Origin of the sequence: Mycobacterium sp. Aquia_213 (assembly GCF_026625985.1) — a bacterium.
Lineage (GTDB): Bacteria > Actinomycetota > Actinomycetes > Mycobacteriales > Mycobacteriaceae > Mycobacterium.
In genome coordinates, this window is record NZ_CP113116.1 from 5,830,270 (window position 1) to 5,943,994 (window position 113,725).

The 113,725-nt window shown below is 66.2% G+C and carries 107 protein-coding genes, 1 tRNA gene and 2 pseudogenes (1 of these 110 cut by a window edge); 38 read left to right on the forward strand and 72 right to left on the reverse strand.

The window, feature by feature from the left end:
- The 6 genes in view from LMQ14_RS27290 to LMQ14_RS27315 are tightly spaced (at most 24 nt apart) and all read right to left on the reverse strand, a layout consistent with a single transcriptional unit that may run on beyond the window.
- Window positions 1–412, reverse strand: the 5' portion of a protein-coding gene (locus LMQ14_RS27290) for a PadR family transcriptional regulator (RefSeq protein WP_267732703.1). The gene continues 236 nt to the left of window position 1, outside the view; the window shows 412 of its 648 coding nt (coding positions 1–412); its start codon is at window positions 410–412; the stop codon falls past the left edge of the window.
- Window positions 413–418: 6 nt separating this feature from the next.
- Window positions 419–835 carry a Zn-ribbon domain-containing OB-fold protein gene (locus LMQ14_RS27295; RefSeq protein WP_267732704.1) on the reverse strand — a complete coding sequence of 139 codons (417 nt, stop codon included), beginning with the start codon at window positions 833–835 and terminating at the stop codon, window positions 419–421.
- Entirely contained in the window at window positions 832–1,992 is a 1,161-nt protein-coding gene (locus tag LMQ14_RS27300) for a thiolase family protein (protein ID WP_267732705.1), read from the reverse strand. The genes LMQ14_RS27295 and LMQ14_RS27300 overlap by 4 nt, the downstream gene beginning before the upstream one ends.
- A 24-nt stretch (window positions 1,993–2,016) precedes the next feature.
- Window positions 2,017–2,358 (reverse strand): hypothetical protein, encoded by a 342-nt coding sequence (locus LMQ14_RS27305; RefSeq protein WP_267732706.1) that lies wholly within the window; start codon window positions 2,356–2,358, stop codon window positions 2,017–2,019.
- A 1-nt stretch (window position 2,359) separates the two neighbouring features.
- Complete coding sequence (locus LMQ14_RS27310) at window positions 2,360–4,699, reverse strand: CaiB/BaiF CoA-transferase family protein (protein WP_267735706.1); 2,340 nt, start codon at window positions 4,697–4,699, stop codon at window positions 2,360–2,362.
- Window positions 4,700–4,701: 2 nt separating this feature from the next.
- Complete coding sequence (locus LMQ14_RS27315) at window positions 4,702–6,057, reverse strand: amidohydrolase family protein (RefSeq protein ID WP_267732707.1); 1,356 nt, start codon at window positions 6,055–6,057, stop codon at window positions 4,702–4,704.
- Between the two features lie 235 nt (window positions 6,058–6,292).
- On the opposite strand from LMQ14_RS27315, the gene LMQ14_RS27320 reads away from it, so the two are divergent.
- Both LMQ14_RS27320 and LMQ14_RS27325 read left to right on the forward strand, forming a co-directional pair.
- A complete protein-coding gene (locus tag LMQ14_RS27320; RefSeq protein ID WP_267732708.1) occupies window positions 6,293–7,285 on the forward strand; it encodes a LacI family DNA-binding transcriptional regulator in 993 nt (330 codons plus the stop codon).
- Between the two features lie 81 nt (window positions 7,286–7,366).
- Complete coding sequence (locus tag LMQ14_RS27325; RefSeq protein ID WP_267732709.1) at window positions 7,367–8,200, forward strand: amidohydrolase family protein; 834 nt, start codon at window positions 7,367–7,369, stop codon at window positions 8,198–8,200.
- A 5-nt stretch (window positions 8,201–8,205) separates the two neighbouring features.
- Here the strand turns inward: LMQ14_RS27325 and LMQ14_RS27330 are convergent, their stop codons facing one another.
- A complete protein-coding gene (locus LMQ14_RS27330) occupies window positions 8,206–8,799 on the reverse strand; it encodes a TetR family transcriptional regulator (protein ID WP_267732710.1) in 594 nt (197 codons plus the stop codon).
- Window positions 8,800–9,053: 254 nt separating this feature from the next.
- On the opposite strand from LMQ14_RS27330, the gene LMQ14_RS27335 reads away from it, so the two are divergent.
- From LMQ14_RS27335 to LMQ14_RS27345, 3 genes are all read left to right on the forward strand, one after another.
- Entirely contained in the window at window positions 9,054–10,397 is a 1,344-nt protein-coding gene (locus LMQ14_RS27335; protein WP_267732711.1) for an acetamidase/formamidase family protein, read from the forward strand.
- 76 nt (window positions 10,398–10,473) lie between these two features.
- The gene (locus LMQ14_RS27340) at window positions 10,474–11,556 is read left to right on the forward strand and encodes a DUF1214 domain-containing protein (RefSeq protein WP_267732712.1); all 1,083 of its coding nucleotides are present in this window, start codon (window positions 10,474–10,476) and stop codon (window positions 11,554–11,556) included.
- Window positions 11,553–12,725, forward strand: a complete 1,173-nt coding sequence (locus LMQ14_RS27345; protein WP_267732713.1) for a sulfotransferase family protein — start codon at window positions 11,553–11,555, stop codon at window positions 12,723–12,725. The genes LMQ14_RS27340 and LMQ14_RS27345 overlap by 4 nt, the downstream gene beginning before the upstream one ends.
- A gap of 84 nt (window positions 12,726–12,809) precedes the next feature.
- On the opposite strand, the gene LMQ14_RS27350 is transcribed toward LMQ14_RS27345, so the two are convergent.
- From LMQ14_RS27350 to LMQ14_RS27360, 3 genes are read right to left on the reverse strand one after another with little or no spacing between them, the layout of a single operon-like run.
- Entirely contained in the window at window positions 12,810–13,226 is a 417-nt protein-coding gene (locus LMQ14_RS27350; RefSeq protein ID WP_267732714.1) for a Zn-ribbon domain-containing OB-fold protein, read from the reverse strand.
- 6 nt (window positions 13,227–13,232) lie between these two features.
- Window positions 13,233–14,441 (reverse strand): thiolase family protein, encoded by a 1,209-nt coding sequence (locus tag LMQ14_RS27355; protein ID WP_267732715.1) that lies wholly within the window; start codon window positions 14,439–14,441, stop codon window positions 13,233–13,235.
- A gap of 9 nt (window positions 14,442–14,450) precedes the next feature.
- A complete protein-coding gene (locus LMQ14_RS27360; RefSeq protein WP_267732716.1) occupies window positions 14,451–16,676 on the reverse strand; it encodes an acyl-CoA dehydrogenase in 2,226 nt (741 codons plus the stop codon).
- A 183-nt stretch (window positions 16,677–16,859) separates the two neighbouring features.
- On the opposite strand from LMQ14_RS27360, the gene LMQ14_RS27365 reads away from it, so the two are divergent.
- Window positions 16,860–17,459, forward strand: coding sequence for a TetR/AcrR family transcriptional regulator (locus tag LMQ14_RS27365; RefSeq protein WP_267732717.1), 600 nt, complete (start codon window positions 16,860–16,862; stop codon window positions 17,457–17,459).
- A 400-nt stretch (window positions 17,460–17,859) separates the two neighbouring features.
- Window positions 17,860–18,240, forward strand: coding sequence for a hypothetical protein (locus LMQ14_RS27370; protein WP_267732718.1), 381 nt, complete (start codon window positions 17,860–17,862; stop codon window positions 18,238–18,240).
- Window positions 18,241–18,255: 15 nt separating this feature from the next.
- Here LMQ14_RS27370 and LMQ14_RS27375 read toward each other — a convergent pair whose 3' ends face one another.
- From LMQ14_RS27375 to LMQ14_RS27390, 4 genes are read right to left on the reverse strand one after another with little or no spacing between them, the layout of a single operon-like run.
- Window positions 18,256–19,431 (reverse strand): alpha-D-ribose 1-methylphosphonate 5-triphosphate diphosphatase, encoded by a 1,176-nt coding sequence (locus LMQ14_RS27375; protein WP_267732719.1) that lies wholly within the window; start codon window positions 19,429–19,431, stop codon window positions 18,256–18,258.
- Entirely contained in the window at window positions 19,425–20,507 is a 1,083-nt protein-coding gene (locus LMQ14_RS27380; RefSeq protein ID WP_267732720.1) for a zinc-binding dehydrogenase, read from the reverse strand. Before LMQ14_RS27380 ends, LMQ14_RS27375 begins: the two co-directional genes overlap by 7 nt.
- Window positions 20,504–21,931 carry an MFS transporter gene (locus tag LMQ14_RS27385; protein WP_267732721.1) on the reverse strand — a complete coding sequence of 476 codons (1,428 nt, stop codon included), beginning with the start codon at window positions 21,929–21,931 and terminating at the stop codon, window positions 20,504–20,506. Before LMQ14_RS27385 ends, LMQ14_RS27380 begins: the two co-directional genes overlap by 4 nt.
- Window positions 21,928–22,620 carry an HAD family hydrolase gene (locus tag LMQ14_RS27390; protein WP_267732722.1) on the reverse strand — a complete coding sequence of 231 codons (693 nt, stop codon included), beginning with the start codon at window positions 22,618–22,620 and terminating at the stop codon, window positions 21,928–21,930. The genes LMQ14_RS27385 and LMQ14_RS27390 overlap by 4 nt, the downstream gene beginning before the upstream one ends.
- A 200-nt stretch (window positions 22,621–22,820) precedes the next feature.
- Between LMQ14_RS27390 and LMQ14_RS27395 the strand changes: the two genes are divergently transcribed.
- The gene (locus tag LMQ14_RS27395; RefSeq protein ID WP_267732723.1) at window positions 22,821–23,549 is read left to right on the forward strand and encodes a GntR family transcriptional regulator; all 729 of its coding nucleotides are present in this window, start codon (window positions 22,821–22,823) and stop codon (window positions 23,547–23,549) included.
- Between the two features lie 49 nt (window positions 23,550–23,598).
- On the opposite strand, the pseudogene LMQ14_RS27400 reads toward LMQ14_RS27395, so the two are convergent.
- The 5 genes and pseudogenes from LMQ14_RS27400 to LMQ14_RS27420 all read right to left on the reverse strand — a co-directional run.
- A pseudogene (locus LMQ14_RS27400) lies at window positions 23,599–23,727 on the reverse strand (glutamine ABC transporter permease); the annotation flags it as partial.
- A 73-nt stretch (window positions 23,728–23,800) separates the two neighbouring features.
- Window positions 23,801–24,424 (reverse strand): isochorismatase family cysteine hydrolase, encoded by a 624-nt coding sequence (locus LMQ14_RS27405; RefSeq protein WP_267732724.1) that lies wholly within the window; start codon window positions 24,422–24,424, stop codon window positions 23,801–23,803.
- Window positions 24,425–24,536: 112 nt separating this feature from the next.
- The gene (locus LMQ14_RS27410) at window positions 24,537–25,373 is read right to left on the reverse strand and encodes a helix-turn-helix domain-containing protein (RefSeq protein ID WP_267732725.1); all 837 of its coding nucleotides are present in this window, start codon (window positions 25,371–25,373) and stop codon (window positions 24,537–24,539) included.
- 74 nt (window positions 25,374–25,447) lie between these two features.
- Window positions 25,448–26,047, reverse strand: a complete 600-nt coding sequence (locus LMQ14_RS27415; protein ID WP_267732726.1) for a cytochrome b — start codon at window positions 26,045–26,047, stop codon at window positions 25,448–25,450.
- Complete coding sequence (locus LMQ14_RS27420) at window positions 26,044–27,177, reverse strand: catalase family peroxidase (RefSeq protein WP_324291091.1); 1,134 nt, start codon at window positions 27,175–27,177, stop codon at window positions 26,044–26,046. The genes LMQ14_RS27415 and LMQ14_RS27420 overlap by 4 nt, the downstream gene beginning before the upstream one ends.
- Window positions 27,178–27,460: 283 nt before the next feature.
- Here LMQ14_RS27420 and LMQ14_RS27425 point away from each other — a divergent pair, with 283 nt between their 5' ends.
- From LMQ14_RS27425 to LMQ14_RS27435, 3 genes are all read left to right on the forward strand, one after another.
- Entirely contained in the window at window positions 27,461–29,221 is a 1,761-nt protein-coding gene (locus LMQ14_RS27425; RefSeq protein ID WP_267732727.1) for an N-acyl-D-amino-acid deacylase family protein, read from the forward strand.
- Window positions 29,222–29,232: 11 nt separating this feature from the next.
- Complete coding sequence (locus tag LMQ14_RS27430) at window positions 29,233–30,591, forward strand: aromatic ring-hydroxylating oxygenase subunit alpha (RefSeq protein WP_267732728.1); 1,359 nt, start codon at window positions 29,233–29,235, stop codon at window positions 30,589–30,591.
- A gap of 108 nt (window positions 30,592–30,699) precedes the next feature.
- On the forward strand, window positions 30,700–31,017 hold the full coding sequence (locus LMQ14_RS27435; RefSeq protein WP_267732729.1) for a hypothetical protein: 318 nt from the start codon (window positions 30,700–30,702) through the stop codon (window positions 31,015–31,017).
- A 10-nt stretch (window positions 31,018–31,027) separates the two neighbouring features.
- Here LMQ14_RS27435 and LMQ14_RS27440 read toward each other — a convergent pair whose 3' ends face one another.
- The 5 genes from LMQ14_RS27440 to LMQ14_RS27460 all read right to left on the reverse strand — a co-directional run bounded on the left by LMQ14_RS27440 (window position 31,028) and on the right by LMQ14_RS27460 (window position 37,325).
- Window positions 31,028–32,128 carry a hypothetical protein gene (locus LMQ14_RS27440; protein ID WP_267732730.1) on the reverse strand — a complete coding sequence of 367 codons (1,101 nt, stop codon included), beginning with the start codon at window positions 32,126–32,128 and terminating at the stop codon, window positions 31,028–31,030.
- Entirely contained in the window at window positions 32,118–32,981 is an 864-nt protein-coding gene (locus tag LMQ14_RS27445) for an ABC transporter permease (protein ID WP_267732731.1), read from the reverse strand. Before LMQ14_RS27445 ends, LMQ14_RS27440 begins: the two co-directional genes overlap by 11 nt.
- A complete protein-coding gene (locus tag LMQ14_RS27450; RefSeq protein ID WP_324291141.1) occupies window positions 32,981–33,706 on the reverse strand; it encodes an ABC transporter ATP-binding protein in 726 nt (241 codons plus the stop codon). The genes LMQ14_RS27445 and LMQ14_RS27450 overlap by 1 nt, the downstream gene beginning before the upstream one ends.
- Before the next feature lie 77 nt (window positions 33,707–33,783).
- Window positions 33,784–34,776 (reverse strand): ABC transporter substrate-binding protein, encoded by a 993-nt coding sequence (locus tag LMQ14_RS27455; protein WP_267732733.1) that lies wholly within the window; start codon window positions 34,774–34,776, stop codon window positions 33,784–33,786.
- 179 nt (window positions 34,777–34,955) lie between these two features.
- Window positions 34,956–37,325, reverse strand: coding sequence for a hypothetical protein (locus tag LMQ14_RS27460; protein ID WP_267732734.1), 2,370 nt, complete (start codon window positions 37,323–37,325; stop codon window positions 34,956–34,958).
- 77 nt (window positions 37,326–37,402) lie between these two features.
- Here LMQ14_RS27460 and LMQ14_RS27465 point away from each other — a divergent pair, with 77 nt between their 5' ends.
- On the forward strand, window positions 37,403–38,320 hold the full coding sequence (locus tag LMQ14_RS27465) for a LysR family transcriptional regulator (RefSeq protein ID WP_267732735.1): 918 nt from the start codon (window positions 37,403–37,405) through the stop codon (window positions 38,318–38,320).
- A gap of 32 nt (window positions 38,321–38,352) precedes the next feature.
- Here LMQ14_RS27465 and LMQ14_RS27470 read toward each other — a convergent pair whose 3' ends face one another.
- The 8 genes from LMQ14_RS27470 to LMQ14_RS27505 all read right to left on the reverse strand — a co-directional run bounded on the left by LMQ14_RS27470 (window position 38,353) and on the right by LMQ14_RS27505 (window position 47,008).
- A complete protein-coding gene (locus tag LMQ14_RS27470; protein WP_267732736.1) occupies window positions 38,353–38,802 on the reverse strand; it encodes a nitroreductase family deazaflavin-dependent oxidoreductase in 450 nt (149 codons plus the stop codon).
- A 53-nt stretch (window positions 38,803–38,855) separates the two neighbouring features.
- A complete protein-coding gene (locus LMQ14_RS27475; protein ID WP_324291142.1) occupies window positions 38,856–39,440 on the reverse strand; it encodes a class I SAM-dependent methyltransferase in 585 nt (194 codons plus the stop codon).
- A 69-nt stretch (window positions 39,441–39,509) separates the two neighbouring features.
- Window positions 39,510–41,036, reverse strand: a complete 1,527-nt coding sequence (locus tag LMQ14_RS27480; protein WP_267732738.1) for a SulP family inorganic anion transporter — start codon at window positions 41,034–41,036, stop codon at window positions 39,510–39,512.
- A 309-nt stretch (window positions 41,037–41,345) separates the two neighbouring features.
- Window positions 41,346–42,674, reverse strand: a complete 1,329-nt coding sequence (locus LMQ14_RS27485) for a sensor histidine kinase (RefSeq protein ID WP_267735708.1) — start codon at window positions 42,672–42,674, stop codon at window positions 41,346–41,348.
- A 117-nt stretch (window positions 42,675–42,791) separates the two neighbouring features.
- Window positions 42,792–43,739 (reverse strand): NAD(P)/FAD-dependent oxidoreductase, encoded by a 948-nt coding sequence (locus LMQ14_RS27490; RefSeq protein ID WP_267732739.1) that lies wholly within the window; start codon window positions 43,737–43,739, stop codon window positions 42,792–42,794.
- A gap of 31 nt (window positions 43,740–43,770) precedes the next feature.
- A complete protein-coding gene (gene selB, locus LMQ14_RS27495) occupies window positions 43,771–45,567 on the reverse strand; it encodes a selenocysteine-specific translation elongation factor (RefSeq protein ID WP_267735709.1) in 1,797 nt (598 codons plus the stop codon).
- The gene (gene selA / locus LMQ14_RS27500) at window positions 45,564–46,883 is read right to left on the reverse strand and encodes an L-seryl-tRNA(Sec) selenium transferase (RefSeq protein WP_267732740.1); all 1,320 of its coding nucleotides are present in this window, start codon (window positions 46,881–46,883) and stop codon (window positions 45,564–45,566) included. The genes selB and selA overlap by 4 nt, the downstream gene beginning before the upstream one ends.
- Before the next feature lie 29 nt (window positions 46,884–46,912).
- A tRNA-Sec gene (locus LMQ14_RS27505) sits at window positions 46,913–47,008 on the reverse strand.
- A 172-nt stretch (window positions 47,009–47,180) separates the two neighbouring features.
- Between LMQ14_RS27505 and selD the strand changes: the two genes are divergently transcribed.
- A complete protein-coding gene (selD, locus tag LMQ14_RS27510; protein WP_267732741.1) occupies window positions 47,181–48,164 on the forward strand; it encodes a selenide, water dikinase SelD in 984 nt (327 codons plus the stop codon).
- Here the strand turns inward: selD and nrfD are convergent.
- From nrfD to LMQ14_RS27530, 4 genes are read right to left on the reverse strand one after another with little or no spacing between them, the layout of a single operon-like run.
- A complete protein-coding gene (nrfD, locus tag LMQ14_RS27515; protein WP_267732742.1) occupies window positions 48,161–49,246 on the reverse strand; it encodes an NrfD/PsrC family molybdoenzyme membrane anchor subunit in 1,086 nt (361 codons plus the stop codon). The genes selD and nrfD overlap by 4 nt on opposite strands.
- Window positions 49,243–50,235 (reverse strand): 4Fe-4S dicluster domain-containing protein, encoded by a 993-nt coding sequence (locus LMQ14_RS27520; protein WP_267732743.1) that lies wholly within the window; start codon window positions 50,233–50,235, stop codon window positions 49,243–49,245. Before LMQ14_RS27520 ends, nrfD begins: the two co-directional genes overlap by 4 nt.
- Complete coding sequence (gene fdh / locus LMQ14_RS27525) at window positions 50,210–53,530, reverse strand: formate dehydrogenase (protein WP_420714580.1); 3,321 nt, start codon at window positions 53,528–53,530, stop codon at window positions 50,210–50,212. The genes LMQ14_RS27520 and fdh overlap by 26 nt, the downstream gene beginning before the upstream one ends.
- Before the next feature lie 56 nt (window positions 53,531–53,586).
- On the reverse strand, window positions 53,587–54,474 hold the full coding sequence (locus LMQ14_RS27530) for a fructose bisphosphate aldolase (protein ID WP_267732744.1): 888 nt from the start codon (window positions 54,472–54,474) through the stop codon (window positions 53,587–53,589).
- Window positions 54,475–54,629: 155 nt separating this feature from the next.
- On the opposite strand from LMQ14_RS27530, the gene LMQ14_RS27535 reads away from it, so the two are divergent.
- From LMQ14_RS27535 to LMQ14_RS27545, 3 genes are read left to right on the forward strand one after another with little or no spacing between them, the layout of a single operon-like run.
- The gene (locus LMQ14_RS27535) at window positions 54,630–55,241 is read left to right on the forward strand and encodes a TetR/AcrR family transcriptional regulator (RefSeq protein ID WP_267732745.1); all 612 of its coding nucleotides are present in this window, start codon (window positions 54,630–54,632) and stop codon (window positions 55,239–55,241) included.
- A gap of 27 nt (window positions 55,242–55,268) precedes the next feature.
- Window positions 55,269–56,480 carry an acyl-CoA dehydrogenase family protein gene (locus tag LMQ14_RS27540; protein WP_267732746.1) on the forward strand — a complete coding sequence of 404 codons (1,212 nt, stop codon included), beginning with the start codon at window positions 55,269–55,271 and terminating at the stop codon, window positions 56,478–56,480.
- Between the two features lie 10 nt (window positions 56,481–56,490).
- Complete coding sequence (locus LMQ14_RS27545; protein ID WP_267732747.1) at window positions 56,491–56,910, forward strand: hypothetical protein; 420 nt, start codon at window positions 56,491–56,493, stop codon at window positions 56,908–56,910.
- Between the two features lie 28 nt (window positions 56,911–56,938).
- On the opposite strand, the gene LMQ14_RS27550 is transcribed toward LMQ14_RS27545, so the two are convergent.
- Window positions 56,939–57,337, reverse strand: coding sequence for a VOC family protein (locus tag LMQ14_RS27550; protein ID WP_267732748.1), 399 nt, complete (start codon window positions 57,335–57,337; stop codon window positions 56,939–56,941).
- 130 nt (window positions 57,338–57,467) lie between these two features.
- Between LMQ14_RS27550 and LMQ14_RS27555 the strand changes: the two genes are divergently transcribed.
- Window positions 57,468–58,670 carry an MFS transporter gene (locus tag LMQ14_RS27555; RefSeq protein ID WP_267732749.1) on the forward strand — a complete coding sequence of 401 codons (1,203 nt, stop codon included), beginning with the start codon at window positions 57,468–57,470 and terminating at the stop codon, window positions 58,668–58,670.
- On the opposite strand, the gene LMQ14_RS27560 is transcribed toward LMQ14_RS27555, so the two are convergent.
- From LMQ14_RS27560 to LMQ14_RS27575, 4 genes are all read right to left on the reverse strand, one after another.
- Window positions 58,603–59,724 (reverse strand): LLM class flavin-dependent oxidoreductase, encoded by a 1,122-nt coding sequence (locus tag LMQ14_RS27560; protein ID WP_267732750.1) that lies wholly within the window; start codon window positions 59,722–59,724, stop codon window positions 58,603–58,605. The two genes, LMQ14_RS27555 and LMQ14_RS27560, sit on opposite strands and share 68 nt — an antisense overlap.
- A 13-nt stretch (window positions 59,725–59,737) precedes the next feature.
- Window positions 59,738–61,132: an NtaA/DmoA family FMN-dependent monooxygenase gene (locus LMQ14_RS27565; RefSeq protein ID WP_267732751.1), complete on the reverse strand. Its 1,395-nt coding sequence runs from the start codon at window positions 61,130–61,132 to the stop codon at window positions 59,738–59,740.
- A gap of 24 nt (window positions 61,133–61,156) precedes the next feature.
- Window positions 61,157–62,362 carry an LLM class flavin-dependent oxidoreductase gene (locus LMQ14_RS27570; RefSeq protein WP_267732752.1) on the reverse strand — a complete coding sequence of 402 codons (1,206 nt, stop codon included), beginning with the start codon at window positions 62,360–62,362 and terminating at the stop codon, window positions 61,157–61,159.
- 295 nt (window positions 62,363–62,657) lie between these two features.
- Entirely contained in the window at window positions 62,658–63,755 is a 1,098-nt protein-coding gene (locus tag LMQ14_RS27575) for an LLM class flavin-dependent oxidoreductase (protein WP_267732753.1), read from the reverse strand.
- 125 nt (window positions 63,756–63,880) lie between these two features.
- Here LMQ14_RS27575 and LMQ14_RS27580 point away from each other — a divergent pair, with 125 nt between their 5' ends.
- A complete protein-coding gene (locus tag LMQ14_RS27580; RefSeq protein ID WP_267732754.1) occupies window positions 63,881–65,098 on the forward strand; it encodes a GNAT family N-acetyltransferase in 1,218 nt (405 codons plus the stop codon).
- On the opposite strand, the gene LMQ14_RS27585 is transcribed toward LMQ14_RS27580, so the two are convergent.
- Window positions 65,095–65,952, reverse strand: a complete 858-nt coding sequence (locus LMQ14_RS27585) for an alpha/beta fold hydrolase (RefSeq protein WP_267732755.1) — start codon at window positions 65,950–65,952, stop codon at window positions 65,095–65,097. The genes LMQ14_RS27580 and LMQ14_RS27585 overlap by 4 nt on opposite strands.
- Before the next feature lie 60 nt (window positions 65,953–66,012).
- Here LMQ14_RS27585 and LMQ14_RS27590 point away from each other — a divergent pair, with 60 nt between their 5' ends.
- Window positions 66,013–66,981 (forward strand): 2-hydroxyacid dehydrogenase, encoded by a 969-nt coding sequence (locus LMQ14_RS27590; protein ID WP_267732756.1) that lies wholly within the window; start codon window positions 66,013–66,015, stop codon window positions 66,979–66,981.
- Between the two features lie 2 nt (window positions 66,982–66,983).
- Here LMQ14_RS27590 and LMQ14_RS27595 read toward each other — a convergent pair whose 3' ends face one another.
- Together LMQ14_RS27595 and LMQ14_RS27600 are read right to left on the reverse strand one after the other, a co-directional pair.
- Entirely contained in the window at window positions 66,984–67,802 is an 819-nt protein-coding gene (locus LMQ14_RS27595) for an adenylate/guanylate cyclase domain-containing protein (RefSeq protein WP_267732757.1), read from the reverse strand.
- Between the two features lie 78 nt (window positions 67,803–67,880).
- Window positions 67,881–68,786: an alpha/beta fold hydrolase gene (locus LMQ14_RS27600; RefSeq protein WP_267732758.1), complete on the reverse strand. Its 906-nt coding sequence runs from the start codon at window positions 68,784–68,786 to the stop codon at window positions 67,881–67,883.
- 186 nt (window positions 68,787–68,972) lie between these two features.
- On the opposite strand from LMQ14_RS27600, the gene LMQ14_RS27605 reads away from it, so the two are divergent.
- Window positions 68,973–69,572 carry a DUF998 domain-containing protein gene (locus LMQ14_RS27605; RefSeq protein WP_267732759.1) on the forward strand — a complete coding sequence of 200 codons (600 nt, stop codon included), beginning with the start codon at window positions 68,973–68,975 and terminating at the stop codon, window positions 69,570–69,572.
- Here the strand turns inward: LMQ14_RS27605 and LMQ14_RS27610 are convergent.
- The 3 genes from LMQ14_RS27610 to LMQ14_RS27620 all read right to left on the reverse strand — a co-directional run bounded on the left by LMQ14_RS27610 (window position 69,517) and on the right by LMQ14_RS27620 (window position 72,010).
- The gene (locus tag LMQ14_RS27610; protein WP_267735711.1) at window positions 69,517–70,218 is read right to left on the reverse strand and encodes an ABC transporter permease; all 702 of its coding nucleotides are present in this window, start codon (window positions 70,216–70,218) and stop codon (window positions 69,517–69,519) included. The genes LMQ14_RS27605 and LMQ14_RS27610 overlap by 56 nt on opposite strands.
- 71 nt (window positions 70,219–70,289) lie before the next feature.
- A complete protein-coding gene (locus LMQ14_RS27615) occupies window positions 70,290–71,255 on the reverse strand; it encodes an aliphatic sulfonate ABC transporter substrate-binding protein (protein ID WP_267735712.1) in 966 nt (321 codons plus the stop codon).
- Window positions 71,252–72,010, reverse strand: coding sequence for an ABC transporter ATP-binding protein (locus LMQ14_RS27620; RefSeq protein WP_267735713.1), 759 nt, complete (start codon window positions 72,008–72,010; stop codon window positions 71,252–71,254). Before LMQ14_RS27620 ends, LMQ14_RS27615 begins: the two co-directional genes overlap by 4 nt.
- Window positions 72,011–72,288: 278 nt before the next feature.
- On the opposite strand from LMQ14_RS27620, the gene LMQ14_RS27625 reads away from it, so the two are divergent.
- Window positions 72,289–73,572: an MFS transporter gene (locus tag LMQ14_RS27625; RefSeq protein ID WP_267732760.1), complete on the forward strand. Its 1,284-nt coding sequence runs from the start codon at window positions 72,289–72,291 to the stop codon at window positions 73,570–73,572.
- Here the strand turns inward: LMQ14_RS27625 and LMQ14_RS27630 are convergent.
- Window positions 73,561–74,502: an alpha/beta hydrolase gene (locus LMQ14_RS27630; RefSeq protein WP_267732761.1), complete on the reverse strand. Its 942-nt coding sequence runs from the start codon at window positions 74,500–74,502 to the stop codon at window positions 73,561–73,563. The two genes, LMQ14_RS27625 and LMQ14_RS27630, sit on opposite strands and share 12 nt — an antisense overlap.
- A gap of 177 nt (window positions 74,503–74,679) precedes the next feature.
- Between LMQ14_RS27630 and LMQ14_RS27635 the strand changes: the two genes are divergently transcribed.
- A complete protein-coding gene (locus tag LMQ14_RS27635; RefSeq protein ID WP_267732762.1) occupies window positions 74,680–75,750 on the forward strand; it encodes an LLM class flavin-dependent oxidoreductase in 1,071 nt (356 codons plus the stop codon).
- Here the strand turns inward: LMQ14_RS27635 and LMQ14_RS27640 are convergent, their stop codons facing one another.
- Complete coding sequence (locus LMQ14_RS27640; RefSeq protein WP_267732763.1) at window positions 75,751–76,470, reverse strand: NUDIX hydrolase; 720 nt, start codon at window positions 76,468–76,470, stop codon at window positions 75,751–75,753. It lies immediately after the preceding gene.
- A 184-nt stretch (window positions 76,471–76,654) separates the two neighbouring features.
- Here LMQ14_RS27640 and LMQ14_RS27645 point away from each other — a divergent pair, with 184 nt between their 5' ends.
- Window positions 76,655–78,052 carry an MFS transporter gene (locus LMQ14_RS27645; RefSeq protein WP_267732764.1) on the forward strand — a complete coding sequence of 466 codons (1,398 nt, stop codon included), beginning with the start codon at window positions 76,655–76,657 and terminating at the stop codon, window positions 78,050–78,052.
- 6 nt (window positions 78,053–78,058) lie between these two features.
- On the opposite strand, the gene LMQ14_RS27650 is transcribed toward LMQ14_RS27645, so the two are convergent.
- The gene (locus tag LMQ14_RS27650) at window positions 78,059–78,940 is read right to left on the reverse strand and encodes a TIGR03854 family LLM class F420-dependent oxidoreductase (RefSeq protein ID WP_267732765.1); all 882 of its coding nucleotides are present in this window, start codon (window positions 78,938–78,940) and stop codon (window positions 78,059–78,061) included.
- Between the two features lie 32 nt (window positions 78,941–78,972).
- On the opposite strand from LMQ14_RS27650, the gene LMQ14_RS27655 reads away from it, so the two are divergent.
- On the forward strand, window positions 78,973–79,488 hold the full coding sequence (locus tag LMQ14_RS27655; RefSeq protein ID WP_267732766.1) for a nuclear transport factor 2 family protein: 516 nt from the start codon (window positions 78,973–78,975) through the stop codon (window positions 79,486–79,488).
- Between the two features lie 8 nt (window positions 79,489–79,496).
- On the opposite strand, the gene LMQ14_RS27660 is transcribed toward LMQ14_RS27655, so the two are convergent.
- Together LMQ14_RS27660 and LMQ14_RS27665 are read right to left on the reverse strand one after the other, a co-directional pair.
- Complete coding sequence (locus LMQ14_RS27660; protein ID WP_267732767.1) at window positions 79,497–79,919, reverse strand: nuclear transport factor 2 family protein; 423 nt, start codon at window positions 79,917–79,919, stop codon at window positions 79,497–79,499.
- A 4-nt stretch (window positions 79,920–79,923) separates the two neighbouring features.
- Window positions 79,924–80,481 carry a TetR/AcrR family transcriptional regulator gene (locus tag LMQ14_RS27665; RefSeq protein WP_267732768.1) on the reverse strand — a complete coding sequence of 186 codons (558 nt, stop codon included), beginning with the start codon at window positions 80,479–80,481 and terminating at the stop codon, window positions 79,924–79,926.
- Window positions 80,482–80,568: 87 nt separating this feature from the next.
- Between LMQ14_RS27665 and LMQ14_RS27670 the strand changes: the two genes are divergently transcribed.
- Together LMQ14_RS27670 and LMQ14_RS27675 are read left to right on the forward strand one after the other, a co-directional pair.
- Window positions 80,569–80,973 carry a hypothetical protein gene (locus tag LMQ14_RS27670; RefSeq protein ID WP_267732769.1) on the forward strand — a complete coding sequence of 135 codons (405 nt, stop codon included), beginning with the start codon at window positions 80,569–80,571 and terminating at the stop codon, window positions 80,971–80,973.
- Window positions 80,973–82,460, forward strand: a complete 1,488-nt coding sequence (locus tag LMQ14_RS27675) for an FAD-dependent oxidoreductase (protein ID WP_267732770.1) — start codon at window positions 80,973–80,975, stop codon at window positions 82,458–82,460. Before LMQ14_RS27670 ends, LMQ14_RS27675 begins: the two co-directional genes overlap by 1 nt.
- Here the strand turns inward: LMQ14_RS27675 and LMQ14_RS27680 are convergent.
- Complete coding sequence (locus LMQ14_RS27680) at window positions 82,441–83,502, reverse strand: ketopantoate reductase family protein (RefSeq protein ID WP_267732771.1); 1,062 nt, start codon at window positions 83,500–83,502, stop codon at window positions 82,441–82,443. The two genes, LMQ14_RS27675 and LMQ14_RS27680, sit on opposite strands and share 20 nt — an antisense overlap.
- A gap of 196 nt (window positions 83,503–83,698) precedes the next feature.
- Here LMQ14_RS27680 and LMQ14_RS27685 point away from each other — a divergent pair, with 196 nt between their 5' ends.
- Both LMQ14_RS27685 and LMQ14_RS27690 read left to right on the forward strand, forming a co-directional pair.
- On the forward strand, window positions 83,699–84,271 hold the full coding sequence (locus LMQ14_RS27685; protein WP_420714581.1) for a TetR/AcrR family transcriptional regulator: 573 nt from the start codon (window positions 83,699–83,701) through the stop codon (window positions 84,269–84,271).
- Between the two features lie 112 nt (window positions 84,272–84,383).
- Window positions 84,384–85,715, forward strand: a complete 1,332-nt coding sequence (locus LMQ14_RS27690; protein WP_267732772.1) for a cytochrome P450 — start codon at window positions 84,384–84,386, stop codon at window positions 85,713–85,715.
- 4 nt (window positions 85,716–85,719) lie between these two features.
- Here the strand turns inward: LMQ14_RS27690 and LMQ14_RS27695 are convergent, their stop codons facing one another.
- The 3 genes from LMQ14_RS27695 to LMQ14_RS27705 all read right to left on the reverse strand — a co-directional run bounded on the left by LMQ14_RS27695 (window position 85,720) and on the right by LMQ14_RS27705 (window position 87,131).
- Entirely contained in the window at window positions 85,720–86,307 is a 588-nt protein-coding gene (locus tag LMQ14_RS27695; protein ID WP_267732773.1) for a hypothetical protein, read from the reverse strand.
- A gap of 165 nt (window positions 86,308–86,472) precedes the next feature.
- A complete protein-coding gene (locus LMQ14_RS27700) occupies window positions 86,473–86,646 on the reverse strand; it encodes a hypothetical protein (protein ID WP_267732774.1) in 174 nt (57 codons plus the stop codon).
- A gap of 74 nt (window positions 86,647–86,720) precedes the next feature.
- Window positions 86,721–87,131, reverse strand: a complete 411-nt coding sequence (locus LMQ14_RS27705) for a DUF6636 domain-containing protein (RefSeq protein WP_267732775.1) — start codon at window positions 87,129–87,131, stop codon at window positions 86,721–86,723.
- 192 nt (window positions 87,132–87,323) lie between these two features.
- Here LMQ14_RS27705 and LMQ14_RS27710 point away from each other — a divergent pair, with 192 nt between their 5' ends.
- Entirely contained in the window at window positions 87,324–88,151 is an 828-nt protein-coding gene (locus LMQ14_RS27710) for a mycofactocin-coupled SDR family oxidoreductase (protein ID WP_267732776.1), read from the forward strand.
- Between the two features lie 417 nt (window positions 88,152–88,568).
- Here LMQ14_RS27710 and LMQ14_RS27715 read toward each other — a convergent pair whose 3' ends face one another.
- From LMQ14_RS27715 to LMQ14_RS27790, 16 genes and pseudogenes are all read right to left on the reverse strand, one after another.
- Entirely contained in the window at window positions 88,569–88,772 is a 204-nt protein-coding gene (locus tag LMQ14_RS27715; protein WP_267732777.1) for a cold-shock protein, read from the reverse strand.
- A 194-nt stretch (window positions 88,773–88,966) separates the two neighbouring features.
- Window positions 88,967–89,287, reverse strand: a complete 321-nt coding sequence (locus LMQ14_RS27720) for a DUF1330 domain-containing protein (protein WP_267732778.1) — start codon at window positions 89,285–89,287, stop codon at window positions 88,967–88,969.
- 33 nt (window positions 89,288–89,320) lie between these two features.
- Window positions 89,321–90,175 (reverse strand): transglutaminase-like domain-containing protein, encoded by an 855-nt coding sequence (locus tag LMQ14_RS27725; protein ID WP_267732779.1) that lies wholly within the window; start codon window positions 90,173–90,175, stop codon window positions 89,321–89,323.
- A gap of 117 nt (window positions 90,176–90,292) precedes the next feature.
- A complete protein-coding gene (locus tag LMQ14_RS27730; protein ID WP_267732780.1) occupies window positions 90,293–91,291 on the reverse strand; it encodes a glycoside hydrolase family 6 protein in 999 nt (332 codons plus the stop codon).
- 71 nt (window positions 91,292–91,362) lie between these two features.
- On the reverse strand, window positions 91,363–92,442 hold the full coding sequence (cax, locus tag LMQ14_RS27735; protein WP_267732781.1) for a calcium/proton exchanger: 1,080 nt from the start codon (window positions 92,440–92,442) through the stop codon (window positions 91,363–91,365).
- Between the two features lie 211 nt (window positions 92,443–92,653).
- Window positions 92,654–93,517 carry an acyl-CoA thioesterase gene (locus LMQ14_RS27740; protein ID WP_267732782.1) on the reverse strand — a complete coding sequence of 288 codons (864 nt, stop codon included), beginning with the start codon at window positions 93,515–93,517 and terminating at the stop codon, window positions 92,654–92,656.
- A 53-nt stretch (window positions 93,518–93,570) separates the two neighbouring features.
- Window positions 93,571–93,978: pseudogene (locus tag LMQ14_RS27745) on the reverse strand (arsenate reductase ArsC); the annotation flags it as partial.
- Window positions 93,979–94,113: 135 nt separating this feature from the next.
- Entirely contained in the window at window positions 94,114–96,741 is a 2,628-nt protein-coding gene (gene dnaB / locus LMQ14_RS27750) for a replicative DNA helicase (protein ID WP_267732784.1), read from the reverse strand.
- A gap of 535 nt (window positions 96,742–97,276) precedes the next feature.
- Complete coding sequence (rplI, locus tag LMQ14_RS27755) at window positions 97,277–97,735, reverse strand: 50S ribosomal protein L9 (RefSeq protein ID WP_267732785.1); 459 nt, start codon at window positions 97,733–97,735, stop codon at window positions 97,277–97,279.
- A 30-nt stretch (window positions 97,736–97,765) separates the two neighbouring features.
- A complete protein-coding gene (gene rpsR / locus LMQ14_RS27760) occupies window positions 97,766–98,020 on the reverse strand; it encodes a 30S ribosomal protein S18 (RefSeq protein ID WP_066819628.1) in 255 nt (84 codons plus the stop codon).
- 55 nt (window positions 98,021–98,075) lie between these two features.
- A complete protein-coding gene (locus tag LMQ14_RS27765; protein ID WP_267732786.1) occupies window positions 98,076–98,597 on the reverse strand; it encodes a single-stranded DNA-binding protein in 522 nt (173 codons plus the stop codon).
- Between the two features lie 115 nt (window positions 98,598–98,712).
- Window positions 98,713–99,003, reverse strand: a complete 291-nt coding sequence (gene rpsF, locus LMQ14_RS27770; RefSeq protein ID WP_085222192.1) for a 30S ribosomal protein S6 — start codon at window positions 99,001–99,003, stop codon at window positions 98,713–98,715.
- A gap of 154 nt (window positions 99,004–99,157) precedes the next feature.
- Window positions 99,158–99,799 (reverse strand): DJ-1/PfpI family protein, encoded by a 642-nt coding sequence (locus tag LMQ14_RS27775; RefSeq protein WP_267732787.1) that lies wholly within the window; start codon window positions 99,797–99,799, stop codon window positions 99,158–99,160.
- A complete protein-coding gene (locus tag LMQ14_RS27780) occupies window positions 99,796–101,448 on the reverse strand; it encodes a glycosyltransferase family 87 protein (protein ID WP_267732788.1) in 1,653 nt (550 codons plus the stop codon). Before LMQ14_RS27780 ends, LMQ14_RS27775 begins: the two co-directional genes overlap by 4 nt.
- Window positions 101,445–104,000 carry a transglycosylase domain-containing protein gene (locus LMQ14_RS27785; protein ID WP_420714582.1) on the reverse strand — a complete coding sequence of 852 codons (2,556 nt, stop codon included), beginning with the start codon at window positions 103,998–104,000 and terminating at the stop codon, window positions 101,445–101,447. The genes LMQ14_RS27780 and LMQ14_RS27785 overlap by 4 nt, the downstream gene beginning before the upstream one ends.
- Window positions 103,993–104,418, reverse strand: coding sequence for a DUF5318 domain-containing protein (locus LMQ14_RS27790; protein ID WP_267732790.1), 426 nt, complete (start codon window positions 104,416–104,418; stop codon window positions 103,993–103,995). Before LMQ14_RS27790 ends, LMQ14_RS27785 begins: the two co-directional genes overlap by 8 nt.
- A 100-nt stretch (window positions 104,419–104,518) precedes the next feature.
- On the opposite strand from LMQ14_RS27790, the gene LMQ14_RS27795 reads away from it, so the two are divergent.
- The 9 genes from LMQ14_RS27795 to LMQ14_RS27835 all read left to right on the forward strand — a co-directional run bounded on the left by LMQ14_RS27795 (window position 104,519) and on the right by LMQ14_RS27835 (window position 113,702).
- On the forward strand, window positions 104,519–105,394 hold the full coding sequence (locus tag LMQ14_RS27795) for a DUF1707 SHOCT-like domain-containing protein (RefSeq protein WP_267732791.1): 876 nt from the start codon (window positions 104,519–104,521) through the stop codon (window positions 105,392–105,394).
- Window positions 105,395–105,614: 220 nt separating this feature from the next.
- A complete protein-coding gene (locus LMQ14_RS27800) occupies window positions 105,615–106,157 on the forward strand; it encodes a PadR family transcriptional regulator (RefSeq protein ID WP_267732792.1) in 543 nt (180 codons plus the stop codon).
- 64 nt (window positions 106,158–106,221) lie between these two features.
- Window positions 106,222–107,319, forward strand: coding sequence for an inositol-3-phosphate synthase (locus LMQ14_RS27805; RefSeq protein ID WP_267732793.1), 1,098 nt, complete (start codon window positions 106,222–106,224; stop codon window positions 107,317–107,319).
- Window positions 107,320–107,621: 302 nt separating this feature from the next.
- Window positions 107,622–108,749, forward strand: coding sequence for an LLM class flavin-dependent oxidoreductase (locus LMQ14_RS27810; RefSeq protein ID WP_267732794.1), 1,128 nt, complete (start codon window positions 107,622–107,624; stop codon window positions 108,747–108,749).
- A complete protein-coding gene (locus LMQ14_RS27815; protein ID WP_267732795.1) occupies window positions 108,746–109,915 on the forward strand; it encodes a sulfotransferase family protein in 1,170 nt (389 codons plus the stop codon). The genes LMQ14_RS27810 and LMQ14_RS27815 overlap by 4 nt, the downstream gene beginning before the upstream one ends.
- Window positions 109,916–109,919: 4 nt before the next feature.
- Window positions 109,920–110,720 carry a sugar phosphate isomerase/epimerase family protein gene (locus LMQ14_RS27820; protein WP_267732796.1) on the forward strand — a complete coding sequence of 267 codons (801 nt, stop codon included), beginning with the start codon at window positions 109,920–109,922 and terminating at the stop codon, window positions 110,718–110,720.
- Window positions 110,721–110,722: 2 nt separating this feature from the next.
- A complete protein-coding gene (locus LMQ14_RS27825; RefSeq protein WP_267732797.1) occupies window positions 110,723–111,940 on the forward strand; it encodes a DUF1214 domain-containing protein in 1,218 nt (405 codons plus the stop codon).
- A gap of 11 nt (window positions 111,941–111,951) precedes the next feature.
- A complete protein-coding gene (locus LMQ14_RS27830; RefSeq protein WP_267732798.1) occupies window positions 111,952–112,869 on the forward strand; it encodes an alpha/beta fold hydrolase in 918 nt (305 codons plus the stop codon).
- Between the two features lie 26 nt (window positions 112,870–112,895).
- Window positions 112,896–113,702: an LLM class F420-dependent oxidoreductase gene (locus LMQ14_RS27835; protein ID WP_267732799.1), complete on the forward strand. Its 807-nt coding sequence runs from the start codon at window positions 112,896–112,898 to the stop codon at window positions 113,700–113,702.
- The last annotated feature ends 23 nt before the right edge of the window (window positions 113,703–113,725 follow it).

Sequence of the window (113,725 nt, forward strand, 5' to 3'; positions counted from 1 at the left end):
CCCGGGTGGCGTCGAGATGCCGATCCAGCGTGTCGACGACACGTTCGGGATCCTCGCCCCGCGCGAGCCAGGTGCGCAAGATGACGGGGTGCTTGATGACGACTTGATCGTCGCCCGGAAAGTGTTGGACCCATCGGCGAAGGGCGTCGAGCCCGGCATCTGTGGTCTCGTACAACGTGATCGCGCGCTTGCCGGATTGCGCGGCGATTTCGCTGACCATCCCCCACTCCAGCAGCCGGGTCAGTTCGCGCCGCACGTGACTGACCGACGGCGACCAGTAGAAGTGGCCGACCGTCAGTTCGGCGCGCATCTTGATCTCGCCGGCCGTCAGTTGTTCGTCGTTGGCGGCCAGCACACCCAGCACCAGATAGGCCGTTACCGGTAGGCCGTTGGTGCTGCGCCGGGGACTCACGACCGGCTACCTCTCGCTGGTGAAGTAGGGCAACGTCACGTCCGGACCGACGACATGGAACTGCACCTGCACCCGCATACCGATCTTCAGCTCATCGGGGGTCACGCCGACGATGTTGGTGAGCATCTGGTGCCCCTCGTCGAGCGTGACGATCGCGGGCGCGTAGGGCGGTTCGAACTCCGGAGTAACGGGGCGGTAAACCACTGTCCAGCTATAGATTTCACCGACGCCGGCGCTCTTCGCCCACTGCAATTCGGCCGACAGGCATTGGCGGCAGTGCTCGGTCGGCGGGAAGTTGGCCAGGCCGCACGCATCGCAGCGCTGATAACGCAGCTCCCGCGATTGACACCCCTGCCAGAACGGCACGCTGAGCTGACTACTCGCGTGCGGCAGCGGACCGGTCTGCGGTTGCAAGGCGGTCACCGCGGCTCATCTCCGACGATCAGCACCGTCGTGAACAAGGCGCCCGCGCCCCCGTTGCTGCAGAAGGCAATATGCGCATCGGGCACCTGGAGCGCACCCGCCTCACCGCGCAATTGCTGGACCGCGCGAATGGCGCGTTGCATCATTTGCGGATTGGCACCGGCGTGGCTGAAGGACATGGTTCCCCCATCGGTGGTGATCGGATGACTGCCGCCAACCGCGATGTGGCCGTCGGCGACGAACGGTCCGCCTTCGCCCTCGCCGCAGAAGCCGAAAGCTTCTAGCTGACGGATGATTTCGAACGAGAACGGGTCGTAGAGTTCCAGCACGTCGACGTCGTCGGGCCGAATTCCGGCGTGGCGGAAGGCACCTTCGGCCGCGCGCCTTCCGACGACACCGTTCACGTGATCGCCGCGCCGACCAGCGAGGTCAAAGGCCGGTGGGTGCTGATACGACGGTCCGTGAAAGTCCGCGCCGCTGCCCAGCACGTAGATCGGCCGACCGGCCGCCTCGACCTTGTCGATGTTCGCCACGACCAGTGCGCAGCCGCCTTCGGAGGTGGTGGCGCAGTCGAGCAGGTGAAATGGGTCGGCGATCGGCCGGGACGCGGTGATGTCGTCCGGGGTGAACGGACCGCGTTGGTAGTAAACGGCTTCGGGGTTCTGCGATCCGTTGTTGCGGATGGTCGACGCCACGATCGACAGCTGTTCGCGGGTGGTGCCGTACACGTGCATGTGCCGCCGGGCGATCAGAGCGAACTCGGCGGTCGTGAACATTCCCCACGGCGCGACGAATTCGTTCTCGGGCCGGGTCCACGGCGCCGTGGCCTCGTGGTCGCGGTATTCGCCGGCCTGAGCGGCGACCAGAACCACGACGTCGGCCATGCCGTGCTCGATCGCGGTGACCGCCTCGGTGATCATGCCGACCCCGAAGGCCAGGCCCTGCCAGGCCGGGCCGATCCGCAGGTCGTAGATCAACGAGGTCGAGTGCGGGCTCGCGCTGATGCCGTCGACGTCGTCGAGGCTCAGCCCGGCATCGTCGAGTGCACCCAGGATCGCCTTGATCGCCAGCCCGCGCGACGTTTCGCCGTCCAGGCGCCGTCCCTGCCGGGTGTTGTGCACCCCGACGATCGCCGCGGTGCGTTTTGTCCCGCTCACCCTTGCTCCATCCGTTGCGGCCCTTCAGTTCTCATCCGCTACTACTCCGAGATAGGTTCCCAGGACGTCGTATTGCCGTCCGTCGCGCAGCACCGTGCCGATCGTCCTGGTGCGCGCATCGACGGCCGGTGTGCCGGCATCCGTGCCCCTTTCCAAGACGTCGATTCGCACGTCCACCGGCCGGGCGGTTTGCGGGTCGGTGATCTCGACGACCATTGCCACCGCACGCTCTTGCTCGTCCCACTCGACGCTGGTGATCCGGTGCCGCGCAGTCAGTTCCATCACGACGGAGTCCTGGCGCACCAGGAAACGCACCGGCGCGCAGAGCTCTCCGGCCCGCGGCGGCACGCACAGCGTGACGGCCATCTCACAAGCCCGCCGGCCGCACGCTCGTCGCGCCGGCCGCGCGCAATTCCGCAAGATCTTCTTCGTTGGCCCCCAATACGCCGGTCAGCACCTCGCTGGTGTGTTGCCCATACAACGGTGACCCGCGGCGAATCCACCGCCTAGGCGTCCCGACGAACGTGAAAGGCATTCCTACGCAACGGAACGAGCCGGCGACGGGGTGGTCGACGGTTTCCCAGAATCCGCGGGCGAGCAGTTGCGGGTCGCTCAGCAGCGCGGCCGCCTCGGTGACCCGCGCCGCGGGTACTCCCGCTGCGCGCAACGCGCCGACCGCCTCGGCCACCGGGCGCCGGGCGGTCCAATCCGAGATCAGCTTGTCGATCTCGTCGGCTCGCTCCCGCCACCCGGCCTCTTCGGTCCCGAGTTCGAGCTTGTCGATGAGCCCGGCCAGCGCTGCGCGGGCCGCATCAGTCGTCGCGGCGAGCGCGACCCATTCGTCGTCGCCCTCGCAGCGGTATACGCCCTGCGGGCTCGCCCCGGGTCCCCGATTTCCCTGCCGGCGCAATTCAATTCCGTTGCGTGAGTATTCGAGCAGCATTTCGGCGGCGATGTTGAGCGCGGACTCCACCATCGTGGACTCGACATGCATGCCCGTCCCGTCCCGGTCGCGGATCACCAACGCCGCGACGGCTGCGAAGGCTGCGTGCAATCCCGCTATCGGATCGCACACGCCGCGCGGAATCACCGGTGGCCCATCGGCATGCCCGGTCATCCACGCCATGCCCGTCGCCTGTTCCATCGTCTGCGCGAATCCGACGCGGTCGCGCCATGGGCCGTCGAGCCCGAACGCCGGCATCCGGACCATGACGGCACGCGGATTGGCCGCACGCACCGCATCCCATTGCAGGCCGAAGTTTTCCATCACCCTCGGGGAGAAGTTCTCGATGACCAGATCGCTCGCCGCGATCAGCTCGAGCGCCAGCGCCCGGCCGGCGTCGGTACTGAGCTCGACGCTGATGCCACGCTTGTTGTTGTTGCTGCACAGGAAGACTGGGCCCCACTCCCACCACTGGTCCCAGTCGGGTGGGCGCCCCGCCGAGAACCGCATGCCATCGGGGCGGCTAACACCCTCGAGCTTGATCACGTCGGCGCCCAGCGATCCGAGGAATTGGGTGGCCACCGGCCCGGCCCAAAACGCGGTGAAGTCGGTGATTCGGATGTCGGACAGCGGAAGTGCACCCACGTCGGCGAGTTTCGGCCGTGCGGGCCGCGGCGGCCAGTGCACCCCGCCGTTGTCGGCACCCAGCAGTGGAGGACGCCGGGGCGGCCGCGCCGTGATGGCGTCACTGCGATACGGCACCCTCGGTTGCAGCACCCCAAGCTCCGACTCGACGAACACGCCCCGTTCCACGAAGTGGTCGACTGCCGGCAGGGTGGCCGGAGCACCGATGGGCGCCACCGGAATACGGAACGCCACCGCGAGATCGACGATCTCCTGCGTGGTCCGGGTCTGGGTCCACTGGGTCACCATGTCGAGGAATTCGTCGCGGCGTTCGACTCGACCGACGAACGATGCCAATTCGGCGTCGTCTACCAGATCGGCACGCTCGATCATGACCAGAAAGTCCTGGAACTGCTGGGCGGTGATGGTGCAGAAGCCGACATTGCCGTCCGCCGTGGGGACGATCGACGGTAGTTCCAGACTGCCTTGGTGCAGCAGGGAATCCGCGCCCAGCACGCTGGCCGACATGGCGGACAACCCGCCCATCGCGATCGCCATCGCCTCATACGTCGAGACGTCGATGACTTCGCCGCGGCCACCGCGGGCGGCGTGCCGGGCCGCGGCGGCCGCGACCGGGGCGGCGAACGAAGCCGCCAACCACTCCCCCAGCCGCCCGCCCGCCTGTACCGGTTCGTCGCCCGGCCAGCCCCGGCCGGAGATCGAGCCGCACAACGCCTGCAGGATGAACTCGTTGGCGACCAGTTGGTCGTCGACATAGGGTCCCGTCGTGCCGAACGGCGTCACGGTGACAACCACCGCCGCGGTGCCGGTGTGCGCCGTGATGTCGCCGAGCGTCCAGCCGTCGGTCAGGTCGGTGAGCACGACGTCGGCACCGGCCAACAGCGCGGTGATCTCCGCGTTGTCACGGCGGACCACCGATTTCTTGCCCGACGCCAGATAGTCGAACAGCGCCCCGGGCGGGCCCCCGGCCGACCAACCGCGCATCGAATCACCCCGCGGAGACTCGACCTTCACCACCTCGGCGCCGGCGTCGGCGAACATCTTGGCGCAATATGACACCGCGATCCCGTTGGACAGCTCCAGCACACGCCAGTCGGTGAACGGTGCCTGAGCCGCCACGCTCAATTGCCCAGCGTGGTGGCACGGCCGGCGATGCTGGTGACCTCGGCCGTTACCGGCGCCTGCGCCGAGGCCTGTGCCTGCAGGGCGAACTGCGTCATCCGCGTCCACGCGTCACGGTCCCGCTGGCTGGCTTGGCGCCCGACATGGGTAACCACGTCCACATCCGTCGCCTGTGCGCGCAGCTGGCCGGCCCGGGCGTGCTCCTGCGGTATGTACCGGAACGGGTCGAAAGAGTATGCGGCCATTGCATTTTCGTGAGTGATCTTGTTGATGACCGCATCGTCGAGGTGGCCCATCGTCTCGATGATGTCCTCGGGCGCGAACGGCCAGTTGCTGTCGGAGTGGGGGAAGTCGGATTCCCAGCACAGCATGTCCTCGTTGAACCAATCCATGTTGTGCACACCGACTTTGTCGCTGATGAAGCAGGTGTAGAAGTGCCGCTTGAACACGTCGCTGGGCCCGTGGTAGCCGGGCGGGAAGGTCGCCAGCGTCCAGCCCGAGTGACGGTTGTAGACATGCTCGGCCCGCCACAGGAAGTACGGGATCCAGCCGACGTCACCCTCGGTGAGCGAGAATTTCAGTTGCGGGAAGTCGGACCAGAATTCGGCCCAGATCAGCTCGGTGAAGGTGAACATGCTCATCATCGACGACGCCGTCATCTGCACGCTGGGCGGGGCGTCCGTCGACACCTGCGGGGACCGGGACGCGGAGCCGACATGCGTGCACAGCACCGTTTTGTTCTCGCAGACGGCCTCGAACAGCGGATACCAGTATTTCGTGTGAATGCTGGGCATTTGCAACGCTTCTGGATTCTCCGAGAACGTCACCGCGTGACATCCCTTGTCCGCCAGGCGCTTGACCTCTTTGGCGGCCTCGGCGACGTCGTACAAGGGCAGGATTCCGCACGGGATGAACCTTCCCGGGTAGGCCGCGCACCATTCGTCGACGTGCCAATCGTTGTAGGCCTTGATCATCACCAGGTTGACGTCGCGGTCGGGGCCCTGGTTGAGGACCTGGCCGGAGAACCCGGTGAAATTCGGGAAGTTCAAACCGGCCAGCTGCCCACCGGCGTTCATGTCCCGGACGCGTTCGTCGACGTTGAAGCAGCCCGGCCGCATCTCGTCGTAGCGCGAGGCGTCGATGTTGTACATCTCGCGGGGCTTGCCGGCGACGGCGTTCAGGCCCATGTTCCGCCCGCGCACCTCGCCGTAATACCACTGCTGGACGCCATCGGGCTCCGTGACCACCCGCGGTGCGAGCTCTTTGTACTTAGCCGGAACATGGGCGTCGAACATGTCCGCTGGCTCGGCGATGTGATCATCCACGCTGATCAGGATCAGATCGTCTTTATTCATGCCGCACTCCTCGAATACAGCGACTAGTAGACAATGACTTCAGTCACAGAGTCAACTGCTTCTGGAAGATTAAAGTGCCATAACAGCCGTAATATACCGCTGAATGCGAGAGAAGCAACCGCCTCCTCATCGGGCTGGTAGGCAGTGACTAATAGTCCGTATTTTCAGGTCGTGCGCCGGGGTCTGGGATTGCCGGATCGTGGCTGTGGCCCTTCGCCGCATGCCACCATGAATCATGGCTGGGCCCGAGGTGAACGCGAATAAGGTGGTGCGGCCCACCAATGCTGACGTGGCTCGATTGGCCAGCGTATCGACCGCGACGGTTAGCTATGTCTTGAACAATGCCGCGGGCCGCAGAATCTCGGCGCAAACGCGCGAGGCGGTCCACCGGGCCGCGGAACTGTTGGGCTATCGGCCCAACCTGGCCGCGCGCAACCTCGCCCGGGGCAAGAGCGGTGTGGTTTTGTACGTGGTGCCGCATGTGGCGGTGGGCGAGATGCCGATGATCGCAGGCAGCCGGATGACCACTGAGCTCGCCCGCCTGGGCCTACTCCAGGTGCAGATCTTCGAGACCGACGACGATCAACACGTCGTCGATGCGATCGAGAACCTCGACCCGATTGCGGTCACCAGCCTTTTCCCGCTCAGCGCGGCCGCCTCGAACTCGCTGCGGGCCGCGGGCATACCGAACATCGAGATCGGGACGCTGCCCGCACTCGGAGATCCACACCTCTCCATTGGCGAGCTGCGGGTCGACCATCTCGTCTCGCGTGGTCACCGGCAGATGGCGTTCGCCTACACCGGAATTCAGCGATGGCGCACCCTAGGTGACTACTGGTTCGAGGGTGTCGTGCGCGCGGCAAAGTTACGCGGGCTGCCACGGCTGGCCGTCGCCGAGGTGACGGTGGACAACGCCGCGGAGGTGGTAACGGGGTGGGTGCGCGACGGCGTGACGGCCGTGTGTGCACAAAGCGACGAAATCGCCTGCCTCGTCTTGCACGGTATTCACGAGGCCGGGCTGCGTTGCCCGCGCGACCTCGCCGTCATGGGCGTCGACGCCAGCCCGATGGGTGTGGTGAGCAGCCCGCCGCTGACCACCGTGCAATTCGTTTCGCGCGCCGTCGCCGATATCGCGCTCGCCGCTCTGCTCGACCGGTTGGGATACCCCGCCCCGGCACCGGGTGGGTCGACCGAAATCGCCCATCTGATCGTGCGCGCGTCGACCTAGGACGACAGCACGTGTCAGCGTGGCCGCAACCGCGCGCTGGCATACTCCCGTCTGAGCGGACCGCCGGATAGGAGCAACTCGATGGACATCGTCGACGCCCAAGTGCACGCCAACATGCTCGGCACCGAGATCACGCTCGCGATCATGGATGCCCTGGGCATTGCGGCCGTGCTGTTCGACGAGTTCGACAGCTTTACCGCAGAGGGGCTGCTGCCCGGCTATCGCATGGCCAACGGCGCCTTTCGCTGCGTGGGGCCGAATGCCGAGGCGGCGGCGATAAGTCATCCCGACCGATTCGCCTTCTTGATGCGGGTCGATCCGACCGACCCGGGCATCGAATCCTGGGTCGAGACGCTGACCGCCGCGCCCGGGTTCAAGGCCATGCGCACCACGGTCTTCACCCCGGCCGAGGGTGCGGTGTTCGAGGAGGGCGGGCACGATCGGCTGTTCAAAACCGCACAGGCCCATGGCTTGCCGGTATTCGTCACCTGCCCCGGACGGGTACCGCACCTGGCGCACTACCTGCGGCGCTTTCCCGAGGTTCAGTTCGTCATCGATCATTGCGGGGCCGCGTTCGATGCGGCGCCCGGGCAAGCCAGCATCGACGACGCGTTGGCGATGGCGAGCCATGCCAATGTGGCGTACAAATGGGCGCACGCGGCATCGTTTCTGTCGACCGAGCCCTACCCATTTGGCGACCTCGAACCGAAGCTGCGCCGCGCGGTTGACGCCTTCGGACCGCAGCGCGTGATGTGGGCAAGCGACTACACGATGACCCGGCACCGCGCCACGTGGGCCGAGACACTGTTCAACATCCGCGACTCCACGTCGCTGTCCGAGGACGAAAAGGCCTGGGTTCTCGGTGGTACGGCCCGACAGATTCTGAAATGGCCGGCGCCGCAAGCTAGCTCGTAGTCTCGTCAGGCGATCGCGATCGCGGCCAGGCCATGACGCACCCGGTCGGGCAGTGATCCCCCGTCGCTGAGCCAGTCGTCTAGGGCAATGCGAACCGCCGCCATCGCCAGCGCACCGATCAGTCGGGGCCTGGGATCTTGCGGTGTCAGCTGGGACAACCGGGGCGCGACGAGTTCGGCGATCGCCGCTTCGTAGCGTACGTAGATGTGTAGGTTCCAAGCCTCCAGCGTCTCCGAAGATCTTGTCAGCGTGCCTAATTCACGCACCTGGTCCTCGATTTCGGAGAATCCGAGAGCGAGGTCTCCGAAAGCGGCGGCCACGGCATCGACGGCGCTCAGGTCAGCCGGCTGGGCAGCCAGTGCGCCGGTGATCCGGTTGAGCCAATGGACGTTCATTCCCTCGGCGACGGCATCTTCCTTGGAGTTGAAGTAGCGAAAGAAGGTCGCCCGGCCGACGCCGGCCGCGTCGGCGATACGGTCCACGGTCGCTCCCGCCAGTCCGACGTCGGCGACCAGTTTCGCCGCGGCCGCCGCGATGCGCTGCCGCGTCGCCGTGCGCTTTTGTTCCCCGAGGGACATCGACGCAGATGTCACAGACATCCACCCACCATATCCCGCGGCAGAGCTGACATCACAAACTGCGCCCGGTGCAATCCAAATTGTTGTTACCGAGAATTAATTCGTCCGGAACGTGGAGATATCATTGTCATCGCGCCGGGTAGGGCGAAAGTGGTTGTGCAACATCATCATCAAGATGAATGGCACTCATCACAAATTGCTATTGGACCCCCATTGTTCGTGGCTGCGAGGATCCCTTGGAAACGTCGACCAAATCGAAATCCCCGGAGACACCAATGGATCAGAGTTTAGTGCACAGTGCGCGCGAAACCCTCGTGGAAGGCGTTGGGCGGCGGGACTTCGTCAGGGCCGTCGCGGCAATCGGTGCCGGTGTCGGGGTCGCCGGCATCGCCGCCGGTTGCACCCGAACTGGTTCTGCCGCTTCAACTTTGGGAGCACCCAGAGTTCTTCAGCCGGGCGAGGGCAATATCGGGGGGAACCACTACCTGCAGTCCACCCCCGACCAGGTGCTCTGGGGCTATGTCCCGAACGTGCATGCCAAACCGGTGCTGCAAATGAAGTCGGGCGAAACAATCACCATCGACGCCGTCTCGCACGAGGGCATCCTCGAAGATCAAGGGCGCAATCCCGTCGCGTATTTCGGGTCGAAGGGCGTCTCCCAATCCGATGTCCTGACCGACGCCATCGCGATCGCGGGGGAATATCGCCGCACCCCACGCGATTTCGACAAGGACGGACCCCACGTTGTCACCGGGCCGGTCTTCGTCGAGGGTGCGCAGCCCGGAGACGTGCTCAAGATCGAGACGCTGGAGGCGGCGCCGCGCGTGCCCTACGGCGTCGTCTCCAGCCGGCACGGCAAGGGCGCATTAGCCAGGACCCCGGACGGGAAGGCACCCGCGGGAATCACCCTCGACGAGGTCATGCCGCCGGTCAGCCAGGACCACCGGCCCAACCCCGACCCGACGAAATACGGCGACGCCTTCACGTTCACCGCCATCGAGGACGGCCACGGCGTCATGCGCTTTCACGACAAGTCGGTGCGGTTCCCGCTCAACCCGTTCATGGGCATGATGGGGGTCGCCTTCTCCCAGGACTCCGACCTCACCGCGGCGAGCGCCAACTCGATCCCGCCCACCCTGGGCGGCGGCAACATCGACATCCGATTGCTGGGCGTGGGTTCCACCTTCTACCTGCCGGTGTTCGCCGAAGGAGCGCTGTTCTACGCCGGCGACCCACACCACGCGATGGGCAGCGGTGAGGTCGCGCTGACGGCGATGGAAGGCTCGCTGCGCGGAACGTTTCGGCTCACGGTCTGCAAACCGAAAACGGGTGATGCACCGTCGGTGGCCTATCACTACCCCTTTGCCGAGACCGCCGATCTCTGGGTACCGATCGGGCTCTCCGATCCCGATGCCAGCGTCAACGGACAGATCAACGACCTCAACGTGGCGATGCGCCGGGCGGTCGTCAATGCCCTCGATTTTCTCGAATTCGACAGGGGCATGGATCGCGCGACGGCATACGCCTACCTGTCCGCCGCCGCCGACTTCTCGGTCTCGCAGGTGGTCGACCGCACGGTCGGCGTGCACGCCCAGATTTCCAAATCGCACTTCAAGTGAGCCGCCTATTCGTGTGAACCCCTGTTCAGGGCGGCACTCGCCGTCCTAACATGAGACTATGTCTCACGCTACGGCAATGACGCCGACCGACAGCGCCCCGCAGTCTCGTGCCGCATGGCAGTTCTTCCAGCAGATGATCACCGACGTCACCAAGATCGTGACCGAGGACGCCGAATCCGAGCGCGAGCTCCTCGAGGGACTGCGGGTGATCGCCCGGGTCTCGTCGCTGTGCTCGCAAATGGCCGTCGAGGCCGACACCGCGCGCCCGGCCTTCTTCGATATGTGCTCGGACACCCGGATGATCGGCGGACCCAATCCCGACGGCAACTACTTCCTGGCGATGATCCGCGGCGACCGGCGCTATCGGATCACCGGCACCCGCGGCACGACCGCCTACCTCGGCTTCCAGATCCTGGCCGGCACCGGCCTGACGCCGCGGCGCATGTCCAACTACGTCGGCGACACGAACCTGGACCTGACCTCCGGGGAGTTCGCGCTGGTGCTTTCGGCCGACGAGCCGGCCGATCTGGGCGGCGCGCAGTGGATACAGATCCCCGCAGACGCGTCGTCAGTCGTCGTCCGGGAGTACATCGCTGATCGCGACTCCGAAGAGCCGGCCACCATGCACATCGAGGCGCTCGACCCCGATCCGGTGACCGCACTGTCCGATGACGAGCTGGCCGAACAGTTCACCGCGATGGCGTGGTCGTTGATGAAGCTCACCACGCTGCACCGCACCATCAAGCCCGAGCTGCTGCAGCAGCCCAACACGCTGCTGACCGCCGAGGCCGCCGATCTGGGCGCAGCCGACACCACCCCGGACAACCTGTACATGATGGGCACCTACCGGCTCGACCCCGGCCAGGCGCTGGTGCTCGACATCGAGCCGCCCGACACCCGGTACTGGAATGTCACGCTGGAAAGCGTCTGGCACGAGTGCTACGAGCCACGCCGCCGGCACAGTTCGGTGACCAATCGCGGCGTGCGGCCCGATGCCGACGGACGGGTGCGCATCGCGATCTCCGCGCAGGACTTCGGATTTGGGCATTGGCTCGACACCGGTGGCAGACATCGCGGCTTTGTGGTGGTGCGCTGGCTGGACAACCCCACCGCGCCGGACGTGAAGGTTTCCGTGCGCGAGGGCGCGGAGCAGTCATGACGTTGCAGGAGCGTTTCAGCCCGGACAACCTCATCGCCGCCGCCTGCGAGCAGGTCGGCAGCGACGACTTCGGCGACGACGGCTGGCAACCCGGGCTGGAACGTGTCGCCGACGGCCTGGTCAACGACGCGCGGCTATCGGCGATCGGTGTGGAGGTCGCCCACCTCGATCTGATGCGGGCCCTGAAGAACCGGCTCGGCGTAATCGCTTGGCGCAAGGAACATCCCGAGATCGCGGACAAGCCGATCACCGCACCGATCTTCATCGTGGGACAACCGCGCACCGGGACCACGATCTTGCACGACCTGCTCGCCCAGGACCCCGAGCTGCGTGCGCCGTTGACCTGGGAGGTCGACGAGCCCTGTCCCGTGCCGCAACCCGCGACCTATCACAGCGATCCGCGAATCGCGCAGGCGCAGGCCAGCATCGACATGTCCGAGCAGATCGTTCCCGGCTTCCTGGCCTTTCACCCGATGGGCGCGCTACTTGCGCAGGAGTGTGTTCGCATCACGGGCAGCGAGTTCACCAGCATGATCTACACGGTGCAGTACCGGCTGCCGAGTTACTACCGCTGGCTGCTCTACGAGGCGGAGCACGCCGGCGCCTACCGCTATCACCGACTCTTCTTGCAGCACTTGCAGTCTGGCGTTCCCGGCCAGTGGCTGCTGAAGTCGCCGGCACACCTGTGGCAGCTGGACAAGTTGGTCGCCGAATACCCCGATGCGCTGATCGTGCAGACGCACCGCGATCCGCTCAATGTCATCTCGTCGATCGCCGCGCTGACTCACCACCTGCGGCGGATGGGCAGCGACGAGTCAGACATCGCGGAGTGTGCGGCGCAGTCGTACGAGGAGATCACCGTCGGCCTCGACCGCGGGATGGCCCTGCGCGACAAGGGTGTTGTCCCCGACGGCCGGGTGATCGACGTCCAGTTTGCGGATTTCGTGAAGGACCCCTGGACGACGATCAAAGACATCTATGCCTCGCTCGGCCGCGAGCTGAAACCCGAGGCCGAGCAGAAGATGCGCGACTTCCTGGCCGCCAATCCCGGCGACGGCGGACGCGGGCGCTACACCTGGTCGGACACCGGCCTGGACGCCGGCGAGGTCCGTGAGCGGGTGCGTGCCTACCAGGAGCGCTACGACGTGCCGACCGAGGAGCTGCGGTAACCCAGCCACAATCGCCAATGTGAAACTAACTTCACGCTCACGCTCCAACGTGAAACTAGCTTCACGCTCGGCGAAAGGAACGCACTACTCCGGGGCCGGCTCGTAGCGCAGCATGGTGACGTCGTGTTCGGGATAGTCGAAGTACACCGGGCGCACCCGCATGCCGACGCTGAGATCCGCCTCACCGACATTGACCATCTCGGTGGAAAACCTTGGGCCCTCGTCCCATTCGACGATGGCGAGCAGCTGCGGAACGGCGTCGGCGAAGTGCGGGCTGACGGGCCGGTGCGCCACGGTGAAGGAATACAACGTCCCCATCCCGGAAATCTCGCGCCATTCCAGGTCATTGGCCAGCGTGCGCGGCGCGCGTACCCGCGGATAGAACACGTACGCGTCCGACGACGGCGAATACTGAATGACGATGCGGTGCTGAGCCAGCGCGTCCCAAAACGGTGCGGTGGTAGGCGTTTTGACGGGCATCGGACGATCGAGAGTGGCCATGGGTCCTCAGTCTCCCTGCAGGATGAGTGTCGTCTGCTCGGAAAGGATTCCGCCATTGCCGGACACGAAGGCACGGTTGCAGTCGGCGATCTGCGCCGCGCCCGAGCGGCCCATGATCTGGCGGGTGGCGTCGCAGACATGGTGCATGCCGCCGGCCAATCCCGCCTGGCCGAAACCGAGCTGACCGCCGGCGGTGTTGAGCGGAAAGTCGCCCCGGAAGGTCAGGTCGTGGTTGGCGACGAACTCCATCCCCGTGCCCTTCTCGCAGAAGCCCGCGTCCTCCAGCGACAGCAGAACAGTGATCGTGTAGCAGTCGTAGATCGACACCATGTCCATCTGCGCACGGGTCAGATCCGTCATGGCGAACGCGGTGTCGGCGGCCTCCGCGATCGGCGTGTGCAACAGGTCCGCGGCATAGGTCGGGGTCTTGAACGGCACGTGCTCGCCAAATCCCTTGATCCACACCGGCCGATTGCGCGAGCGCCGGGCGACGTCGGCACTGGCAACCACGACGGCCGCACCTCCCACGCAGGGCATCACGATCTCCAGCATGTGCAGCGGGTCGGCGATCACCGGGCTGGCCAGCACGTCCTCGACGGTGAGCGGCTTGTCCTTCCAGATCGCACCGTCGGTATGGTTGGCGTTCACGCGCGTGTCGACGACGAGCTTGGCCATCGCGCGCTCGTCGTATCCGTAGATCGCCGCATACCGCTGGGCCACTTGCCCGTACGGCCCGTTCTGGCCGAGGTTACCGTAGGGGATCTCGAATTCAGCTTGCGGAGAACCGTATTGGTTGCTGGACGAACCGAAATACAATGCGTCACCGTAGGCCTTGGGCTTCTTGCTGGACATCGGCGTGATGTAGCGAGCGGGCAACGCGCACAGCACGGCGTCGCAGATGCCGAGTTCGACAGCCGCGGCCGCCCGCCACACCATGGCCGCGGCGCTGGCTCCCCCGAGATCCACATGCTCGGCGAATCTCGCGCCCACACCAAGGTATTCGGCAATCGTGGATGGCACGAAGATCTCCGACTCGGACAGGTGTGAGGCCACGATGCCGTTAACGACTTCGAAGGGCAGCCCCGCATCGTCCAGCGCGGCGGCGCCGAGTTCCGCCCATTGCTCGAGAGCGAACGGCGCGGGCGAGGCCTTGGTCATGCGTTCCGGGGCCAGTTCGACATACCCGACTATCGCGGCTTCTCCACGTAATCCCATGCTGTGTCCTTATTTTCGGGGCAGACCGAGAATCATCTGCGCGATGATGTTCAGCTGAATCTCCCTCGTTCCGCCGCCGATCAGCTCGGCCGGCAGATGCAGATAGGGCTGTACCACCGCGGGTTCGGAGTCGGTGACCATGACCGTCTGTCCGGTCAGGCGCAACGTCGCCTCGAACGTGCGCCGCAGCAACACATTCATCGCCACCTTGGCGATGCTCGACGCCGGACCGGATGGCTGACCATCGAGCAGCCGGATGGTCTCCCGCACGCCGAGCGCTCGGATTGCGTTGGTGTAGGCGTCGAGTTCACCCAGTGCCCGCTCGGCGTCGTCGCGTTCGGGGCCGGGTTCGGCCGCCAGCTGACGCAGCGCAACAGCCCGGTCGAACTTGACGTATCCGCTGATCGCGGAACGCTCTTCGGCCATCGTTGCGATCGCGAGGTTCCAGCCGTCGGTAGCACCGCCGAGCAGCATGTCGTCGGGGACGAACACATCGTTGAGGAAGACCTCGTTGAAATGTGCCTCCCCCGTCGCCGTCTTGATCGGCTGGACCTCTACCCCGGGCGATCGCATATCGAGGATGAAATAGCCGATGCCGCGGTGCTTGCTCGCTTCGGGGTCGGTGCGCGCCAGCAGCGCGCCCAGGTCGGCATACTGCGCCAACGACGTCCAGATCTTGTGGCCATTGATCCGCCAGCCGCCGTCGACCTTGGTCGCCCGGGTCGCCAGCGACGCGAGGTCGGAGCCCGCTCCCGGCTCACTGAACAGCTGGCACCAGTGAATGTCGCCGCGTTGTGTCGCCGGAATCAGGCTTTCCTGCAACTCTTTTGGTGCGGCAGCCAGGACCGAGGGCAGGATCCACTCGGCGATGTTCAGCGACGGCCGGACCAGCCCGGGCCGCTTGGCGAACTCTTCGTCGATGATGAGCTGTTTGAGCGGACCCGCATCGACGCCCCACGGCGCCGGCCAGTGTGGCGCCATCAAACCGGCGTCCGCGATCAGCGTGCGCTGCGGCCCCATAGCCTGGTCCTCGTAGTCGCCGTGCGGTGCGGGTTTGTCGTTGCGCAACTGCTGGGCGGCATCGAGTGTTTCGGCGACCCAGGACCGGAAGTCCGATTCGGCGTCACCCAGATTGACCGACATGTCGCGCTGCTGGGCGCAGCCCAGCTGTCCCAGCAGCCGGGCCCACCGACTGGCCGGGCCGATCGATCCCGCCAGGCTGATGGCCCGCCGCCAATACAGGTGCACATCGTGTTCCCAGGTGAAACCGATGGCGCCGAGCATCGTCAGCGCATCGAGCACCAGGTCCGGCACCGGCGAAACGGCGATCGTCGCCGCCCCGGCCGCCGCAAGCCGGTGCTGGTCGGTCGACTCATCCGCGGCGCGCACCGCGTCCCAGGCCGCCGCGGTGGCCAACTCGCTGTTGACCAACAGCATCGCGGCACTGTGCTGCAGAGCCTGGAAGGTCCCGATCACCTTGCCGAACTGCTCGCGGGTGCGCAGGTGCGCGGTGACGGCATCGACGCACCACTGGGTGATGCCGGCCGTCGTGCTCGCCACCAGACCCACGACCAGACATGCTGCGCGATCGTCGTCGATCCCGGTCAGAACGTCGGACTCGGCGAATCGGTACCCGTCCAGCCGCAGCACCCCCACGTCGACCGTCAGATCGGTGCCGGGCGCGGATTCGACTGTCGCAGTGGGTTGTTCGGTGTCGACCGGCACCCAGAGGACCTCGCCATCACCGGTGCGGGCACCGAGCAGGATCACCCGTGCCGAACCCGCGCCCGCGGTGACCTTGGAGCTCCCGGTGACCAGCCAGCCCTGACCGTCGGCGCGGGCCTGGAAATCTGCGTCGCCGGGCAGGACGATCGCGGCGGGCGTGCCCGAAGCGAGATCGCGGATCAGCGATTCGGCGGCCGGCGTGGGTTCGGCGAGCAGCGCGACGGCGCCGGTTGCCACGGTGGACAGCAGCGGGCCGGGCAGCAGCGCCTTGCCCGCCGACTCCAGCACGCATGCGGCATCGATCAGCCGCCCGCCCTGACCACCGAGCTCCTCGGGAAGATGGACGGCGTGAAAGCCGTTGGCCACCAATGCGTCCCACCATTGAGGAAGCTGACCGGCCGCCAGCGCGTCGAAATTGTCTCGCGTTGCGGCAATTGGGGCGTGTCGGCCGGCGAATTGGCCGACGGCTTCGCTGAGATGCTGCTGCTCGGGGGTCAGTCCCAGGGTCATGATCGCGGCCGCGCAGTGGCGAACATGGGCTTCGGCCGCACCGGCTGATATCCTTCCGTCTTACAAGACGAACCGTCTCGTCTTGTGGAAGATTACCGGGGTGGGTCGAGATCTGTAAAGCGACCCCGGGCCCCGCGGCCAGCGGCGAGGACGGCGAGGGACCTGACAGACGAGGATCACCAGATGCCAACCGATCTCACCCACGCGAGCCCGCGGGCCGGTTCGCCAAGGCGGCGCAGCGAGAAGTCGCGGACAGCGATCGTCACCGCCACGCGTGAACTACTTCTCGAGCGCGGATTCGACGGGTTGACGATCGAGGCGGTCGCCGCACGCGCCGGCGTCGGAAAGCAGACGATCTATCGCTGGTGGCCCAGCCGTCCGGCACTCGTGGCCGACGTGATGCTCGAAGACGCCGACAAGATTCTCGCGTCGGTCGATCACACCGACGACCTCGCTGCCGACTTGATGGGGTGGGTGCGCAAGCTGACCTCAACGCTGACGACGGAGCGCGGCGCGGCCATGTTGCGGACGTTGACCGTCGCCTGCATGGAGCACGAGGAAACCGCCGTCAAGTTGCGCGCCGGATTCAGTTTGCCGCTGCACGACAGCGTCCGCACCAGGCTGTTGGCCGACGGTATCGACCCGGCTACCGCCGAGTCGGCGGCCGATGCCATTGTCGGCGGCGTGGTATATCCGATCCTCTCTGACGCACGGCAGTATTCACGGCGGCGGGCCGAATTGACCACGCAAATCATCGTTGAGTCGTTGCGGCGCAAACGCTGAACTCGCCATTGGGATCGGCGCCGAAATGCGGCCGGGAGTCCCGGAGAAATAGTTAGATCGGCGAGGCATCTCACGGCGTGTCCGTGAAATTAACGTTCCCGCATAAATGTTGCGTGTCGCCGCCGTGATGGCTGCGAAAATGGCTGGCCTACAGCATCATCAATACGGATTGCGGGTATCACGAATTCGGATTGGACCTCGATCCGGCCGGATGTAAAGATTCCGTCAGTACGTCGACCGGACGACAATCCAGGAGCCCAGCAATGGATCTGTCAATTGAGCGAGTGTGGAACTCGCAAACTGCCACGCCGAGCAACTGCATCGGGGATCGCGGCGATACTCAGGGTGGTAGTCGCTCGGCCACCCGAAAACGGGCGCAAGCGAATTAGGCTCGACGATTATGACGAACCGGCCGAGTCCGTGGGGCAATGAGCGAGGGAAACTCTCGCATCAGCTGGACATGAGCGGTGAAGTTCTCGGCCGCAGGCACGCGCGGCGCCTTTGCCACCGCTTCGCGCGCGTCGGCGTCGAGACTTCGCCGGCGCGGCTCAGAGCGATGCTGGCCGGCGCCCCTTGCCCGGCCAGCGAAGAGGCCAATGTCCGGTTCGCGTTGATCGCGGCCGAACTCGACCGTGAAGCCCGCACCGCGAAGTACCGGCAGATGAGACGCGAGGGCGCGCGATCACTACTGATCGCCGGCATGACGCTGCTCGCATTGAATTTCCTGCTGTGTGCGGCCTACGCCCTGTTGAACCTGGCCCAGCAGTCCTCGCCGTACTAGACGGCTTGCGGCACATCACCAAAGAGCAGGACCGCTGACCTGTCGGCCCGACGACCACGTCGCCATGACGGAAGCCATCGGCTCCGTGCGTACCGCGACCAGGTCGGCGGGTTGGCCGGGCGTCAGCCCGCCGGCATCGCAACTCGAGGACGCAATCACCTGGCGCGGACGCGTGGTGAGCATCGCCACCGCGGTGTCGATCGAGGCCACCCCCGCCTCGCTGATGGCTACCGCGGCCCGGGCCAATGACCCGCTGTGGTAGTCCGAGGTGAGCACATCCACCACACCGGCCTCGATCGCGTCGCGCGCGGACAGATTGCTCAAGTGCGAGGACCCTCGCCACGCGTTGGGTGCGCCCATGACGACCGCGAGTCCGTTATCGCGAGCTGCGGCAGCGGCATCCAGCGTGAGGGGGAACTCGCAGATGCTGGCCCGCATCGCGGCCGCCTCGGTGACGGCGCTTTCACTGTCCGGGTCGTGCGTGGCGAAGACCGTGTTGTGCGCCGCGGCGAATCGGGCAATCTGTCTGCGCCGCAACGGTGTTCCGGTCGCATGCCGGTGCAGGGTGGCCAGCCAACGATTGAGTTCGTCATCGTCGAGGCATAGCCGGGTGCCCATCGCCGGACGCCAAGCCCGTTCGGTTTGGTATTGCCCCTGACCGGGAGTGTGGTCCATCACCGAAAGCAGACCGATCCGGCGGCCGTGCCGGCGCAGCAGTTCGGCCGTGCCGTCGACGGATTCTGGATCGCTGACGTCGACGCGAAGATGGATCGGCACCGTCACCGGTAGCTCGCCCGCAACACGGTGCAGGGTCTGCAGCACGGCATGCGCGCGCCGATAGCCGTCGGCCGTGTCCGGTCCTTCGCCTACCGAGATGCACAAGTAGGGATATACGACGCCGTGAGCGGCCGCGTCGGTGGCGAAGTCGTGCAACGCAGCGTCGAGCGGAATCAGGGTTCCCGGCCGCGGAGATTCGAAGCGCGGCAGTGAATCCGCGTGCAGGTCGGTGAAGGCCGGCCACAGCTGCAACGGTCGCAGGTCGAACTGCGCCGCATGCGGGTGCGGCTGGGTGCCGACGGCGCTGATACGCCCGTCTTCGATCGTGACCCACCGCGGCGCTACGGCCTCGTCGTGGTCCACGTGTTCCGGAGTCCCGGTGATCACCCGGGCGGCCTGCAGGCTAATCAACATGTGGGGCAAACGGATTGGCGTAGCGATCGCGACGCCGCCGCGCTGCGCAACGCGTCGTCGAGGTGATCCAGATCAGCCGCCGCCGCCACCAACTCGGCGAAGGGATAGCGGTCGTGGTGAGCGGCCAGGAAATCAATGGCGGCCCGAAGATGCAGGGGGCGGTAATTGTGCACTCCAGTGATTGTCATCAGATTGCGGACGAGATGCTCGGGGTCGATCGATATAGGCTGACTGGCGGCCACCGATCCCGCCAGCACGGCCCGGCCGCCGACATCCAAACTGGCGATGCACGCTGCAACGGCGATCGGGTCGCCTGACAGTTCCAGCGCCACGTCGACCGGTGGCACGTCCTCGGGGTCACCGACAACAAGGTCGGCGCCGAAGCTATACGCCGTTTCCTGTCGCAACGGGTCGGGATCACATACCGCGACCCAGGCACCGAGCGCATCGGCCATCGCGGCCGCCGTGACTCCCAACATGCCCGCGCCGGTGATCAGGATCCGGGTGGGATCCCGGTGCCGATCGAGTTCGGCCGCGTCGAACACGGCCGCGACTGTCGCCGTGGCGCACGACGCCGGTGCCGCCACGGTGTCCGGCACGCTATCGGGTACCTCGACGATCGTGGTGCCCGGCAACAGGACGCAGTGACTGGCGAAGCCACCGTTGAGCGGCCAGGCACTATCGAGCGCCTCATGCCCGTACTTCTTGAGATGCAGGCACTTCTGTTCCAGGCCCCACACGCAATTGCGGCATCGCCCGCAGGACGCGGTGATGGACCACACGACCCGGTCGCCGATCGCCACCTCGGCATCGTTCGGATAGCGGGGACGCCCGCCGGAACCGATGGCCACCACATGGCCAACCTGTTCGTGGCCGAGGATGCCCGGGTGCGGAGCGTCCCTGCGTCCGTACACGGTGTGCAGGTCGCTCCCGCAGATTGTCGCCAGATCGATTTCGACCAGCACCCGGCCGGGACCGGGGTCGATCGCGGCACTGGTCGTCACCACGGTGATCGGCTGCCCCACCCCGTCCCAGCGCGCATACCGCGCGGCGACCGCGCCGTCGACTGCCGTCATGCCGACACCGGCTGCGAGCCCGTTGACGCAATGAGCTTGCCTGCCCGACGTTTCCGCGACCCGACCTCGATGTCTACGGTGTCCAGCGCGGCACCCTTGGGTTCGGCGAGCAGCATCGTCGCGACGATACCGAGCGCAAAGCACACACCGGCGATCAACACCGTTGGCCGCAGGCCGAGGTGAGCGAGCGCGACCGGGGTGATCAGGGCGCCCAGGAAGGCGCCCACCTTGGCGGTCCCGGCCGAAATCCCGTGTGCGGTACTGCGGATCGCGGTTGGATACGATTCCGCGGCCAACAGCATCGTCGTGTAGTTGGGTCCTACGGCGATGCCGAACAGCGACAACCCGAAGACCACCGCAAACGGCGTCACCGTCGACGTCAGCCCCGGTATCGCGGCGATCAACGCCATCGATAGCGCCGAGAGGCTGAATCCGATTATCTGCAACGGTTTACGGCCGATCCGGTCCAGCAGGGCCAGGCCGACGAGCGCGGCGACCAGGCTGAAACACACCACCAGCGCGGCGTTGATCGCCATATTCGTCACGATGCTGGTATGCGGCGAAATGCTATTGATGAGCAGTGGCTGGCTCACCGAATTCCCGTACACGGCAACGTTGAAGAAAAACCAGCTGCCCGCGGTACCGAGCAGGGTGAGCCGAAATGATCGGGAGCGCAGTGCTTTCCGCAAGGTCACCGCTGCGGGCGAGCGGTCGGCAGTGGTCACCTGCACCACGCGGCCGGAGAAAACGCTGAGGTCCCGCGCCGCCCGCTCGGCATCGCCGGCGACGACGAGGGTCCACCGCGGGGATTCCGGCATGTGCCGGCGATTCCATAGCACCAGCAATGACGGGATCGCCCCCAGGCCGAGAATCAGCCGCCAGGACAGCCCCGGCGACGTGCCCAGGCCGACGACGACCAGCGCGACGACGTAGGCCGCGACCTGGCCGAAGACGTAGAACAGGAAGGTCAATCCGACCAGGCGGCCGCGATTTTGCCGGTTGGCGTACTCGGTCATGATCACCCCGGAGGCCGGATAATCGCCGCCGATGCCGATGCCGAGGACGACGCGGGCGATGAGCAGGCTGATGAAGTTCGGGGCGAAGGCGGAGGCGAGCGCCCCGATGATCATCAACACCGCCTCCAGCCCGTACACCCGCCGTCGACCCAACAGATCCCCCAGGCGCCCGAACAAGAATGCGCCCACCGCGACCGCCAGCAGGGTCGAGCTGGTCAGCGCGCCGACCTGACCGGTCGATAGATGGAACTCGGGTTTGACCAATAGGGTCACCGTGCCGATGACGTTGAGGTCGTAGGAGTCGGTGAAGAATCCCATGCCGGCGGTGACGGCGGCTTTCAGGTGAAACCGGCTCACCGGCGCGTCGTCGAGTCGCGCGCGCACCCCGGCGGTATTCGGCGCGGTCATCGCGACACCGCCTGGTTATGGGTGTCGATACAGCCGACCAGGTCGGCGACCGAGTCCAGCACGTGGGTGTGCGGCACGGCCGCGAAGTCGGCATCACCGTGCGCCCCGGTCCGCACGCCCGCAACGATCGCCGCGCCGGCCCGGGAACCTGCCCACAGGTCACTGGTGGTGTCGCCGGCGACGGCGATCTGGTCCACCGCCTCCGTGCCGGTGCGCAGCAAAGCGGTCAGGACCATGTCCGGGTAGGGACGTCCGCGGCCGGCATCCGCGGGTGACAACGCGTGTGTGATCAAGTCGCCCCACCCCAGGGCCGCGATGATGGCCTCGCGTGTGCTCGGAGCAAAGCCCGTTGTGAGCACGACAGCGCAGCCCGATCCGCGGAGCTTTTCGATGGTCTCGGCGGCCTGTGGAATAGGCGCCACCCGGTTGCTCTGGATGGCTTCGAGGTAGGCCGCTTCGAACGCGGCGTTGGCAGTTTCCGCCCGCTGCAGATCGCCGTCGAAGATCGACCGAAACACCTCGATCTTCGACTGTCCCATTGTGTCGTGGACAAAGCGGATGGCCGCGTCATAGTCCGGGCTACCGGCCGACAATCCCGACGCCGACAAAGACGCGTCGAATGCGTCCGCGACGGCGCCGTCGTCGAGCACTGTGGTGCCCGCCATGTCCAGGCAGGCCAATCTGATCATGTCCGTCTCCTCTGAGTGCCGGCCGCGGAGTCCCGCACCGAGCTTTGCTGAAACGGTCTGGCTGAGCCCTGGCGCGACGGCGGCGCGAAGGTGTACGAAAGGTGAACGTTGCCAGCCGATCTCATCGCAGTTGTCCGAACAAGTCGAAGATCATCGGTCTCTGGCAAAGCGGGGGAATCCGAGCGGCGTTAGGGTGCGCTGTGGTCCCCGGCCCGAAGTACCGCTCGATCGCCCGAATCCTGGAAGAAGAGATTCGCGACTTCAACGACGGGCAACGGGTCCCGAGCGAGAACGAGGTCGCCCAGCGGTTCACCGTCGCCCGCTCGACGGCGCGCGCGGCGCTGCAGTATCTCACCGCCCGCAACGTGATCCGCCGGGTGCGCGGCGCCGGGAGCTTCGCTAGCCACCGCATCGACTACCCGATCGATGCGGAACGCGCGCCCTCGTGGAGCGCCACCGTGCGCGCGGCCGGTGCGTGTCCCCGAAGCGTGGTGCGCTCCTGCACCCAGCGGCTGCCCCCCGCAGAGATCGCAGCCAAACTGCAGCAGCCGCCGTCGGATCCGTGTCACCGCCTGGTGCGGCTGTCCTTCGTCAACGACCTTCCTGCGGCGTGGGGGATCGAATGGGTGCCGGTCGCATTGGTTCCCGACCTCGCGCTGGCAATGCGGGCCAACGACTCGCTGCACGAGGTTCTCACCAACGCGGGCCTTTCGCCGCGGCGGTCGTGGGTGCACGCCAGCACCGAGATATTCGAAGGTGAAGTCGCCGATCAACTCGACGCGCCGCAGTCCAGCCTGGGGTGGTACATCGAAAGCCTCAACGTCGATGAGGGCACGTTGCGGCCGGTGTCCATCACACAGCGGTGGTTGCGTGCCGACACCGTTCGCGTCACCTTCGACAGCGCGGTCAGCAGCCGGGTCAGTCGCTAGCCAACTCGTGTTGCCCGATGAGCTCGCGGATACCGCTCGCACCGAGCCGCTCGACATGAAAGCCGTTCGCGAGCCCCGTCAAGACGAGCGTCATCGCGAACACCAGTCCGGTGCTTACCACCGCGATGATGAGGCGTCTGCTTCGCCATTGCATGTCGCGCAAGGCCGCGAACAGCATCTTCAGACGCTACCGCCGCCCCCGGCCGGTTGACCGGGCCCTGCCGCGACCGTGCCGCGGGCATCGCGACCGTTTAGCGGCCCAGCGCCGAAATCTGCGTGACGGCTTCGTCGGTGGTGACAATCGCGCGAGCGTAGTTCGGGATATTGACCTCGAGAGCGGCGTGCATTTCGACGTCCGAGTAGCTCGCCGTTGCGTCCTTGACCATCGTGACGTCGTAGCCGAGTTCGGCGGCGAATCGCACGGTCGCCTCGACACAGGTGTGGGCGATCAGGCCCACCACGATCAGCCGATGAATGCCGTGCTTCTTGAGCAGCAGGTCCAAATCGGTGTTGGCGAATCCACTGGAGCACCAATGTTCTTGGGCGACAATGTCACCCGGTTGGGGCTCGAAGTCGGGGTGGAGTTCGCCACCCCAGGTTCCGAACTCGAAGGTCTTGCGCGACCACGCGGCCTGCTGGATCGGCGCCACGTACTTCCAAGTCTCGTAGTCGCCCGGACGGTAGCGGCGGTGCAGGGCATAGAAGACCCGGATCTGGGCGGCCCGGGCGGCACCGAGGGTTTGACGCATATGCGGGACGCATCCGTTGGCTTCGGCGACATCCTTCAGGCGGTCCCACACTTTGCCGCCTTCGGAGATGAAGTCGTTGTACGGATCGATTACGAGGAGACCGGTGAGATCCTTTTCCTGCGTCACGCTGACATGGTCGCATGCCGGCGACTGCCGCGGGCTACCGCAAGACGGTCCCGTTGCGAAAAGCCCGCCGTGTCTTAAGAATCGAACGCGCGGTCAGTTACGCGCGCGGTGGTTAAGGTGAAGGACGTGGGCCGGTCAGCGTGGAAAGCAATCGCAGCCTCTCCTCCGCGGTCGAACCGGGCGCCGCGTAATAGGTGACGAGCACCTGCCGGCTGTCTGGAAGCACGAAGGTGCGGTAACGCAACTCCAGCAAGCCGACCTGGGGGTGGTCGAATACGGCGGGCCCGGTGGTCTTCTGCCTGACGTCCTGGCGAGCCCACAGAGTCCGGAACCGTTGGCTGGCAATGCTGAGCTCGCCGATCAGCGACTGCAGTTCTGGTTCATTGGAGTCATCTTCGGCGACATTGAAGCGCAGCGAAGACACCAGAATGGCGGAGACCTCTTCCCAGTTACGCACCCAGTTGCTCAAGTCGGGTTCCAGGAACACCGACCGCATGTGGTTGACACCCGGGGCAAAGAACGGCGTCAGCGCGCGTGCCATCGCGTTGGCAGCGAGGATGGTCATCTGCCGGTTCTGTATGTATGCGGGAGTTTGGTGCCAATTGTCGATCAAGGTCTGCAGCCCGGGATCAATTTTTTCGGCCGGCGCCGCACCGCGCCGTCGCCTACGGGGCGCCGGGTGAGCCAGATTGCGCATGTATTGGGTTGCGTCGTCGTTGAGTTGTAGCGCGCTGGCCAACCCCTCGAGCACCTGATCGGAAGGCTGACGTTCGCGGCCTTGCTCGAGTCTGAGGTAGTACTCGGAGCTGATGCCGGCCAGCATCGCGACTTCCTCGCGGCGCAAGCCCGCCACCCGCCGGCGCTCACCCTCGGCCAGTCCGACATCGGCGGGCTTCAGCAAATCGCGGCGCGTTCTGAGAAACGTCGCCAACGACTGCGGATCGGGCATGTTTCGACGATAGTGCCGGCGCGCCCGCACAGGGTGGTCCCGTTGCTACCAGGAAGGGTGCTGCCGAGCACGCCTCAGGAATCTACCTGTCTATCGCCTTCACGAGCGGCACCGAACTTGCTGGGCCACAGTGCCATTCGATCGAGCAGGCGGTCGCGCAACACGAGGGTGTGAAACAGAACCGCGCACATGTGGGCGGTAAACGCGGCGAACAGCAGGAAGGCGAAAATCCCATGGCACTCGCGCAGCACCGCGTACAGATCGAGGTTCTGCGGTGCGATGCCGGGCAGGCGGATCGGCCCCACCAGGGTGACGGGGAGTCTGGCAGCCGACAGCGTGGCCCACCCGATTACGGGCTGGACCAGAAGCAAACCGTAGAGCGCGTATTCCGACCACGTCGCGATGCGTCGCTCGATGCGGCTCATCGAGGCCAAAAACGCCGGCGGGCGGTGCGTGAGCCGATTCGCCAGCCGCACCACCGCGAAGATCAGGATCGCCACACCCAAGGGCCGGTGGATGGCCAACAGCAACGGGTAATAGCTCAGCGAAGCGATCATGGTCACGCCAATGAGCAACTGCGCGATAACCATTGGCGCCATCGTCCAGTGCAAAATCCGGGACAGGATCGTGAAACGTGGTGCAGTACCCGATTTTTCGACTTCTTCGCCGGTCATGAGCGCCCCTGGCGGACGTTGACCTCGCTGGGCGACTTGGGTTCCTCGGCACGGCGGGTGAACGAGCGCGCGTAGACCGCCGACCGCGCGGCAAGCAACGGATCATCGGACACGGTAATGCCGTCGGGGAGCACCGTCGGGTCGAAGTTGACGTCGCGCGCGTTGCCGGCTTCCTCGGTCTGCACCGCGTCGATAGTGATGGTGCCGGCGTCGATCGACCGCCGTGATTGCGGCCAGGGCTTGGTGGCGTCGTCGGTCGGGTCGCCCGGTTCGCCGATCGTGAGAACCAGCTTCCACGTCAACGGCCGCTGCCCCACCGCGAGAATGAGGTCGTCGAATAAGTAGTCCTTGCCATGCGGAGCCGATGGGACCGCCTGCCCGCCCGCCTGCTGGGCAACCGCCGACCAGCGCACCGGGACAGTCGCGCCGGCGCTGTTGGTGAAGTAAAAGGCATTCAGGCCGTGAAATGTGCTGTCCGCGAACCCCGCGCTCGGCGGTGTCTGCTTGATGATTTTCAGCGCCGCAACCGTCTCCGGATGCCGGTCGAGGAATGCGGCCATCTGCTGGGGATCGGGTTTGCCCGTGGCGGGAACGGGTTTGGACGCGAGCAACCGCTCGTAAAAGCCCTGCGGAGTCCGGTCGGTGAAGACGGGGAAGTTGACCATCGCTGTGCGCCACTGCTGCCCGTTGGGTACCTGGAACAGCAGCCCCAGACCGCGGACTGTGTCGGGCTTGTCGCTCTGGTCCGGCAGACCACCGCCCAGCGAAAACCGCCCGACCAGCGGGACGTTTCCGGTTTGGAAGACCGCTGCCCGGCAGATCGCCGCGCCGGCCCCCGTGCTCGCAAACGACCCTGTCGCGCTCAGCCCTTTGGCGTGATTTCGGCGGAACCCGTCATGACGGCCGAAGACGTGTTCGAACCGATCGGCGAAGCGCGGCGGGGTCAGCTCGTCAGGCCGCAGCCAGCCGCCCGCGTAGGCGAACCCGCCCACGTCCACGGCGGCGACACCGGCCACCGCACCCATCCCGAGCAGTGCACCGCGCCGGGTGAGTGCGCCGAAGCGAGGTTGGTTGGGCTGTGTTTCAGCGGGCCGATCCTCCGGCTCCTGATCGCGATCAGCGGGCTCCATGGCCCACCGTCCTTTCCGGTACTGCCGCGCAGCGTGGAACTCAGTCGCTGAAGGCAATTCAATCGAGGGGCTGTCGTGGCGCGCAACACCTAGGCGCTACCGATGCGCACAATCCGGACCACGACACGACGGAAGGTTTCGTTCAACTCTCGTCAAGACCTTCACTATTTACGCTCCGGGGCGTAGCGTAATGGGCGGCCGAGGCCGGGCGTTCCCCGGTCTCGTGTCCACCATCTCCGGCCAGCCAGCCCCATGGCGACCCCGAACAGACTCGGAGGGACTCGTGTTCGACCTCAAGATCACCGGTGGAACTGTTGTCGACGGAACGGGTGCCGAGCGTTACCAGGCCGACGTCGCCATCAAAGACGGCAAGATCGTCGACGTGGTGCGCCGCGGTCCCAACGATCCCGCGATGGGGGGTGAAGCGGCCGAAACCATCGACGCGACAGGGCATGTGGTGGCCCCCGGCTTTGTCGATATCCACACCCACTACGACGGGCAGGTCAGCTGGGACAGCCTGCTGGAGCCGTCCAGCGGGCACGGCGTCACCACCCTGGTGACCGGCAACTGCGGCGTCGGGTTCGCGCCGGTACGGCCGGGCAGTGAGCAGTGGCTGATCGAGTTGATGGAAGGTGTCGAGGACATCCCCGGCACCGCGCTGACCGAGGGCATCACCTGGGATTGGGAGACCTACCCGGAGTACCTCGATGCGATCGGCAAGCAGAACTACGCGGTCGACGTGGGCAGCCAGGTGGCGCACGGGGCCATCCGTGCCTACGCGATGGGCGAGCGGGGTGCGCGCAACGAACCGGCGACACCCGAGGACATCACCGCGATGGGCCGACTGGTCACCGAAGCGATCGAAGCCGGGGCGCTCGGCTTTTCGACGTCGCGCACGATGGGACACCGCGCGATGGACGGCGAGCCGGTGCCCGGCACGTTTGCCGCCGAGGACGAGCTGTTCGGTCTCGGCCGCGCCATGGCGGCCGGCGGCCAGGCGGTGTTCGAGCTGGCCCCGCAGGGATCCGCGGGCGAGGACATCGTCGCCCCGAAAAAGGAACTGGACTGGATGCGGCGGTTGAGCGGCGAGATTGACCGGCCGGTGTCGTTCGCCCTGATCCAGGTGGACGCCGATCCGAAACTGTGGCGCGAGATGATGGACCTCTCCGCGGACGCGCACGCGGCGGGCGCCCGGCTGTACCCCCAGATCGCGGCGCGCCCGTTCGGCATGATGTTCGGATTCCAGGGCCACCACGCTTTCACCCACCGGCCCACCTATCGCCGGCTGAAGGCCGAATGCAGCCGCGAGGAACTCACCCAGCGGCTGGCCGATCCCGCGGTGAAGGCCGCGATCCTGTCCGAGGACGACCTGCCCGCGGACCCGACAATGTTGTTCGACGGAATGTTCGCGATGGTGCAGCACTCGCTGAAACGGCTGTACGCGCTCGGCGACCCGCCGGACTACGAGCCCACGCCCGACCGCACCGTCGCGGCCATCGCCGAGGCCCGCGGCGAGGACCGGCTGTCGACTCTGTACGACCTGATGCTCGAACAGAACGCGACCGCCATGCTGATGCTGCCGCTGTTCAACTACGCCGACGGCAACCACGATGCGATCCGCGAGATGATGTTGCACCCCGCGGGTGTGCTGGGGCTTTCCGACGGCGGCGCGCACTGCGGGATGATCTGTGACGCGTCCTATCCCACCTTCCTGCTCACGCACTGGGCGCGCGACCGGCACCGGGGCGAGAAGCTGTCGCTGGAACACGTGATTCGCAAGCAATCCCACGACACCGCGCACCTGTTCGGCCTCACCGACCGCGGCACCATTGAGAGCGGCAAGAAGGCCGACATCAACGTCATCGACTTGAATGCGCTGACGCTGCACCCGGCCGCAATGGCCTGGGACCTGCCGGCCGGCGGCAACCGGATTCTGCAGGGAGCCAGCGGGTACGCGGCGACGATCGTCAGCGGCACGGTGACCCGTCGCAAGGACGTCGACACCGGGGCCCGGCCCGGCCGCCTGGTACGCGGAGCGCGCTAAGGACTCGGTCGGTGACCGCGACTGCCGGCAATCCGGCACGCACCCGGGACGAGGATGCGATCGGCACCCCGCCCGAAAGCCCGACGCTGGTGCCGGCCGAGCGCTACTACTCGCCCGCATTCGCACAACTCGAGATCGAACGAATGTGGCCGAAGGTGTGGCAGGTCGCCTGCATGGTCGACCACGTCGCCGAACCCGGCGACTACTTCGAATACCGCTGCGGCCCATACGGGGTGCTGATCGTCCGCGGTGACGACGGTGTGCTGCGGGCGTTCCAGAATGCCTGTCGCCATCGCGGCAACTCGCTGTGCACCGGCTCGGGTTCGGGACTGCGCGAGCTGAAATGCGGCTATCACGGTTGGACCTGGGACCTGGCCGGCATGCTCAAGCGGGTGCCCAACCGCAAGGGCTTTGGCGCCCTGCACATGTCCGACTTCCCCTTGGTCGGCGCCAGGGTGGAAAGCTGGGACGGGCTCGTCTTCGTCAATCTCGACGTCGACGCGATGCCCCTGATCGAGTATCTGGAGGCGATCCCCGATGACATCGCCTGGTGTCATTTGGAAGACTTCCGCTGTTACGCGACGCTGACGGTCGACGTCGAGGCAAACTGGAAGACGATCGCCGACGGCTACAGCGAGACCTACCACATCCAGACCCTGCATCCGGAGTTGCTGCGCTGCGTCGACGACATCCATGCGCCGCAACAGATCTGGGGCCATACGGGTAAGTCCGACCAGCCCTATGGTGTGCCGAGTCCACGCTTCGACGGCACGCTGAGCGACGAAGAGGTTTGGGACGCTTACGTATACACCCAGGGTGCGCTGATGGGCGTGGCCGAAGGTACCCCCCTCCCCGCCGACGGAGGACAGCCCGGGCGGACGGTCCAGGAGCTGATCGCGGATCGCACCCGGGAGTTTGCGGCGAGTCGGGGAGTGAACCTGGACTGGGCCGACACCGACCGGATCACCCGGCTGCACCAGTACAACGTGTTCCCGAACATGACGCTGTTGGCCAACGCCGACCACCTGACGATCATGTCCTCGCGCCCCGGCGCGGATCCCGATAAGGGTGAGTTGGTCATGTTCTTGATGACTCGGATGTCACCGGGCGCGGCGCGCAACAAGCCGACGGACGTTCGCGTCAGCGCCGGGGAAGCCGAACCCGGCCTGGTGCTGACGCAGGACATCCGGGTGCTCCCAGGCTTGCAGCGCGGCATGCACCAACCCGGCTTCACCCACATGGTGCTCTCCGGCGAGGAACGTCGGGTGATCAACATGCACCGCAATCTCGAGCGCTACCTCGACCTACCGCCATCCGATCGGATGACCGGGGGCATACCGGAACCCGGCGAATTCGCGCGGACAATTTAATTGGCGTCGGCGCCCCAAAATGCGCGAACGGGTTTAGACTTCCCGCTTGTGACGACCGCGTCGAATCCGTGTGGTGACGAACGAGGACAGCTGCCATACCGGTTGCATATGCGATATCAGATCGTCGGCCAGCGGCGCGCGCGGCGGATGTGCCGGTCCTTCGCGGACGTGGGCGTCGACACCGGGCCGGTTCGTCTGCAGCAGATGCTCGCCGGCATGCCGGTTACCGACGAAGAAGTGACCGACGTCAATTTCGCGCTCATCGCGACCCAGATCAAGCGCGACGAGCGCAACGCGAAGCGCAAGCAACTCCAGCGCCAGGGCACCCGCTCGCTGATGTTCGCCGGGATGATTCTGCTCGTGCTGAACTTCTTGTTCTGCCTCGCCTACCTGATGCTCAACCTGACGGATCAGGCCCCGCTGTAGCGCTTTGCAGCTATCCCCACTGAAAGGGCCTGGGCAAGGTGATCGTCCGTTCTGCGGGGCGATACCAGCCCTGTGGGGCGTGCTGGTCGGTATGTAGGTAGCACCGCACCCGCGCCGTGCAGCTGCCCGGCGCGAAAGTCAACAACCTGCTGATCGGCAGCGTGGTGAGCGGCATGTGGTGGCGGCTCAGCGAGGCAACGTTGAGGAACCATGTGCCCCAGCGTTGTTCGATGTGCGTCTTGCCGCCGTAGTTGTCGTCGGGGTGGGTGTGCGTGTGTCCGGCTAACCACACGGCAACGCGACCAGGGTGCTCGGCGAGGAAGTTTTCGAACCGGGCGGAGTCCGGCTTGCTGTCGACCCAGTAGAGATAGGACGCCCCGTTGGGTGTGCCTTCGGCGAAAGGCCGATGGTAATGCTCGTGCCATTGCCCATCGGCTCCCTTGCGTACGCCTTCCCATTCTCCCGAGGCGACGGTCGTGTCCTTGAGGACGTAGTGATGCACCGAGATGATGTTGAGGTCGGGGTGTCCCGACACCATGTCCGTCCACCATTGATACGTCTCACCGCTGACTACGCCGCCGGGATTTCCGCCCAGCGTCCCGCGGCCGACCTGCTGGGTCGGCTCGTTGCGGTCGCTCATCATCAGGAAAAGCAGATTGCCCACCTGAAACGAGTACCGCTCCCACGTCCCCGTGATCGGATAGCGACGCGCTTGCGGGTCCACCCCGGAGGTCTCGGTGTGCTCGCCCAGCGGATCGATCCATTTCCGCCACCACCAAGCCTCCGGCTCATCGAGGCCGCTGCGGTCGTGATTGCCGCACACGCTATAGACGTCCTCGCGACGGTGCCCGCGCAGTGCGCCGAACTGTTGGACGATCTCCCGTCCCTCATTGTCATCGGGCAGGCTGTGATGCGCACCCGACATGTCGCCGACGTCCACGGCCAGATCCCACTCGAATGGCGGCCCACCATCGGAACCTCCACGTTCGGAGTGAATCAGGGCTTCCGCCAGGCTGTCTCGGCCGTAGCGCTTGTCGGTGCCCACGTGCGCGTCACCGAATGCCCAGAGCCGAAACGGTGCCCGTCCCGCGTCGTCAATCTCAGGCGTCATGCTCGTCCAGCAGGCCCCAACGCCGGCGGACCTGCAAGTCCGCGAAGCTGAACACGGCGTCGACGACGATTCCGATCAACAAGATCACCGTCATGATGGCGATCGCCGAAGGCATGTCACTGAGATTCTGCGCGTTTTCCAGCAAGACTCCGATCGAGGAAGTGTTGGCGACCAACACAACCAGCTCCCCGGCCATCAGGCTGCGCCACGCGAAGGCCCAGCCCTGCTTGAGGCCGGCGACGAACATCGGCAGGGCGGCCGGCACGATCACGTACCGGTACAAGGCGATTGATCGTAGGTGCAATGTGGCCGCCGCGCGCAGCAGCAGAGGCGAGATGTGATCGACACCGGAGATCACCCCGATCGCGACCGAGGGCGCGGCGCCGATGACGATCACGAAGAGGATCGCCGAGGTGTTCAAACCGAAGAAGATGATGGCGAAGGGAAACCATGCAATCGCGGGCATCGTCTGCAGACCGGTGATCATCGGGCCGAAAGCGTTGCGCAGTAACCTGTTCCGAGCTATGAGTGCTCCGGCTACCGAGCCGATCAGCGCCGCCAGAGCGAACCCGGCGACCGCGCGACTCATCGTGGTTGCGACGGCCTGCCACAGCAGCGCGCCGTGCAGCTGGTGCACGAGATTGTCGGCCACGGCGGCGGGACCGGGCAGTACGAACGAGGGCTGCCAGCCGCTGAGGACGATCAGTTCCCAGACGGCAAGGACCACGGTGATTGCCAACAGTTTCGGCCAAACGGCGGTCGCGAACCGGTACCCAAATCCCCCACGACCCGGTCCGGCAACGAGCGGCTCCGCGCCGCCGACGACTTCGGCGAGATCGGTGCTTGTGGTCATCAGACCGTCCCGCCGTCGTTGAGTCGCTCGGTGATGTGTGCCGCAAGCTGCGCGACCTCCGCGGTATTGATGTCCCGGGGGCGCGGCAGCGCCACCGCGAATTCTTCGACAACGGCCGCGGGCCGGTCGCTCAGCAGGACAACGCGGTCGGCAAGGCGTACCGCCTCCCGCACGTTGTGGGTGACGAATACCACGGTCAGGTTGCGGGCCAGCACAATTCGCTCCAGCTCGCCTTGCAAGCGATCGCGGGTCATGGCATCCAACGCGGCGAACGGCTCATCCATCAGCAGCACGTCGGCGTCTTGTGCCAGGGCGCGCGCCAGCGCGACCCGCTGCTGCATACCGCCGGACAACTGATGTGGTCGCTTGTCGGCGAAGTCCGATAGTCCGACGGTGTCCAGCAGTTCGCGAGCGCGCTCGCGCCGCTGCCGGCGTGGCACCGCCCGTCCTCGCAATGCCAACTCGACGTTTCCTGCGGCGGTCAGCCACGGGAACAGGGCGGGCGCCTGAAACATCATCGCGATACGGTGCGTGCCAGTCTCCACCGCGCCCGACGAGGGCTTGTCGAGCTTGGCGATCAGCGACAGCAGAGTGCTCTTGCCGCAGCCGGAAACACCGACGACGCAGACGAATTCACCGAGCCCCACGGACAGCGACAGTGGTCCCAACGCCGCGACGGATGCCCGGCCCTTTCCGTACCGCTTGGCTACGTGGTCAAGGCGCAGCGCGGCAACCGGCTGGGACGAAACATGCTCGGCTGCACCGGAATTGGTCATGGCGTCACGCGGTATCGTGGCGGCTTTCACGCCGCCACCGCCGGCTTGCCCGCCGCCACGAGCTCGCGATTGAGCGGACCGAAGTCGAAGATCCCGTCGAGGCTGAGCGGCTGCAGCAAGCCCACGGCAACGCCCTTGCGAATTTGGTCGTTGAGCGACTGCACACCCGGGTCGTTGGTGAATGTCGTTTCCTGAAACGATGCGGTCAGTACCTCGGGCGATAGGCCGGTGCCCAACGCCTTGGCCAAGGTGGCGTTGGCCGATCGTGCCGCCGCATCGGGATTGTTGTGGATCGTCTCGTTCGCCTCGATCTGGCCGCGTACCAGACTCGCAACGACGTCGGGGTGGGCGGATAGAAACTCTTGCCGGACAACCAGAATGGTGATGGTGTTGGGGTCCGACCAGAGGCGGACGCCGCCGGCGTTGACCAACTGCACATCGTAGGGGGCCGACTCGAGGGCACCGTCGATCTGATTGCTGATGAACTGTTGAATGATTGCCGACTCGGGCGTCGTGGGTTTGATCGCGACGTCGCCGCCGCCTTGCGGGTTTGTTTTCAAGCCGTTCTTCAGCAGCCACTCACGCAGGCTGACATCCTGGGCGCCGCCCAGTGCGGGATCGGCGACCGTCTTGCCGCGGAGGTCGGCCGCGGAGTTGATGCCGGGCTTGACCACCATCGATGTCCCGCCGGCCGCGGAGCCGGAGACAATCTTGATCGCGGTGCCGTTGGACTTCTGCCAGGCATTGAACGCGGGGTTCGGGCCGATGTAGGCGGCATCGAGCTGGCCAGCCAGCAGCGCGGTGGTTTCCGCGGTGCCTTGGCTGAACGGCTGCGGCTCGAACTTGACGCCCGACCCGAGGCTTCTGGCGAATGCGCCGGTGTCGATGCCAATCAGCGCCGACGCGTGAGTGATTCGGGTCAAGTACCCCAGCCGCAGGGTGACACCGGACGACGTGGATGTCGGGGCATTGCTGGAGCACCCGACCAGAACCGCGGCAGCGGTTAGCGCGGAAATCATTGCCGGATAGGCAAATTTTGAGTGAGACACGGGTTCTCCCGAGGATGAGGGGTGGGACGGTCGAGGCGACCGGATCAGTCAGGCGGCGACAGACGTACTCGGACACGCCGCGGAGGTCATGCGGCCGAAGTCAACGTGCCGGCGCCGTGTCAAGACCGCCTGGCCCGTCACCTCTCCCATCAGTGCGAGTCCGTTTGCGGCCGGGCGACGAAGAGCGGGCTGGTCCACACTTGGTGTCCGTCGCCTTGCCTGGCGCGCAGATAAATCGCGCTGTGTTCCGGTGGTAGACCCACCGTCAGCCTCCCGGTCACGGTACTCGGCAGTGCCGACGGATCGGCGATGCGCTCGGCCCGGATTCGCAGGTTCAGGCCGCCCGCGCTCTGTTCCTGGCAGGACTGCGCAATCAGCTCCGCACCGGTGACGGTCATGGTCGTGCGATGGTCGTCTTCGATCACCGTGGTGTCAATATGAAATCGTGCCCGCGCAAGGTCGCCGAGGCGCACAATCACTCCGATGTCGGCGCCGTAGGTTGCCGTGTGCCAGCTGATGACTTGGCCGGTAGCCTCGATCATCTGCTCGTGATGGGTTGCGGCCCAGGGCGTCACCGCATCGACATCGGTGCCACTGATGCTGAGTTGGCCCGCCCAGGTCGCCCAGCGGTAGCGGTCCCGGTGCCTTGCACCACCCCACCGAATCCGCACCAGCGAGTCCGAAAACCCGGATTCGGCATTCATGTCGCGCCACCACAGTGGCCCGTGGGTGTCGTAGATCAGCAGATCTTCCCAGCCGGTGCTGCCGTAGACCGCATAGTCGACATCGAGTTTGTCTGCGGCGGTGAGGAGTTCATCACCCATCCAATTCTCGCCGCTACGCAGCAGCGCGACCGCCCGGGTGCCGGTGGTCGCCCAGGTGCGCCGCGACCGCAGCGCGCGACCGACGTGTGCGGCGGTCAAATTGGGGGCGAGTACGCCGGTCAGACCACCGTGGCCACCGAAGATGTTGGCTCCCGGAACGCCGCCGCCGGGCCGCCCGCGATGTTCGTCGCTGGCGGCGCTGGCACCCACCTTGAGCCCACGAGCCAGCGCATCCTCGAGAAACCACGGACTGCTGCCCCAGCTGGAATGCACCTCGATCAGGCGCTCCAACTCGGGATGATGCCAATCCAGCACGGCGCGCCTGCCCCCGACGTGCGGGATCAACAGATAGGAGTCGGGGTCTTTCTCGTAGGCGGCATACAGCTCGGTGATTGGCCAGGTTTGCGGAGTCGGCGCGGCGGCGGTCATGCCTTGGCGCCACTCCAAACTCCTTGCGACCGTGGTGTCCTCGCCGAGAAAAACCACATTGTGATCGCCGCCTACCCCGGCGTTTCCGCACCATTCCACACCTGGAAAGCACACGAACTGGCCGTCCTGGGAAGCGGCGCGGCAGGAGGCGACCACTTTCGACCAGGCGTCGTCGGTGATCTGAAAGTCGTTGGCGGTGTATCCAAGAACATCGAGGCCGCCGATATCGCGGCCATAACGCAGGTTCCAGTCCGTGCTCTGGGTGCCGACGGTGTCATTGGAATGCACGTGGAGATCGCAGAAGTAGGCGCGTGGCGCGGGAAGATCCGGGACGACATCGATCTCTGCGGTGGTCGGCCCGAATGTCGCGCTGCCGGTTTGCGCGCTTACCTGAATGGCGCCCGAATGCGCCGGCACGCTCAAAATGGTCTGGGCCCAACCGGTCGCCGGTGTCGCAGTGGTGGCGAGGTGTGGACCGTCGACCGCGCCGTTGGCACACGCCCGCACGACCGCGGGCACGTCTCGGCAGGCGTTACCCCAGCGGTCCTGCAGGTGGGCGTGCAACTGGACCGTTGTGGTGTTCGGGCCGACCACTCGTGGACCGTGCACCGCCAGGTGCGCGGGCGGACCCGCAACGATGGCGAGGTTCGCCACGGCCGCGTGGGCCATGCGGGAGGTGCCGAGCGGATCGACGAACAGGTGCACCTCGAAGTCGTCCTCGACGAAGGTCTGCACCCGAGTACCGGGTCCGCCGAAACGTCGGTCACCGAGCCGGATCTCGATGACATCGCCGGGGCGCACGTAGCCGTCCACCACATGCACCAACAGCGACTTCTGGAACGGTCGCTCGCCTCCCTTCACGTCGTAACGGGTGGTGAGGCGCTGAACGGTGGCGGCGCCGTCTTTTGATGCTCCGCCGATCACCGACCGTTTGACCAGCGCCGCGGTCGCGAAGTCACGCCCGGCGGGCTCGGTGGTTTGCAAATCCCAGTCGGAGTAGTAGCGAAAGCACAACTTCAGCCATCCGCTGTCGGCTATGCCGGATCGCCCCACCGTGTAGGTGAAGATGAGTTCCTCGACCGCACCGGCGGTGACCGTCGACGTTTGACATATCAGGGAGCCGAGAAACGGCAGCGCCTCGAACTCTGCGTTGATGCGCTCCCGTACCCCGACGTACGAGCAGTCATTGGTCCGTAGCTCGCCTTGAGCGCGCACGGTCGCGACGGGGGCCTCGGCCCGTTCGTCACGCCAGGCGCCTGCAGGCATGGGTCAATTCTCGGGTCCCCGCACTTAGACGTCCAGCGCATAGATATGATCTGATCAATCACTGAAGGTGATCAATAGTGAACCTGCAACAACTTCGCTACGTGCTGGCCGTCGCCGAAACGCGTAGTTTCACCCGCGCCGCGGACAGCCTGTATGTCGTCCAATCCGCGCTGAGCCAGCAGGTGCGCAAACTCGAGGGCGAATTGGGCGTCCAGATCTTCAACCGCACCACGCGATCCGTCTCGCTGACGCACGCGGGTGAAGCCCTGATGCCGCTGTTCCGGCAAGTCATTGCGGGCGTCGACCAGATCACCGTTGACGCGCAGGCATTGCGCGGCACGGTGACCGGCCGGCTCACGGTCGGGATGATGGAAATTCCCTCCGAGAGCCTGGATGTCGCCACACTCATCGCGACCTTCCACACCCGCTACCCGGACGTCACGGTGACGCTGCGCAGCGGGGGCAGCGATCTTCTCATCCAAGCGACGCGTGATCGCAAACTCGACGTGGCGATCGTGGGCTCCAACGTCGCGCAGTCTGCCGACCGCCTATCGTTCGACCATTTGTTCTCCGAATCGCTCGTCGCCGTCCTACCGATCCAGCACCCGCTCGCCGCGCGCCCGGCGGTCTCCCTCGGCGACTTGGCCGAACTCCCGTTCATCGACTTCCCGCAGGGGTACGGATTGCGCCACGAGACCGACCGCGGATTCGCCGGCGTCCAGCGTCGCGTTGCCTTCGAAGTCACGCGCGTCGACGAGGTCATCCATTTCGTGCGTCAGGGCCTCGGTGCGGCGTTGTTACCCGAATCGGTGGCGCGCAACCGCGCCGAAGCCAATCCCACGCTCGTGCTGCTCCCCGTGCACGGAGCGGTGTTGCAACGCAAGGTTCACCTCATCGCGCCACACGCCGAGCTCCGCCCCGCCGCGACGCACGCCTTCATCCGCTGTGTGCACGAACACATCGCCCAACGCGCTGGTGCGGAGTCGACGACCTGACACTTCAACGGGCGAAAATGCCTGAGCCTGAACTAGTTCGAGGCGACGGCGTCCAGCCTGAACACGGCGCAGCGGCCCGCGAGTGCCTCGAACTCGTCCGCGGTTCCCTGCGTGACCAGTCCCGAGCGTTTGAAGAAGCCGACACCCGTGGGCACTTTCTCGGGAAACGCTCGCAACACGGGACGCGCCTGCTCCGTGCCGAGCTCGACGAAGCTCACTCGCTGTGACTTACGGCCCCGGGTAACGGTTCCCGCGCCGGCGGCGCGGGCGTTGAGCACCCAGTCTGCCTTCGGGTACCCGCCGACGACGTAGAGACCGTCGTCGAGCGTGAACGGGGTTGCCGGCGTGCTGCGCGGCTCGCCCGATTTGCGTCCGGGCACGGTCAGCACTCGCACCGGTCCGGGCACGATGCCAAGTTTCTGCACGGCCATCATGACCTTGTTCATGGGTTTGAGCCAGGATGGTGGTGTGGGATCGGACATCACCCACTAGTATCAACCTAGCTGATACTAGTCAAGCCGGTTGATATTGCGGGTCAGGCGGGCCGGCGAAAGCGAACCACGTCGTGCCATCGATTCCCGGTCGATCCGACGAATTCGAAATTCTCGGGCTCGACGAGATCGCGCAGTTCCCGCACACTCATCCGGTCCGGATCGGGAAACGCCTCGGCGAATACAACTTTCCCGCCCGGCTTCAGCACCCGCCCCAGCGAACGGATGCATGCCGGCTTGTCGGGTACCTCGCCGATCACCGCCGCCAGGAACGCGACGTCGAAAGTGTCTTCGGGGTAAGGAAATCCGTCGCTCGCCTCGCCCGTGGTAAACCCGACGTCGTGAAACCCGGCGAGCTCGAGTTGCCGTCGGGCCTTGTCCAGCATCTCGGGCTGAAGGTCGAACAGGTCGAGCCGGCCGTAGGTGAGCCGGCGGGCGATCTGCACGCTGTAGAAGCCCGGACCGGGCCCGACTTCCAGCACGTGCTCAGAACCGGTGAGGCCGATGCTGTCGACCTTGCGTGCCGGGTTGGACAGCACCCGGCGTACCGGATTGTTCAGAAAGAACGCCGCCTGATGCGGATAGGGAGCAGCGCCTTGGTGGCGCCTCTTGTTGAGCAGGGCATCCATCCAGGTCGTGGACATCACATCTCCTAACTTGCCGTTCAAGTTAGGGTACCCTAAGTACCGAGCCGAGCGCTAGGCCTGTTCCGGAACGTCGCGGGCCGGCATCGTGCGGCCGACTTCCACCGCACCATGGATCTCAACCGTTCCGCCCGTCGCGTGATGTTGCCGCTGCCAGTCGTTAATCGCCTGGTGCGCAGCGTGATCCAAGTAGCTCACCAACAGATGGACAGTGACCGTGGTGCGCTCCGGGATGGATCCCAACACGCGAGTCAGCCTGGGCAGGGCGAGAAACGTGCACGCCCCCTCGACAACTACCCGCCATTCGTCGCCTTCGGGCGTGGCCTCGATCTTCGTCCGGATCACCCGCCAGGCGGTCAGTACGATGGCCAGGGCGAGTCCGATCATCACGCCGTGCAGCAGATTGAGGAACACGACCGCGACAATGGTCACCAGATAGACGGTCAAATCGCCTGTCTTCATGGCGGTTTCAATGTGTGCCGGCTGCAGCAGCTGTATTCCGATGACGATCAGCAGGCCGGCAAGAGCCGCCGTCGGGATCTGCTCCACCAATTCCGCAAACGGGATCGCGAACAGCAGGATCCAGAACCCGTGCATGATCGTCGAGGCGCGGGTTTTCGCACCCGCGTTGACGTTGGCCGCGCTTCGCACGATGACACCGGCGATAGGCAGGCCGCCGATCGCTCCGGACACGATATTGGAGGCGCCCTGTCCGATCAACTCGCGGTTGAAGTCGGTACGTGGTCCGTGGTGCATCCGGTCGATCGATACCGCCGTCAGCAGGCTCTGCACGCTGGTGATCAGCGTCACCGTAATGATGCCCACGACGACGGCGCCCCAATTCCCATGCGGAATGGCCGGCAGTTGCAGCGCTTGCAGCACCGACCCGTCCAGCTCGATCCGGGACACGTGGAAGGGAAAGACCAGCGAGACAACCGTCACCACCACGATGGCGACCAGTGGACCGGGAACGGCGGCCACTTTGGCGGGAGCCCATCGCCAGGCGATCAGGATGCCGATCACCAGCAGCCCCAACAGAACTCCGGGCCGATGCGCGTTCACAATTTGTTGCGGCAGCTCAATGACGTTGCGCCAGGCGGTGCTTTTGGACTCCCCGCCCAGCAATACGTGGGCCTGCTGAAGTGCGATCGTAATCCCGATCCCGGCGAGCATCGCGTGCACGACAACGGGTGAGATCGCCAGGGCGGCGCGCGCAACCCGGCTGAATCCCAACAGAACCTGCATGATGCCCGCGACAACCGTGATGAAACACGTTATTCCCCAGCCAAATTCACCGATCAGATCGGCCACTACGACGGTCAGACCGGCGGCGGGACCGCTGACCTGCAGCGGCGAGCCGCCGATGGCTCCGCCCACGATTCCACCGACGATCGCCGCGATCAAACCGGCGAGCACCGGCGCATCGGAAGCGATCGCGATTCCCAGCGACAGCGGCAGGGCGACCAGGAAGACCACCAGCGACGAGGACAAGTCGTGCCGAAACACCGGGCGAAGCCGGTCCCGCACGGACGCGGATCGATCTTCCACAGTTCGCCCTTCGGACTGTTCGATGAGTTGCATCGGTACCTCGCTGGTTCGATTTTGGGTGACAGACGTCCCGGCATCGCCCCACCCGCGATAGCTGACGTCGACGTAACAGGCTGGTACACAGGCGATTACGCTATTTCACCAACTCCGTTGTTCGGCTGGGATCGCCTGGCTTCTTTTCGAAGGTAGGTGCGCCGTCAGCGTGGGTCAACCGGACAAGCCGGGCGCATATGGAATGCAAATTTTCTTGGTTGCGCTGTTACGAATTCGCAATGCGCAGAACAATAAACCGCAGCCTGCGCTAAACCGTTTGGCCTGCCGGATATTTCACGTGTATTTCGTTCAGGCGGGGCCGCGCCCGTCGCCCGCCAGCTTCAGCAGTAGGCGCGTTCCGCCCAACGGGCTGGGGTGCAGGGATGCGCTCCCGCCGTGCAATTCTGCCTGCTGGGCGACCAGCGCGAGTCCCAGCCCGGACCCCGATCGCGATGCCGTCGACCCGCGGGAGAAGCGTTCGAATACGGCGGTGCGTTCCTCCTCCGGGACGCCGGTGCCGTTGTCGTCGATCGCGATTTCCACGCCTTCACCCGAACTGCTCACGGTGAGTTGAATCTTGGAAGCACCACCGTGTTTGACGGCGTTGGCAATGGCGTTGTCGATCACCAGCCGCAAACCCGTGGGCAATCCCACCATCAAGACGGTCGGCGACGGTATCAATGAGACTTCCACGTCGGGGTAGCTGCGCGGCGCGTCGTGCGCGGCGCGATCCAGCAGTTCGGTGATGTCGAACGGGACGAAGTCGTCGACGGTGGTGAGCTGGCCCTGCGCGAGTCGCTCCAGCGCCGTCAGCGTGGCTTCGATGCGGCTCTGGGTGCGGATGACGTCGCCGATGATTTCCTCTCGCTGCTCGGCGGCCAGCTCCAGGGTCGACAGCACCTCGAGGTTGGTGCGCATGGCGGTCAGCGGGGTACGGAGCTCGTGGGAGGCGACGGCGGCGAAGTCACGAGCCGACTCCAGTGCTGCCCTGGTGCGTTGTTGCTCGTTACCAATGCGGTCCAGCATCTGCTCGACCGCTTCGGCGATCTCCACGGCCTCCCGCACGCCGCGGACCTGCACCTCGTCGGGGCTGGACTGCGCATTGATGGCGCGGGCTTGCCGGGCCAGCAGCACGAAGGGGTTGACCATGATCAACGAGATCACCCAGCCCACCAGGAATGTGCCGGTGATCACGCCCGCGCAGATCAACAACACCCGCAGGTGCAGTTCATTGATCCGATGCTGTGCCTCGGCCAGCGGCGCGGCGAGCGCAATCGAAACCGGACCCGCGTTAAAGGTCCGGACGCGGTATTGCACGCCGTTGATCGTGGTGTTGGCGTAGCCGTTGGCGAGTTTGGGCAACACGATGTTGCTGGGCACCGACACCGTCAAGTCCCCGATGCGGGCGGTGCGCACCAGGTTGCCGTCCGGCGACGGCCGATCGGGAGTGCTCTGGTGTGCGCTGTTGAGCAGTGTGTTGATGTCGCCGAGACTGCTCACGGAGTCCAGGCGGCGATCGAGCTGGGTGTATTGATCGTTGGTGACGCCGACCCACACCCATACGCCCAGCGTGACGACCAGGGCGATCACTCCCAATTGCGCAACGATGACGATGGTGCGCAACGACAAGACACGCATCGGCAGTCGAATTTTTCTCAACGCGCGAATGTTGGGCTCCCTTGCTGAGCTACTGCTGCTTCGCGACCATCATGGCCCATTCAGCGTTTACCGGATCGCGGTGCAACGACTCTCGATTCACACCAGGGTCAATTCGCTGGGCAGGCCGTCGTCCCACGCGGCCTGCGCGAGGAGTTCGCCGAGCAACGGCCCGAACTTCATCAGGTTGCTGCCGACAAAGCCCACCACCCGGCCCCGGCGCACCACTTTCCACCCGTCGCCGCCCGCGTCGAGCCACGGCGCGTGCACCGAGACGCAGTCCACCTGACCCACCGGCGACAGCGACGGGAAGAGCGCACGCATGCCGGCCGGGTCCGGTATCTGCTGACCGAACGCCCAGCGACCGGTGCTGCCCAGCGGCAGCCCGTAGCCCTCGGGCGCCGATAGGCAGGCGGCACCGGTCGCGTCGGCGCCCGCGTAGGTGAAGCGTGTATGCGGGGTGAACTCGACATCGAGCGGGCCCAGCAGGTCCGGTGTCTGCGCTCCCACGCACACCAGAACTTGCTCGCCGCGCAGCACGGTGCCATCCGCCAGACGGACCGAGCCGTCGTCGCCGAGCGAGACGACCTGGCCACGCCGGATCTCCACCCGGGCCGCCAAGGCGCTCAGCGCACGGCGAATACGCAGGCTGCCCCCGAGCGGATCGAAGATCCCGGCCTCCCAGGGAGCCGCGACGAACGGGATCCGGGCAGCGATCTCGTTGCGGTCGAGCCAGGAGAATTCGGCGCCGGCCTCGGTCATCGCCGTTGCCGTCTCCTCGGGTGGGGCCGCCGCGATGAAGCCCTCGGAACCGAGCAGCCGCCCCGCCTCGAGCTCGCTCTCCCACCGCTGCCAGCCGGCGCGGGCCCGGATGGCGAGACGGCAGAGCGCCGGGCGCTGATGCGCGATGCGGAAGATGCGCGCCAGACCCGCGGACTGTTCGGCGAACGGCTCGCCGCGTTCGAACACGACCGCGGGCTCTCCGCGCCGCGACAACTCGTAGGCGGCGGCGAGCCCGCATATTCCCGCGCCGACGACAACGATCACGTAACTACCTCCCCCGCAACGGCATTAGTCATCAGCGGACCACTTCGCGGTGGCCGGCGTCCAGTCGTCGGGTCCAGCCCCGCGAGTCGAGGTGTTCCAGCAACGGAATCGCCACCCGGCGCGTGGTGCCGAGCGCCTGGCGCGCTTGGCTCGTGGTGAACGGCTGGTCGAGGCGGGCCAACTCACGCATCGCCAGAGCCGGCGCGGTGGGCAACAACACGACGCCGTCCCGCAGCCGCAGCACCCGCCCGGCCCGCTCGGCCGCGGCCAATTCGCGGGCGGACAGCTGTAACGCCGACAGATCGTCGGCCTCCGGCGCGTGGAAGGGCTCCGCCCGCAGTCGAGCTTCCAGTTCACCCACCGCGGCCTCGGCCCGACCGAGGTCATCGTTGGCGCCGCCCGTCCGAATGTGGCCGCCGCGCTGCTCGAGTCCCGCGTCGAGGGTGACGGCGTCGAGCAGCGACTCGTCCGGCAGGGCCAGCAGATCACGCGCGGCACCGCGAGATAACCCTTCTGCCAATGGGTCTCGCGCATGTAGCTCTTCGACCGCGGCCCGCAACCGATGCTGCCACGCGTCGTAGGTCGCCCCGTGCACCCACCAGCCGTCGAGCACCCGGACGCCCTCGGGTGTCGCGTCCGGTGACGTGAGCAGCCCCAACCGACGCAGATGACTCTCCCGCACCGCGCCGCGCCGGGCCACCTCGGCGCCGACGTCGCCGGCCGCGTCCATCGCGCCCAGGGTCGCGGATCGGCGGGTTCCGTCGCCGCGCCGCCGCAACTCCGGGGGGTCGGCATCGAGCACCAGGGCGCCGCCCAGCAGCCGCTGGCCGCCCGGGTCGCGCAGCACCAATCGATCGCCGAGTACGAGCGGCAGTCGCCGGTCGAGGGTGAGCCGGCCGTGGTCGTCGTCGAACGGCCGCAGCCGTGCGGGCACGGCCGCGGTGCCGACGTGTACGACGAGTTGGGCCGCAGCCTCGGTCAATGGGCCGCCGGAAGTGCGGCGGATGTCGAGCGTGCCGGTGCTCGGCCACGCCGCGGGAGTGACCAGCGCGTGCCCGCGGTGGATGACATCGCGCGAGACGCCGCGCAGGTTGAGGGCGACCCGGGACACCGGGCCCAGCGCCGGGTAGGGCTCGCCCCGGCTCTGCAAACCGCGGATCACCACCGTCAGCGGCTGGTCCGCGCCGAGCACGTTCAGCCGGTCACCGCGGGCCACCGTGCCGGCCGCGAGCGTCCCGGTCACGACGGTGCCCGCGCCGGTGATCGTGAAGGAACGATCGACCCACAGCCGCACCCGGGCGGTGGTTTCGGGGGCGGGCAGTTGCTCGAGGACGCGATCGAGGGTGGCGCGCAGCTCGGTCAGTCCGGTTCCCTCGACCGCGGACACGACGACGCCGGGCGCATCCCGCAGCCCGGCGCCGGCCAGCTCGTCGCGGGCCTGGGCCAGCACGCCGTTGGCACGGTCCGGCGCCCGGTCGGCGCGGGTGATCACGATCAGGCCGTGCCGGATTCCCAGCGCCGCGAGCGCGTCGCGGTGGTCGCTGGACTGCGCCTGCCAACCCTCGTCCGCGGCGACGACGAAGCAGACCACCGGCGCCGGGCCGAGGCCGGCCAGCGTGTTGGCCAGGAAGCGCTGGTGTCCGGGCACGTCGACGAAGGCCACCTCGCGGCCCGACGGCAGAGTGGTCCAGCCGAAGCCGAGATCGATGGTCAGACCGCGGCGCCGCTCCTCCTCCCACCGGTCGGGCTCCATGCCGGTCAGGGCGCGGATCAGGGTGCTCTTGCCGTGATCGACGTGGCCGGCAGTGGCGACGACGTGAGTGCTCAGCGGTCCGCCTCGGGCATTGCGGCCAGCGCCGCCCGGACCGCGTCCAGCAGCCGGCCGTCGTCGGACTCAGGGATGCAGCGCAGGTCCAGCAGGCAGGAGCCGTCGTGTACCCGCGGCAGCACCGCGGGGTCACCCGTGCGCAGGGCGGCCGCCGCGGGCTCGGGAAGGCGGACCGCCCAGCCGGGCAACGGGACGCCCGGGGCGCCACCGCCACCGACCCGGCCGTCGTGCGCGACGACGGACGCCCCGACCGCCTCGGCCAGAGCTAGCGCCCGTGCCCGCAGGCGTTCGGGGTCGGCGTGCAGGGCCTGAGTCACCGGCGAGGTGCCGGTCCGAACGGTGGCCTCCAGCGCGGCGAGGGTGAGCTTGTCCGCCCGAACGGCGCGCGCCAGCGGATGCCGTGCCATCCGCGTGACCACCTCGCCGCGGCCGAGCACGATGCCCGCCTGCGGCCCGCCGAGCAGTTTGTCGCCGCTGGCCGTGACCACGTCGGCGCCCTCGGACAGCGTGGTGGCGGCGTCGGGCTCATCGGGCAGCAGCGCGTCGGGCGCAAGCAGCCCGCTGCCGAGATCGACGACCAACGGCACCTGCTTCTCGGCGGCCAGCCCCTGCAGCTCGGATACCGCTACGGCGGAGGTGAATCCCTGCACCCGGAAATTGCTCTGATGCACCTTCAGCAGGCATCCGGTCTGCGGCCCGATCACGTCGGCGTAGTCCTTCAGGTGAGTGCGATTGGTCGTTCCGACCTCGCGCAGCCGGGCACCGGTGGAGGCGATCAGGTCGGGCAGCCGGAAGCCGGCACCGATCTCGATCAGCTCCCCGCGGCTCACCACGACTTCGCCGCCGGCCGCCAGCGCGGTGGTAGCCAGCACCAGCGCGGCGGCGCCGTTGTTGACCACCAGCGCGTCCTCGGCGGCGGGGCAGGCCTCCAGCAGCGCTTGGCGAAGGGCGACCGCGCGCTTCGAGCGGGTGCCGGTGTCGAGGTCGAGTTCCACGTCGACGTAGCCGCTCGCGGAAACCAGCGCGTCGATCGCACTCGCGGCCAATGGCGCACGACCCAGATTGGTGTGCACGACGACGCCGGTGGCGTTGAGCACCGGCCGCAACCTGGTGTTCCGGTGCGCCGCCAGCGACGCCACGACCGCGTCCTGCACCTGGTCGGGCGCCAGGTCGCCGCGGCGGGCCCGGTCCTGAATGTCACGCACCACGGACCTGACCGCCTGCTCGCCCAGCCGGTTTCGCGCCTCCTGCACCGGCGGAAGCGAAAGCAGTTGATCGGTGCGCGGAATCAGGCGGCGCGGGTCGACCTGTGTCACTTGCCTCCTCGACCTCCTCGGTCCGCGATTGGCGGAGGCGGACGGGAATCGAACCCGCCAGACCGAGATACTCGATCTCACCGGTTTTGAAGACCGGGGGGACCACCAGGAACCCAAACGCCTCCCTGCACAAACTAGCGTGGTCAGCGCCGATGGTCGTTTTGCCCGCCTCCGAGCGACAAACCGTCGTGCCGCGCGGCGTGTGTGCAGAGAGCGAAGAGGCGTGTGACGACGTTGACAGTTGTCGCTGTGAGGCGGGCAGTGGGTGAGCCGGCCCGTTGCTCGTAGGCTCGTGGCATGACCCAGACGCAGACCCGGCTGACCGGCTATGCGCACGGCGGTGGCTGTGCCTGCAAGATCCCGCCCGGTGAGCTGGAAGAGGCGGTCCGCGGCCTGGTCGGACAGACCAACGACAACGTCCTGGTCGGCCTCGACGATGGTGACGACGCGGCCGCGGTCCTGGTCGGTGATCTCGCGATACTGTCCACCGCGGACTTCTTCACGCCCGTCGTCGACGACGCCTACGACTGGGGCCGGATCGCCGCGGCCAACGCGCTTTCCGACGTCTACGCGATGGGCGGACGCCCGGTGGTCGCGATCAACCTGGTCGGCTGGCCGCGCGACGTGCTGCCCCTGGAACTGATGACCGAGGTGCTGCGCGGCGGCCTGGCGGTGGCTTCGGAGGCCGGCTGCCCGGTGATCGGGGGCCACTCCATCGACGACCCGGAGCCGAAGTACGGCATGGCGGTGACCGGTGTGGCCGACCCGAATCGATTGCTGCGCAACGACGCCGCCCAACCCGGGCTGCCGCTGACGCTCACCAAGCCGCTCGGCGTCGGGCTGCTCAACAATCGGCACAAGCAGACCGGCGAGGTGTTCGCGGAGGCGATCGCGACGATGACCCGGCTCAACCGCGACGCCGCCGAGGCCGCCGTGGCAAACGGTGTGCGCGCGGCCACGGATGTGACCGGCTTCGGCCTGCTCGGCCACCTCTACAAGATGTGCCGGGCCTCGAAGGTGGGCGCGGTCATCGACCGCTCCGCGGTGCCCGTGATCGATGCGGCCCGCGCGGCACTGCGGGACGGGTTCGTCTCCGGCGGGTCGCGGCGCAACCTGGATTGGGTCCGGCCGCATCTGCGTCCCGGCCCCGGCGTGACCGAGGATGATTTGCTGCTGCTCGCGGACGCGCAAACCTCGGGCGGCCTGCTCGTGGTGGGCGAGCTACCCGGTCACCCGGTGATCGGCCACACCGTCGCGGGCGAGGGCATCGAACTGCGCTAGTCCGCGGTGGTGATCGAATCGTCCGTGATGCCCGCGGCGCGGCGCGCGGCCAACCGACGCTTCTGCGGCTCCATCGTGTAGCGAGGGTCGCGGGCGGATTCCTTGCCCGCCTCGAAGAAACCGAACCTCAGCATTGCCGATGCCGTCAGCAGCGCCAGGCCGGACAACGCGGCGACATCGCGCCGGTGGCCACCGAGCAGCGCGCCCAAACCGCCTGCAGCGGCAAGTCTTTCGCTCCATGCGAGCAATCGGCCGGGCGTGCCGTGGTGCAGCGGCTCTCTGGTCACCGGGTCCATCCGGAATTCGGTGAACCTGGCGGAGATCAGGTCGCTGACCGCGCCGATGACGGCCAGCTTGCGCGCGGGCCCGGCCTCGGAGACTCCGGTGGTGATCATCGCCAATCCCGACGCGGCCAGGCTCGCCGAGCTCGCGAACACGAACGGTAGGTCGCGATACGCGGCGCTCCAGGTCGGGGTCGCGGTGTCGGTGAGCAGCACCGCGGTGTAGACCGCCAGTGGCGGCGACAGCACCCCCGCTCCCAGGCCCGCCGGTCCCTCCACGGCGCGCAGCACGGGCCGCAAGGGCCCCAACGGAATTCGCTCGCCGGTCATCCGGTCGATCTCGGAGACCGCGGCAACCCCGATGCCGGCGCTGAATAGGCTGAGAATCCACGAACCAATGCTCATCGGCGAGGTCAGCTTGACCGTTCGCAGCATGTTGACGAAACGCTCGGGGCGGCCCAGATCCTTCACCAGCGCGACCGCACCCAGCGACACCGCGACCAGAGCGGACAGTCTTGTGTTGCGGCGCAACGTTTTTCGTCCAGTCAACTGGGCACCGGCCGCCAGCAGACCGGACCCACCGGCGACGCCGCCGAGGAATAGGTAGGCGGCCACTTCGTGTCCCCAGGGCGCGGGCTTGACCACCGGACGCCCGTAGTACGAGGTGAATTCGGCGTCGGGAACCATCGGCATCTCGCGCGAACCGTCGCCACCACCCCGGCGGCCGGCGCGGTTACCTTTCCGGCGCTTGCCGCCCTTGGGCTCCGGCGGACGGAAGCTGTCGAATTCCGAGGTGCTCACCGGCTGCCCCAGAACGCCAGCGCTGCCGCGCCGACCATTCCGGCTGCGGCCATGGCTGCCCGCTTGAACATCGTCGGCAGGTCGGCGGTGCACACCCGCGGATCGGGCGGCAGGCCGTACACCTCCGGTTCGTCGAGCAACAAGAAGATCGATCCGGTGCCGCCCACGCCGTCGTGCTCGTTGGCGCCGTAAAGCCTTGCCTCAGTTCGCCCTTCGGCGTGCAGCTGCGCTACCCGCTCGCGCGCCTTGTCCACCAGGTCGTCGTGATTGCCGAACTTGATCGACGTGGTCGGACAGGTCTGGGCGCAGGCCGGTATCTGGTCCTCGACCAGGCGGTCGTAGCACAGGGTGCACTTCTGGGCGACGCCGGTGACGAACTCCTCTTGCGGGCGGCCGGGGCGTTCGGCCGGCGTCGCGTACGTGCCGTCGCTGCGGCGCTCCACCACACCGAACGGGCACCCCGCCACGCACGTTCCGCAGCCGTTGCACACGTCGTGCTGCACCACCACGGTGCCGAACTCGGTGCGGAACAACGCTCCGGTCGGGCAGACGTCGAGGCAGCCCGCGTGCGTGCAGTGCTTGCAGACGTCGGACGACATCAGCCAGCGAAACTCCGGGGTGTCCGGCGGCTTGGTGTCCGGGGGCTTGGTGTCCGGCGGGCTGGAGTCCGTGGTACCAGGGAAGGCCGGCATACCCAAACCGATCAACGCCCGGCCGGATTCGCGCGCCTCCTCGATCCGGTCGCGCCCCTGCTCGATGAACGCCACGTGCCGCCAGGTGCTCGCCCCCAGCGAACCGGTGTTGTCATAGGACGATCCCAGCAGTTCGAGGTCGCCGTCGCGCGGGTTGCGATTCCATTCCTTGCACGCCACTTCGCACGCCTTGCAACCGATGCAGATGGAGGTGTCGGTGAAAAACCCCTTGCGTGGCTTGACATCTCCCCAGCCGGCATCGGCGGCGGGGTCAGTCGGTCCGGTCAGCTGACCCATCGGCTCCCCTTCCGTGCTTCCCGCCAAGCGGGTCGATGATCTCCCAGACGGCCTCGGTGACTCGTACATTGTCCGTCTCGACCGTGGCGCCCGCGCGAGACTGGTACTCGGCCACCAGCTGCAACAGCGCCGGGCCCTGCGGCCGCCGGCCCGGTTGGATGTCGCAGGACCCGGCCTTGGACTCCTGGATCTGCACGTTTGGATCCAGTGTCACGCCCAGCAGATCGTTGGCCGCATCGCCGCTGACCACCGCGTCGCTGCCGACGCCCCAGTGATAGGGCAACCCGATCTGGTGCACGGTGTGGCCGCCGATCCGCAGCGGGGTCATCCGTTCGGTGACCAGCACCCGTGCCTCGATCGCCGCCCGCGGCGAGATGATCGTGGCCCACCCGTAGGGTTCGAGGCCGCGTTCGGCGGCCAGCTCGGGGGAGACCTCGCAGAACATCTCCGGTTGCAACTCGGAGAGATACGGCAGCCAGCGGCTCATGCCTCCGGCGGTGTGGTGCTCGGTGAGCCGATAGGTGGTGAACACGTACGGGTACACATCGGCGCCGGGCTCACCGGCGCTCGGCGCGCTCAGATTGTCCTTGCGCGGGAAGATGATTCGCGACGGATTCTGCTGTTGCGGATACAGCGCGTTGGCGACCGGTGACTCCTGCGGCTCGTAGTGCGTGGGCAGCGGCCCGTCCACCAGACCCTTGGGCGCGAACAGCCAACCCTTGCCGTCGGCCTGCATGATGAACGGGTCGTCGCCGGCCAGCGCGGCCGGACCGCCGAGCGCGGGGTCGGGTCGGCTGCCCGGCGCCCGGTCCACCGGGAAGTCGGGCACATCGTCGCCGACCCAGCGCTGCTGTTCGGGATCCCACCAGATGTAGCGCTTGCGTTCGCTCCACGGGTTGCCGTCGGGGTCGGCCGAGGCGCGGTTGTACAGGATCCGGCGGTCGGCCGGCCACGCCCAACCCCACAGCGACTGGCTCGGGCCGGTACCGCCGTGCGGCACCCGGCGAGCGGCCTGATTGACGCCGTTCGCGTACACCCCGGCGTAGATCCAGCAGCCCGCCGCGGTCGACCCGTCGGCGCGTAGCTCGACGAAGGAGGACACCGGCTTGCCGGCGTCAGGGCCGGTGAGGTGGCGGCCGTTGTACTCGGCGAGCACCGCCTCGCCGTCGATCTCGCCGTGCTCGTCGGTCCGGTAGTCCCACGTCAGGTCCAGCAGCGGTCGGTCGCGTTCGTCGGTCGAATCCGCCAACCGCGCCCTGATCCGCTTGCCCAGCTCGTAGAAGAACTCGCATTCGCTTTGGCATTGGCCGGGCGGTTCGACTGCCTTGTGCCGCCATTGGATCAGCCGCTGCGTCTGGGTGAAGGTTCCCGCCTTCTCGACGTGGGAGGCCGCCGGGAAGAAGAACACCTCGGTCTCGATCTTCTCGGTCTCCAACTCCCCGGACGCGATCTCCGGACCGTCCTTCCACCAGGTGGCCGACTCGATCAGGTTAAGGTCGCGCACCACAAGCCATTTCAGATGGGCCATGCCGAGTCGCTGCATCCGGCCGTGTGCCGACCCCACCGCGGGATTCTGGCCCAACAGGAAGTAGCCCTCCACCTCGTCGTCGAGCATGCCCATCACGGTCTGGTAGGTCCCGTGCGGTCCGGACAGCCGCGGCAGATAGTCGTAGGCCCAGTTGTTGTCCTCTCGGGCGGCGTCGCCCCACCATGCTTTGAGCAGGCTGACGGTGTACGCATCGGCGTTGGCCCAGAAGCCTTTCTGCTGCTTGGACCCGACCGCGTCGAGGTAGTCGGCGAGGGTGTCGTGCGTGCCCGCCTTGGGCATCGGCAGATAGCCTGGCAGCAGGTTGAACAGCGTGGGAATGTCGGTGGACCCCTGGATGCTGGCGTGACCGCGCAACGCCATGATGCCGCTGCCGGGACGGCCCACATTGCCCATCAGCAGTTGCAGAATCGTTGCGGTGCGGATGAATTGGGCGCCAAGGGTGTGCTGGGTCCACCCGACGGCGTAGGCGAAGCAGGTGGTGCGCTCGCGACCGGAGTTCTCGACGATGGAACGGGCGAGATAGTCGAAATCGGCGAGGCTGATCCCGCAGACGTCGCGCACCATCTCCGGCGTGTAGCGGGCGTAATGCCGCTTGAGGATCTGGAACACCGTCTGCGGATGCTGCAGCGTCTCGTCGCGCAGGACCCGAGCGTGCGCCAGCGGTGGCCCCCCGCTGCCCAACGCGTCACCCGGGCCACCGTCGACGTCGTCGCTCTCCTGCGCGGCATACGCCCAGGTCGACTGGTCATACTGCCCGGTCTCGGGATCGAATCCGGAGAAGAGCCCGCCGAGTTCTTCAGCGTCCCTGAAGTTTTCGTTGATCAGCGTGGCCGCGTTGGTGTATGCGACGACGTACTCCTTGAACCACAAGTCGTTGCTGATGACGTGGTTGATCAGGGCGCCGAGTAGCACCACATCCGAGCCCGCCCTGATCGGGACGTGCTTGTCCGCCACCGCCGAGGTGCGGGTGAAGCGCGGATCGACGTGGATCAGCCGCGCCCCACGGGCTTTGGCCTCCTCCACCCACTGGAAACCGACCGGGTGGCACTCGGCCATGTTGGAGCCCTGGATGATGATGCAATCCGCGTTGGCCATGTCTTGCAGTGATTGGGTGGCGCCGCCGCGCCCGAAGGAGGCTCCCAGACCGGGAACCGTGGCGGAGTGTCAAATACGAGCTTGGTTCTCGATCTGGATCGCGCCGGCCGCGGTGAAGAGCTTCTTGATGAGGTAGTTCTCTTCGTTGTCCAGCGTGGCACCGCCGAGGGCCGCGATCCCCATCGTGCGGCGCAGCAGGTTGCCCTTCTTGTCGATGTCCTGCCAGGTATTGCGACGGGACTCGAGGAAGCGATCGGCCACCATGTCGATCGCGGTGTTCAGGTCGAGGCGCTCCCATTCGGTCGCCCGCGGGGCGCGGTAGAGCACCTCGAGCTGGCGGCCCGGCGAGTTGACCAGTTGCTCGCTCGCCGACCCCTTGGGGCACAGCCGTCCGCGCGAGATCGGCGAGTCGGGATCGCCTTCGATCTGAACGACCTTCTCGTCCTTGACGAAGACCTTTTGTCCGCAGCCGACCGCGCAGTACGGGCACACGCTTTGCACGACGCGGTCCGCGGTCGTGGTGCGCGCGGTGATGGCACGGGTGTGCTTGGAGGTCACGGCCGGCCCGCGACCGAACGCGTCACCCGAACGCAGCTGACGGATCACGGGCCATTCGAGGAACATCTTCGGGGAGGGCAGCTTCGGAGCCATGGCTCGAAGCCTAGTGCGCGCCGCGCCGGCGCGCGGCGGACGCGATCGCCGAACGATTAGGTGATCGACGCGGCGTAGATCTCCCGGATGTTCGACCCGAGCTTCTCGTCGAATTCCGCATCGCTCTGCTGGGCGGTCAGCCCCTCCGTCAGGGCCCGCGAGAAGCTCGCGATCAGGCCGTGATTGCGGGCCAGGATCGTGCAACTTTCGGTGAGGCTGTAGCCGCCGGACAATGCGACCACCCGCAGCACCCGGGGGTGGTCGATCAGCGGCGCGTAGCGGTTGTCTTCGTCGGGCAACGTCAGCTTGAGCATCACCTGCCGCTCGCCCGGGAGTTCGTCGAGCTTGGTGTGCAACGCCGCCACCAGCAGGCCGTCCGCCTTCGGCTTGTCGGGGCTCTTGATGCTGACCTCGGGCTCGACGATCGGCATCAGCCCCGCCGCGGCGATTTTGTCGGCGTATTCGAATTGCTGGTCGACGATCGCCTTGATCCCCACCTCGTTGGGCTCTTGGATGAACGAGCGCATCTTGGTGCCGAAGATGCCCAACGCGGCGGCCCGCTCCAACAAGGAGTCGAGTTTGGTCATCGGCTTCATGAGCTGGACGCCGTTTTCGGCGTCGCCGAGCCCCTGGTCGACCTTCACAAACGGCACGATGTGCTTCTGCTTCCACAGAAACGCCGCGGTGTCCTCGCCGTTGATGGCCCGGTCCATGGTCTGCTCGAAGAGGATCGTTGCCAGCACCCTGTCGCCGGAAAAGCTGGGACTCGTGATCAGGCGCTCGCGCATCTCATGGATCAGGTTGAACATCTGCTCGTCGTTGTCGTACGCGTCCTGCTCAATCCCATAGAGCTTCAGGGCTTTTGGCGTACTGCCACCGCTTTGGTCCAACGCGGCGATAAAGCCACGCCCCGACGCCATCACGTTGCGTTGCTCTTCGTTCACAGCGATCCCTCCGTCGTTGCTTTGGTCCGGGCCCGGCCCGGTGCTGCCAGCCCGCGGCCCCGGCTCCCAGCATTGCGCACCGTCACCACCCGCGGCTAGGGCGGGGTACCGGGCCCGTGTTTGCCATCTCTTCAGTGAGTGAGTACTCTCTCACCATGCCCGACTCGGGACGCGATCGATTGCTGGCGGAGGCGCTGAAGCTCTTCGCCGCTAAGGGGTACGCGGCGACATCGGTCGCCGACATCCAGCGGGCATCCGGCCTCGCCCCGGGATCGGGTGCGTTGTACAAGCACTTCGCCTCCAAGCGTGAGCTGCTGGAGGCGGCGGTGACCCACCGGATCGACAGCATCGTGGCCGCGCGAGAGCAGTTCGACGCCGGGCAGCCGGGCAGCGTCGAGCAGGCGGTGCGCACCGCTGGCCAGCTGATCTGGAGCAACCTGAACCAGAGCGAAGATTTGCTCAAGGTCATGCTGCGCGAACCCGAAGAGCTCGGCGATCTCGACGAGAAGACGTGGCAGGTCATCACCGACAACGCCTATCAGCGGTTCGCCGACGAGCTGACGGCGTCCAATCGCTCCGGCCGTACCAGCATTCCCGATCCCGAGGCCGCCGCGGCCGTGGCGATCGCTTCCTTGTCCTACGCGGCGACGCTGCAGGCGCTGTCCGGCCGCTTACCGGGCAACGTCGAGGAGGACCGCTATTTCGAGGCCTGGGTCACCCAGACGGTCAGCTTCCTCGCGCAGCACACCAACCCCAGAAACCGTTGAGCATCAACCTATTCCAGGAGTAGAACCGTGACTTTCTCAATGCAACTGAGCGACGACGTGATCGAGGTGCGCGATTGGGTGCACCAGTTCGCGGCCGAAACCATCCGCCCCGCCGCGGCCGAATGGGACGAGCGGGAGGAAACCCCGTGGCCGGTGATCCAGGAGGCCGCGAAGGTGGGCCTCTACTCCCCCGACTTCTTCGCCCAGCAAGCCGCCGAGCCGACGGGCCTGGGCTTTCTCACCGCGTTCGAGGAGATGTTCTGGGGCGACGCCGGCATCGCGCTGTCCATCATGGGGACGGGGCTGGCCGCGGCGGCGTTGGCGGGCAACGGAACTCCCGAGCAGCTGGGCCAGTATCTGCCCGAGATGTTCGGTACGCCCGGTGACCCCAAGCTCGGCGCGTTCTGTTCCTCAGAGCCCGACGCGGGTTCCGACGTCGGTGCCATCCGCACCCGGGCCCGCTTCGACGAGGCGACCCGTGAGTGGGTGCTGAACGGCACCAAGACCTGGGCGACCAACGGAGGCATCGCCAATGTGCACATCATCGTGGCGTCGGTCTACCCGGAGCTGGGTGCACGCGGACAGGTTTCATTCGTCATTCCGCCCGACACCAAGGGTCTGGCGCAGGGGCAGAAATTCAAGAAGCACGGGATCCGCGCCTCGCACACCGCCGAGGTGGTGCTCGACAATGTGCGGCTGCCCGAGGACTGCATTCTCGGCGGCCGGGAGAAGTTCGAAGCCCGCATCGCCCGGGTCAAATCCGGAACCTCGGCGGGCGGCCAGGCGGCGATGAAGACCTTTGAGCGCACCCGGCCCACCGTCGGCGCAATGGCCGTCGGCGTAGCCCGGGCCGCCTACGAGTACGCGCTCGAATACGCCTGCCAGCGTGAGCAATTCGGCCGCAAGATCGGCGAATTCCAGGCCGTGGCGTTCAAGCTCGCCGACATGAAGAGCCGGGTCGACGCTGCGCGACTGCTGGTGTGGCGCGCCGGCTGGATGGCCCGCAACAACCAGAACTTCGACTCCGCCGAGGGCTCGATGGCCAAGCTGGTGGCGAGCGAGGCCGCCGTCTATGTCACCGACGAGGCCATCCAGATCCTGGGCGGCAATGGCTATACCCGCGACTACCCCGTGGAGCGCATGCACCGCGACGCGAAGATCTTCACCATCTTCGAGGGAACCAGCGAAATCCAGCGCCTGGTGATTTCGCGGGCGCTGACCGGGCTGCCTATCCGTTAGGTTGGACGTCATGAGGCGTGCGGTCGTCGCGGCAATCGGATTCGTCGTCGTCGGCTCCTGGACGGGTATGCCGGTGGCCGCCGCGGACAACCCGGTCTGCACGGCGTCGATGTGCACGTTCTTGTCTCCGTCGCGCAACATCAGCTGCGAAGTCAACTACAAGCGTGACCCCGGCATCTCCGATGAGGTCTATTGCCAGACCAACGAGCCGCAGCAGTCCGTGCACTTATCCACCGGCGGAGTCGTCACCACCTGTAAGGGTGTCTCCTGCCTCGGCAACCCCGGAGAGGGCACGCCCACCCTCGCCTACGACCAAACCGCCGGTGTTGGTCCCTTCACCTGCACATCCAAACCCGACGGAGTGACCTGCACGGTGTCCTCGGGCAAAGGGTTCACCATCTCCAATACGGGGATTACCTCCATCGGGTGACGTTGCGCGCCAATCGGATACACCAGCGCTAATCGCGGTCGTGGTGGCATACGGCCTCCAGCTTGATGCCGAATGGGTCATACCAAAATGTGGCGTAGTAATGCCCGGGATATTGCGGGAAATGTTGCGGCGGGTGAATGACGCTGCCACCGGTCGAAACGACGTGGTCATGTACCGCGTGAACCGCGGATCGCCCCCGCACCATGAACGCCAGGTGTTGTAGGCCGCTGCGCTGCGCGGAGTACTCACCCGGCTCTGCTGCCGGATAGAAGAACAGGAACGTGCCGCGCTTGTCGCCGGCGGGCTTGTAGGAGAACTCCTCGTCGGTGTGAAAGTACGACTCGAACCCCAACAGGGGCATCAGCGCGTCGTAATAGCGTTTTGCCGCCGAGAGATCGGGCACGTTCACACCCAAGTGACCCAGCATGTGTTGTCCCTTCGCTTTCCGTCCTATTCCGGCACTAGACCGTACTGGCATGAACAACTCGCATTGCCTGCTACGTAGTCTTTTGAGAAGAAGCCGGCGTCGGAAGGGCCACATCATCATGCCCCGTGGGGTGTCGACCCGAATCGGGCTTTATTTCGGGTTGCTGCAGCTCGTCTTCGGGCTGACCTGGGTGGGGTACGTCATCTATCTGCCCCAACTCGCGGCGCAGGCCGGCATCGGCGCCGGCGTGGTCGGCTGGCTGCTGGTGCTCGATCAGATCATCTTCGCGTGCTGCGACTGGGCGGCCGGTGTCGCCGTCGACCGGGTGGCGCGGCTGGTTGGCCGAGTGGGCAAGATCATCGCGGCGGCGACGGCGGTCTCGGCGCTGGCGTTCCTGCTGCTGCCCCTGGTATCGCGGTCTAGCGCTTATATTTTCGTGGCGTTGATTGTGGTGTGGGCGATTACCTCCTCAGCCTTGCGCGCACCGCCGCTGGCCCTGCTCGGCCGCTACACGCCCGAGGGCCGCCAACCGTGGGTTTCGTCGCTGTTCGTGGTCGGAGCCGGGATGGCCACCGCGTCGACGCCCTTTCTTGCCGGGCGGATCACGGCCTACGACCCGCGGATCCTCTTTGCCGCATCGGCGGTCTCCGTTTTCGCGGTGACCTTGTCGATCGTCTGGGCCGAAAAGACCCTCACCCGCGCGGCTGCGCCGGAAAAGGAGGCACCCAACGAATTCCGGGTCGGCGTCTTGCTGGTGTTCCTCGCGGCGGTCTTGGTGGCGCAACTGGGATTCCAGGTGCATTCCTCGGTCAATGCCCAGCGGCTCTTCGCCAAATACGCTGGTCCCAACGAACTTCCGGTCCTGCTGTCGCTGTTCTGGATCGGGTTCGCGCTGCTGACGCCGCTGGCCTCAGTGCTGGCGAAACGTTTCGGCGGCGTGGTCGCGATGATGGTGGGCGCATTGGTCGCCGCCGGATCGGCGTGGGCCGCGGCACTGGCCACCGACGTGGTCTCGCTGGGCATCGCCCAATTCGTCTGCGGCGCAGCCTGGGCCGCCGTAATGGTCGGCGCGGTTGTGGCCGCCTTTGCGATCGGCCGCGACGGCCGCGAGGGCACCGCGGCCGGCGCCCTGTTCTCGGTGATTGCGGTGGCGACGATGGCACGCATCGCGCTGGTGACCGCGCACGGTGATCGGGTTCCGGCGGTGGCGTCCGCGTCGCCCTGGTTACCGACCGTGTCATGGCTGACCGCAGCGACGCTGCTGCTTATCGGCGTGCCCACTCTTCGGCGAGCAGCCGGTAAGACCGCACCCGGTCTTGATGGTCGTGGGTGATCGTCGTGACGATCAACTCGTCGGCCTCGGTGGCGTCGCGCAATCGCTCCAGCTGGTCTGCGACTTGCGCTGCGGTTCCGACGAATTGGGTTTCTACCCGGTCCGCGACCAGCTGGCGCTCGGCATCGGTCCAGATGTGCGCGCGCGCTTCGTCCGGCGTCGGAAACGCGATCGCGCCCGCACCGGTCCGGATGCTGCGAACCCAAAGCCCGTAGCCCGTGGCCAGTTCCCGAGCGGTGGCCTCGTCCTCGGCGACGACGACGTCCGCCGAGACCGCGACGTACGGCCGGTCGAGCTCGGCCGAAGGCCGAAACGCTGCGCGGTACGCATCGGCCGCCTCGAGGACGGTCGCGGGGGCGACGTGGTAATTGGTGGCGAACCGCAGGCCCCTGCGCCCGGCGACGACGGCGCTCTCGCCGGCGCTGCTGCCCAGAATCCAGATCTGTAGGTCAGCACCTGCCCCGGGCACCACATGCGCCTCTTCGCCATCGGCCGAATAGGTGTCGGCGATCAACGCGAGAATGTCGTTGACCTGCTCGGTGTAGTTCTGCGCCTGGGCGCCCGGCAGTTGCAACAACGCCTTCTGCAACGCGAAGCGCGGCGATTTCAACAGCGGCCTGGGGTCGAACTGGGCCGGTATCAGCAATCCGTTGGATGTGCGTCCATTGCTCAACGCCCGCGCGGCGGCCGGTACCGGGGAGCTCGGCTCCCGCGGTTTACCGCTGGAACGGCCCAAGCCAAGGTCAAATCGCCCGGGATGCAAGGCATCCAGCAGACCGAACTCCTCCACCGTGGCCAGCGCGGTCCGATGTCCCATCTGCACCGCGCCCGAACCGAGCCGGATCGTCGTGGTTTCGGCGGCGGTCAACGCGAGCAACACCGCGGGCGAGGTGCCGGCGACCCCCGGATTGAGATGGTGCTCGGCAAACCAGTACCGCGTGTAGCCCAGGCCCTCGGCTCGCTGGGCGAGGTCGATGCTGTTACGCAAGGCGTGCGTGGCCGTCGATCCCGATGAGATCGGGACCAAATCGAGCACCCCCAATGGAGTATTCATGGCGCGCAACGCTTCACGACGCCACGCCCGTCGAGGCATCCCGGTCACCAGAGTGCCGCGGCGCCGGCAGGGGCGCGAGACCCAGGTGGTCGCGCAGCGTAGTGCCGGCGTACTCGGTGCGGAACACTCCGCGCTCCTGAAGCAGCGGCACGACCTTGTCGACGAACGGATCGAGCCCACCGGGGGTGATGTGTGGGACCAGGATGAATCCATCGCTGGCGTCGGCTTGCACGAAGTCGTTGATCGTCGCGGCGACGCTATGCGCTGAGCCGATGAAGGATTGGCGCCCAGTGACTTCGACGATCAGCTCGCGGGTGGTCAGGTTCTCCGCCTCGGCCTTGGCGCGCCAGTCGTTGGCGATCGCGATCGGGTCGCGGAACATGCGCACGCTGGCCCGCCCGCGCGAGATGCTGTTCTCCCCCACGACGGGGTCAACGCTGGGCAGCGGCCCGTCGGGGTCGTGGTCGGAAAGGTCCCGGTTCCACAGTTGTTCCAGAAACTTGATCGCGGTCTGCGCGGACACCTGCGCCAGCCGCACCTCGTGGGCGATGTCGGCGGCCTCGGCGTCGGTATCGCCGATCACGAAGGTCGCGGCCGGAAGGATGAGCAGCTCGTCACGGCGGCGGCCGTACCGGGCGAGACGCCCCTTGACGTCTTCGTAGAACTCTTGCCCGGCATCCAAGGTGCTGTGCCTCGAAAAGATCGCGTCGGCTTGCGCGGCGGCGAAATCGCGTCCCTCGTCGGAATCGCCGGCCTGGAAGATCACCGGCCGACCCTGCGGGCTTCTCGGAACATTGAACCGACCATGGATATCGAAATGGGCGTCGGTGTGGGTGAATGCGCCCGCGTTCGGATCGGACAGGAAGACGCCAGTCGTCTTGTCCGCCACGATCTCGTCGCCGCGCCACGAGTCGAAGAGCTCGTGTGTCGTCTGCAGGAATGTCTTTGCCCGCTGATAGCGCTGATCCTCTGCCAGGAATCCGCCACGCCGAAAGTTCTCGCCGGTGAAGGCGTCCCACGAGGTGACGACGTTCCAGGCGGCGCGGCCACCGGAGAGATGGTCCAGCGAAGCGAATTGCCGCGCCACTTCGTAGGGCTCGTTGAAGGTCGAGTTGATCGTGCCGGTGAGGCCGATGCGATCGGTGACCGCCGCGAGCGCGGCCAGGACGGTGAACGTGTCGGGCCGGCCGACGACGTCGAGGTCGTAGATCTGGCCGTTTTGCTCACGCAGCCGCAGCCCCTCGGCCAGGAACAGGAAGTCGAACTTTCCCCGTTCGGCCGTCTGGGCAAACTGCGCAAACGAACCGAACTCGATGTGGCTGCCGGCCGCCGGGTCACTCCACACCGTGGTGTTGTTGACGCCGGGGAAGTGCGCGGCTAAGTGAATTTGCTTGATCGGCTTGCTCATTGGGACACCTTCGGTATCGATGTGTTAAGCGACCGCGTAGCGGCTGGCGGGGCGGGGCAGTCCGAGCAACCCGCGTAGCTTGTCCGCCTCGTAGGCGGTCCGAAACAGTCGGCGGCGGCGCAATTCGGGCACCAGGCCCTCGGTGATCTGAGCGAGGTCGTGGGGAAGGGTGGCGGGTCGCAGCCGGAACCCGGACAGTCCGGCCGCGTGCCACTCCTGCAGCACGTCGGCCAGCTGTACCGGCGTACCCACGAAAACCTCAGCATCACTTCGATATTCGTGCCCAACAACGTCATCAAGGCGGCGCCGCCGGTCCTCTGCCGCCTGGGTGGTGCGATCCAGGAACACCACCAGGTCACCGAAGAGGTGCACCGTGTTCTGGCGCCGCCCGACGGCGTGGCGCAGCGACCCGATCTCGATGGCAGCGTCGCTAGCCTGCGTCGCGTCGTGCGGGGTGATGAATCCGATGTCGGCGGCCTCGGCGATGAGCTGGTAAGACACACCACCGTGGCCCAGTGCCGCGACGATCGGCTGGCCCTGGGGTGGGCGCGGCGTGATCGAGGGTCCCTTGACGGAGAACCAGCGCCCCTCGAAATCGATGTAATGCAGTTTGTGCCGGTCGATGAACCGCCCGGTGTCGGCGTCGCGGATCTCGGCGTCGTCCTCCCAGCTGTCCCACAGCCGGCGCAGCACTTCGACGTAATCCGCGGCTTCAGTGAAATAGTCGTCGATCTGCTGCAGGCTGGCCTCGTCGTTGCTGCTGTCGACGGACAGGCGCGGCGATTCGCGGCGCCCGAAATGTGCTGCCGCGTCGGGCCGTGCCGAAACTTGAACCCGCACACCGGCTCGGCCGGTGCTCACGTAGTCGAGCGTGGCGATCGACTTCGACAGGTGAAACGGCTCGGTATGCGTGACATTCACCGACGGGATGAATCCAATGCCCTTGGTACGAGGCGCAATTCGGGCCGCGATGAGCACCGCGTCCAATCGGCCGCGCACGCGATCGGTTCGATCATCGGGCTGGTACGGATGGTCGGACTGCAGTGTCAGCGAATCCTCGATCGTCACGAAATCCAACAATCCGCGTTCGGCTTCGGCGACCAGATCGGCCCAGTAGCCCGCGTCGAACAACTGGTCCGGGCGAGCGTCGGCCTCGCGCCACGCGGCCGGGTGCCAGCCGGCTCCGTCCAACGCCACCGCGAGGTGCAGCAGATTCTGCGAATCAGGCATTGGACCTGCCTTTCTAACGAGTACAACCGTGAGACGGGTGCGGCCAGAACAAATCCGCTATCCATCTCTAACCAGAAGCATCGCCCGTCGATTCCGGGCGGGCCGCCGCACACCTACGAAGTGCCGGCGGCTCAGGACACGCGCCGCGGTACGGAGACCCTGTTGATCGCATGTCGTCTCCTGCCCCGCTCACGTCGCGCGCCCCAAAGTCTAGCTGCGCTAATCGGATTGCATGCGGGAACGCAGCCGCCGCAAGCGCGTTCCACTTGCGTGTTACGCGGCGGCGTCCTTCAAATCATGTCGATTGCAAATCGGCTTTGGCGAGCAGTGGGAGCACGCCCTCGGCGAACCAGTAAGCCTCTTCGAGATGCGGATAGCCCGACAGGATGAACTCGTCGAAGCCCAGCGAATGGTATTCGTTGATCAGGTTTGCGACTTCCTGATGGCTGCCCACCAGCGCGGTGCCGGCACCGCCGCGCACCAGGCCCACTCCGGCCCACAGATTCGGGTAGATCTCCAGCTTGTCGACCTGGCCGCCGTGCAGCGCCGTCATCCGGCGTTGTCCCTCGGACTCCGAACTGGCGTGCAGCGCCGTGGCTTTGGCGATCTGCTCGTCGCTGAGCTCGGCCAGCAGTTCGTTGGCGACGGCCCACGCCGCAGCCGAGGTGTCCCGGCTGATGGTGTGCAGGCGAATCCCGAACCGCACCTTCCTGCCCCGCGCGGCGGCTTCGGCCCGCACCTTCTCGATCTTGGCCGCCGCCGCCTGCGGCGGCTCGCCCCAGGTCAGGTAGACGTCCGCGTACTCCGCGGCGATCGGCAACGCCGGGCCGGAGGAACCGCCGAAGTAGATCTCCGGCAACGGATTCGGCGGCGCGGAGACCCGGGCATCTTCGACGGTGTAGTGCTTGCCGCTGAAGTTCACCGACTCCTGCGTCCACACCGATGTCACGATCTTCAGGAACTCCGCGGTGCGACCGTAGCGCTCGTCGTGACCGAGAAAATCGCCGAAGCGGCGTTGCTCGGCGTCATCGCTGCCGCTGACGACGTTGAGCACCACCCTGCCTTCCGAAAACCGTTGCAGCGTCGCGGTCTGCTGTGCGGCCAGGGTTGGCGGAACCAGCCCCGGGCGGAATGCGACCAGGAACTTCAACCTTTCGGTCTCCGCCAGCAACGCGGCGGAGGTCAACCACGCGTCCTCGCACCATGTTCCCGTCGGCGTCAGTACGCCCTCGAACCCCAGGCGGTCGGCGGCGCGTGCCACCTCGGCCAGATAACGCCGGCTCGGTGCGCGATACCCGGTTGGAATCTCGCGGTTCGACGAGGCATGCGACCCGCCGACGATCGAGCGGCTATCACCGGTGGTTGGCAGAAACCAGAAGAATTTGGGAGCCATCTGCGCCGACGGTAGATACTCTGCGGGCGCCCTGCAAGTTGCGTTCCGCGCTCGCAAGCTCGGCTCGGCGGGCAGGGCAGCTGGCCGCGTGGGCCGCCCCAGGAGGCACGCGACATGATGGCCGTATGACCACCGAGATCCGGGTTCTCGACAGCGAGGACGACCTCCTCGCCGCGCTGAACGTGTTTCGCGTCGCAATGATCGGTTTTCCGCCCATGTCGGATCTGCCGCCCGGCCAAATCACCAAGATGCTCGACCCCGGGCGTATGGTCGGCGCGTTCGTCAACGGACAACTGGTCGGCACCGCCGACGCCGTGACCAGCACGATGACCCTGCCCGGCGGAGCCATCGTGAGCCACGCGGCCGTGACGCATATCGGCGTGCTGCCGTCGTTCACCCGGAAAGGCATCGCCACCGCCCTGGTGCGTCACCAGTTGGACGACATCGCGGCCCGTGGTGAGGTGGTCGCGTCGCTGCGAGCGTCGGAGGCGACGATCTATGAACGCTACGGCTACGGCGTGGCGAGTTCGGCGCAGAGCGTGGAGATTGCGACCGCGCGGGCGGCGCTGCGGCCCGGCGTCGGGTCCGGTGGTCCGGTCCGACTGGTCAGCCCCGCCGAAACCTGGGAGATCCTGCCCCGCATCTACGACGCCAATCGTTCATCCCGGCCGGGAACCATCGACCGTCCCGGGGTGTGGTGGGAGGGCGTCCGACTGCGCACCGAAGCATCCTCGGGGGCTTGGTATGTCGCCGTGCACGGGGAGCCCGGCGCCGAGTCGGGTTTCGCCCGCTACCGACCCGTCGACACCGACAGGTGGTTCGTCAGCGACCAACGCACCATCGTGGTCGAGGATTTCTTCGCACCAACCACCGACGCCTATCTCGGGCTGCTGCGTTTCCTGTTCGATCTGGATCTGATTGACCGAGTGACGTTTTGGATGCTGCCGCTCGACGATCCGCTACCCTCGCTGCTTGTCGATCGCCGGGCGGTCAAGGTGACCGCGCTGCATGACGAGACGTGGTTGCGTGTCGTCGATGCCGAGAGCGCGCTAGCCGGGCGGTCCTATGCCGGGGCCGGCGCGGTCACTATCGCCGTCAACGACCCACTGCTGCTGAAGAATTCGGCCAGCTTCACGATCACCGCGGACGGAGCCGAACCGACGACCCGGCGCGCCGACCTGCACGTCGGGATCGAGGGGCTAGGTGCCGTGCTGCTGGGCGGGACGCGCTGGCACAGTCTCGCGGTGGCCGGGCTGGCCCGGGTCGAGGATCCGGTGGCGCCGGCCGTGGCCGATCAGCTGTTTGCGACGCGCGAAACACCGCACGCCGGAACGTTCTTCTAGGCTCGTCGCACCGCATCCGAAACTGCTCGTGGCGCCTCGGATTGCGGATAATGGCCCACGCCATCGAGTTTCGTTATCTGGGCGCGCGGGAGAACTTCGGCAGCCGCCTCGAGAACATGGCGTCCCGATACCGGATCGTCGAGTCCCCACACCAGCCGCAGCGGACCATTCCAGGCGACCAGGGCCTGCTCCCATCGCCGATGATGTTCGGCACGTTCAGCGTTGTAGCGGATCAGCAGATGGGAGATCCGGTGGCCGTCGTCTCGCGAAACTCCATACCAGAGGTCGTCCAGCTCGGCATCGGTCAGCCGTGACCCGCGGACCGCGTCGAGCCCGGAGCGCAGGCGACCGACACTGACCCGGCTGGCAATCAGCTTTCCAATCACCGGCAGAATCAACAACTTCTGTAGGCGCGTAGGCCGGTAGGAACTGTAGACGATCCCGGAGTTCAACATGACGAGGCTGGAAATGCTGAATCCGAGTGTGCCGGCCAGAACCCGATCGAGAAGCTCCTGAGCAACGATGCCGCCGTAGTCATGGGCGATCAGGCGTACCGAATCCAGGTGCAGCTGCGCCGCCAAATCCTCTACCACGTCGGCTGATTCGGCGACGGAGTAGTCGTAGGGGTTCGGTTTGTCGGAGGCGCCGTAGCCGAGGAAGTCCAGCGTGACCACGTCGTGGTCGGCAGCAAGGTCGGTAGCGACTTCGGCGTAGTCGTAGGACCAGGTGGGAAATCCGTGCAGCAGGAGCACTGTCGGCCCCTGTCCGCGGCGCCGGTACGCGATGCGGTGCCCCCGGCGGCTGATCAGCGTTTCGCATTGGTCTATCCATTCCCGCGCCCGGGGTGTGTTCATGGGTTCATTGTCCAGCATCGGCCCGATGCCTTCCGGGGCGACGTGGGAGATGATGCATGCGTGACGGTCACGAAAACGAACGGCGTCCTACGGGTCGGCAGCAGGTTCGAGCCGACATTCCAAGCCGAGCTGGCGGCGCGCTACGAAATCCCCCAACTCCCCGACGGTCCGCTGCGCGCCGAGTTCCTCGCCGACCGCGCGGGTGAATTTCGCGTGGTGGTGACGTCCGGCCTGGCGGGCGTTGATGCCGATACCATTGCGGCGCTGCCCAATCTGGAGGCGATTGTCAATAACGGCGCCGGGGTGGACTCGATCGATCTGGAAGCGGCCGCGCGTCGGGGCATCGGAGTGAGTAATACACCCGACGTCCTGTCGGACACGGTCGCCGACACGGCCCTGGGGCTGATCCTGATGACGCTGCGTCGCTTCGGTGCGGCCGACCGCTACGTGCGGGCGGGCCGCTGGGCGCACCAGGGCCCGTTTCCGTATGCCCGGGATGTCAGTGGCCTCCAGGTGGGCATCTTGGGCTTGGGCCGTATCGGGTCGGCCATCGCGACTCGGCTCCTCGGATTCGATTGCGCCATCGCCTATCACAACCGCCACCGGATCGACGGGTCGCCGTTCCGCTACGCGGAGTCGCCGGTGGAGTTGGCCGAGTCGGTCGATGTGCTCGTGGTCGCCACCACCGGTGACCGCCAGACTCGCCACCTTGTCGACCGAACCGTTCTCGAGGCGCTGGGACCCGAGGGTTATCTGATCAACATTGCCCGCGGCAGCGTCGTCGACCAGGACGCAGTGGTGGAGCTGGTGGCCGGCGGCGGGCTGGGCGGCGCAGGGCTGGACGTCTTCGTCGATGAGCCCAATGTGCCTGCCGCACTGTTTAATCTGGACAATGTGGTGCTGTTGCCGCACATCGGCAGCGCCACCGCCCGGACTCGCCGCGCGATGGCATTGCTGACGATCCGCAACCTCGAAAGTTATTTGGCCAGCGGCGAACTGGTGACCCCCGTACTGCGCCCGCGCCGCTGACGTCAGGGATCAGTGGGCAGCTTGACCGGATACAAGTTGTGCCAGCCTTCAAAGCCTTTGAGTTCGACCTCGCTGGGCGCGCAGAGCTCAATCTCGGCCAGGCCGTCGATCGCTTCGCGGACCGATTCGCTGATCAGGATCTCACCGCCGTCGGCTTGGCCCGCGATGCGCGCCGCCATCGCGACATTGCGCCCGAAAAGGTCGTCGCCGCGTCTAACCGACGGTCCCAGATGAATGCCGATCCGAACACGAATACCCTCCCAACGGTCAGCGTCGTCGAACAGGGCCCGCTGCACGGCGATCCCGCACAACACCGCGCGTCCGGCGTCGGCGAACGCGATCATGAATCCGTCACCTTGGTTTTTGACCACGTGGCCGCCGTGGTCGTCGACACGGCTTTGGATGAGCCTGTTGTGCCGCTCCAGCACCCGCACCCACTCTCGGTCGCCCAAGGCCTCGTTCTGTGCGGTGGAATCCTCGATGTCGGAAAAGGCGATCACGACATCGCCGTCGGCGGTGAGGCGCGCGAGATCGGGGCGCTCGACCTGTGCCCAGCCGGCGAGATCTTCGACGGAGTTTCGTACCGTTGCGCCGATACCCTTCGTGATCAGCGAATCGGCCGTCTTGAAAGCCGTTCTGATCGCAAACGGTGCGACTCCGCGACGCCGTCGGCGCCGGTTGCCCTGGCGGGCGCGGCTGCGCTCGAGCGAGGCCCTGGCTCCCTTCAATTGCCGCCGCGACACGATCAGCAGGACTCCAAGGGCGATAAGACCACCGAACTCGACCAACGCGACCAACCACGCCAGCACGGTGATGGTCATCGCTTGTTCTCCGCCGACGCGGGTGGTGCCCCCATTAGCCGAGTATGACGGGTCGGACCGCGGGTGGACGACGGCCGGTCAGCGCTGCGGGACGGCCCGCTGCGCCACCAGAGCAACGGCGGCCACGACGAGATCGGGTTGGTGGATCTGAATGAAATGATCGCTGCCCGTCGCGACCAGATGCGGCGTTTGCGGCACCAGCGCGACCAGATCCGAGGCCGCCTCCCGCCAGGCCTGCTCCAACCTCGCGCCCTGCTCGGCCGGCACCGTCGGAGGAATCACAAACGGCTCGGTCCTCGTCAGCACCGCGGTGGGGATGGGCGGGAACGCCGGGGCCGCGGCGACCTGCGCGACGCTCTTGTCGATGTCGATGACCTCGAACGCAGACGAATCGGCGAACTGCGGCAGCGGTTCATCCAACGCCTGCCGGTACGCCGGCCAATCGGCGCCCAGCAGGCTCGGTATCTGCGCACCGAAGGCGTCGACGAACACCACCGCGCACACCTGGTCGGGGTAGGTCTGGGCGTACAGCCGGGCGAAGAGCCCGCCCAGGGAGTGCCCGACCAGAAGGTAGGGGCCTCGAAGGTGAGCGGCGGTGAGCAGCGCGTGCAGGTCGTCCACGACGTCCTGCGCGGTGCGTGGCATCACGACCGGTGAACTGCGGTCGCCGAGAGTGGGTGGGTCGGAATTGCGTAGGGTGCCGGGCCGATCGTAGGCGCAGACGCGATGGGTGCCGGCCAGGGCGGGCAGTACGGCGGGGCCTACCGCCGGCGCGACGGTCTCCGACTGGTCCCACGGATCCGACGAGTTGTGATAGCCGGATTCCAAAATGACTGTGGGGCTGCCCTTTCCACGGCATTCGAGGTAAAGGTGCCGTCCGTGCCCAATGTCGATCGGCCCGCGGAAGTCACCCGAAGAACCCGTTCCCGGTGCCGAACGGCCGTGTGAGCAGCCCACCAGCGCGAGCACCAGGGCGGTGGTCAAGAGGAAGACTCTGCAAACGGCGGCCATCGCGCCATTGTGCGGGCATGCGCCGCGGCTGCGACGCACTGACCACGGCGTTGCGCGAAATCCGGTGGCCTATCGTGTCGTCGACCGGTTCAGTAGGGTCGCCGTAACGACGGGAGGTTGACCACCTTGGCTACCAAATGCGGCGCCGCGCTCTGGGTCGTGGCAGCCCTCGGCTATCTCGCGCTCGAGGCCCTGGCAGCCGCGGGTTTCGGTCCTGCCTACAGCTATTCACGCAACTACATCAGCGATCTCGGGGTCAACGGCGACTCCCCGCGGTCCTACTTGATCCACATCGCGTTCTACCTGCAGGGCGTTCTGTTCTTTCTTGGCGCAGCGCTCATGGTGGACATTCGCGACAATCGAAGAGCCCAAATCTTTTTGGGCTTGGTTGCGACGAATGCGATCGGCAACATCGTGATCGGAACGGTGTACAGCGGCGACGTGCATCGCGCCGGTGCCCTGCTGGCAATCGTTGGAGGCAACGCCGCGATTCTGGCGGGCTCCGCAGTCATTGCGGCGGATGGCGGCTGGCGCTGGTACCGCCACATCTCGGAACTTGTCGCGGACCTTGGCCTGCTGAGTCTGGTGATGTTGCTGGTCAACTCGGCGACATCCAAGACCAACCTGCTGCCGAGCGGCGCGTGGGAGCGCGGGAGCGTCTACTCGATCATCACGTGGCAGCTGCTTACCGCCGTTTACGTGATTAGCTGCGCTGACGGACCAGCCGTTTCTCGACGGCCCCCAGGACCGCGTCGCTGAGTTTGCCCAACGCGGCCAGCAAGACGATGGCCAGCAGCATCACATCGGTGCGGCCGGTGTTTTGGCTGTCGAGCAGCAGGAAGCCGAGGCCCTTCGAGGACGCGATCAGCTCGGCGGCGACCACGAACAGCCAGGCATTCGCCAGTCCCAATCGGAGCCCGTTCACCAATTCCGGTGCCGCGGCGGGCAACATCACCGTGGTCAACAGCGAGGCGCCGCGCCGGCCGTAGGCCCGTCCCACTTCCAATAGCTGCGGGTCGACGTGGGAGAGCGCCGACGCCGTCGTCGTATAGACCGGGAAGAAGGCTCCGATGGCGACCATCAGGATCTTCGGGGTTTCGTCGATGCCAAACCATAAGAGCAGCAACGGCACCCAGGCCAAGGAAGGCACGGTGCGAAAGGCGGCGACGGTCGGCGCGAACAGCCGGCGCACCCCTACCGATAGCCCGATGAGCGAACCCAGCGTCAGCCCAGCGGCGGCGCCGGCCAGGTAGCCGACCAGAACTCGAGAACCGCTGGCCTGCAAGTGGGTCCACAGTTCACCGCGCCGCAGCAGGTCGCCCAGCGCGGACACCACCTCGGCCGGCGGTGGGAGCTGGCTGGGCGAGAAATACCCCGTGCCCGCGGTGGCCAGCTGCCAGATCACCAGCAGCAGCACCGGAACAATCAAGCCCACGAGGACGCGCGGCAGCTTTACCAGCCGCCCGGACGAGGACGTCAGTGGGCTTGCTGAATGTACTTCGGCTCGATCAGCGTGCTCAGCGCGTTGCGGCCGGCGTCGTCGGATTTGATATCGGAGTCGGCCACCGCGATCGGTTCCACTCGAGTCAGCACCGCCCGTTGCGCGTCGCCCGGCACCGGATTGATGTCCACCAGTGTCCGAGTCAGTTCCTCCTGCGCCACGCTCAGCGCTATGTTCGCCTGCGAGGCCAGCAATGCTGCCAGTTGATCGGGATGCGCCTTCGCCCACTTCCGGGCCTCCTCATAACTATCGACCACCGCCTGGACGGCCTCCGGGTGAGCGGTGATGTAATCCTCCCGAACGTTCAAAAAGCCATAGGAATTGAAGCTCGGGTTGCGGTAGATGAAACGGGAGCCCGACTGCTGGATCGTCTGCGCGATGAACGGGTCCAGTCCGGACCAAGCGTCGACGTTTCCACGTTCCAAGGCGGTCTTGCCGTCGGCATGCTGCAAGTTGACGATCTCGATGTCGCTCGGCGAAAGCCCCGCCGTGGCAAGCGATTGCAACAGGAAGAAGTACGGGTCGGTACCCTTGGTGACGGCGACCTTCTTGCCCTTCAGGTCGGCCACCGAGTTGATCGGCGAGTCCTTGGCGACAAGCAGCGCCGTCCACTCACCCCCGGCATAAAGGTCGACAGTCTTGATCGGCGACCCGTTGGCCCGCGCGACCAAAGCCGCGGAACCTGCAGTGGATCCGACGTCCAACGCCTTGGACCGCAGGCCCTCGTTGGCCTTGTTGCTCCCCGCCGAAAGCACCCACGTCACGTTGTAGCCGCGGTTCTCCAACAAGTGCTGATCGCGCACTACCAGACTCAACGGGCTGTAGTAGGCGTAATCCAGATGGATGTCCTTCGAAGCGGTAGTGCCGGAGTTCGAACCGCAGCCGGAAACCGCGATGACGCCGGCGATCACCGAAATCGAAGTCAGGTAACGAACTTTCACCATGCTTTTGCCTCACTGCTACGCCGGGGTACACCGAGCTCGTCCAATAACTGCAGCCGCAACGCGGCGATACGCGGATCCCCACGATCACGTGGTTTGGGAATCGCGACTTCGTGTGTCGCGGCAATACGGGCGCCGCCGTTTTCATCTGCGCGCAGAATCAGCACTCGGTCGGCGAGGATCGCTGCCTCGTCCACGTCGTGCGTGACCAACACCGTTGTGGTGCCGGCCTCTTGCTGCACGGCATCCAGCAAGTCCTGCATCCGCAATCGGGTCAGCGCGTCGAGGGCCGCGAGTGGCTCGTCCAGCAACAGGACGCGTGGGCGCCGCGCCAGGGCGCGCGCGAGGCCCGCGCGCTGCGCCATACCACCGGACACGTGCCGCGGATGATGGTCACCGAATTCGCGCAACCCAACGACGTCGAGCCAGTGTTGCACTGCGCCAGAGCCTTTGGCCCTTGGCGTGCCGGGCGGCAGGCCATACTCCACGTTTGCGGCCAGGGATCGCCAGGGCAGCAAACGGGGCTCCTGGAACACCACCGCACAGCGTGGGTCGATTCCGCGGACGGCCTCGCCGTCGATCTCGATCTGTCCCCCGGTCGGACTGTCCAAGCCGGCGATGAGCCGCAACAGTGTCGACTTTCCGCTGCCCGACGACCCGAGCAACGCGACCACCTCACCGGGCTCGATTTCGATGTCGACTTCGTGGAGCACGGTGTGCGTTCCGAACGTGCGGTCGACGCCACGAAGAGACACCCGGGCCGGCGCCGGATTGGTCGACATCACCCGCGCAGCCTAGGAATCGCTGTGGCAGACCGCCAGGTTTGCGTCGGACATGATTCAAACCCGGCCCTGCGGGACAGCCTTCGGGTTGACAACCGCTGTTGTATCGCGATTCGGAATAAGCACTTGAGCGGCGTGAGCTAATGAACGGGATAGAGCACTATTTTTTGGCGGCGCGCTTCGAGACGCGACGCTGTGGCCGATATCACCACCGCACATAAACCGCGTGCAGCGATTGGGGAGGAAATTCAGTGTGCAGGGCGAATGTGGCAGTGGCCGGCCGGGAACGTCCGGCGCCGGTGCAACCGCAGGAACGTGACGCACGTGGTGTATCCGAGGGATCTCAACTGCTATTCGCCGCGGTGTTGGCCGTCCTGCTCGCGACCGGTTGGGCGGCCAACCACTTCGCCGGGCTGATCCCCGCGCTCAGCGATCACCAGCACCTCAACCGGACCACGCTCGACGCGATCTTCGGGATCTACGCGGTGGGACTGCTGCCCGGCCTGCTCATCGGCGGTCGGCTGTCGGACGTGCTGGGTCGGCAGTCGGTGGCCTGGGCGGGGTCGATCACCGCGCTAGTCGGCACTGTCGCAATGTTGCTGTCGCAGCATTCCACTGTGTTGCTCGGGGGCCGGTTGGTGGTCGGGGCCGGTGTCGGGTTGGTGGTCAGCTCCTGCACCGCATGGGCTTCGGACATGAAGGGGCCGGCCGGCGCCGCCGTCGCCGGCGCCGTCCTGACCGCCGGTTTCGCGGTCGGCCCGTTCGCATCCGGCGTGATCGCCTCGGCGGGGCAATCCGGGCTTTGGGAGTCGTTCGGAATCGCCGCCGCACTTGTCGTGCTGGCGACCGTCGTCGCCGTGGTGGCGGCCCAGCGCGCGGACGTGACCGCCTCGATACCCACGCCCAGCCGCGAGCAGACGATGTCGGCACGCCCCGACATCGCGCGGGCGTTGAGTTGGGCACTGCCACTGTCCCCGTGGGTGTACTCCTCGGCGACTCTTGCCTTCGTCACGATCCCTACCCACGTGCACACCGGGCTCGCGGCCCCGATGGCCGCGGGGACCGCGGCGCTGATTGCCAACGGCGTCAGCGGGATTACTCAATTGATCGCCCGCGCGCGTCGGTGGGGCCCACACACCGGCACCGTTGGCGCCGTGCTGGCCGCACTCGGCTACGCGGTAGCCGCGGCGGCGCCGTCGACCATGCCATTGGGCGTGGGCTTGTCGCTACTGGTGGTTCTCGGTTGCGCGTCCGGCCTGCTGCTCCGCGAAGGCTTGATCGACCTGGAAGCCGCGGCGCCGCAACGCTTGCGCGGCGCCCTCACCGGAACTTTCTACACGGTGAGTTACATCGGCTTCGGCCTGCCGATGCTGTTGAGCACCATCGGGTCTGCGCAGGCCTCGGCGACGATACTCGCAGTGATGGCGGCGCTGGCGCTGACGACCGCCGCAGCCCGGGCGGTGCGGCTACGGCGAAATAGCCACCGGCAAAGCGAGTTCCGCACTGAGCGATCGCCAGGCGCGCTACAGCGCTAGCGCTTGGCGCAACACCGCGATCTTCTCCGCCTCTTCACGTTTCGAGATCGCCGCATCTTGGATCAGCATTGAGCCGTGGAAAGTCCCTGGGAACAAATGTAATTCGACGCTTACTCCCGCGGCAAGCATGGCCAGCGCGTAGGCGACGCCTTCGTCGCGGAGCGGGTCGAAGTGCATGACCGAGACGTATGCAGGCGGCAGGCCCGCCAAATCGGTGGCACGCGCCGGTGCTGCGTAGATCGGTACGTCGTCGGCACCGGCACGACCGGCGCCCAGGTAGCAGTCCCAGCTGACGACCGCTCGGGGCCGACTCCACAGTGGGGTATCGGTGAAGTCGGTCATGCTTGCCGTGATGAGTCGGTCATCGAGTTCGGGCACCGAAAGAAACTGGAACTCGATGTGCGGTCCGCCGCGGTCGCGAGCCAGCAGCGCCAGCGCCGCACACAGTCCACCACCGGCGCTGGTGCCCTGAATGGCGATGCGTTGCGGGTCGATGCCCAATTCGTCCGCGTTCGCCGCGGTCCAGACCAACCCGGCGTACACGTCCTCCAGCCCGCCCGGGAACGGTGTTTCCGGCGCGAGCCGGTAGTCGACGGACACTACGACGATGCCGAGATCACGGGCCATGGTGACGTTAAAGGCGTGTTCGGTTTCGAGGTCACCGGCGATGAACCCGCCCCCGTGCACGTTGTAGACCGCGGCCGGGGCGCTGCGCTGTTCGGGCCGGTAAATCCGGATAGCTACCGCAGGATCGCCGTCACGGCCCGGGATTTGGCGGTCCTCGATCTGCACTCCGGTGGTGTCCGGCGCCGGAAACTGAGCGATCATCTCCGACAACGCCGCCCGGATGGCTAACGGATCGTCACCCGGCAGGTCGGGCAGAAGTGGAACCACCGCAGCGATTTCCGGGTCGAACGCATAGGTCGTCATGAGGCACTCCTGATTCGATCAACGGCGACGTCGCTCGCTATATTGCCCCCGGGCGTCGATGTCTGGCTAGATCCGCTCGGCGATTATGCGCGCGCTGTACGGTTTGGCGCGCTGCCGGTCGGTGGCGGGTCGTGAGACGGGAATGAAGTCGAGAACTAATCGGTTCGTCTAAACCAAATGAAGTTCCTGCTGATAACGCTGATCACGCATGTACCGGATCCGGTTACGGGCGAGAAGAAGAGCCCGGCCGATCGGTTGCGCGACGTCCTCGACAAGGCGGTACTCGCCGAGGAACTGGGTTTCGACGGCTTTGCGGTGGGCGAGCGCCACGAGGACCCGTTCATCTCGTCCTCGCCACCGGTGGTGCTGAGCAACATCGCGGCGCGCACCTCGAAGATCGGTCTGTTCACCGGGGTTACGACGCTGAGCCTGCTGGATCCGGTGCGCGCGTTCGAAGACTATTCGACACTGGACAACCTCTCCGGCGGGCGCCTCGAGCTGATCATCGGCAAGGGCAACGGCGCGGCGCAGGCCGAGTTGTTCCACGTGACGGCCGAGGACCAATGGGATCGCAACCGCGAAGGCTACGAGCTTTTTCGTCAGCTGTGGGACAGCGAGACCGTGACGTGGTCCGGCCGGTTCCGCCCGCCACTGGTCAACGCCAAGGCACTTCCGCGGCCGCTGCAGCAACGGATTCGGATCTGGCATGGCAGCGCAACGAGTAAGGATTCCGTCGACCTCGCGGCCCGGCACGGCGATCCGGTCTTCTCCGCCAATGTCATCAATCCGATTGAGCCCTACGCCGAGTTGATACGCCACTACCGGCAGCGGTGGGAGTTTTACGGCCACCGCCCCGAGGACGCCCTGGTCGGTGCCGGGACCGCCGGCTTCTACGTCACTCCGACGTCACAGGAAGCTGTCGCCACCTACCGGCCCATGTTCGAAGCACGTCTGGCGTTCGCCCGCCGCGCCGGAATGCCGGTGGCGTTCGAGTCGATCGAAGATTTCGTCGAGCGAAGCTCGGCATTGGTGGGTAGCCCCGAGCAGATCATCGACAAGGTGGGTCGCTATCACGACCAGCTCGGTCACGAGGTGATGCACCTGTCCGCCGATGCCGATGGCGTGACGCCCGCCCAGCAGCGTCGTAGCCTCGAGCTATTTCAGTCCGAGGTCGCTCCCGTTCTGCGCGCACGCATTCCGAGTCGACCGCTGATCGCTGAGTTGACGACCAAAGACGTTGTCAGGTAACTACTTCCACGCAAACACCGGTTGCTCGAGCTGGTCGACCGGATCGTGGCGTCCTTCCAGGCACAGCCACCGCAGCTGCAACAACACCGCACCGGTCGGTGCGTGGATGAGGTCATTGCCCAGCGGGATCTGCACGACCGGCCGAGGGCTCTCTTTGATGGTGATGAACCGAGGCGAGTCGTCGCGTTGCAGTTCGTGGAGCCCCACTCGATACACGGCCACGACCTCGTCGGGGGCCGGATCGGGATCGAGTCGTCCGCCTCCCCAGATCACCACCGGCGTGATGACATATCCGGATCGGGTCGGATAGTCGTCGAGCAGGCCCAACACCGTCGAGTCGGGCAGTGCGATCCGCACCTCCTCGCGCAGTTCCCGCAATGCCGCGTCCACAGCCGTCTCACCCGCGTCGAGGCGACCACCCGGCAGGGCCCACTGCGCCGCATGCGAAGTGAGCCGAGACGCCCTGCGGCACAGTAGAAATGCGGCGCCGCCGGACACGTCGACCATACGGCCATCAAGATCGGAGGCCGGCATCGGGCGACCGGCATTCCATTCCTCCACCGACACCGGATCGACCCGGTCCTCCCCGACCTCGGAATCAACCAGCACCACCGCGACGGCGGCGTGCCGCTTGGTCGGATCGGTCACCACGCGACGGTCGTGGCCCGCCAAATGCTCCCGGATTCGTTCCCGGAGCGCCTCGTCATAGGAGATCGTCACTGCCCGAGCCTAGGCCGAGACGTTCCTCACACCCGACGGCCGGGTCGTGCAAGGTATAGTCGACTATATTCAGCGTTCGGCGGTCGCCAGTGTTCGTCGATCGGTCAGCGACTCTATCTCCGAGGCAGGCGTGGCGACAACGACGCAACTATCGACCAGACGCGCAACCGCGACTGTCGTTGTGGTGTCGGCCGCAGCGTTTCTGGCCAGCCTGGACCTGTTCATCGTCAACATCGCCTTCCCTGATATCCGTCGGGCCTTCCACACCGCCGATCTCGGCGCGATGTCGTGGATTCTCAACGGCTACACCCTGGTCTTCGCGGCGTTCCTGAATCCCGCCGGTCGACTCGGTGACCGATACGGGCATCGACGAATCTTCCTGTGCGGCTTGGTGGTATTCGCTGTCGGATCCGCCGCGTGCGGGCTGGCCGGATCTTTCGTCGTGTTGGTGGTGTGCCGCGTGGTTCAGGCATTCGGCGCCGCGATGTTGATGCCGAGTTCGCTCGCGCTGCTCATGGCCGCGGTGCCCGCATCCCGGCGCGCCGTCGCAGTCAGCACCTGGTCGTCAGTGGCCGCCATGGCCGCCGCGCTGGGACCACCGATCGGCGGTGTGCTGGTCGAATTGTCCTGGCGTTGGATCTTTTTCGTGAACCTGCCGGTTGCACTGTTGGCCCTCGCCGCCGGCCCCTACGTCCTCGCCAGAACAAGTGCCACGGGGGTCGGGATGCCGGATCTGTTCGGCGCGCTAAGTCTGGTGCTGGGCGTGGGTGCGCTGGTGTGGGTGCTGATCGAACTGCCCGTCGCCGGTTCGAGCGCCACCCTGCTCGTGCTCGCGATCGTTGGCGCCGCAGGCGCATTGGCGCTGGCGATTTGGCGATCGCTGCGTCATCCGACGCCGGTATTGGATTTGGCCGCCGTGCGAGTCGTGCCGATGTGGTCCAGTTGTCTGGCGCTTTTACTGTTCGCCGCGGCGTTCGGCGCGATGGTGCTCGGCAGCGTCATGCTGCTAACCACCGTATGGGGCAAGACGCCCGCCGCCGCCGGCTGGTATTTGTCACTCAGTCCGGCAATCGTGGTAATTGTCTCGCTGACTTTGGCCGGTCGGCTGATCGGCAAATTCGGTGTCGGCGCGGTCGCCGCAACCGGGGCGCTGCTCTACACCGTCGGCATCGGCGTCTGGCTGTACCGGGTGGGTTCCGAGGCCCACTACGTCGCGGATTTCCTTCCGGGCCAGCTATTTACCGGCGCGGGGATCGGACTGGTCATGCCCAGCCTCTCTGCGGTCAGCGGGCTCGCGCTTCCGGCACACCGATGGGGCGCCGGTTCGGCACTGACGAATACGGCCCGGCAGCTGGGCACGGTGCTTGGCACCGCCGTTCTGACGATGATCTACCAACCCGGCATCGACCTGGCCGCCGTCCGGCGCGGTTGGGCGTTTATCGCCGCGGCCGCGATCGCCGCCGCATTCATCGCCGCGGGACTGGCACTCTGGTGGAAGACCGAAGGCACCGCGTCGACTGCGTCTGCCGACATCGCAGACCGTGACCGTAGCGCGCAGGAGCTGGGCACGTGCAATGGCTGAGATCGCTCAGTTCTGCCGGCCGGCCAGCTCGGCGACGAAACGATCGACGAAACCATCCACCGGCCCTTGACCGGCCGGCCGTATGACGAATTTCGTCAGTCCGGCATCCAGATAGCCGTCGAGTTGCCGGTGCAGCTGATCCCAGCCCGCGGCGATCAGGTCACCGGGATCGACGTCGGGACGACGCCGGCGGGCCGCTGCGACCAGCTCTGGCGACAACTCGCCATCGGCTACGCCCAACGAAATGCCGAAGTGGTCGGGCTCGATGTGCCGGCCGGCCTGCTCCGCGGCCCGCTCGATCGCCTCGCGCCCAGCCCGCGCCTCGTCCGGGGTGAGGAAGCTGCCCAACCAGCCATCCGCCAAGGTACCGATGCGGCGAAACGCCGCCGGGGCCGAACCGCCCAGCCAAATATCTAGTGGCGGAGCCGGTTTCGGTGTGATCACCGCTCCGCTGACCGTGAAGTAGTGGCCGTGATAGCTGGCTGAATCGTCGGCCAGCGCGGCCCGCAGCACCCGCAACGACTCATCGAACACCGCTGCGCGCTCGCCGTCCGGGACCGCGAAGAGCTCGCGCTCGGCCGGTATCGCCGAACGCAAACCGAAGACCGGGAGAACCCGCTTGGGCGCGATCGCAGCCAACGACGCCAGTTGTTTGGCTACCAGCACCGGATGGCGCCCCGGCAGCACCGCCACCGATGTGCCCACCTTCAACCGGGTCGTCCGGGCGAGTGCATAGGCCATCCCGACCACCGGATCCACCGTCGGGGCGTAAACCAGCTCGGAGAACCACAGCGAGTCGACCCCGCTGTTCTCCAAATGGTCGACAATGCCGGCGAGCTGATCGGGTGTGCTGTCCGCACCGAGTCCGACCCCAAAGCGAACCTTCACCGGCTTCTCCGTTCGTCTTTAGTATCCAGACCATGACCGATAGCGACGTGGTGGCGATCACCCAATTGGTAAACCTCTACGGGTTGGCGGTCGATTCCCAGCGATGGCAACTGTTCGACCGGATCTTCGCCGCGGATGTGGATGCCGACTACGGCCCGACGTCGCGCTGGATGGATCGCGAGCAGTTCAAGTACGAGTTCGCCGCGTTCCACGATCCTTTCGATTCCACCCAACACACGATGTCCACGCACGTCGTCCACGTCGACGGCGACCGCGCGCACAGCTTCTGCAACGGCGGCTGGCGCCTGGTGCGCAAGGCCGTCGACGGCATCCCGCTCTGGGACGGCAGTGGCTGGTACGACGACGCGTTGGTGCGCACTCCCGACGGCTGGCGGATCACTCACCGGGTATGCCGCATCACCTGGTGGACCGGCAACCCGTTCGTGAACGAGACGATTCCCGGCGTGACGTTCGACCTGGCCACCACCGTGCTGCGCCGCGAAGCCGACGCCGGACGCGTCGGAATCCTCAGTGCGGTCCTGAAGTAACTCAACTGTCAGGCGGTGGCGAACTTCTCGGCCAGTTCGACAGCCTCCTGCTGGATCCTTTCGAACTGAGCACCCATCGCTTCGGACAGCGCCGTCGCCCCCGACAGTGGGCGCACCATGACCATGAACTGGTCGATCAGGCCGTCCTCGTCGAAATGCAGGAAGTCGCATCCGGTGACCTTCACGGCGGGCGCTCCCACAATCCCGGTCTCGAAGATGAGTGCATGGTCGCGACCGTCGGCGCCCTCGATCTCACGGACGTAACGGAAGTCCTCGAAGATCCGCAGCACGCCCCGCAGAATTGCCGCGGTGATCGGCTTGCCGACATATGGCTTGAACGCCACCGGGCTGGTGAATACGACGTTGTCGGCCAGCAAAGCCTGGATGGCTGCCTCGTCGCGGTCCTCGACCGCCTTGCGGAACGGATGCATCAGATCATGGTGCCGGATCGGTGAGGTAATGCACGAACACGGGTCGCAGCCATGCGATGAGTCGTTCGTCGTCCATGCCGACCAGGGGCGGAATGCACAGGATGTAGCGGCCCAGGGCGAGCCCGAGCAGTTGCGATCCCACCAGGGCAGCCCGTTCGGGAGCGCGATCGGGGACCACCGCGGCCAGCGCCGGGGCCACCTGGTCGACGAACACCGCGAGCAGCGCATCCGCGGCGGCGCGGTTGGTCGCGGCCGCGCGCAGCAGCGGCAGCAGCGGTCCCTGCGGCCCCCACACGCCGGTGAACACCGGCAGCACCACGTCGGCGATGCGGTCGGGGGCCACCCCGGACAGATCGGGGAACTTGACGTCGAATCGGGATGCCGCGGCGAAAAGCTCTGCCTTACTTCCGAAGTAGTGCATCACGAGGGCCGGATCGACGCCCGCCTCCGACGCCACCGAACGGATCGTGGTGCGTTCGAAGCCGTGTGTCCCGAACTGCGACCGCGCGGTCGTCAGGATCGACGATTGCGTGGCCGCTGCATCGCGTGCTCTGGGCGCCATGGCGGCCAGTGTATTCAACAACTGTTGACATGGCACGCACCGCGGCCTACCGTTTGATTTCAACAACTGTTGAACGGGGGCAAGGCCATGGCCATCACCGCAATCCAGATCGGGCTCGATCCCGACGTGATCGATTACTCCGCACCCGACTTCGCGCAGTTTCCCGGGCTGTCGCGGGAGAAGCTGCGCACCGCCAACAACGACAACGTCGTCGCGTTGCGCGAAGCGGGCTACCAGGTCGACAACTGCCTGATCGACTTCGGCGAGGCGGGTGCCGACAAGGCCCGCCAGTGGCTGGAGGCCAAGCGATACGACGCGGTGCTCATCGGCGCGGGTGTGCGGCTGATCGCCAGCAACACGCTGCTGTTCGAGTCGATCGTGAACGCCGCCCACACCGCCCAGCCCGGCTGCCGCTTCGTTTTCAATCGAGCCGCCGTGGCGACGCCCGACGACATCCGTCGCTGGTACCCGCACCCGGAGGCGGCGGCGTGATGACCACTCACCGTGTCGATGTCCTCGTCGTCGGCGCCGGACCGACGGGCCTGACCGCCGCGGGTGACCTGGCGCGCGCGGGCCGCTCGGTCACGGTGCTGGAGCGCTGGCCCACGGTCAACCCGTCCAGCCGGGCATTCGCCACCCAGGCCCGCACGCTGGAGGTCCTCGACGCCCGGGGGGTCGCCGAGGACCTCTTGGCGCGTTCGCATCGGGCACCGGGAGTCACGATTTTCGGCGGTGCCCGCATCGACCTCACCCACCTGGATTCGCCTTATCAATACGCGATGATCACCCCGCAGACCAATGTCGATCGGGCATTGGCCGACTACGCGGTCGCCCAAGGCGCCGACATCCAGCGCGGCGTCGAGGTCATCGGACTCGACCAGGACGCCGATGGCGTGACGGTGACCGTACGTCCGGACGACGGCGCCGCGGCCGAGCACACCCGTTGGCGGGCAAAGTATTTGGTCGGCGCCGACGGGGCGCACAGCACGGTTCGCGGGTTGGTAGGTGCGGACTTCCCCGGGCGCACGATCCTGTCGTCGATCGTTCTTGCCGACGTCAAGCTCGCGCACGGGCCTTCGGGCGGTGGCCTGAGGCTGTTCAGCACGCGCAAGGAGTTCGCGTTTCTGGTTCCCTACGACCGTCACGACGGCGACGGCTCGTGGTATCGCACGATGGTCTGGGATCGCAACAATCAGCTGCCCGACACCGAAGCCGTCGGTCGCGACGAGATCGCTGGTGTCTTGGCGCGGGCGATGGACGCCGACCCGGGCCTGCTCGAGGTGGGCTGGAAGTCCCGATTCCATTGCGACGAACGCCAAGTCGCCCAGTACCGGCATGGTCGCGTGTTTCTGGCCGGAGACGCCGCGCACGTCCACTCCCCGATGGGCGGTCAGGGTATGAACACCGGCATTCAGGACGCGGCGAACCTCGCGTGGAAGATCGATGCCGCGCTCGCCGGTGCCGACGACGCCGTGCTCGACACTTACCACGACGAACGTCATCCGATCGGCAAGCGGGTGCTGCGGCAGTCGGGCATGATGGCCCGCGGCATCACGCTTCGTCCGCCACTGGCACGCGGGCTGCGAAATCTGCTGGTGCCGAGGCTACTTCGCATTCCCCGGGTTCGTGACGCGATCGCCGGGGGCTTCACCGGAACAGCGCTGCGATATTCTCACGGCCGGGGCGAGAGCCCGCTGGTGGGCACCCGCGCTACGCAGATTCCGCTGCGGCACAAGCGAATCAACGAGCTGCTGCGCCTGCCCGGGTTTGTGTTCGTTCGCGAGCGGGACGCGCCCGTGGTCGACGCGGCCTGGCTCCCCCAGGCGGTGCGGACCGACGGCGGCCCGGCGGTGTTGGTACGCCCCGACGGCTACATCGCCTGGGCCGGCGATTCCGCCGACCGGTCCGCGTGGGCCGAGGTACTGGCGCGGTGGGAGGGCCGAACCCGGCCCGACTGGGTCAGCTATGCGCGGCGGTAATCCCGTTGAGCCCCAGGAGTTCTGCTAGTTGCTGCGCCGAGTAGCGTCCCGGACCAAGGCCGTTTTGCACGGTTGCACGTGCGGCGCGCGCTAAGGCGGTGTTCAGCGGCGCCTCGATGCCATGTCGATGGGCGATCCGAACGATCTCCCCGTTCAAGAAATCGGTCTCCACATTGCCGGTCTGGCGGCTCAACGATTGCCACGTCGAATTGTTCGGTCCGGTATTCGATCCGGGCACCGGACGTATCGTGGGTCCATCGACGCGGGTCGCCGTCGACACCTCGAACGAGATGAATTCGATTCCTGCCTGCCGCAACACATTTTCGCCTTCGCGCCGCAGCGCGGCCACCACTTCGCCCGCGTCGGCCGCGCCCGCCGTCAGGGCACCGACGGCGTTGCCGAGATTGCTCAGCAACTTGTTGTACTTCCAGGGGGCGACGTCGTCGGGGGTGCGCACCCTGACCCCGGCCGCGGTCCACGTCTGCGCAAGCTCCGCCAACAGGTCGGCGTCGTCCTGGGTGCCCAGCGCTGCCGGCCACCGCGAAATGTGGAACTGCCCGACCACCGGCCACGCCCGCACCACAACCTCGCCCGGTTCGAGATGCACGGCCGGTAACCAGACGCAGATGCCGAATACCCGACGGAAGTAGCGCAGCGCTTTCTCCTCTGCGGCAACGCCGTTGAGTGCGGTCATCGCCGGCAGGTGCTCGCCCGCGGTCCCGACGACGCCGTCCGGGCCATGGACGGGTTGGTCCACCCATTCCTGTAACGCCGCGTCGAGTTGTTGGGTCTTGGTCGCGAACACCAGGACGTCACGAAGAGTCAATCGCACGTCGTCGGGCCGCGACGCCGTGGTGACCGCGGTGCGGAACGTTCCGTCGGGTGTTTTCAGCGTGAGGCCCTCGGCTGCCAGGACCTCGGCATGTCGGCCGCGCGCAATCAACACGGTGGGGATACCGGCTCGGGCCAGCACCCCGCCCACGGTGCCGCCGATGGCACCGGCACCGACGATCACGTATCGGTGGTCTTTTCCAGCAGACAATTCGCCCACCTTCCGTCGGCGTCCGTACGTTTTCTTGCGCGAGGTTACGTCGGCTTCCTTGGAGGTGCGTGAGCGCGCGAAAGCGGGCCTCCTCCGGAGGTTGCTGGTACCCCGCAACCAGCAACCCCTGAAGGAAGCCCGCTTTCTCCTTGCGATCCAGGTCTGTAGTCGTTTGACTACAGTGTAGTGTAGACATGTGACTACACAAAGCGCAAGCCCCGATGCGGTGCAGGAATCGGTTCCGACCGGCCGCGACGAGGTGAGCGCCGCGATCCTGGACAGCGCGGCCGAGATGTTCGCCGAGCGCGGCCCCGGGGCGGCGTCGATTCGGGACATCGCGGCTCGCGCCCGCGTGAACCACGGCCTGGTGTTTCGCCATTTCGGTACGAAGGAGAAGCTCGTCGCGGCCGTACTCGATCACTTGGCCGCCAAGATGACGACATTGACCGACGGCGAGGCGTCCCCGGCCGAGGTCGAGGTGGCCACCGCGCGCCATTTGCGGGTCATCGCGCGTGCACTGCTCGACGGGTTTCCGGCGGGCAAACTGCAGTCCAGCTTTCCCGCCGCCGCCAGGCTGCTCGACGGGATCCGGCCCGAGCATGAGAGCGAAGAGAGCGCCCGGCTGGGAGCGGCGAACGCGATCGCCCTGCTGCTGGGTTGGCAACTGTTCGAACCGTTCATACGATCGGCGACCGGGCTCGATCTGTCCCGAGAGGAGCTGCGCCAATCGATGTTCGCCGAGATGGCCAGGCTTGCCGAACCGCACTGATACGTGGGGCGTCGACGTCTCGAAGTTCGGAACCGCCGGATGCTCGGTAGGCTGGGTGGGCGTCGAAGCCCCGAGGAGGCGCTGATGTCCTGCACCGTTTGGGCGAGTTGACGTGAGCGAGACGACGTCCGCCGCGACCGATCGTCTAGCGGAGCTGCCGTTGCCACCCGGTCCGCGAGTGCCCGGCGTGGTGCAGACCGCACTGTTCTCCCATCGAGACCGCCTCACGCCATGGCTGCGCAAGCACTACGGCGACGTCATCGCGGTCTCCGTGCTGGGCCGGCCCTCGGTCCTGGTGTGCACTCCCGAGCTCAATCGCTCCGTGCTCGGCGGCGAGCCGACCACTTTCCACGCGGGCGAAGGAAGAATTCAGGGGATCCGGAACGTGATGGGTGAGCGTTCGGTGGTGACCACTGACGAAGCCGCTCACCAACGCCTTCGCAAACTCCTGGTGCCACCCTTTAACGGTGCTGCGCTGCGCGGCTACCAGGACATGATGAACGAGCTCGCCGCCAAAGAAATCGGCCGGTGGCCGGTCGGCACCCCGTTCGCCGCGCAGCCGCGGATGAACGCCGTGACTTTAGAGATGATGTTGCGCGTGGTCTTGGGTCTTCGGGAGGGACCACAACTCGACGCACTTCGTGTCCCGTTCTCGCGACTCGTTACCGCCTCCATGGCGGTCTACGCCGGCGAGGTGGTACCGCAGCTGCAGCGATTCGGGCCCTGGAAGCGATTCCGTCAACTACGAGAGCGCATCGACGACGTGCTGTACGCAGAGATCCGCGAGCGCCGCAGCGCCGGAAACACCGCCGATCGCGGCGACGTGTTGTCCCAATTGATCGCCTCGCAAGTCGACGGCGACCGGCTCTCCGATGTCGAGCTGCGCGACCAGATGGTCACCCTGCTGCTGGCCGGCCACGAAACCACCGCCATCACGCTGTCCTGGACCCTGCACGACCTGGCACACAATCAACCGTTGCAGGACAAGGCTATTGCGGCCGTCGACACCGGGGACGACAAATACTTCGAAGCCGTCATCAAAGAGTCGATGCGGCTGCATCCCGTGTTCTATGCCGTCGCACGACGACTCACCCACGATGTCGAACTGGGCGGCTACCGTGTCCCCGCCGGCTACACCGTGTTCGCGGGCATCGGCCCGGTGCAGTCCGATCCCGGCCAGCACGCCGATCCGAACGTCTTCCGTCCCGAACGGTTCCTCGACGGCTCGACCACGGCCTGGAACTGGCTGCCATTCGGCGCCGGGGTACGCCGTTGTCTCGGTGGGGGATTCGCGATGATGGAGTCCACCGCGATCCTTCGCGAGGTCCTGCTCAACTACCGTCTCGCGCCCGCCCGCAACCGGCCCGAGACAGCCCGGGCACGTCACGTTGTCTACATCCCTTCCCACGGCGCACGCATCATCGCCCATCGACGTGCGAAATAGGCTGTCAGCGCATTGAATTGATCATTGCGCCGCCGTCGTTGTCGACTTGAGTGGTCGCATTGTCGTTCTGCCTGAAGTCAATGAAGGCCGTCTGCCGAGTCGAGGTGTTCAGCAGCTCGTTGAATGTGCCGATGACGGGAATCGGCCCCTGCGGACCTGACACGTCCGCGGTGTAGTTGATGAACGCCTCCTGCTGGAACTTGGGTCCCTGCAGTGTTTTCGTGATAGGTGCGCTCAAGTCCTTGACGTTGATCACGCCCGCCGCCGGAGTTCCGGTCAAATGACTGACATCGGCCTGCAGCATCCCGACGAGATCGCCTCCGCGCGCGGGTTTGACCGCGACCTGTAGCTGCGCGCTGGAGTCGGCGTTGGACAGCGCCACCCAATCGGTGCCGCGGTCCGCCATCGTCCAACCCGGCGCCGGCGTGATCGAGACGCCACCCGCGATGGCGACCGAGTCGGCCGAAGCCCGCGCGTGCGGTGGCCGGTTGACGTTGGCGATCAGGACGATCGCGGTGGCCGCGACGCCGACGATCGCGAGTGAACGCCGCCGAAATCCGAACGGTGCCCCAGTTGTCGACCAGGTGGTCATGCTCTTACTCCTGACGCTCAGCGGGCTAGTGGTTACTTTGCCCATCGGCTTCTAGAGTCGTCCGACGTCGTAAGACTTGTCCAAGACCGGGTTGCTATGGCTCGATATACGCCGCTTATCAAGCGTGCGCACGACGCCGCGCGCGGCCCCACTTAGCGGGAGTAGCTAGGCAGCTGCCACCCCGGAAGCCGACACGGGGGTCACCTCGGAGTGCACGTGGCCGCAGGTCCCGCAGCGCACCTCGTACTCGAGTTTGTTGTCACCGACTTCCAGGAACCGATACTCAGCGAACGCCGCGCATCGCGGGCACCGCGTGCGACCGTGCTCTACTGTCGTCATCTGCGGGCTCCCTTCGCGACTGCGGTTTCGTGAAAATACCCGCTTGAGGCCTGGTCAAACCTGCTATTTCGCGGCTAGTAGAGACGGTATGCCTGACCCGACAAATCGAATCCGTGCTGCGTCTTCGTGTTCCGGCACCCAATGCCCGCCGGTGTGCTGGTGCACGACATCAGGCCGACGGTGTGGGTGTTGCCGACCGCGAGCAGCGGGCCGTCACCGAACGCGCTGTCGATGTGGCAGGCAAACTGACCCGGCTGGTCGCCGTTGACGATGAGCGCGTTACCCCAATCCAATGGGCAGTCCGCCGGCTTGGGCGGCGGACTGAATGCGTAGTCCTTGATATCGCAGCGTGCCTGGAAGTCGTAGACCTCGCATCCGATGTTGCCGCCCGGCAGCGTGATAAAGCCGGGGTCGGCCGATGCCCGCGGCGCGAACATGCCGAGCCCAGCGACCGCTACCGCTGCGGCGGCGACCATGCGTTTCATGCGCCGGACGTTACCCGGCGAGCGGGCACTTTGGCCCCGGAAGCGTATTGCCGCTTTGAACACATATCGTTAATGTGTTCAAATGCCCGTCGATGCCGCATCGATACGGCCATCGTCGTTGTCGGACAACGAGTTTCGTATTTGACCCGCCGCCCGGCCACAACCGGCACCGCACGCAGAGGAGCTATCGGCATGACCGACACTGCCACCCCGTTAGCCGGGAAGGTCGCTTACGTGACGGGAGCGGCCCGCGGACAGGGCCGCTCACACTGCATCCGGTTGGCCCGGGCCGGCGCCGACATCGTCGCGATCGACGCGTGCGCGCCGGTTGCCGAGCACAACGGCTATCCCCCGGCCGCACCCGAAGACCTCGCCGAGACGGTCAGCCTGGTTGAGGGTGAGGGCCGCAAGATCCTGGCCGAGGAGGTCGACGTCCGTGACCTGGCCGGCCAGCAGCGGGTGGTGTCGAATGCGATCGAACAGTTCGGGCGCCTCGATATCGTCGTTGCTAATGCCGGCGTGCTGAATTGGGGCCGGGTGTGGGAGATTTCGGCTCAGCAGTGGCAGGAGACGCTAGACACCAACCTCACCGGGTTGTGGAACACCATGAAATCCGTGGTGCCGGCGATGATCGACGCCGGCAATGGCGGATCGATCATTAACATCAGTTCCGCGGCGGGAATCAAAGCCGTCCCGGGCTGCGGGCATTACTGCGCGACGAAATTCGGAGTCGTCGGCCTCACCAACTCGTTGGCGGTCGAACTCGGTGAATTCGGCATCCGCGTCAACTCGGTGCACCCCTACGGAACCGACACCCCGATGGGCAACGACCTGTCGATGTACAAGGTTTTTCAAGATCACCCGCAATACATCCACAGCTTCTCGCCCGGCGCACTGCCGACCGATTCGCTGGCCGCCCCCGACCTGATCTCCGACATCGTCGTGTGGCTGGCCGGCGATGCGTCCTCGTTGGTCACCGCCGCCCAAATCCCGGCCGACAAGGGCTATCTCAAGATCTGAGCGCCCGCTATCGGCGGTCAGCGTCGTTGGTTGCGGCCGCTGGTCGCGGAATCGCTCTGGGGGCGATCGGAGAAAGTAGGCATCTGCACGGGTTCCGAGTCGTCATCTGTGTGAGACACGACCTCGGGCTCGGTGCGATGTGAAAACAAATCCGACGAATTCATCGAGCGGGGTCCTTAAATTGGTTCGGCTTCAGCGCAACGTTGGTTGTCGAGCGAAGGTCGATCGATTCGTGAGCTGCGCATCTACACACAAAGACGTCCAGGGTGCCAATGCCGATACGAGCGACTTACCCACCAATCTACACGCGGGCGTCGGGAAAAACGTCGTTCGGAGCGATTGCTCCGCCACCAACCCCGCAACGTGCTGTGGGCTGGCGGGAAATCACCCACCAGCCCACAAGAAGAAAAGCTCACACTAGATGGCGGTTACCCCGACAGCCTGCGGACCCTTGTTCCCCTGCTCGACGTTGAACTCAACTCGCTGGTTTTCCTCGAGCGACTTGTAGCCGTTTCCCTGGATTTCTGAGTAGTGGACAAACACATCTGCTGCGCCACCATCCGGAGCGATAAAACCGAAGCCTTTTTCGCTGTTAAACCACTTCACAGTTCCCTGTGTCATACCTTCAACTTCTCTCATCCTGAATGGATGCCGACGGGCATCCCGGGTCAGACTAGCATGTGCGGCGCGTAGGAGTTGTCTTCGACTGCGATGGAACGCTTTTCATCCACTCAGACGAGGTGAGCGACCGCGAGTTCGTGCTGAAAAATGGTCTACCGCAAGGAAGTTCGGCGGGTACCGGCTCAAGCATGCAGTTACTGACTCAGCACCGGTCTGAGGTCATCGAGGCGGTCGAACAGGTGCCAGATGTATCCCGACGATCCGTTCTCGCGGTGCGGATGCAGGTCGGCGAGTTCAGGGTCGTTGCAGTAATTGTCAAAGGCTTCCCGCGATTCCCACTCCACCAGTATCAGCACTTGCCGCGGCTCGATGTCGCCGAGCATCGCGTGCTGGAAACTCCCCAGCGCAACAACGCGGCCGCCGTGTCGGGCCACCTCGGCGGGTGACCGTCGTGAGTAAGCGCGGTACTCGTCGGCATCGGCAATATCGAAGAGATTCAAGGCATAAACGCTCATGGCGCCGACGTTACGTGCGGCCGCTCGTCGCCTCTACGCCAGGCTGACCAGTTGCTCGACCGAGTCTTTGGGCAGCTCACCGTCGACAACCGCCGTAACGACCATGTTTTGCAAGGTGATGGCGCCCCCATGGTTGTCCAGGAACGCGGTGTCGGCGGCATCGCGGCCGGTGGCAATGCGGACCATGGACTGGCGGGGGGCCAGGCAGGTGGCATCGACGACCCGCCACACACCGTCGATCAGCGCCTCGGCCACGGCGTGAAAATCCATCGGTTGACATCCCGGCGCGTAGACCGCCACCAATCGGGCCGGGACATTCACCGCGCGCAGCAGCGCGATAACCAGGTGGGCGTAGTCGCGGCACACGCCCGCACCGGCGAGCAAGGTGTCGGCGGCCCCGTCGATTGGATCGCTGGATCCCGGAACATAATTCAGCCGGGTACCGACCCAGGACGAGACCTTCTCGAGCAACGTGACCGAGGTGCCGTACTGCTGGAATTCCGTCGCGGCGAATCCGAAGAACTTGTCGGCCTCGGCGTATCGGCTGGGGCGCAGATAGGTGATTGCGTCGATATCGCTGCGCGGCTCGGGGTCCGCCTGCCCGACGACGGTCGCCGAGTACGACAAGGTAACTGTTCCGGTGTCGGCGGCCACGACATGAATGCGTGTCTGGTGCGGGCCGACGATTTCGCGCGGCTCAAGCACCTTGCCGTTTCGCTCGATGGTGAGCGATTCGCTCACCTCGAGGCCTGGCTGACGGCTGACCGCGATCTGGATGTCCAGCACCGTCGGTTCGGTTACCTCGATCTCGATTTCTGCGCCAACCGTGCGGCCGGCGCCGGCCGTGCTGTCGTCGTCTGTCGCGACGCGGCGTCTCCATGCAGGCATGCGATCAAGCCCTCTCGTCTAGGCCAGTCGATTCCCGCTCACTGCTTGGCAGGGCTCACTTGTACGCCCTTTCTTACCGCACCCGCCCTCCGCCCGCTCGTCGGCGGCGGGGCCTGACTACTGGCCCGCCTTGCTGGCCAGGTCGATCGCGTACTGGTTGACGAAGGTGCCCGCCGGCGGATCGCCTTTGCCGCATGATCCGTCGGATTCACCGGGGCGTTTGATCCACAAGTAGGCGTCGGCGTGCGCGCCGGCGGTCGACGCGGTCGGCGGAGCGCCCAGTGCCCGGCCGCTGGGGTTGCACCAGTTGAGCTCGGCGTCAGGCGCCGGTCCGGCACCGTTGCGTGACGTGTCGACCACGTAGTGCGAACCGTTCGTGAGCCCCGAAATCGCTTCGCCGTACCCGATTTCGTCCTCGGTGGTGAAGAAGTTCGCGGTGTTGACGCTGAAACCCCGCGCGTGGCCGACGCCGGCCTGGTTGAGCCGGCCGGCCATGTCCTCGGGGCTGTGCCAGCGCAGGTGCCCGGCATCGACGTAGACGGCCGCGTTCGGATCCCGGGTCAGCGTGTCGACGGCGTAGCGAATCAAGTCGTAGCGTTCTTGGCGCTGGTCACCCGACAGGCAGTCGGCCATGGCGAGCGCATCGGGTTCGACGACGATCGCCACCCGCGACGCGCCCACGCCGGCAGCGATGCCGTCGATCCAGCCTCGGTAGTCCGCGCCCGACCCGAGCCCACCCGCCGCGAAGCTGCCGCAGTCGCGGTGCGGGATTCCATACAGCGTCAGAACCGGGATGGCGCCGGCAGCCGCCGCGTCGCCGACGTACTTCCCGACCGTGCCCGCCGAGCCGCCCGGGACGATCCAGTACGCCTGCGGGGTGTTGGCGATGGCGGTCAACTGGGGACTCGGTGGCTGGGCGCCCTGCGCGGCGCGCATGGCCGCCGAGCCGGGGTTGACGTAGAACGGCGCTCCGGCCAGCGGGTTCCCGTCACTGGCCAAACGCACCCTCGGGGCGGCCTGCGGCGGGTCGGCCGCAATACCTACCCAGGCAACGGCCGCAATGGTGAGGAAGGGGCCAATCCACCGAGCAAGAGCCCGCGCAGCTGAGGACATCACTTCAGGGAAATTAGTGCGTCAAGGCACAGGGCGCACAACTGGCCCACAATTGCGGCCGGACGGGCAGCGGATCAGCCCCACCAGAACGCCGCGGCGATGATCCCGTAGAGCACGACCAGGGTGGCGCCTTCGAGCCATGTCGATTCGCCGTCGAACGAGATGAACGCGGTGAGCACGACCGCGAGCAGCAGGACCACCACCAGCATCGGGCTGAAAACCAGAGTCAGCCCGGCCATGCCGGTCACCTGCGAGATGAGCACCAGCACCGGCCCCAGCACCAGCGAGATCTGAAGGGGTGAATTGAGGACGACCGAAAATGCGTAGGCGGACTGGTTCCGCGCGGCGAGCTGGATGCCGACGAAGTTCTCCACCGCGTTGCCGGCGATCGCCACCACCACCAGCCCCGCGAAGACCTCCGAGATATTGAGCGCGTGCATGGCCGGTTGCAGCGCATCGACAAACCACTCCGACACGAAGGCGGCCAGGACACCGGCGACGGCCAGCATGCCGACCGCGAGCCAGACCGGCCAGCGCGGGTGCTCGTGGAACCCGGCGGACTGCTCCTCGTCGTCCTCGCGGCGCAGCGAAGCCGGTAAGGACAGCACGAACAAGCCCACCAGCAGCACCGAGACGACGATCGACAGTGCGTCCTCGTGGGTTGAGGCCGGGGTGTGGATCCAGTAGGCCACCGACGGGATCGACATCGCTGTGACCGACAGCAGCATCAGCACCGTCACGGTGCGGGCACGATGAGACCCGAGTTGCTGCGTTCCGTGCCGCAGTCCGCCGGCCACGAATGCGAGTCCCAGCACCAACAGGAGGTTGGCCAATATAGATCCGACCAACGCGGCGCGGACCACGTCGACCAGGCCCTTCCGGAGGCTGAACAGGCAGATGAAGAGCTCGGGGAGGTTGCCGAGCGCCGACTGGAGCACGCCGGTAGCGCCGGCGCCAAAGCGATCACCGAGCTGGTCCACACTGTGGCCCACCACCGCCGCGAGAACACCGACCGCCGCGGCCGCGACAAGGAAGGTGAGCACCGAGTTCCAACCGCCGAAATGGGCGACGCCGGCGCATAGCGTGAACGCCACCGAGAGGAACAACAAGATTCGATCGGACCGAACCAGTACGGGCGTCGCGGCGGCCGGCATGGGTCAACCCTATGCGAGCCGACGCGACGACGCGGCGTGTCAAGGGAAGTCGTTGGTGGACAACAACACCCGGGCATAGTCATCCGCTGCACCGGAATGCCTTACGCTGGGCCGAGACGAATCGAGCGTGCGTCGCCGATCGTTGCGGAAGGCCGTACCGAAGGGTATACGGTATTCCCGCGTAGCCGAGCCGCGACGCCTGCAAAGGCGTTCAGGCCGGGGCCGGGGCTCGCCCGAAGTAGAGCTCCTGAGTCGCGACGCACACCATTTGCCCCGTGCGGTTGTACATCGTCGACGTGGTCAGCCCCCGGCCCGCGACACCGCTGACCGACATCTGATCCGACAGGACCCAGTCCGCCAGGTCGACTGGCCGGTGAAACCACAGTGCGTGATCGATGAGGGCGTTGAATGTGCTGACCGGCGTGGCCCGCCGCATGACGAGCGCGGGTTCGACCATCGTGGTTCCGGACAGGTAGGTCAGCAGGCAGTCGTGCAGCACCTCGTCGGGCGCGACAAAGCTGTTGGGCCGCCACCACATTCGCAACCGCGGCGACAGCTCGGGGAGGTCGACGGCAAGCCGTGGTGGGGGGTCGACGTAGCGCAACTCGAAGGGCCGGGGCTCGACCCAGAAACCGTCCAGTTCATCGGCGTAGGCCGCCAACTGCTCCTGCACCGGCGGTAGCGAGTCGGGATCGGCGACGTCGGGCATCGGCTGTTGATAGTCCAGCGACTCGAATGGCTCGTTGAACGAAGCGAGCGCTTCGAGCAGAATCTGGCCGTCCTGCCGGGCCGAGATCTTGCGGGTGGACAACGCGCCGCCGTCGCGGGCCGCGTCGATGTGAAGGTCAACAGGCTTGCGGGCATCACCGGCGCGCAGGTAGTAGACGTGCACGCTGTGGGGCCTGCGCCCCGGCGCAGTGCGGCTTGCCGCCATCAGAGCCTGGGCGGCGATGTGACCTCCGGCGATGTGGTGGCTCGGGTTGTCCAACTGCGCGGCGAGGAAGTGGTGTTCGTCAACGCGGTCAACGTTGAGCGTGTCGATGACATCGGCCAGGGTCGGCCAGCGGTAACTCACTCGGGCAATATTGTCATCCGCTTCACCGGCGAGCGGCCGGGGGCTGCCGGTGCTTATGGGCGGTCGGCGCTGGGGAAGAGTTCGGCGATCAGTGCGTGGACGTGTTCGGTGATGGCGTCGCGGATGGCGCGAACGATATCGGCAGGCTGGCCTGCTGGGTCGTCGAGTTCCCAGTCGCGGTAAGCGATTCCGGGGACGTGGGGGCGGATGTCGCCGCAGCCCATGGTTATCACGATGTCGCTGGTCCCCACGAGTTCGGGCGTGAGGAGTTGGGGGGTTGCGCTGGTGATGTCGATGCCGATTTCGGCCATCGCCGCGATGGCGCCGGGGTTGAGCACGTAGGCGGGTTCGGTTCCGGCAGAGCGAACGTCGACGCGATTACCGGCGAGGTGGGTGAGTAATGCGGAGGCCATTTGAGAGCGGCCGGTGTTGTGCACACAGACGAACAAAACGCTAGGTTTGGCACTCAACGGTCGGCGCTCCCAGGAAAATCAGCCCAGCGCTAGACGCTGCTAGGCCAACGGCAGTCTACGCTTCGACCAGCAGAAATAGCTTTGCAGGCGACTTTCGGGACCACCCAACCCGGCCGATGGTCGCTATCGCGCCATGTTGGCGAAGCGCGACAGGTGCAGCTGGTGGGCGACGGTGACCGTCTTGGTCGGGCCGTTGCGGTGCTTGGCCAGAATGAAGTCGGCCTCTCCCCCACGCGGGTCGTCGCGCTCGAATGCATCCGGGCGGTTCAGCAGGATGACCATGTCCGCGTCCTGCTCCAGCGATCCCGACTCACGAAGGTCCGACAGCATCGGCTTCTTGTCGGTGCGCTGCTCGGGACCACGGTTCAGCTGGCTGATCGCGACGACAGGAACCTCAAGCTCCTTGGCCAACAGTTTGAGGTGGCGCGAGAATTCGGAGACCTCGAGCTGCCGCGACTCGACCTTCTTGCCCGATGACATCAGCTGCAGATAGTCGACCACGACCAGACGCAGGTCGGCCTTCTGCTTCAGCCGACGCGCCTTGGCGCGGATCTCCATCATGGTCAGGTTCGGCGAGTCATCGATATACAGTGGCGCCTCGCTGATCTCGCTCATCCGCCGGGCCAACCGCGTCCAGTCGTCGTCGTTCATCCGGCCCGAACGCATATCGGCAAGTTTGATTTTCGCTTCCGCCGACAGCAGCCGCATCACGATCTCGGACTTGCTCATTTCCAGCGAGAAGATGACGCTGGCCATCCGGTGCTTGATCGAGCACGAGCGCAAGAAGTCCAAACCCAATGTGGAGTTATGGGTGGGCACCATGGCCTTGCTCGCCAAATACATGTGGCTGTCGTTGTCCACTTCGACGCACCGCACCGGAACTGTCTCGATCGGGCGGACGTCCACAACGAAGCGGGATCCAGAGCGCTGGGTGTTGACGCCGGCCCGACGCTCCTTGTGCGCTATGGCTTTCCGTTGCAGTCCAAACACAATGTCGTCCGTGGAGAAGGTCAGGGTGTAGGCGATGCTGGACGATTCGCTACGGCCGCGGACGCGCTTCGTCGAGGTTTGGCAGCGATAGCCCAGGCTGACGATCAGCTCGGCGACATCGCACGCCAGTCGATTGCTGGTCACGGAGAACTGGACTGCGCCGCCCGCCGTCACTGTTCCGTCGGTGTCAAGCAGGCCCGCGAGCAGGTCGCGCCGCTGAGTCTCGGACCCGCGTAGGTATTCCGTCGGAATCTGCTTATTACCAAGCACTCCGAGTGTGCGCAGTCGCGCCTGCAATGTCCCCACGGCATTGTGACACTTCTGGCATAACCTCAGCCCGCACGACGGTCCCGCGCATCGAACGCAGGTTGGGCTCGGCACCGGAGCAGAGATAAACCGTGCTCGGCCACCACAGGAACGCCCACAGGTCCGCACCTGACTGGTGTGCGGAATGAACGACTTGCCGCAGACCGCGCATGCGCGAGGGGCCGACTCGGCATCAGCCGGTAGGCGCAGTTGGTAGCGGTACCGCGCGGATTCGGAAGCAACTGCAACGTACCCATCCGCTTCGATCCGCATGATGAGTTCGGGATCGGCCGTGGTGATCTGGGCTGCGGCACCGGTGCCATCTCCCAGCCAGGCGCCCAAAGTGTATGGCTGCACCAAGAACTCGCGAGCCGGCAGGTCCAGAGCGCGCGCGTTGACCACGCTGTGGTTCAGTCGCTTGTCAATCGTGTCGCAGCGCAAAGTTCCGGCGATCTCGGCCGTCGTCCGCACCGCCGCAAAGGTGCGCTGATTCTTGGTGCGGTTGTAGCCCACCGCGGCGGCTTGCGCTGACTTCCGGGACGCGCGTGTATCGGTCAGCCACTGATGCTCGGCGTCGGCGACGATGACCGTCCCGTCGGAGAACTCCACCTCGTAGCAGGGCCGCCCCAGCATCACTTCGGTGGCAGCCACGACCCGTGTCGGCCGCCCGTCGGCGCCGAGCAACTCATCACCAACCGCGACGTCGCGCATCGTCGTCCAGCCGGTCGGCGTGGGCAGCGGCGTGTCCAAGGCCAGCGCCTTCCCCACTCCAGGCCTGGCCGCCACGATGATCATCTGCCCGGCATGCAGGCCGTTGGTCACCTCGTCGAGTTCGGTGAAACCGGTCGGCACGCCGCGCGCCACGCCGCCGTTGGAGGCGATGGCGTCGATCTCATCCATCGTCGGCTGCAGCAGATCCTCGAGCGGAACGAAATCCTCCGAGGTTCGCCGCTCGGCAACCTCATAGATCTCCGCTTGGGCCCGGTCGACCACCTCGGCCACATCGGCACCCTCGGCGCCCGCGTAGCCGTACTGCACGACCCGTGTTCCCGCCTCCACAAGCCGGCGCAGCAGCGCCTTCTCGGCCACGATGCCCGCGTAGTACCCGGCGTTGGCCGCCGTCGGCACCGTGGAGATCAGGGTGTGTAGGTACGGCGCCCCGCCGACCCTGCGCAGTAGGTTCCGGCGGTCGAGTTCGGCGGCCACCGTCACCGCGTCGGCGGGCTCCCCGCGCCCGTAGAGATCCAGGATCGCGTCGTAGACGTTCTGGTGGGCGGGCCGGTAGAAGTCGCTCGGCCGCAGCCGCTCGAGCACATCAGCGATGGCGTCCTTGCTCAGCAGCATCCCGCCCAACACCGACTGCTCGGCAGCCAGATCCTGCGGTGGCTGACGGCCGAAATCCTCGCTGGGCGGCGACGCATCCATGCCTGGCGCGCGGTCATCTACGACAGCCACAGACTCACACCTCCCTTACGGAACATGATACGAACATACATTCGATAGCCGACATTCGACATCGTCGATCAGGGCACTCCCACTCCGGACCCAAACGCCCGTGAAGCCTTGCGCCTGGAAGACCGTAAGCGTTGCTGGCCCACTGTTAAAAGGGCAGCTGTTCATAAGGCTGTGCATCGTGTGTGCATATCCATCGACACCTGTGTTGAGTGGGTTGTGGAGAACCTGTGGAACAAAACGCGGCGCTGCGACATCCCTGCAGATAAGGGTCGTACACGACCGGTGAATTGGTGTGGAGAAGAATCTCTTCGGCGTGTCGTCGCAGGTTACTGCCCCGGGCGTGTTGGCTTTCGGCCATATTTTCGCCGCGTTACGAGGGGGTTAAGGGGTCCACTCGGCAACGTCACCCAAATAGTTCGCCAGCCCGACCACGCCTGCCCATCCACAGGGCAACCCTTTGACGCGCTGAGGACACAACAAAATCCGGCGGCCGCCGATTTGGGGCAGCCGCCGGACGTGAAGAATCGGTGCTGAGTTAGCTATCCGCGACGACGTTGAGCGCCACGTCGACATTGATCTCGGGGTGCAGATGCACCGCGACCGAATGCGTACCGACCGCCTTGATATGCGACTTGGGCAACCGAATAATGCGCTTGTCGAGATTCGGGCCGCCGGCCTTCTTGATTGCTGCGGCGACATCCCCGGCGGTCACCGAGCCGAACAACTTGCCGGAATCGGCCGCGGTCTTGACCGGCAGCGCGACCGGACCGAGCGCCTCGATCGCCGTCTTGATCTCGTTGGCGTGCCCCAGATCGCGCACAACCTTCGTCTCGCGGGCCCGGCGGATGTCGTCGGCCTGCTTCTGTGCGCCGCGCGAGGCGACGATCGCCAGGCCGCGCGGAAGGAGGAAGTTACGGCCGTAACCGTCCTTGACCTCGACAGTCTCGCCGACGGTACCGAGATGGTCCACGTCGGCCGTCAGAATCAGCTTCATCGTATTCGTACTTTCGGTTGGGTTCGGCGGTTATCGCGCCGACGAAGTGAAGGGCAGCAGGGCCACCTCGCGGGCGTTCTTCACCGCGATCGCAATGTCGCGCTGGTGCTGCACGCAGTTACCGGTGACACGACGCGCCCGGATCTTGCCGCGCTCGCTGATGTACGTGCGCAGCAGGGTGGTGTCCTTGTAGTCGATCGACTGGCCCTTCTTGGAGCAGAAGACGCATTTCCGTGTCTTGATCGGCTTTTCCGGAGCCGGGCGCCGTTTCGTGGACTTGGGCATGTGTTTCTTTCTTTCCGTTTGCTAGTTGTCTTGTGTGTTTTGCCGGTGGTCGACGTCAGAACGGCGGTTCTTCGTCGCCGCCGGCGAACGAGCCCGATGCCGGGGCGCTGCCCCACGGGTCGTCGGCGGGCGCACTGCTGGCCTGTGCCGGGGGCGCCTGGCGGGATCCGCCGCCTCCGCCGCTACCGAAGCCGCCGCCTCCGCCGCCACTGCGGCTGGCTTTGTTTACCTTGGCGGTGGCGTAACGCAGCGAGGGCCCGATCTCATCGACCTCGACCTCGAAGACGGTGCGCTTCTCGCCCTCCCGGGTTTCGAACGAGCGCTGCTTGAGCCGTCCGGTGACGATCACCCGCGACCCGCGGGTGAGGCTCTCGGCGACGTTCTCGGCAGCCTCGCGCCAGATGTTGCACCGCAAGAACAGCGCCTCGCCGTCTTTCCACTCACTGCTCTGCCGGTCAAAGATCCGGGGGGTCGACGCCACGGTGAAATTCGCGACGGCGGCACCCGACGGCGTGAACCGCAGTTCGGGGTCGGCGGTCAGGTTTCCGACGACGGTGATAGTGGTGTCACCAGCCACTGTGTCCTCCTGGATCCATCCTGGCTCTCGCCCGGGGACGGTAAACGGTCATGAGCATGTTCTCGCTGAGCCTACGCATAGGCGCTGACGACGGGCAGCGTGCTCGCTACCCGACTTAGTGCTTGTCGGTGCGCATCACCTTGGTGCGCAACACCGACTCGTTGAGGCTCAGCTGACGGTCGAGCTCGGACACCGTGGCCGGTGCCGCCTTGAGGTCGACGACTACATAGATGCCTTCGGCGTGCTTGGCGATCTCGTAGGCCAGCCGGCGCTTCCCCCAGATGTCCACCTTGTCGACGGATCCGCCGTCTTTACGGACGACGTTGAGGAACGTCTCCAATGACGGGGCAACGGTACGTTCGTCGAGCGTGGGGTCAAGAATGACCATGATTTCGTATGGACGCATGGAAACCTCACCACCTCCTCTGGTCTAAGCGGCCACGGGCGATCCGTGGCAGGAGAGTCGCCTGCGTCGGCAACCGCCCCAGGGTACCGGAACAGGTGCTGAGCGGCGAAATCCATGCGGCTACCGGGTGCCGAATAGCAGTCCCAGTACCCAGCTATTGGCGGGCTCGCCCGTATTCGTCCGCCCGTGCCTTGGTCGCCGCGTCGGCCTTGGCGAGCGAGCCGGAGTCGAATGGCGGCTGCGGGTCGTATTCGATGATCAGCTGAGCGGCCTGCGCGGCCACGCGATCGACCAGGAGCTCGGTCAGCCGCAGGGCCATGTCGATGCCGCTGGACACCCCGGCGGCGGTGATGATGCGCTGCGGCAGGTGCTCGACGACCCGGTCGGGTACGTAGCGCGCGCCCAACTCGTTGAGCAGATCGGCGGCGCGCCAATGCGTGGTCGCGGTGAGCCCGTCGAGCAGTCCCGCGGCGGCCAGCAGCAGCGCACCCGTGCACACCGAGGTGGTGAACGTGGTGGTCGGATGTATCGCCTGCAGCCAGTCGCGGATCGGCTCGTCGTGAATCAACTTGCGGGTTCCGATGCCTCCGGGCACCACCACCACGTCGGGCGCGCTGATTTCGTCGAAACTGGCGTCGCAGGCGACGCCGAGCATGCCGTTCTCCGTGCGGACCTCGCCGCGTTGGTGCCCGACGAACACCACATCGATCGATGGAATGCGTTGCAGCACTTCGTAGGGCCCGACGGCGTCGAGCGCGGTGAAACGCGGGAACAACGGGATAGCGACCAGGGTCATGGTTGTCCTTGTGCGGTAGCCATTTCGGTGTCGGGCGTGGGTACCGGTGCGGCCGGCCGTCGTGACCGGGCCGGACGCAGCCAGTCCGGCAACCAGCCTGGCGGCGCATCGGGGGCGCGGTCGAACGGCCCGCCGGCCGGATCGTCCACCCGGCCGTCCCAACGCACCAAGTCCTCGTCGGGCCGGTAGATCTGGCGGATCACCAACGCGCACAACGCCACGACGGCAATGTCACGCAGCAACACCGTCGTGGTGAAAAACTGCGCCGGCAGCGAGCGATTCGGGTTGCCGTACAGGTAGTACATCCGCGGCACCCACACCAGTGCGTCGATCGTCATCCACGCCAGCAGGACCCGGCGGTGTGGCAATGCCAGCACCGCAAGCGGCACCAACCACAGCGAGAACTGCGGGCTCCACACCTTGTTGGTCAACAGGAACGCGGCGACGACCAGGAACAGAAGCTGTGCCACCCGTGGCCGCTGCGGGGCGGCAAGCGCGATATAAGTGATTGCCGCACAACAGATTACGAATGACACCGCGACAACGGCGTTGAGCACCGTGGGTGGCTCCCAGAAGCCGAGCTTGGGATCGAACCCGGGCCAGCCGGTGAACGACTTGACGACGTTGTACACCGAATCCATGTCGTCGCCACGCCGGGCATTGAGCCGGAAGAACTCCGACCAGCCCCGCGGAAACTTCACCAGCACGGGCAGATTGACCAAAAGCCAGGTCACCGCGACCACGGCGGCGGTGCGTGCCAGCGCGCGATAGCGCCCGGTTCGGATGGCCAGCACCAGCATCGGGCCCAGGAACAGCAAGGGATACATCTTGGCGGCCGCGCCCAGCCCGATCAGCACCCCGGCCAGCACCGGCTTACGTCGCGCCCAGGACAGCAGCCCGGCCATCGCGAATCCCGTTGCCAGCGCATCGAAATTGGTGAAGATCTGAAAGATCAGCAGCGGCGAGCCGGCCACCAGGGCCGCGTCCCAGATCCGGCGGCCGGACAGGCCCGCGGTGGCCCACACGGTCGCCAGCCAGGCCAGCGCCAGCCCGAATGCGGCGATGTCGAAGAACACCACCACCTCGGCGATCACCGGAAGCGGCGCCAGCTTGCTCAGCGTGGTGTAGGTCTTGGCCAGCGCCATCGATGCGTACTGGTACAGCCCGGTCAATACCGGATACTCCATGTAGCGCACCGCGGGCTTGCCGTCGTACGTTGTCTGCGGGGTGCCACTGGAGTCGGTTTCGATCCAGCTCGACTTGTACGGAAACATGCCCTTGTTCAACAACTCCGCGCCGTACAGCGGCACCGTGTCCGAGTAGCACAACTCGTAGTAGGCGCGCTGGTTGTCCCAATTGGCGACGCGCTGATCCCCGGGTCCGGTACCGCTGCTCTGCAGGCACGCCGCCTTCGTCGACCAGCCCAGCGCCATGAACACCAGCGCGATTACAAACATCACCCGCAGCGGCGTCATCAGCCGAGTGCGACCGATCAGCGCGTGCCGGCCCACCGGTCCGCCGATGGCATCGGCGAATGCGGCGCCCAAAGAGTCTGTGCGGCTAGGGCAATCGCGGTTGTCCGCGCTCCGCAGATCCTCGGCCAGCGTCCGCGGTGAAATGGTGGCGCTCTCCTGTGCAGCGCCGGTCACGGTGGCGGTTGCCCGAATGGCGGGGCGGCCGGTTCCGGCGGTGGCGCCTGTCCCGGTGGCGGGGGCGGCGCCCCGGTGATCGTCGTCGGTGGGCCCACCGGGATGGTGATGCCCGGAGCGACTTCGATCGTGGGCTGGATGACGGTCACCTGCGGCGGCGGAGGCGGCGGGGCAGGTACCCCCGCATAGCCACCGATCTCGGCCGGCTTGGGGAAGGTCTCGTTGGGGCTGCCCTTCAGCGCACCGTCCATCGTCGACTTCCAGATATCCGACGGCAGCCCCGAGCCGTAAACCTCTGCGCCCGAAGCGGTTACCAGCGGCACATTGTCCGGGACGGTTCCCACCCACACCGCCGTCGACAGGGACGGGGTGTATCCGACCATCCACGCGTCCTTGTTGGCTTGGGTGTCGCCGAGCTGGACAGTGCCGGTCTTGGACGCCGAGGCCCGGCCACCCGAGAGGGCGTGGCCGCGCGAGTAGGAGGCGATCGGTTGCATCGCCGCGGTGGTGTTGTCGGCGACCGCCTTATCGATGCGTTGGTCGGCGCCCTTGTCCGAGTTGCCGGCGTCGAAAAGCACTTGGCCCTCGGCGTTGACGACCTTTTGCACCAGGTGCGGCGGGTGGTACACACCGGAAGCGGCCAGCGTGGCATACGCCGAGGCCATGTCGACGGGCCGAGTCTGGTACTGGCCCAGCACAATTCCGTTGTTCGGCGGGCCGCCCTTGCCATCTTCGGACAGGGTGTGCGCCACGCCGGGGAAACTCTTGGCGATGCCGGCCTGATGCGCGGCGTCGGCGACGGCCGCCGGACCGTTCTTGAGCTTGAGCATCAGCCGGTAGTAGGCCGTGTTCAGCGACATCTTCAGCGCCTCGGCGATATTGCAGGTGCCGCAATTTTCGCCGTCAACGTTGGTGATCTTGATGCCGTCGACCGTGAGCGGCGAGCTGTCGACCTGGTAGCCCAGCCCGATGCCCTGCTGCAGGGCGGCCACCAACGCGAACACCTTGAACGACGATCCGGTCTGCAGACCGGCCTGAGCGAAGTCGAAGCCGTTGGCGTCCGAGCCTCCGTAATAGGCGCGGATCGCGCCGGTGTGCGGGTCGATGGACACCACGGCCGAGCGCATGTCGGGGTCTTGTCCGTCAAGGTATTTCGAGACGGCCTTCTCCGCGGCCTGCTGGGCCTTCGGGTCGATCGTGGTGGTGACCTGCAGGCCCTGAGTGTTCAGGGTCTGCTCGTCAATGTTGAACAACTCCATCAGCTCTTTGGTGACCTGACGTTCGATCAGGCCATTGGGGCCGGTGGTCTGGTTCTGCGCGCGGGCCTGATCGGGCGGGACGGTCTGGGGAAATTGCTGTGCCGCACGATCGCTCGCCGACAACGCCTTTGTTTCCACCATGCCGTCCAGCACCCAGTTCCACCGGGCCTCGGCGCCCTTGGGATCCACGGCCGGGTCCAGCGAGGACGGCCGGCGGATTAGCGCCGCCAACAGCGCCCCCTCGGAGACGGTCAGCTGGTCGGTGGGCTTGTCGAAGTACGCCTTGGACGCCGCCGAAATCCCGTAGGCGCCCCGCCCGAAGTAGATGATGTTCAGGTAGGCCTGCAGCACTTCGTCTTTGGACCACTCCCCCGACATCTTGGTGGCGATGACCAGTTCCTTGGCCTTACGCAGCAGGCCGGCGAACCCGTGCTGCGCGGAGCCGACGAGCGCGTTCTTCACGTATTGCTGCGTAATCGTCGACCCGCCCTGCAGATCGCCGTTGCCGAAGAGATTGTTCTCCACCGCGCGGGCGAAGCCAGTGAAGTCAAACCCCGGATTCGAGTAGAAGTTGCGGTCCTCGGCCGCGATGACGGCCTGACGCACATGCACCGGCACCTGGCTGATGTTGACGTCGACCCGATTGCCTTCAGGGGGAACGATTTTCGCCATCTCCGAGCCGTCGCTGGCCAGGATGGTCGAAACCTGGTTGGTGCGGATGTTGCCCGGCTTGGGAATGTCGACGATGAAGTACGCCATCGCGAAGGTGACGATCGGCAACAGCACCAGGACCGCGGCGGACAGGTAAGCGCCGCGGCGCACCCACCGCCAGTTGATCTGCTCGACCCAGTTGACCCTTGGCCCGGGAGCCCGGTGACTTGGCCCGTCGGGGCCGCCCGGTCCGCCGGGGCGTCGCGGTGGCGGTGGTGGCGGAGGCCCTTCCGGTGGGCGACCGGACAGCGGGCGGTCTCCCCGCGGCGGGGTGGCCCGGCCGTCGAGGGCGGCCTTCACCTCCTCGAGCGCGTCCCGGGGCTTTGTCGAGGATCCGCCCAACGCGGCCTTGACCTCGTCGATGGGGTCGGACCGCAGCGGAGACCGGTCGTCGACGACCGCCGGCAGGATCGTCGTCTGCCGATCGTCGGGCGGAACCCGGCGACGGGTCCCGGCGTCGGCACGATGCGCCGGTCGATTGGAATCGTCCGGGCGATCGGCGTTGGGTTCCTTGCTCATACGCTCAGTCGCGGACCTGCTCGGGTCATCGGGCGACTGATCGTGGCGCCCTTCGTTATTCAATGGCCGTGCGGGCGCCGTTGCGTGCCGTCCGCGGGCCGCGGGTTCCCTTGGGTGGGCGTTCCGCGCCGAGCACATACGACTTGACTAGGTGATTCCAGCTGCAGGTTCGGCACACCTCGACCACGTGAACCGAGAACTCCGTGAACTTCACCGCCAGCATGACCAGCTCTTCTGCGGTGCGGGCCGAACCCGATACCGCACCCAGGTGATCGCCGAACACCCACGACACCAGAGTGAGCTGCTCCTTTCGGCAGATCGGGCACATCACCTGACTGGTTTTGCCGTGAAACTTCGCGGCGCGCAGCAAATACGGGTTGGCGTCACAGACCTCGGTCACACCCGTGCGGCCCGAGTACACCTCGGCCAGCAGTGAGCGCCGCCGAAGCGCGTAGTCCACCACCTGTCGCTGCAGTCGCACGTTGACCAGAGTACGTCGCCGTCGGCACCGCCGATACGCAACCGAGGCTGTCGGCACCGGTGCGCCGCGGTAACAACAGGTGACTTCTACGATCATCCCCATGGCGAAATGGCTGGGAGCACCACTCGGCGGCGGCGTGACAACCGCGACCCGCGCCAAGGACACGGACCGACAAGAAACCTGTGCGGTGCTCGACAACGCGCTCAGCGACGGAGAGCTGTCCGGCGAGGAACACCGCGAGCGCGTCAGCAAGGCCACCAATGCCGTGACGTTGGGTGACCTGAAGGTCCTGGTGTCGGATCTCCAGGGCAGCACACCGACGCGGCTGCGCGCGGCAAAGTCGAGGGCGGTGCCCGCAGTTCGCGCGCGGGGCATCGCGATCGCCGCGTTGGTGGTGTCGGTGCTGTTCGGCATGGGCCTCGGCTGGGGGCTGTACGGCAACACCAGCTCACCGCTGAACTTCACCAGCGACCCGGGCGCCAAGCCGGACGGTGTCGCGGCCGTGGTGTTGACCCCGCCCAAGCAACTGCAGTCGCTCGGCGGACTCACCGGGCTGCTGGAGCAAGCCCGCAAGAAATTCGGCGACACCGTTGGTTACCGACTGCTCGTCTACCCGACCTATGCCAGCATCTATCGCCCGGACCCGGCCGACGATCGCCGGGTGCTGGACTACGACTACCGCGGCGGCTGGGACGACCCGACGGTCTCCCCGAAGACCGACGCCAAGGCCGTCGCCGCCGACCTGGGCAAGTTCGACGTCAAGGCGGCAGTCGGCATCATGCGCGGGGCACCCGAGACGCTGGGCATCAAGCCGTCCGAGGTCAAGTCGACATACCTGATCATCGAACCGGCCAAGGACGTGACCGCCCCGGGAACGCTGACCCTGTCGGTGTACGTATCCAGCGACTACGGCAGCGGTTCGATCGATTTCGCCGGTGACGGCACCACCAAGCGGGTGAGCTACCCCTCCGGCTGAGGCCGGCTCTCTCGCGGCGATTTTCCTGCCGGGGCCGCACACTCAACGCCACGCTCGCCCACGCGACGCGGTCACTGGCGTCCAGGTCGCCGGATCGGTCGAGATTTTGGGTGACTAACGACATGCCAACACTCGGTAGTGTTGTGGCAAATATATCGAGGCGATACTATTACGCGACGCGTCGGCAGGACGTAACCAGTTATGCAAAGGAGGTGACTCGATGCTGGAGCTTGCCATCCTTGGACTCCTGATCGAATCGCCGATGCATGGCTATGAGCTGCGCAAACGGCTGACCGGGCTACTCGGCGCGTTCCGTGCGTTTTCGTACGGTTCGCTCTACCCGGCGCTGCGCCGTATGCAGGCGGACGGGTTGATCGCCGAGAACGCCGCGCCGGCCGGCACTCCGGTTCGGCGGGCCCGTCGGGTCTACGAGCTGACCGAAAAGGGTCGTCTGCGTTTCGGCGAGTTGGTGGCCGATACCGGCCCGCACAACTACACCGACGACGGCTTCGGAGTACACCTGGCGTTCTTCAATCGCACGCCGGCCGAGGCCCGGATGCGGATCCTCGAAGGTCGCCGCCGTCAGGTCGAGGAACGCCGGGAAGGTCTGCGTGACGCCATCGCGCGGGCCAGCAACTCACTCGACCGCTACACGCGCCAGCTGCACCAACTCGGGCTCGAGTCCAGTGAGCGTGAAGTCAAGTGGCTCAACGAGCTCATCGCCGCCGAGCGTGCGGCACCCGGACTCACCGAACAGACGTAGACCCCTCGCACGACCCCCGCCCGGACATCAAGACATAAGTAATTGGAGTAAGGAGAACGCCCTAATGAGTCAGCACAACGCGCCAGACGCGTCGACCGAGGTACGAGTCGCCATTGTCGGCGTCGGTAACTGCGCATCCTCGCTGGTTCAAGGCGTGCAGTACTACTACGACGCCGATCCGAACAGCACCGTCCCCGGCTTGATGCACGTCAAGTTCGGCAAGTACCACGTCCGCGACGTGAAGTTCGTCGCCGCGTTCGACGTGGACGCCAAGAAGGTCGGCTTCGACCTTTCGGAGGCGATCTTCGCGTCGGAGAACAACACCATCAAGATCGCCGACGTGCCGCCGACCAACGTGACGGTGCAGCGCGGCCCGACCCTCGACGGCATCGGCAAGTACTACGCCGAGACCATCGAGATCTCCGACACCGAGGCCGTCGACGTCGTCAAGGCGCTGAAAGACGCCAAGGTCGACGTGATGGTGTCCTACCTGCCGGTGGGCTCCGAGGAGGCCGACAAGTTCTACGCCCAGTGCGCGATCGACGCGGGTGTGGCGTTCGTCAACGCGCTGCCGGTGTTCATCGCCTCCGACCCCGTGTGGGCCAAGAAGTTCACCGACGCCGGTGTCCCGATCGTCGGTGACGACATCAAGAGCCAGGTCGGCGCGACGATCACGCACCGCGTGATGGCCAAGCTGTTCGAGGACCGCGGCGTGCAGTTGGACCGCACCATGCAGCTCAACGTCGGCGGCAACATGGACTTCCTCAACATGCTCGAGCGTGAGCGGCTGGAGTCCAAGAAAATCTCCAAGACGCAGGCCGTGACCTCCAACCTGCAGCGCGAGTTCAAGACCAAGGACGTGCACATCGGCCCGTCCGATCACGTGGGCTGGCTCGACGACCGCAAATGGGCCTATGTACGGCTGGAAGGCCGTGCGTTCGGTGACGTGCCGCTGAACCTGGAGTACAAGCTCGAGGTGTGGGACTCGCCGAACTCGGCGGGCGTCATCATCGACGCAGTGCGGGCGGCCAAGATCGCCAAGGACCGCGGTATCGGCGGTCCGGTCATCCCGGCGTCGGCCTACCTGATGAAGAGCCCGCCGCAGCAGCTGCCCGACGACATCGCGCGCACTCAGCTCGAGCAGTTCATCGCTGCGGACTAGTTCCACCGAGCGCGCCGCCACGCGGCGGGCTGCCGAACCGGATGCACCGGGCAATTCGGTTCACTCATTGAGTGTGCGGTGAGGTCGCGTTTCAACACGAAACTGCGACCTCGCCGCACACTCTTTTTTGTGCGGGCATGCGCTGACGGTTTCGCGTGTGCGCTCACGGTTGAAATATCCCGATTTTGCTGCCCTGGCCGCACACTCGAAACCGGGAATGCACACTCAATGCAAGGCGTGCTGTGCAGTCGCTTAGCATTACGCGGAGCACCCTTCCATCGACGAGTCAGGCCTAGTCACGGATGAAAGTTCAGCCCGCCGCGTTCTTGCGCACGACCCTGCCCCTCGACATGTCCCGCCTCGCGGAGCTCGACGGCGGCCGCTATCACTCGATCTGGCTGCCGGATCACATGGTCAGCTTTTGGCCGGACTCGATCTGGACGCCCGAATTCACCGATCTCGCCACCGCGTCACCGTCGCCGCATCGCCATCTCGACGGCCTATCGGTAGCGGCCGCGGCCGCCGTGCTGACCGAGCGGGTTCCGCTGGTGAGCGCGGTGGTCGACACGGTGCGACGCCACCCCTCGCTGCTCGCCCAGACCGCGCTGACCATCGACCATCTCGCCAAGGGGCGATTCATCCTCGGCCTGGGCAGCGGCGAGAGTGAGAACACGCTGCCGTACGGCTTCGACTTCTCCCGACCGGTCAGCCGTTTCGAGGAAGCGCTGACGGTGATCCGGCTGCTCTGGGACAGCGACGGCCCCGTCGACTTCGAGGGGCAGTTCTACTCGCTGCACCACGCGCGCTTGGACTCCGAGCCGTATCAAGGCCGATTCCCGCAGATCTGGATCGGCGCCAGCGGTCCGCGCATGCTCGACATCGCCGGCCGCCACGCCGACGGATGGTGGCCCGCCGGGGCTTGGACCCCGGAGCACTACGCCGAGATGCTTTCGGCGGTAAGGGCATCCGCCGAGCGTGCCGGCCGCGATCCGCTGGCGATTACGCCGGGCTTCATGCAGATCTGCCTGATCGGCGCGAGTGAAGACGCGTTGGCCGAGATCCTGCAGGCGCCGCTGGTCAAGGCATTCCTGCTGCAGGTGTCGGCAGAGACATTGCGTGGCTTCGGGTTTGAGCACCCGATGGGCCAGAGTTGGCGAGGATTCCAAGACATCGACCCCGCGGTGCTCACCCGCGAACGAATCCAGGCGTTCCTGGCTGCCGTCCAACCCGAGATGCTGCTTGCGGTCGTGCCGCACGGCACACCCCGACAGGTTGCGAAGATCATCAAGACCTACGTGGACGCGGGTTTGCGGGTGCCGAAGATCCTCGACTACGGCGCCATGGCCGGCCTGAACTACGCCGCCACTTCGGCGGCGAATGTGCTTGCGGCAGAAGATGAACTGCTGCAGCTGTGCGGAGATCTGTCGTGAGCGTTCAACTGGACGCAGCCGAGTTGTTGCGTGCCGCCGAGGCCGAAACCGGATTGCACGACTACGGCGACCCCACGTTGCCCGAGCGCTTCGCCGTCGCCGCCGACCATCTGAACAGCCTCGGCATGGACGCCGACGGAACCCGCGAAGCCGCGCAAGTGTGCCGCTGGTTGCTGACATCGCGGCTGGAATTCATCGAGGACCGCAACCGCTACCCGATCGGCAGCGAAGTGATCGAGACGCCGATGTTCGTGACCGGCGAACCGCGTTCGGGGACAACGCTGATGCACGCACTGATGTCCGTCGATCCGCACGCGCGGGCGCTGCGCTTCTGGGAGGTGATGTACCCGTCACCGCCGCCGGGATTGGCCGCACCGGACGACTCCCGCCGCGAACGGGCCGACGCCGACTGGCGCGAGATCAACGCGAAGATGCCCAAATGGCTGCACAGCCACCCCTACAACGACATGCTGGGCAACGGCCTGCCCGAGGACGAACGCACCTGGGCGTTCGACTTCCGGGTCATGACACCGACGGCATGGTGGCGGGTGCCGATGCAGTCACTGGTCGGCGGTCTGGCCACCGATTCGGCCGCGCAGTACCGGCTACACAAGGCCATGCTGCAACAGCTCCAATACAGCCGGCCACGAAAGTACTGGGTGCTGAAAGGTTTTCATGGCTTCCGGCTGCAAGAGATGTTCGCTGCTTACCCCGATGCCAAGCTGGTCTGGCTGCACCGCGACCCGGTACAGGTCGCGGCATCGCGCACCATGATGATGGCCGATATCGCCAAGGGCATGGTCGGTCCGGTCGACCTGCACGCGCTGGCGAAAATGCATCTGGAGTTGACCCGCGCCGGTGTCGCCAACACGATGACCAATCCACTGGTGGACGATCCGAGCATCCTTCATGTCCGCTACACCGATTTCGTCGCCGATCAGGTCGGAACCGTGCAGCGCTACTACCGGTTCTGCGGCCGGGAGGTCACCCCCGAAGCCGAATCCGCGATGCGCGAGTATCTGGCCAACAATCGCGGCGACCGGTACGGCAAGTTCCGCTACTCCACGCAGCTGTTGGTCGACATCGGCGAAAACCTCGACGATTTGCACGAGGAATTCCGGCCATTCCGTGAGCGATTCGGCGTCTCGATCGAGAACCGGGGCTGACGCGATGCCGGCCCACCAGCGCCTGTCCGTGCACAACGTCACGTTCTACGGTGCCGCGCTGGCCGAGCTGGAAGCGTACTGGGCAACGCTGGGCGTATCCCGGTTAAGCATCCTGGACAGCCAGCTGCTCGATCCCGAGTTTCCAAAGCTGCTGCAGCGCAACGCTTATACCGTAGAGGCGGTCTATCACCTGTTCGCCGGCGGCCGGCTGACCTCCGACCCGCAGGCCGCGCGGAATGCGCTGATGCCGGTGATCGACGCCGCGGCCGGCGCCGACGCGCGGATGGTCTACCTGCTCACCGGCGGCCGGGACACCCTCACCTGGCACCAGGCCGCCGACCGGTTCGCCGCGATGATCGCCCCCTGCGTCGCGCACGCCCGGCAGGCCGGTGTGGCGCTGGCCGTCGAGAACGCCTCCAGCCTGTACGCCGACCTGCATCTCGCCCATACCCTGCGCGACACCGTTACGCTGGCCGAGATGAGCGGGCTGGGTGTCTGCATCGACGTGTTTCACAGTTGGGCGGAAGGCGATTTCGAGGAGATGGTGCAGCGCGCCCTGCCGCGGACCGAGCTCATCCAGCTCAGCGACTACGTGCTCGGCGATCGTGCGCTGCCGGGCCGGGCGGTTCCCGGCGACGGCACGATTCCGATCGAGAGATTCGTCGCTCACGCTCTGGCGAATGGCTACTCGCACGGTTTCGACCTGGAACTGATCGGACCCCGAATCGAGCAGGAGGGCCGTCTGGAATCGGCCCGGCGCGCCTGCGCCGTCGTCGGGGCAATGCTCGACAGATTGGTTGTGTGACAATGGCTTTCGGCGATGGCCCGGACGACGCGGCGCTGCGCTCGGCGTGGTCCGAGTTCTGTGGGCAGCTGCAGCGAGCGGGCGAGCAGGTCTTCAAAGACGCCAACGCCGCATCGGGCGCGCAACGGGTGGACGCGTTCCGCTTCCTGACGCAGAACCTGGGCCAGGCTTTCGATCTGTCGCTCGAAACCCGCGACACCGGCTACCCGGTGCTGCACACGTTCTGCGGTCCGACCCGCAAGCTCGGTGGCGACTGCGCCGACTTCACCTACCAACAGGTCTGGATCGACGGGCAGTCGACCTATCGATTGTCCGGAAATCGCGGCACTGCACGTTTTTTCAACGTCACCGTCCAGGGTGCGCGGGTGCCCGGGCCCGGTGTACTGCACGAGCCGTTCGGTGACACCCCGGAGGCCAACCTGTTCGGCGCGCAGATCAGCGTCGGCGACGACGGTGCATTCGAGATCTACATCGGTGGGCCCGAACGCGGGCCCAACTGGCTACCCACCACCGCGCAATCGCGAAAGCTGTTCATCCGCCAGGGTTTCGACCGCTGGGACGAGCTGCCGGCGCAGATGCGGATCGAGCGGGTCGACATGTCCGCAGCCAAACCGCTGCCCAGCCCCGAAATCATGGTCGAGGCGATGCAATGGGCCGGCAACTTCGTCACCGGCCTGATGTCCGACTGGCCGGAGTTTCCGTTCACCTACGGCGGTGTCGACGCCGAGCATCCCAATGCGTTTCCGACCATTCCAGGAGTCGGCGCGACCCACGCGGACAGCAAGCGCGGCCGCGCCGCCGCCAACATGTACTGGGAGCTGGCGCCCGACGAAGCGCTGATCGTCGAATTCGACGCCCACGCCGGGCTCTGGATGTTCACCAACATGGGCGTCTTCTTCAACAGCATGGACTACCTCTACCGCCCGGTGAGCTACACGCCGAGCCGCACCAAAACCGACGGCGACGGGCGCATCCGTCTGGTCATGGCGCATCGTGATCCGAATGTCCACAACTGGCTGGACACCCAGGGCTTCGAGCGCGGGAACCTGACCTACCGTCACATGCTCGACGGCGAACCCGCCGTGCTGGACTCGCACGTCGTCAAACACGACGACATCGCGCGCGTGCTTCCGCCCGACACCGTCATGGTGAGCGCCGCGGAGCGCAACTCAGCGATGTGGGAACGATTCCACGGTATTCGGCGCCGTTACGTCCTCTAGTGTCAAAGGTCGTGACCGAGATCTCCGAAGACGAACTGGCCGGGCTGTCCGAATTCTCGCTGCTGTCCGAGAACGCGGAGCAGGCCGGCGTTGCGGGTCCGCTGCCCGACGTGGAGCGAATCGAAGTTGACACGCCCAACGGCAGAGTCAGCACGCTGCGCTGGGGCGGCGGCACTCCCCCGCGGATCGTCTTTCTGCACGGCGGCGGGCAGAACGCCCACACCTGGGACACCGTCGTCGTCGGCCTCGGTGTGCCGGCGCTGGCCGTGGACCTGCCCGGCCATGGCCATTCGGGCTGGCGCGAAGACGGCGACTACTCACCGCAGCACAACGCCGACGCCGTGGCACCGGTGCTCCGCGACTTCGCACCCAATGCCGATCTCGTGGTTGGCATGTCGTTGGGCGGGCTGACCGGAATCCGGGTCGGTGCGATCGCACCGGAGCTGGTGCGCGAACTCGTCCTCGTCGACGTCACCCCGTCGGCGTTGCATCGCTACGCCGAGCTGACCACCGAGCAACAGGGCACGGTCGCGCTGGTACAGGGCGAACGCGAGTTCCCCAGCTTCCAGGCCATGCTGGACGCGACCGTCGCCGCGGCACCACACCGCGAAGTCAAGGCACTGCGCCGGGGCGTGTTTCATAACTCCCGCCGACTCGAGAACGGCAACTGGGCGTGGCGCTACGACAGCATCCGCAAGATCCCCGACTTCGGTGATCTGTGGAATGACGTCGACGCGTTGACCGCACCCGTCACCCTGGTGCGCGGCGGCTCGTCGCCGTTCGTCACCGACGACGACGCGGCCGAACTCACCAAGCGCGCAACGCATTTCCGACAGGCGCACGTCGTCGAGAACTCCGGGCACTCGGTGCAAAGCGATCAGCCCCGTGTGCTGATCGACCTTTTGAACGGGGTCCTCGGCGCACGCTGAGAGTCTGCGGCTCCTACGGTGGTCTGATGACCCATCCCGTTCGCATCGGCGTACAACTGCAGCCTCAGCACGCCCCCGAATATCGCCCCATCCGCGACGCCGTGCGCCGCTGCGAGGACATCGGGGTCGACGTCGCATTCACCTGGGATCACTTCTTCCCGCTCTACGGCGATCCCGACGGCGCGCATTTCGAATGCTGGACCGTGCTGGCGGCCTGGGCCGAGCAGACATCGCGTATCGAGTTCGGCGCGCTGGTGACATGCAACTCGTATCGCAATCCGGAGCTGCTGGCCGACATGGCGCGCACCGTCGACCACATCTCCGAGGGCCGGTTGATCCTGGGCATCGGATCCGGTTGGAAAGAAAAGGACTACGACGAGTACGGCTACGAATTCGGCACCGCGGGTAGCCGCCTCGACGACCTGGCCGCCGCATTCCCCCGGATCACGTCGCGGCTGACCAAGCTCAATCCCCCACCGACCCGCGACATCCCGATACTGATCGGCGGCAAGGGTCCGCGGAAGACCCTGCGACTGGTTGCCCAGTACGGCGACATCTGGCACGGCTTCACCACCGTCGATACCTACCCGGCCGCCGCGGCCGTGCTGGAAGAACATTGCGCCGCCGTCGGGCGCGACCCGTCCACGATCGAGAGGTCGGCCGGCGTGGAGGACAACAGCGGCGTTCGCCGCGGCGAGGGCGTCGCCGGGTTGATCGCCAACGCCGAGGGCCTTACCGGGCTGGGGGTGACGCTGCTGACGGTCGGCGTCAACGGTCCCGATTACGACCTCACCGCGGCCGAGGCATTGTGCCGCTGGCGCGACAAGGGATAGGCCGTCATTTTGGGTTCGCCTTC

Excerpts from the sequence above, each read along its gene's own strand:
- LMQ14_RS27460 (WP_267732734.1), bottom strand. The coding sequence starts at position 37,325 with ATGCCTGCAGGCGCCTGGCGTGACGAACGGGCCGAGGCCCCCGTCGCG.
- LMQ14_RS27420 (WP_324291091.1), bottom strand. The coding sequence starts at position 27,177 with ATGGAGCCCGCTGATCGCGATCAGGAGCCGGAGGATCGGCCCGCTGAA.
- LMQ14_RS27820 (WP_267732796.1), top strand. The coding sequence starts at position 109,920 with ATGCCGGCCCACCAGCGCCTGTCCGTGCACAACGTCACGTTCTACGGT.
- LMQ14_RS27445 (WP_267732731.1), bottom strand. The coding sequence starts at position 32,981 with ATGACCACAAGCACCGATCTCGCCGAAGTCGTCGGCGGCGCGGAGCCG.
- LMQ14_RS27325 (WP_267732709.1), top strand. The coding sequence starts at position 7,367 with ATGGACATCGTCGACGCCCAAGTGCACGCCAACATGCTCGGCACCGAG.
- LMQ14_RS27315 (WP_267732707.1), bottom strand. The coding sequence starts at position 6,057 with ATGAATAAAGACGATCTGATCCTGATCAGCGTGGATGATCACATCGCC.
- LMQ14_RS27330 (WP_267732710.1), bottom strand. The coding sequence starts at position 8,799 with ATGTCTGTGACATCTGCGTCGATGTCCCTCGGGGAACAAAAGCGCACG.
- LMQ14_RS27655 (WP_267732766.1), top strand. The coding sequence starts at position 78,973 with ATGACCGATAGCGACGTGGTGGCGATCACCCAATTGGTAAACCTCTAC.
- LMQ14_RS27375 (WP_267732719.1), bottom strand. The coding sequence starts at position 19,431 with ATGTTGATTAGCCTGCAGGCCGCCCGGGTGATCACCGGGACTCCGGAA.
- rpsR (WP_066819628.1), bottom strand. The coding sequence starts at position 98,020 with ATGCCCAAGTCCACGAAACGGCGCCCGGCTCCGGAAAAGCCGATCAAG.
- LMQ14_RS27835 (WP_267732799.1), top strand. The coding sequence starts at position 112,896 with ATGACCCATCCCGTTCGCATCGGCGTACAACTGCAGCCTCAGCACGCC.
- LMQ14_RS27370 (WP_267732718.1), top strand. The coding sequence starts at position 17,860 with ATGACGAACCGGCCGAGTCCGTGGGGCAATGAGCGAGGGAAACTCTCG.
- LMQ14_RS27580 (WP_267732754.1), top strand. The coding sequence starts at position 63,881 with ATGACCACCGAGATCCGGGTTCTCGACAGCGAGGACGACCTCCTCGCC.
- LMQ14_RS27470 (WP_267732736.1), bottom strand. The coding sequence starts at position 38,802 with ATGTCCGATCCCACACCACCATCCTGGCTCAAACCCATGAACAAGGTC.
- LMQ14_RS27435 (WP_267732729.1), top strand. The coding sequence starts at position 30,700 with ATGCGATATCAGATCGTCGGCCAGCGGCGCGCGCGGCGGATGTGCCGG.
- LMQ14_RS27775 (WP_267732787.1), bottom strand. The coding sequence starts at position 99,799 with ATGACCCTGGTCGCTATCCCGTTGTTCCCGCGTTTCACCGCGCTCGAC.
- selD (WP_267732741.1), top strand. The coding sequence starts at position 47,181 with ATGACCCAGACGCAGACCCGGCTGACCGGCTATGCGCACGGCGGTGGC.
- LMQ14_RS27380 (WP_267732720.1), bottom strand. The coding sequence starts at position 20,507 with ATGACGGCAGTCGACGGCGCGGTCGCCGCGCGGTATGCGCGCTGGGAC.
- rplI (WP_267732785.1), bottom strand. The coding sequence starts at position 97,735 with ATGAAGCTGATTCTGACGGCCGACGTGGACCATCTCGGTACCGTCGGC.
- LMQ14_RS27800 (WP_267732792.1), top strand. The coding sequence starts at position 105,615 with ATGCTGGAGCTTGCCATCCTTGGACTCCTGATCGAATCGCCGATGCAT.
- LMQ14_RS27480 (WP_267732738.1), bottom strand. The coding sequence starts at position 41,036 with ATGCAACTCATCGAACAGTCCGAAGGGCGAACTGTGGAAGATCGATCC.
- LMQ14_RS27720 (WP_267732778.1), bottom strand. The coding sequence starts at position 89,287 with ATGAGCGTTTATGCCTTGAATCTCTTCGATATTGCCGATGCCGACGAG.
- LMQ14_RS27560 (WP_267732750.1), bottom strand. The coding sequence starts at position 59,724 with ATGAATACTCCATTGGGGGTGCTCGATTTGGTCCCGATCTCATCGGGA.
- LMQ14_RS27665 (WP_267732768.1), bottom strand. The coding sequence starts at position 80,481 with ATGGCGCCCAGAGCACGCGATGCAGCGGCCACGCAATCGTCGATCCTG.
- LMQ14_RS27810 (WP_267732794.1), top strand. The coding sequence starts at position 107,622 with ATGAAAGTTCAGCCCGCCGCGTTCTTGCGCACGACCCTGCCCCTCGAC.
- LMQ14_RS27635 (WP_267732762.1), top strand. The coding sequence starts at position 74,680 with ATGAAGTTCCTGCTGATAACGCTGATCACGCATGTACCGGATCCGGTT.
- LMQ14_RS27390 (WP_267732722.1), bottom strand. The coding sequence starts at position 22,620 with ATGATCAGATTGGCCTGCCTGGACATGGCGGGCACCACAGTGCTCGAC.
- LMQ14_RS27700 (WP_267732774.1), bottom strand. The coding sequence starts at position 86,646 with ATGACGACAGTAGAGCACGGTCGCACGCGGTGCCCGCGATGCGCGGCG.
- LMQ14_RS27340 (WP_267732712.1), top strand. The coding sequence starts at position 10,474 with ATGACGCCGACCGACAGCGCCCCGCAGTCTCGTGCCGCATGGCAGTTC.
- rpsF (WP_085222192.1), bottom strand. The coding sequence starts at position 99,003 with ATGCGTCCATACGAAATCATGGTCATTCTTGACCCCACGCTCGACGAA.
- LMQ14_RS27585 (WP_267732755.1), bottom strand. The coding sequence starts at position 65,952 with ATGAACACACCCCGGGCGCGGGAATGGATAGACCAATGCGAAACGCTG.
- LMQ14_RS27365 (WP_267732717.1), top strand. The coding sequence starts at position 16,860 with ATGCCAACCGATCTCACCCACGCGAGCCCGCGGGCCGGTTCGCCAAGG.
- LMQ14_RS27360 (WP_267732716.1), bottom strand. The coding sequence starts at position 16,676 with ATGACCCTGGGACTGACCCCCGAGCAGCAGCATCTCAGCGAAGCCGTC.
- LMQ14_RS27695 (WP_267732773.1), bottom strand. The coding sequence starts at position 86,307 with ATGACCACCTGGTCGACAACTGGGGCACCGTTCGGATTTCGGCGGCGT.
- LMQ14_RS27335 (WP_267732711.1), top strand. The coding sequence starts at position 9,054 with ATGGATCAGAGTTTAGTGCACAGTGCGCGCGAAACCCTCGTGGAAGGC.
- LMQ14_RS27670 (WP_267732769.1), top strand. The coding sequence starts at position 80,569 with ATGGCCATCACCGCAATCCAGATCGGGCTCGATCCCGACGTGATCGAT.
- LMQ14_RS27575 (WP_267732753.1), bottom strand. The coding sequence starts at position 63,755 with ATGGCTCCCAAATTCTTCTGGTTTCTGCCAACCACCGGTGATAGCCGC.
- LMQ14_RS27440 (WP_267732730.1), bottom strand. The coding sequence starts at position 32,128 with ATGACGCCTGAGATTGACGACGCGGGACGGGCACCGTTTCGGCTCTGG.
- LMQ14_RS27385 (WP_267732721.1), bottom strand. The coding sequence starts at position 21,931 with ATGACCGCGCCGAATACCGCCGGGGTGCGCGCGCGACTCGACGACGCG.
- LMQ14_RS27305 (WP_267732706.1), bottom strand. The coding sequence starts at position 2,358 with ATGGCCGTCACGCTGTGCGTGCCGCCGCGGGCCGGAGAGCTCTGCGCG.
- LMQ14_RS27355 (WP_267732715.1), bottom strand. The coding sequence starts at position 14,441 with ATGGGATTACGTGGAGAAGCCGCGATAGTCGGGTATGTCGAACTGGCC.
- LMQ14_RS27805 (WP_267732793.1), top strand. The coding sequence starts at position 106,222 with ATGAGTCAGCACAACGCGCCAGACGCGTCGACCGAGGTACGAGTCGCC.
- cax (WP_267732781.1), bottom strand. The coding sequence starts at position 92,442 with ATGCCGGCCGCCGCGACGCCCGTACTGGTTCGGTCCGATCGAATCTTG.
- LMQ14_RS27675 (WP_267732770.1), top strand. The coding sequence starts at position 80,973 with ATGACCACTCACCGTGTCGATGTCCTCGTCGTCGGCGCCGGACCGACG.
- LMQ14_RS27485 (WP_267735708.1), bottom strand. The coding sequence starts at position 42,674 with ATGCGTGTCTTGTCGTTGCGCACCATCGTCATCGTTGCGCAATTGGGA.
- LMQ14_RS27795 (WP_267732791.1), top strand. The coding sequence starts at position 104,519 with ATGGCGAAATGGCTGGGAGCACCACTCGGCGGCGGCGTGACAACCGCG.
- LMQ14_RS27350 (WP_267732714.1), bottom strand. The coding sequence starts at position 13,226 with ATGGCCACTCTCGATCGTCCGATGCCCGTCAAAACGCCTACCACCGCA.
- LMQ14_RS27320 (WP_267732708.1), top strand. The coding sequence starts at position 6,293 with ATGGCTGGGCCCGAGGTGAACGCGAATAAGGTGGTGCGGCCCACCAAT.
- LMQ14_RS27725 (WP_267732779.1), bottom strand. The coding sequence starts at position 90,175 with ATGCCTGCATGGAGACGCCGCGTCGCGACAGACGACGACAGCACGGCC.
- LMQ14_RS27410 (WP_267732725.1), bottom strand. The coding sequence starts at position 25,373 with ATGCCCGATCCGCAGTCGTTGGCGACGTTTCTCAGAACGCGCCGCGAT.
- LMQ14_RS27715 (WP_267732777.1), bottom strand. The coding sequence starts at position 88,772 with ATGACACAGGGAACTGTGAAGTGGTTTAACAGCGAAAAAGGCTTCGGT.
- LMQ14_RS27825 (WP_267732797.1), top strand. The coding sequence starts at position 110,723 with ATGGCTTTCGGCGATGGCCCGGACGACGCGGCGCTGCGCTCGGCGTGG.
- LMQ14_RS27520 (WP_267732743.1), bottom strand. The coding sequence starts at position 50,235 with ATGGGTCAGCTGACCGGACCGACTGACCCCGCCGCCGATGCCGGCTGG.
- LMQ14_RS27595 (WP_267732757.1), bottom strand. The coding sequence starts at position 67,802 with ATGACCATCACCGTGCTGGCGTGGTTGGTCGCGTTGGTCGAGTTCGGT.
- LMQ14_RS27660 (WP_267732767.1), bottom strand. The coding sequence starts at position 79,919 with ATGCATCCGTTCCGCAAGGCGGTCGAGGACCGCGACGAGGCAGCCATC.
- LMQ14_RS27345 (WP_267732713.1), top strand. The coding sequence starts at position 11,553 with ATGACGTTGCAGGAGCGTTTCAGCCCGGACAACCTCATCGCCGCCGCC.
- LMQ14_RS27415 (WP_267732726.1), bottom strand. The coding sequence starts at position 26,047 with ATGACCGGCGAAGAAGTCGAAAAATCGGGTACTGCACCACGTTTCACG.
- LMQ14_RS27455 (WP_267732733.1), bottom strand. The coding sequence starts at position 34,776 with ATGATTTCCGCGCTAACCGCTGCCGCGGTTCTGGTCGGGTGCTCCAGC.
- LMQ14_RS27565 (WP_267732751.1), bottom strand. The coding sequence starts at position 61,132 with ATGAGCAAGCCGATCAAGCAAATTCACTTAGCCGCGCACTTCCCCGGC.
- LMQ14_RS27535 (WP_267732745.1), top strand. The coding sequence starts at position 54,630 with ATGCCCGACTCGGGACGCGATCGATTGCTGGCGGAGGCGCTGAAGCTC.
- LMQ14_RS27570 (WP_267732752.1), bottom strand. The coding sequence starts at position 62,362 with ATGCCTGATTCGCAGAATCTGCTGCACCTCGCGGTGGCGTTGGACGGA.
- LMQ14_RS27545 (WP_267732747.1), top strand. The coding sequence starts at position 56,491 with ATGAGGCGTGCGGTCGTCGCGGCAATCGGATTCGTCGTCGTCGGCTCC.
- LMQ14_RS27630 (WP_267732761.1), bottom strand. The coding sequence starts at position 74,502 with ATGACGACCTATGCGTTCGACCCGGAAATCGCTGCGGTGGTTCCACTT.
- LMQ14_RS27710 (WP_267732776.1), top strand. The coding sequence starts at position 87,324 with ATGACCGACACTGCCACCCCGTTAGCCGGGAAGGTCGCTTACGTGACG.
- LMQ14_RS27705 (WP_267732775.1), bottom strand. The coding sequence starts at position 87,131 with ATGAAACGCATGGTCGCCGCCGCAGCGGTAGCGGTCGCTGGGCTCGGC.
- LMQ14_RS27475 (WP_324291142.1), bottom strand. The coding sequence starts at position 39,440 with ATGGATGCCCTGCTCAACAAGAGGCGCCACCAAGGCGCTGCTCCCTAT.
- LMQ14_RS27550 (WP_267732748.1), bottom strand. The coding sequence starts at position 57,337 with ATGCTGGGTCACTTGGGTGTGAACGTGCCCGATCTCTCGGCGGCAAAA.